Source organism: Candidatus Clostridium stratigraminis (assembly GCF_045310675.1).
Taxonomy (GTDB): domain Bacteria; phylum Bacillota; class Clostridia; order Clostridiales; family Clostridiaceae; genus Clostridium_AT; species Clostridium_AT stratigraminis.
Window position 1 is genome coordinate 288,358 of record NZ_JBJHZZ010000001.1, and the last position, 115,343, is coordinate 403,700.

Annotated in this window: 98 protein-coding genes and 1 pseudogene (1 of these 99 running past the window's edge); 75 read left to right on the forward strand and 24 right to left on the reverse strand. The window is 32.5% G+C overall.

Annotated elements, in window-relative coordinates:
- The 3 genes from ACJDUG_RS01510 to ACJDUG_RS01520 form a co-directional block, all read left to right on the forward strand.
- On the forward strand, positions 1 to 2,305 hold the 3' portion of the coding sequence (locus tag ACJDUG_RS01510; RefSeq protein ID WP_406768105.1) for an alpha-mannosidase. 860 nt of this gene lie to the left of the window's left edge; 2,305 of the gene's 3,165 nt are visible here — the last part of the coding sequence; its start codon lies beyond the left edge, outside the window; it ends in the stop codon at positions 2,303 to 2,305.
- Between the two features lie 230 nt (positions 2,306 to 2,535).
- The gene (locus tag ACJDUG_RS01515) at positions 2,536 to 3,063 is read left to right on the forward strand and encodes a TetR/AcrR family transcriptional regulator (protein ID WP_406768106.1); all 528 of its coding nucleotides are present in this window, start codon (positions 2,536 to 2,538) and stop codon (positions 3,061 to 3,063) included.
- Between the two features lie 13 nt (positions 3,064 to 3,076).
- Positions 3,077 to 5,557 carry an MFS transporter gene (locus ACJDUG_RS01520; RefSeq protein WP_406768107.1) on the forward strand — a complete coding sequence of 827 codons (2,481 nt, stop codon included), beginning with the start codon at positions 3,077 to 3,079 and terminating at the stop codon, positions 5,555 to 5,557.
- Positions 5,558 to 5,696: 139 nt separating this feature from the next.
- On the opposite strand, the gene gatD is transcribed toward ACJDUG_RS01520, so the two are convergent.
- Both gatD and gatE read right to left on the reverse strand, forming a co-directional pair.
- Complete coding sequence (gene gatD / locus ACJDUG_RS01525) at positions 5,697 to 7,079, reverse strand: Glu-tRNA(Gln) amidotransferase subunit GatD (protein WP_406768108.1); 1,383 nt, start codon at positions 7,077 to 7,079, stop codon at positions 5,697 to 5,699.
- A complete protein-coding gene (gene gatE, locus ACJDUG_RS01530) occupies positions 7,069 to 9,039 on the reverse strand; it encodes a Glu-tRNA(Gln) amidotransferase subunit GatE (RefSeq protein ID WP_406768109.1) in 1,971 nt (656 codons plus the stop codon). Before gatE ends, gatD begins: the two co-directional genes overlap by 11 nt.
- Before the next feature lie 702 nt (positions 9,040 to 9,741).
- Here gatE and ACJDUG_RS01535 point away from each other — a divergent pair.
- Together ACJDUG_RS01535 and ACJDUG_RS01540 are read left to right on the forward strand one after the other, a co-directional pair.
- Positions 9,742 to 10,047, forward strand: coding sequence for a hypothetical protein (locus ACJDUG_RS01535; RefSeq protein WP_406768110.1), 306 nt, complete (start codon positions 9,742 to 9,744; stop codon positions 10,045 to 10,047).
- An 87-nt stretch (positions 10,048 to 10,134) separates the two neighbouring features.
- Positions 10,135 to 10,686, forward strand: coding sequence for a GNAT family N-acetyltransferase (locus tag ACJDUG_RS01540; RefSeq protein ID WP_406768111.1), 552 nt, complete (start codon positions 10,135 to 10,137; stop codon positions 10,684 to 10,686).
- A 152-nt stretch (positions 10,687 to 10,838) separates the two neighbouring features.
- Here ACJDUG_RS01540 and ACJDUG_RS01545 read toward each other — a convergent pair whose 3' ends face one another.
- Positions 10,839 to 12,113 carry a M28 family metallopeptidase gene (locus ACJDUG_RS01545; protein ID WP_406768112.1) on the reverse strand — a complete coding sequence of 425 codons (1,275 nt, stop codon included), beginning with the start codon at positions 12,111 to 12,113 and terminating at the stop codon, positions 10,839 to 10,841.
- A gap of 86 nt (positions 12,114 to 12,199) precedes the next feature.
- Positions 12,200 to 12,481: pseudogene (locus ACJDUG_RS01550) on the reverse strand (TIM barrel protein); the annotation flags it as partial.
- 335 nt (positions 12,482 to 12,816) lie between these two features.
- Between ACJDUG_RS01550 and ACJDUG_RS01555 the strand changes: the two are divergent.
- From ACJDUG_RS01555 to ACJDUG_RS01615, 13 genes are all read left to right on the forward strand, one after another.
- A complete protein-coding gene (locus ACJDUG_RS01555; RefSeq protein ID WP_406768113.1) occupies positions 12,817 to 14,211 on the forward strand; it encodes a rhodanese-like domain-containing protein in 1,395 nt (464 codons plus the stop codon).
- A 165-nt stretch (positions 14,212 to 14,376) separates the two neighbouring features.
- On the forward strand, positions 14,377 to 14,643 hold the full coding sequence (locus tag ACJDUG_RS01560) for a hypothetical protein (RefSeq protein ID WP_406768114.1): 267 nt from the start codon (positions 14,377 to 14,379) through the stop codon (positions 14,641 to 14,643).
- Positions 14,644 to 15,015: a 4Fe-4S dicluster domain-containing protein gene (locus ACJDUG_RS01565; RefSeq protein ID WP_406768115.1), complete on the forward strand. Its 372-nt coding sequence runs from the start codon at positions 14,644 to 14,646 to the stop codon at positions 15,013 to 15,015.
- A gap of 3 nt (positions 15,016 to 15,018) precedes the next feature.
- On the forward strand, positions 15,019 to 15,783 hold the full coding sequence (locus ACJDUG_RS01570) for a (Fe-S)-binding protein (RefSeq protein ID WP_406768116.1): 765 nt from the start codon (positions 15,019 to 15,021) through the stop codon (positions 15,781 to 15,783).
- A gap of 36 nt (positions 15,784 to 15,819) precedes the next feature.
- Entirely contained in the window at positions 15,820 to 16,491 is a 672-nt protein-coding gene (locus tag ACJDUG_RS01575) for a TVP38/TMEM64 family protein (RefSeq protein ID WP_406768117.1), read from the forward strand.
- Between the two features lie 19 nt (positions 16,492 to 16,510).
- Positions 16,511 to 17,092: a CDP-alcohol phosphatidyltransferase family protein gene (locus ACJDUG_RS01580; protein ID WP_406768118.1), complete on the forward strand. Its 582-nt coding sequence runs from the start codon at positions 16,511 to 16,513 to the stop codon at positions 17,090 to 17,092.
- Between the two features lie 115 nt (positions 17,093 to 17,207).
- Positions 17,208 to 18,398 (forward strand): ABC transporter substrate-binding protein, encoded by a 1,191-nt coding sequence (locus ACJDUG_RS01585; protein WP_406768119.1) that lies wholly within the window; start codon positions 17,208 to 17,210, stop codon positions 18,396 to 18,398.
- Positions 18,382 to 19,260 carry an ABC transporter permease gene (locus ACJDUG_RS01590; protein ID WP_406768120.1) on the forward strand — a complete coding sequence of 293 codons (879 nt, stop codon included), beginning with the start codon at positions 18,382 to 18,384 and terminating at the stop codon, positions 19,258 to 19,260. Before ACJDUG_RS01585 ends, ACJDUG_RS01590 begins: the two co-directional genes overlap by 17 nt.
- A 6-nt stretch (positions 19,261 to 19,266) precedes the next feature.
- On the forward strand, positions 19,267 to 20,076 hold the full coding sequence (locus tag ACJDUG_RS01595; RefSeq protein ID WP_406768121.1) for an ABC transporter permease: 810 nt from the start codon (positions 19,267 to 19,269) through the stop codon (positions 20,074 to 20,076).
- A 20-nt stretch (positions 20,077 to 20,096) separates the two neighbouring features.
- A complete protein-coding gene (locus ACJDUG_RS01600) occupies positions 20,097 to 20,753 on the forward strand; it encodes an ABC transporter ATP-binding protein (protein WP_406768122.1) in 657 nt (218 codons plus the stop codon).
- A 61-nt stretch (positions 20,754 to 20,814) separates the two neighbouring features.
- The gene (locus ACJDUG_RS01605) at positions 20,815 to 23,145 is read left to right on the forward strand and encodes a PEP/pyruvate-binding domain-containing protein (RefSeq protein WP_406768123.1); all 2,331 of its coding nucleotides are present in this window, start codon (positions 20,815 to 20,817) and stop codon (positions 23,143 to 23,145) included.
- Between the two features lie 200 nt (positions 23,146 to 23,345).
- Positions 23,346 to 24,404, forward strand: coding sequence for an LptM family lipoprotein (locus ACJDUG_RS01610; protein WP_406768124.1), 1,059 nt, complete (start codon positions 23,346 to 23,348; stop codon positions 24,402 to 24,404).
- Between the two features lie 137 nt (positions 24,405 to 24,541).
- Positions 24,542 to 24,799, forward strand: coding sequence for a cupin domain-containing protein (locus tag ACJDUG_RS01615; protein WP_406768125.1), 258 nt, complete (start codon positions 24,542 to 24,544; stop codon positions 24,797 to 24,799).
- A 75-nt stretch (positions 24,800 to 24,874) separates the two neighbouring features.
- Here ACJDUG_RS01615 and ACJDUG_RS01620 read toward each other — a convergent pair whose 3' ends face one another.
- A complete protein-coding gene (locus tag ACJDUG_RS01620; protein ID WP_406768126.1) occupies positions 24,875 to 25,291 on the reverse strand; it encodes a hypothetical protein in 417 nt (138 codons plus the stop codon).
- Positions 25,292 to 25,831: 540 nt separating this feature from the next.
- On the opposite strand from ACJDUG_RS01620, the gene ACJDUG_RS01625 reads away from it, so the two are divergent.
- From ACJDUG_RS01625 to ACJDUG_RS01645, 5 genes are all read left to right on the forward strand, one after another.
- Positions 25,832 to 28,912 (forward strand): glycoside hydrolase family 84 protein, encoded by a 3,081-nt coding sequence (locus ACJDUG_RS01625; protein ID WP_406768127.1) that lies wholly within the window; start codon positions 25,832 to 25,834, stop codon positions 28,910 to 28,912.
- Between the two features lie 330 nt (positions 28,913 to 29,242).
- Positions 29,243 to 29,683, forward strand: a complete 441-nt coding sequence (locus tag ACJDUG_RS01630) for a MarR family winged helix-turn-helix transcriptional regulator (protein ID WP_406768128.1) — start codon at positions 29,243 to 29,245, stop codon at positions 29,681 to 29,683.
- A 4-nt stretch (positions 29,684 to 29,687) separates the two neighbouring features.
- Positions 29,688 to 31,415 carry an ABC transporter ATP-binding protein gene (locus ACJDUG_RS01635; protein WP_406768129.1) on the forward strand — a complete coding sequence of 576 codons (1,728 nt, stop codon included), beginning with the start codon at positions 29,688 to 29,690 and terminating at the stop codon, positions 31,413 to 31,415.
- A gap of 1,439 nt (positions 31,416 to 32,854) precedes the next feature.
- Entirely contained in the window at positions 32,855 to 34,726 is a 1,872-nt protein-coding gene (locus tag ACJDUG_RS01640; RefSeq protein WP_479723029.1) for an ABC transporter ATP-binding protein, read from the forward strand.
- A 174-nt stretch (positions 34,727 to 34,900) separates the two neighbouring features.
- Complete coding sequence (locus tag ACJDUG_RS01645; protein ID WP_406768130.1) at positions 34,901 to 35,368, forward strand: MarR family winged helix-turn-helix transcriptional regulator; 468 nt, start codon at positions 34,901 to 34,903, stop codon at positions 35,366 to 35,368.
- A 45-nt stretch (positions 35,369 to 35,413) separates the two neighbouring features.
- Here ACJDUG_RS01645 and ACJDUG_RS01650 read toward each other — a convergent pair whose 3' ends face one another.
- The gene (locus tag ACJDUG_RS01650; protein ID WP_406768131.1) at positions 35,414 to 36,241 is read right to left on the reverse strand and encodes a DegV family protein; all 828 of its coding nucleotides are present in this window, start codon (positions 36,239 to 36,241) and stop codon (positions 35,414 to 35,416) included.
- A 362-nt stretch (positions 36,242 to 36,603) separates the two neighbouring features.
- On the opposite strand from ACJDUG_RS01650, the gene ACJDUG_RS01655 reads away from it, so the two are divergent.
- The 11 genes from ACJDUG_RS01655 to ACJDUG_RS01705 all read left to right on the forward strand — a co-directional run bounded on the left by ACJDUG_RS01655 (position 36,604) and on the right by ACJDUG_RS01705 (position 45,810).
- Positions 36,604 to 37,401 (forward strand): Cof-type HAD-IIB family hydrolase, encoded by a 798-nt coding sequence (locus ACJDUG_RS01655; RefSeq protein WP_406768132.1) that lies wholly within the window; start codon positions 36,604 to 36,606, stop codon positions 37,399 to 37,401.
- Between the two features lie 206 nt (positions 37,402 to 37,607).
- Positions 37,608 to 38,558 (forward strand): magnesium/cobalt transporter CorA, encoded by a 951-nt coding sequence (gene corA, locus ACJDUG_RS01660; RefSeq protein WP_406768133.1) that lies wholly within the window; start codon positions 37,608 to 37,610, stop codon positions 38,556 to 38,558.
- A 257-nt stretch (positions 38,559 to 38,815) separates the two neighbouring features.
- Positions 38,816 to 39,004 carry a PspC domain-containing protein gene (locus tag ACJDUG_RS01665; RefSeq protein ID WP_406768134.1) on the forward strand — a complete coding sequence of 63 codons (189 nt, stop codon included), beginning with the start codon at positions 38,816 to 38,818 and terminating at the stop codon, positions 39,002 to 39,004.
- Positions 39,005 to 39,366: 362 nt separating this feature from the next.
- Entirely contained in the window at positions 39,367 to 39,657 is a 291-nt protein-coding gene (locus ACJDUG_RS01670) for a DUF503 domain-containing protein (RefSeq protein ID WP_406768135.1), read from the forward strand.
- Between the two features lie 155 nt (positions 39,658 to 39,812).
- Positions 39,813 to 40,217, forward strand: coding sequence for a VOC family protein (locus ACJDUG_RS01675; RefSeq protein WP_406768136.1), 405 nt, complete (start codon positions 39,813 to 39,815; stop codon positions 40,215 to 40,217).
- A gap of 300 nt (positions 40,218 to 40,517) precedes the next feature.
- Positions 40,518 to 41,780 carry a hypothetical protein gene (locus ACJDUG_RS01680; RefSeq protein ID WP_406768137.1) on the forward strand — a complete coding sequence of 421 codons (1,263 nt, stop codon included), beginning with the start codon at positions 40,518 to 40,520 and terminating at the stop codon, positions 41,778 to 41,780.
- 105 nt (positions 41,781 to 41,885) lie between these two features.
- The gene (locus ACJDUG_RS01685) at positions 41,886 to 42,611 is read left to right on the forward strand and encodes an ABC transporter ATP-binding protein (protein WP_406768138.1); all 726 of its coding nucleotides are present in this window, start codon (positions 41,886 to 41,888) and stop codon (positions 42,609 to 42,611) included.
- The gene (locus ACJDUG_RS01690) at positions 42,598 to 43,350 is read left to right on the forward strand and encodes an ABC transporter permease (RefSeq protein ID WP_406768139.1); all 753 of its coding nucleotides are present in this window, start codon (positions 42,598 to 42,600) and stop codon (positions 43,348 to 43,350) included. Before ACJDUG_RS01685 ends, ACJDUG_RS01690 begins: the two co-directional genes overlap by 14 nt.
- Before the next feature lie 9 nt (positions 43,351 to 43,359).
- The gene (locus ACJDUG_RS01695; protein ID WP_406768141.1) at positions 43,360 to 44,796 is read left to right on the forward strand and encodes a sensor histidine kinase; all 1,437 of its coding nucleotides are present in this window, start codon (positions 43,360 to 43,362) and stop codon (positions 44,794 to 44,796) included.
- 6 nt (positions 44,797 to 44,802) lie between these two features.
- Positions 44,803 to 45,498: a response regulator transcription factor gene (locus tag ACJDUG_RS01700; RefSeq protein ID WP_406768142.1), complete on the forward strand. Its 696-nt coding sequence runs from the start codon at positions 44,803 to 44,805 to the stop codon at positions 45,496 to 45,498.
- Positions 45,499 to 45,639: 141 nt separating this feature from the next.
- On the forward strand, positions 45,640 to 45,810 hold the full coding sequence (locus ACJDUG_RS01705; protein ID WP_406768143.1) for a hypothetical protein: 171 nt from the start codon (positions 45,640 to 45,642) through the stop codon (positions 45,808 to 45,810).
- Positions 45,811 to 46,029: 219 nt separating this feature from the next.
- Here ACJDUG_RS01705 and ACJDUG_RS01710 read toward each other — a convergent pair whose 3' ends face one another.
- A complete protein-coding gene (locus ACJDUG_RS01710) occupies positions 46,030 to 47,691 on the reverse strand; it encodes a M56 family metallopeptidase (RefSeq protein WP_406768144.1) in 1,662 nt (553 codons plus the stop codon).
- Between the two features lie 6 nt (positions 47,692 to 47,697).
- The gene (locus tag ACJDUG_RS01715) at positions 47,698 to 48,066 is read right to left on the reverse strand and encodes a BlaI/MecI/CopY family transcriptional regulator (RefSeq protein ID WP_406768145.1); all 369 of its coding nucleotides are present in this window, start codon (positions 48,064 to 48,066) and stop codon (positions 47,698 to 47,700) included.
- A gap of 371 nt (positions 48,067 to 48,437) precedes the next feature.
- Here ACJDUG_RS01715 and ACJDUG_RS01720 point away from each other — a divergent pair, with 371 nt between their 5' ends.
- On the forward strand, positions 48,438 to 50,222 hold the full coding sequence (locus ACJDUG_RS01720) for a sensor histidine kinase (protein WP_406768146.1): 1,785 nt from the start codon (positions 48,438 to 48,440) through the stop codon (positions 50,220 to 50,222).
- 104 nt (positions 50,223 to 50,326) lie between these two features.
- Here ACJDUG_RS01720 and ACJDUG_RS01725 read toward each other — a convergent pair whose 3' ends face one another.
- From ACJDUG_RS01725 to ACJDUG_RS01735, 3 genes are all read right to left on the reverse strand, one after another.
- The gene (locus ACJDUG_RS01725; protein ID WP_406768147.1) at positions 50,327 to 51,064 is read right to left on the reverse strand and encodes an MBL fold metallo-hydrolase; all 738 of its coding nucleotides are present in this window, start codon (positions 51,062 to 51,064) and stop codon (positions 50,327 to 50,329) included.
- 194 nt (positions 51,065 to 51,258) lie between these two features.
- A complete protein-coding gene (locus ACJDUG_RS01730) occupies positions 51,259 to 52,458 on the reverse strand; it encodes an MFS transporter (RefSeq protein WP_406768148.1) in 1,200 nt (399 codons plus the stop codon).
- A 300-nt stretch (positions 52,459 to 52,758) separates the two neighbouring features.
- Positions 52,759 to 54,171 carry a LysM peptidoglycan-binding domain-containing protein gene (locus ACJDUG_RS01735; protein WP_406768149.1) on the reverse strand — a complete coding sequence of 471 codons (1,413 nt, stop codon included), beginning with the start codon at positions 54,169 to 54,171 and terminating at the stop codon, positions 52,759 to 52,761.
- Between the two features lie 370 nt (positions 54,172 to 54,541).
- Between ACJDUG_RS01735 and ACJDUG_RS01740 the strand changes: the two genes are divergently transcribed.
- The 5 genes from ACJDUG_RS01740 (at position 54,542) to ACJDUG_RS01760 (ending at position 58,694) form a co-directional block, all read left to right on the forward strand.
- Positions 54,542 to 55,561, forward strand: coding sequence for an ABC transporter ATP-binding protein (locus ACJDUG_RS01740; RefSeq protein ID WP_406768150.1), 1,020 nt, complete (start codon positions 54,542 to 54,544; stop codon positions 55,559 to 55,561).
- 11 nt (positions 55,562 to 55,572) lie between these two features.
- Complete coding sequence (locus tag ACJDUG_RS01745) at positions 55,573 to 56,370, forward strand: ABC transporter permease (protein WP_406768151.1); 798 nt, start codon at positions 55,573 to 55,575, stop codon at positions 56,368 to 56,370.
- A complete protein-coding gene (locus tag ACJDUG_RS01750) occupies positions 56,360 to 57,151 on the forward strand; it encodes an ABC transporter permease (RefSeq protein WP_406768152.1) in 792 nt (263 codons plus the stop codon). The genes ACJDUG_RS01745 and ACJDUG_RS01750 overlap by 11 nt, the downstream gene beginning before the upstream one ends.
- An 80-nt stretch (positions 57,152 to 57,231) precedes the next feature.
- Positions 57,232 to 57,801 carry a zinc dependent phospholipase C family protein gene (locus ACJDUG_RS01755; RefSeq protein WP_406768153.1) on the forward strand — a complete coding sequence of 190 codons (570 nt, stop codon included), beginning with the start codon at positions 57,232 to 57,234 and terminating at the stop codon, positions 57,799 to 57,801.
- 272 nt (positions 57,802 to 58,073) lie between these two features.
- Entirely contained in the window at positions 58,074 to 58,694 is a 621-nt protein-coding gene (locus tag ACJDUG_RS01760; protein ID WP_406768154.1) for a hypothetical protein, read from the forward strand.
- A 102-nt stretch (positions 58,695 to 58,796) separates the two neighbouring features.
- Here ACJDUG_RS01760 and ACJDUG_RS01765 read toward each other — a convergent pair whose 3' ends face one another.
- Positions 58,797 to 59,300 (reverse strand): GNAT family N-acetyltransferase, encoded by a 504-nt coding sequence (locus ACJDUG_RS01765; protein ID WP_406768155.1) that lies wholly within the window; start codon positions 59,298 to 59,300, stop codon positions 58,797 to 58,799.
- Positions 59,301 to 59,516: 216 nt separating this feature from the next.
- Here ACJDUG_RS01765 and ACJDUG_RS01770 point away from each other — a divergent pair, with 216 nt between their 5' ends.
- From ACJDUG_RS01770 to rsgA, 6 genes are all read left to right on the forward strand, one after another.
- A complete protein-coding gene (locus tag ACJDUG_RS01770; protein ID WP_406768156.1) occupies positions 59,517 to 59,888 on the forward strand; it encodes a nuclear transport factor 2 family protein in 372 nt (123 codons plus the stop codon).
- Between the two features lie 239 nt (positions 59,889 to 60,127).
- Positions 60,128 to 61,093 (forward strand): tRNA dihydrouridine synthase, encoded by a 966-nt coding sequence (locus tag ACJDUG_RS01775; protein ID WP_406768157.1) that lies wholly within the window; start codon positions 60,128 to 60,130, stop codon positions 61,091 to 61,093.
- 52 nt (positions 61,094 to 61,145) lie between these two features.
- Positions 61,146 to 62,159, forward strand: coding sequence for an aldo/keto reductase (locus tag ACJDUG_RS01780; RefSeq protein WP_406768158.1), 1,014 nt, complete (start codon positions 61,146 to 61,148; stop codon positions 62,157 to 62,159).
- Positions 62,160 to 62,177: 18 nt separating this feature from the next.
- Positions 62,178 to 63,077 (forward strand): EamA family transporter, encoded by a 900-nt coding sequence (locus ACJDUG_RS01785; RefSeq protein WP_406768159.1) that lies wholly within the window; start codon positions 62,178 to 62,180, stop codon positions 63,075 to 63,077.
- A 68-nt stretch (positions 63,078 to 63,145) separates the two neighbouring features.
- On the forward strand, positions 63,146 to 64,030 hold the full coding sequence (locus tag ACJDUG_RS01790; RefSeq protein ID WP_406768160.1) for a DMT family transporter: 885 nt from the start codon (positions 63,146 to 63,148) through the stop codon (positions 64,028 to 64,030).
- A 520-nt stretch (positions 64,031 to 64,550) separates the two neighbouring features.
- Entirely contained in the window at positions 64,551 to 65,630 is a 1,080-nt protein-coding gene (gene rsgA, locus ACJDUG_RS01795; protein ID WP_406768161.1) for a ribosome small subunit-dependent GTPase A, read from the forward strand.
- A gap of 97 nt (positions 65,631 to 65,727) precedes the next feature.
- Here the strand turns inward: rsgA and ACJDUG_RS01800 are convergent, their stop codons facing one another.
- Positions 65,728 to 65,913, reverse strand: a complete 186-nt coding sequence (locus ACJDUG_RS01800) for a ferredoxin (RefSeq protein ID WP_406768162.1) — start codon at positions 65,911 to 65,913, stop codon at positions 65,728 to 65,730.
- Positions 65,914 to 66,241: 328 nt separating this feature from the next.
- Here ACJDUG_RS01800 and cysS point away from each other — a divergent pair, with 328 nt between their 5' ends.
- From cysS to ACJDUG_RS01815, 3 genes are all read left to right on the forward strand, one after another.
- On the forward strand, positions 66,242 to 67,657 hold the full coding sequence (cysS, locus tag ACJDUG_RS01805) for a cysteine--tRNA ligase (RefSeq protein WP_406768163.1): 1,416 nt from the start codon (positions 66,242 to 66,244) through the stop codon (positions 67,655 to 67,657).
- Between the two features lie 153 nt (positions 67,658 to 67,810).
- Positions 67,811 to 69,130, forward strand: a complete 1,320-nt coding sequence (locus ACJDUG_RS01810; RefSeq protein ID WP_406768164.1) for a hemolysin family protein — start codon at positions 67,811 to 67,813, stop codon at positions 69,128 to 69,130.
- 125 nt (positions 69,131 to 69,255) lie between these two features.
- Positions 69,256 to 69,648, forward strand: a complete 393-nt coding sequence (locus ACJDUG_RS01815) for a DUF2500 domain-containing protein (RefSeq protein ID WP_406768165.1) — start codon at positions 69,256 to 69,258, stop codon at positions 69,646 to 69,648.
- Between the two features lie 81 nt (positions 69,649 to 69,729).
- Here ACJDUG_RS01815 and ACJDUG_RS01820 read toward each other — a convergent pair whose 3' ends face one another.
- Both ACJDUG_RS01820 and ACJDUG_RS01825 read right to left on the reverse strand, forming a co-directional pair.
- A complete protein-coding gene (locus tag ACJDUG_RS01820) occupies positions 69,730 to 71,499 on the reverse strand; it encodes a sensor histidine kinase (RefSeq protein ID WP_406768166.1) in 1,770 nt (589 codons plus the stop codon).
- Entirely contained in the window at positions 71,492 to 73,090 is a 1,599-nt protein-coding gene (locus ACJDUG_RS01825; protein WP_406768167.1) for a response regulator transcription factor, read from the reverse strand. The genes ACJDUG_RS01820 and ACJDUG_RS01825 overlap by 8 nt, the downstream gene beginning before the upstream one ends.
- Positions 73,091 to 73,338: 248 nt before the next feature.
- On the opposite strand from ACJDUG_RS01825, the gene ACJDUG_RS01830 reads away from it, so the two are divergent.
- The 5 genes from ACJDUG_RS01830 (at position 73,339) to ACJDUG_RS01850 (ending at position 81,984) form a co-directional block, all read left to right on the forward strand.
- Positions 73,339 to 74,652, forward strand: coding sequence for an ABC transporter substrate-binding protein (locus ACJDUG_RS01830; RefSeq protein ID WP_406768168.1), 1,314 nt, complete (start codon positions 73,339 to 73,341; stop codon positions 74,650 to 74,652).
- A gap of 179 nt (positions 74,653 to 74,831) precedes the next feature.
- A complete protein-coding gene (locus ACJDUG_RS01835; protein ID WP_406768169.1) occupies positions 74,832 to 75,728 on the forward strand; it encodes a carbohydrate ABC transporter permease in 897 nt (298 codons plus the stop codon).
- Entirely contained in the window at positions 75,725 to 76,543 is an 819-nt protein-coding gene (locus ACJDUG_RS01840) for a carbohydrate ABC transporter permease (RefSeq protein ID WP_406768170.1), read from the forward strand. Before ACJDUG_RS01835 ends, ACJDUG_RS01840 begins: the two co-directional genes overlap by 4 nt.
- A 110-nt stretch (positions 76,544 to 76,653) precedes the next feature.
- On the forward strand, positions 76,654 to 79,674 hold the full coding sequence (gene lacZ, locus ACJDUG_RS01845) for a beta-galactosidase, LacZ type (protein WP_406768171.1): 3,021 nt from the start codon (positions 76,654 to 76,656) through the stop codon (positions 79,672 to 79,674).
- Positions 79,675 to 79,800: 126 nt separating this feature from the next.
- On the forward strand, positions 79,801 to 81,984 hold the full coding sequence (locus ACJDUG_RS01850) for an alpha-galactosidase (RefSeq protein WP_406768172.1): 2,184 nt from the start codon (positions 79,801 to 79,803) through the stop codon (positions 81,982 to 81,984).
- Between the two features lie 108 nt (positions 81,985 to 82,092).
- Here the strand turns inward: ACJDUG_RS01850 and ACJDUG_RS01855 are convergent, their stop codons facing one another.
- The 3 genes from ACJDUG_RS01855 to ACJDUG_RS01865 are packed head-to-tail and all read right to left on the reverse strand — an operon-like array spanning position 82,093 to position 85,567.
- Complete coding sequence (locus ACJDUG_RS01855; RefSeq protein ID WP_406768173.1) at positions 82,093 to 83,871, reverse strand: aminopeptidase P family protein; 1,779 nt, start codon at positions 83,869 to 83,871, stop codon at positions 82,093 to 82,095.
- Complete coding sequence (gene eutH / locus ACJDUG_RS01860) at positions 83,868 to 84,962, reverse strand: ethanolamine utilization protein EutH (protein WP_406768174.1); 1,095 nt, start codon at positions 84,960 to 84,962, stop codon at positions 83,868 to 83,870. The genes ACJDUG_RS01855 and eutH overlap by 4 nt, the downstream gene beginning before the upstream one ends.
- Entirely contained in the window at positions 84,962 to 85,567 is a 606-nt protein-coding gene (locus tag ACJDUG_RS01865) for a helix-turn-helix domain-containing protein (RefSeq protein WP_406768175.1), read from the reverse strand. The genes eutH and ACJDUG_RS01865 overlap by 1 nt, the downstream gene beginning before the upstream one ends.
- A gap of 216 nt (positions 85,568 to 85,783) precedes the next feature.
- Between ACJDUG_RS01865 and ACJDUG_RS01870 the strand changes: the two genes are divergently transcribed.
- The 5 genes from ACJDUG_RS01870 (at position 85,784) to ACJDUG_RS01890 (ending at position 88,709) form a co-directional block, all read left to right on the forward strand.
- The gene (locus ACJDUG_RS01870; RefSeq protein ID WP_406768176.1) at positions 85,784 to 86,251 is read left to right on the forward strand and encodes a hypothetical protein; all 468 of its coding nucleotides are present in this window, start codon (positions 85,784 to 85,786) and stop codon (positions 86,249 to 86,251) included.
- 212 nt (positions 86,252 to 86,463) lie between these two features.
- On the forward strand, positions 86,464 to 86,937 hold the full coding sequence (locus tag ACJDUG_RS01875) for a YbaK/EbsC family protein (RefSeq protein WP_406768177.1): 474 nt from the start codon (positions 86,464 to 86,466) through the stop codon (positions 86,935 to 86,937).
- Between the two features lie 79 nt (positions 86,938 to 87,016).
- The gene (locus tag ACJDUG_RS01880; RefSeq protein WP_406768178.1) at positions 87,017 to 87,562 is read left to right on the forward strand and encodes a glutathione peroxidase; all 546 of its coding nucleotides are present in this window, start codon (positions 87,017 to 87,019) and stop codon (positions 87,560 to 87,562) included.
- Positions 87,563 to 87,639: 77 nt separating this feature from the next.
- Positions 87,640 to 87,792: a hypothetical protein gene (locus ACJDUG_RS01885; protein ID WP_406768179.1), complete on the forward strand. Its 153-nt coding sequence runs from the start codon at positions 87,640 to 87,642 to the stop codon at positions 87,790 to 87,792.
- A gap of 191 nt (positions 87,793 to 87,983) precedes the next feature.
- Complete coding sequence (locus tag ACJDUG_RS01890; protein WP_406768180.1) at positions 87,984 to 88,709, forward strand: FMN-binding protein; 726 nt, start codon at positions 87,984 to 87,986, stop codon at positions 88,707 to 88,709.
- A gap of 105 nt (positions 88,710 to 88,814) precedes the next feature.
- Here ACJDUG_RS01890 and ACJDUG_RS01895 read toward each other — a convergent pair whose 3' ends face one another.
- On the reverse strand, positions 88,815 to 90,128 hold the full coding sequence (locus ACJDUG_RS01895) for an MFS transporter (RefSeq protein WP_406768181.1): 1,314 nt from the start codon (positions 90,126 to 90,128) through the stop codon (positions 88,815 to 88,817).
- 132 nt (positions 90,129 to 90,260) lie between these two features.
- Positions 90,261 to 91,328 (reverse strand): ArsR/SmtB family transcription factor, encoded by a 1,068-nt coding sequence (locus ACJDUG_RS01900; RefSeq protein WP_406768182.1) that lies wholly within the window; start codon positions 91,326 to 91,328, stop codon positions 90,261 to 90,263.
- Positions 91,329 to 91,569: 241 nt separating this feature from the next.
- Between ACJDUG_RS01900 and ACJDUG_RS01905 the strand changes: the two genes are divergently transcribed.
- From ACJDUG_RS01905 to ACJDUG_RS01945, 9 genes are all read left to right on the forward strand, one after another.
- Entirely contained in the window at positions 91,570 to 92,199 is a 630-nt protein-coding gene (locus ACJDUG_RS01905; protein WP_406768183.1) for an SOS response-associated peptidase, read from the forward strand.
- A gap of 134 nt (positions 92,200 to 92,333) precedes the next feature.
- Positions 92,334 to 92,891, forward strand: coding sequence for a DsbA family oxidoreductase (locus ACJDUG_RS01910; protein WP_406768685.1), 558 nt, complete (start codon positions 92,334 to 92,336; stop codon positions 92,889 to 92,891).
- 114 nt (positions 92,892 to 93,005) lie between these two features.
- On the forward strand, positions 93,006 to 94,049 hold the full coding sequence (locus ACJDUG_RS01915; RefSeq protein WP_406768184.1) for a DNA polymerase IV: 1,044 nt from the start codon (positions 93,006 to 93,008) through the stop codon (positions 94,047 to 94,049).
- 198 nt (positions 94,050 to 94,247) lie between these two features.
- Entirely contained in the window at positions 94,248 to 94,781 is a 534-nt protein-coding gene (locus tag ACJDUG_RS01920; protein ID WP_406768185.1) for an RNA polymerase sigma factor, read from the forward strand.
- Positions 94,782 to 94,794: 13 nt separating this feature from the next.
- A complete protein-coding gene (locus ACJDUG_RS01925; RefSeq protein ID WP_406768186.1) occupies positions 94,795 to 96,468 on the forward strand; it encodes a LolA family protein in 1,674 nt (557 codons plus the stop codon).
- A gap of 228 nt (positions 96,469 to 96,696) precedes the next feature.
- Positions 96,697 to 98,946 carry a type IA DNA topoisomerase gene (locus ACJDUG_RS01930; protein WP_406768187.1) on the forward strand — a complete coding sequence of 750 codons (2,250 nt, stop codon included), beginning with the start codon at positions 96,697 to 96,699 and terminating at the stop codon, positions 98,944 to 98,946.
- Between the two features lie 192 nt (positions 98,947 to 99,138).
- Positions 99,139 to 99,402 carry a hypothetical protein gene (locus ACJDUG_RS01935; protein WP_406768188.1) on the forward strand — a complete coding sequence of 88 codons (264 nt, stop codon included), beginning with the start codon at positions 99,139 to 99,141 and terminating at the stop codon, positions 99,400 to 99,402.
- A 165-nt stretch (positions 99,403 to 99,567) separates the two neighbouring features.
- Positions 99,568 to 100,194 (forward strand): hypothetical protein, encoded by a 627-nt coding sequence (locus tag ACJDUG_RS01940; RefSeq protein WP_406768189.1) that lies wholly within the window; start codon positions 99,568 to 99,570, stop codon positions 100,192 to 100,194.
- A gap of 214 nt (positions 100,195 to 100,408) precedes the next feature.
- Positions 100,409 to 102,181, forward strand: coding sequence for an aminopeptidase P family protein (locus ACJDUG_RS01945; RefSeq protein WP_406768190.1), 1,773 nt, complete (start codon positions 100,409 to 100,411; stop codon positions 102,179 to 102,181).
- 290 nt (positions 102,182 to 102,471) lie between these two features.
- On the opposite strand, the gene ACJDUG_RS01950 is transcribed toward ACJDUG_RS01945, so the two are convergent.
- Together ACJDUG_RS01950 and ACJDUG_RS01955 are read right to left on the reverse strand one after the other, a co-directional pair.
- The gene (locus tag ACJDUG_RS01950; RefSeq protein WP_406768191.1) at positions 102,472 to 104,823 is read right to left on the reverse strand and encodes a glycosyltransferase family 39 protein; all 2,352 of its coding nucleotides are present in this window, start codon (positions 104,821 to 104,823) and stop codon (positions 102,472 to 102,474) included.
- Positions 104,824 to 105,010: 187 nt separating this feature from the next.
- Positions 105,011 to 106,168: a 3D domain-containing protein gene (locus ACJDUG_RS01955; RefSeq protein WP_406768192.1), complete on the reverse strand. Its 1,158-nt coding sequence runs from the start codon at positions 106,166 to 106,168 to the stop codon at positions 105,011 to 105,013.
- Positions 106,169 to 106,352: 184 nt separating this feature from the next.
- Here ACJDUG_RS01955 and ACJDUG_RS01960 point away from each other — a divergent pair, with 184 nt between their 5' ends.
- From ACJDUG_RS01960 to ACJDUG_RS01980, 5 genes are all read left to right on the forward strand, one after another.
- Positions 106,353 to 107,375: a sensor histidine kinase gene (locus tag ACJDUG_RS01960; RefSeq protein WP_406768193.1), complete on the forward strand. Its 1,023-nt coding sequence runs from the start codon at positions 106,353 to 106,355 to the stop codon at positions 107,373 to 107,375.
- A 1-nt stretch (position 107,376) separates the two neighbouring features.
- Positions 107,377 to 108,150 carry a LytR/AlgR family response regulator transcription factor gene (locus ACJDUG_RS01965; protein ID WP_406768194.1) on the forward strand — a complete coding sequence of 258 codons (774 nt, stop codon included), beginning with the start codon at positions 107,377 to 107,379 and terminating at the stop codon, positions 108,148 to 108,150.
- Between the two features lie 227 nt (positions 108,151 to 108,377).
- Complete coding sequence (locus ACJDUG_RS01970) at positions 108,378 to 110,516, forward strand: PAS domain S-box protein (protein WP_406768195.1); 2,139 nt, start codon at positions 108,378 to 108,380, stop codon at positions 110,514 to 110,516.
- 23 nt (positions 110,517 to 110,539) lie between these two features.
- A complete protein-coding gene (locus ACJDUG_RS01975; protein ID WP_406768196.1) occupies positions 110,540 to 111,376 on the forward strand; it encodes a sensor histidine kinase in 837 nt (278 codons plus the stop codon).
- A gap of 90 nt (positions 111,377 to 111,466) precedes the next feature.
- Entirely contained in the window at positions 111,467 to 111,628 is a 162-nt protein-coding gene (locus tag ACJDUG_RS01980) for a hypothetical protein (RefSeq protein ID WP_406768197.1), read from the forward strand.
- A 149-nt stretch (positions 111,629 to 111,777) separates the two neighbouring features.
- On the opposite strand, the gene ACJDUG_RS01985 is transcribed toward ACJDUG_RS01980, so the two are convergent.
- Positions 111,778 to 112,263, reverse strand: a complete 486-nt coding sequence (locus ACJDUG_RS01985; RefSeq protein ID WP_406768198.1) for an FMN-binding protein — start codon at positions 112,261 to 112,263, stop codon at positions 111,778 to 111,780.
- A 452-nt stretch (positions 112,264 to 112,715) separates the two neighbouring features.
- On the opposite strand from ACJDUG_RS01985, the gene ACJDUG_RS01990 reads away from it, so the two are divergent.
- Together ACJDUG_RS01990 and ACJDUG_RS01995 are read left to right on the forward strand one after the other, a co-directional pair.
- Positions 112,716 to 114,080 carry an MATE family efflux transporter gene (locus ACJDUG_RS01990; protein WP_406768199.1) on the forward strand — a complete coding sequence of 455 codons (1,365 nt, stop codon included), beginning with the start codon at positions 112,716 to 112,718 and terminating at the stop codon, positions 114,078 to 114,080.
- A gap of 214 nt (positions 114,081 to 114,294) precedes the next feature.
- Entirely contained in the window at positions 114,295 to 114,525 is a 231-nt protein-coding gene (locus ACJDUG_RS01995; RefSeq protein ID WP_479723027.1) for a glutaredoxin family protein, read from the forward strand.
- Between the two features lie 166 nt (positions 114,526 to 114,691).
- On the opposite strand, the gene ACJDUG_RS02000 is transcribed toward ACJDUG_RS01995, so the two are convergent.
- Entirely contained in the window at positions 114,692 to 115,294 is a 603-nt protein-coding gene (locus ACJDUG_RS02000) for a TlpA family protein disulfide reductase (RefSeq protein WP_406768200.1), read from the reverse strand.
- Positions 115,295 to 115,343 lie beyond the last annotated feature (49 nt).

A 115,343-nucleotide genomic window follows, 5' to 3' on the forward strand; every position in this document is an offset into this window, starting at 1 on the left:
ATTTGTTAAAGAAGAAGCACCAGAGGTCTATGAGGAGATAAAAGAGAGAATTAAGGAAGGCAGATGGGAGGCAGAAGGAGCCATGTACCTTGAGGCAGACTGCAATCTTACCTCCGGAGAATCTCTAGTAAGACAGATTTTACATGGCAAAAAGTTCTTTAAGAATGAGTTTGGAGTAGAAAGCAAGATTCTATGGCTCCCTGATGTATTTGGGTACTCAGCAGCCTTGCCCCAGATTTTAAAGGGCTTTGGAATAGATTATTTCGTAACTTCAAAGATCAGCTGGAATGAGTATAATAGACTTCCTTATGATACCTTTATGTGGGAGGGTATAGATGGAACAGAAATCCTAGCTTACTTTATTACTGCTAATGATTATGAAAAAGTTATTAATGGAAGTCACAGAACCATATACGAGGCACATATAAATCCTTCGCAAATCAAGGGAGCATATGAAAGATACAAACCAAAGCAAATGAATGATGAGGTTATTATATGCTACGGATATGGTGATGGCGGAGGCGGGCCAACCAAGGATATGATTGAGAATTACACAAGACTCAATAAAGGTATACCTGGCTGCCCTAAAACTGAGGCAAGCTTTACACTTGATTACTTTAAAGCTTTAGAGCAGAGGATTAAGGATAATAAAAGACTTCCAAACTGGAAGGGAGAGCTTTATTTAGAATTTCATAGAGGAACTTATACTACAATGGCTAAGAACAAGAAATATAACAGATTCTGTGAATATTTATATGAGGATTTAGAATTATTCAGCACTATAGCTAAAAACATAGACAGAGAGTTTAAATATGATAAAGAGCGGATAAATAGTAACTGGGAGCTCATATTATTAAATCAATTCCATGACATTATTCCTGGAACCTCTATTAAAGAAGTCTATGATGAATCTTGGCAGCAGTACCAAAAGGTTATAGATAGCGGCAAAGCCTTATTAAATAATGCGCTAAAAGCTATAGGAAGAAACATTAACCTAAGTGAAAAGGCTTTTATAGTATTTAACCAATTATCCTTTATAAGAAATGAATTTGTTGAGTTTGATATAACAGAAGAACTAAAAGGGAAAACTCTAGTTGATGCAGGGGACCAACAAGTTTTAATTCAGTACTTAACTGATAATAAAGCTCTTGCCTATGTAACTGATATCCCAGCTAAAGGATATAAGGTGTTTTATATTAGAGAAGCTTCAGTAAATAAAGCTAATGAGGAAGCTGGGCTACAGGTTAAGAGCATAGACAATAAGGAATTTATTTTAGAAAATAAATTTATAAAGGTAACTGTGAATTCAAGTGGGGAGCTAACTTCCATATTTGATAAAAGAGTACAAAGAGAAGTTATAAATACAGGTGCAAAGGCAAATAACTTGGTTATTTACGAGGATAGGCCACATAACCCTTGGGAAGCCTGGGATACAGATATATATTATTGGGAAAAGTCCTGGGAAATTACAGACATAGAAGCTATTGAAGTTTTAAGCACAGGACCTCTAAAAGCTAGTATAAGAATACAAAAGAAATATGAGGCTTCCACAATAGAGCAGTTTATAAATTTATATCATGATAGTTCTAGAATAGATTTTGAGACTAGGATTAATTGGAATGAGGAACATGTACTTTTGAAAGTTAACTTTCCTGTAAGCATTAATGGAAACAGGGCTGCTTATGATATTCAATATGGCAACCTTGAAAGAGACACACATTTTAATACAAGCTGGGATATGGCTAAATTTGAAGTTTGCGCCCATAAATGGGCTGATTTAAGTGAATACGGCTATGGAGCTGCCTTATTAAATGATTGTAAGTACGGCTGCAGTGTGAAAGACGGAGTTATTAGCTTAACACTTTTAAAGTCACCAAAATGGCCAAATCCAGCTGCTGATATGGGGTATCATGAATTTACTTACTCCTTTCTACCACATGAAGGTAAGTGGCAGCAGGGCAGGGTTCAAGAGGAAGCCTACAAGCTAAACTGTAAGCCATATATTATTATAGAAGAACCTCATGATGGCAGCTTTAAAGATAAATTATCCTTTATCACTGTTGATGCTGAAAATGTAATAGTTGAAGTTGTTAAAGAAGAGGAAGAAGGAAAGGATACAATAGTAAGATTATTTGAAAGTTTTAATAAGAGAACCAAAGTAAAGCTTTCAACATCAATAAAACCAAAGAGGGCTTGGGAAGTAAATTTAGAAGAAAAAGCAATGAAGGAATTAGCTTTTAATGAAAATGTATTAGAATTTGCTATAAAGCCTTATGAGATAAAGACTTTTAAAATAGAGTTCTAAAATTAAACATATTCTTATGTTAGATTTATTTTGGATTCAAATTTAATAGGTAATATAATGCAAAGCTCTTGATTTCAAGGGCTTTGTTTGTTTTATAGTAAACAGTGGATAGTTGTAATATATCTATTTGCCTAGAAAATCTAATTGATAATATTGACTTATTTTATAATAAGATTTATAATATGAACATAGTTCGTGAACAAGGTTCACATTATTAAAGGAGGGGGATCGTGCCTAAGATTATAGAAAACATAAGAGAAAACATTTTGACAAAGGGGAAGGAAATGCTCCTTGAGGAAAACTATAATAATTTTAATATCCGCAAGCTTGCAAAAAATTGCGAGCTAGGGCTTGGTACCCTTTATAATTATTTCGATAATAAGGAGGTTTTGGTATATCACATTTTTCTAAGTGATTGGGAATGTACTATCAAGCTATGTGATGAATTGAAGGAAGAAAAATTTCCACTCAGAAAAAAACTGCAGATGATATATATATCCTTAGAAACCTTTGTAAGCCAATACTTGAGAGTTTTTTGGGAAATGTCCGACAGCACTCAAACAGGCTGTCCTCATGACCATTATCTTGAATTGCATAAGAAAATAAAGGAACTAATCCTTGCTGAGCATAATCTCGGTAATATAAATATCAATACTAATATAGATAAATTATCATATTTTATTATGTCTAATATGTTGAACAATATAAAATTTAAACATCTAACCTTTGATGAAATGATGGACTATATTAAGATTTAAGGAGGAAGTAATAATGCCAACAGCAAAACAAATTAACAATAATACGAAAACCAGTAACCGCAAAATGTGGCTTATCGCAGCAGTTTATCTTTTAGGACTGTTCATGGGTGCAATTGACACTGGTATAGTAACTCCTGCCAGGACGATTATTCAGAATAATCTAATGGTTGATGATAAAACAGGCATCTGGATGATAACAATTTATACCTTGGCATACGCATCAAGTATACCGATTATGGGGAAATTAGCTGATAAATTCGGAAGAAAATACGTTTATCTTACAGCAATTTTCCTTTTTGGAACTGGCTCCTTTCTCTGTGGTCTTTCACAGAATTTTGGAAGCTTTTCAATGCTTTTAGCTGCACGTGTTGTGCAGGCTATCGGCGGAGGCGGTATTGTTCCGATTGCCACAGCAGAATTTGGCACCACATTCCCACCTGAAAAGCGAGGAATGGCATTAGGGCTTGTAGGTGGAGTATACGGGATTGCCAATATATTTGGTTCCTCTGCAGGAAGTGCAATACTAGATATATTTGGTAAGAATAACTGGCAGTTTATATTTTATATAAATGTACCAATAACAATATTCATTATTATCACCGGTTTATTGGTACTGAGGAATAATAAGAGTGAGAATGTAGGCAAGATAGATACGATTGGAATTTTACTTCTTGTTTGTATGATACTATCACTGTTATATGGACTTAAGAATATTGATTTCTTCAATTTCAGTGAGAGCATAAAAAACACATCAGTTTATCCTTTTATTATTACATTTGTAGTACTGCTTCCTATCTTTGTGTTGGCAGAGAAAAAAGCAGAGGACCCGGTAATGAATCTGGGTTATTTTACAAGTCCTCGCATAGTTATAATCTTTTTAATCAGCTTCATTACAGGGATTGTTTTAATGGGTACTATATTCATACCACAATTTTCTGAAAATGCTATGAAAATTACTTCAGGCAGCGGCGGGTATTTTGTTATAATACTTGGATTGTTTGCAGGAGTGGGTGCTCCGATATCCGGTAAGCTTAGTGATAAATTCGGAGCTAAAAAGGTACTGATTTTTGGGTTTACGATTTCACTGGCTGGATCAGCATTCTTGATATTTGTAACGACTAGATATCCAGGTCTAGCAACTGTAATAATTAGTTTGATGCTTATAGGTCTTGGAATGGGCTTTACTATAGGTGCTCCCCTAAATTACATGATGCTGGAGAATACAAAAAAAGAAGAATCTAATTCTGCACTGGCTGCTCTTTCCCTAATCAGGTCTATTGGAACAACTATTGCTCCTGCAATCATGGTAGGTTTCATTGCACATGCAGGAGGCTCCGTACAAACAAGGGAAATGGTACTTTTACCAAAAGAGGTTACTGCACCGCAATTGCCATATGCACAGGAGCTTAACAAAAAGATAAATGAGCTTAAGTCAGATCCGAACATGAAGGATAAGATGGCTGGCTTGGAATTTCCAGACCTTAATTCTATGACAAAAGTAGAAATCAATATGAATGGTGATGGCAGCACTAAGTTGCCTGATGATTTGATTGAGCTTTTGAAGACTTCTGACGTTACAAATATTACTGATAGAATCAAAACTCTTTCATCTACAATGTTCAACAAAATGACTCCGGATGTTATAGCCAAGGTTCAAAATGGCATTCAAAAGGGTATAGATGGTATCCAATCTGGTATACCTGAAATGGATAAAAGCATTACAGACCTTAAGGCAGGTGCTGATGGAGTAACTAAAGGTATAAATGGAATGAAGAGCGCAGTAGCGGGAATGGATACAGGAATAGCACAGATGAAAAAGGCTATTTCTTCACAGGAAACGGCAATTGTACAGCTTAATAGTTTTTATGATCAGATGGTAAAAATGATGAGCCAAGGTGGAGCTCCACAGGGCGCTTCTTCCCAAGGCAGCTCAACTGGAACCCAGACTGCAGGAAAAATGCCAACCGGTATGGGAAACGTGTCAATAATTGATATGATTCCTCAAGATGTAAAGGCTAAAATGCCTGCCAGTGCACTTGAACAGCTGAAGGATGTGAAAACACCTGCAGATCTCAAGGCTAAGATACAGGAACTTACAAATGCAAAGAAAACCTTAAGTGCGCAGGTTGACAAATTTACGAAACAGCGCAAAGATACGCTTGCCAAGATTACTGAAACAGAAGCTAAACTTAAGGGTATGTTGACTGCAATTTCCTCAATAGAGGCAGCCAAAACTGATATGAATGATACTGTAAACAAGATGACAGTAATGAAAGAGGCTGTACCAAAAGTCTTTGAAGAAGCAAATAAAAACTATCTTGCAGAGATAGATAAACTTTCGCCTAAAATCGAGTCAGAGTTCCAGAGTACATTGAATGTGGGCTTCAGGCAGATTTATCTAACTACCGGTATTGCTGCCCTAGCGGCACTGATGATTCTGACATTTTACAGAAAAAAGGAATACTATGAAGATTCCAAAGCTATTACTGAATAAGGAATTCAGTTGAAGATTCTGCAGATAAAGCAGTCTGTTAAGCTTCACACAAACCCCTATACTAAAAATTGTATAGGGGTTAATTTATGTACTGCTATAATCTTCTTTAAAAATTATATTAAATTGGTGCGAGAAATTATTACTTATGAAACTTTTTAATAAATTCCTCTACCTCAGGAATACCACCTTGATAAATTAGATATCCATTATATGGTTCTCTCTCAGTAATTTCTCCGCATACAGGAGTGAGCATTATTTCTTTAACCTTTGATAAATCTGAAGTTTGTCCTAGTGCCCAACCTAGTTTAATATAAGCAACTTCTGGCAGCATATTTTCTGCAGGTATTATACCCATAGTCATTAAATCTCTGCCTGTATCGTAGACGAACATATTAACATATCCCCATAGAGTTTGTACAGTCATATAGATGGCTACGCCTTTTTCAGCAGCACGTTTAATGGCAGGGTAGATCAGCTTATTAACATGCCCTAGACCTGTACCTGCTATAACAATCCCTTTATAGCCCAGGTCAATCATAGCATCTATAATATCCGGATTCATATTTGGATAATAATAAAGTAGAGATACACGTTCTTCGAACACAGGAGTTATAACTACTTTGCTGTCACTGCGGCGGTGATTGTAATCCATACGAAGAGGCGTTATTTTCTGGCGATTCACAATAGCTAGTGGAATATCTCCGATAGTACGAAATGTTGAACGGTAGGAGGAATGCATTTTTCGTACTCGAGTACCGCGGTGTAATAAGCCGTATTCGTCGGAGGTTGGTCCAAACATACACACCATTACTTCAGCAATATCTGAATCTGAGGCTGTTTTTGCTGCATGAATCAGGTTTAGGGCTGCATCAGAAGAGGGTCTATCTGATGAACGCTGAGACCCCACCATGACAATGGGAATAGGGGAGTTTTGTACCATAAAAGATAGAGCTGCTGCTGTATGACTCATTGTGTCAGTACCGTGACCTATGATAATGCCATGGGTACCTTTTTTAATTTCTTCTCCAATAGATTGAGCCAGACCTTTATACTCCGCAGGCCCCATATTTTCTGAAAATACAGCAAAAAGTTTTTCAGTACTTAGATTACAAATGTCTGCAAGTTCAGGTACAGCTCCATATAATTCACCTGGTGAGAATGCAGGAATAACAGCTCCAGTACGATAATCAAGACGGGAGGCTATAGTGCCGCCCGTACCCAGCAGCTTTACATTATGTTTTTCTTTGGACACAGGAAACTCCCTTTCTGGAATTTTATATTGAATCTCTTTATAGTTAAATTCTTTCATATCCTGAATTGTATCTACATCAATTCCGATATTGTATCCAGTGGCTAGCTTAATTACTATGTGCCTATCATCATCGTTTTCAGAACGTGGAAGCAAAACTCCCTTAAATTCTCCGCGAGTAGTCTTTATAACAGCTTCACTCCATACCCGCATATTGAAGCTTTTTAATATTTCTAAGGCTGTGCCCTTATAACCCTTTAAGCTATTGTTCATAAACAAATACCTCCTTTGCTATAATATCAGCAAGTTCATTAAGAGGGATATTTCCAAGGGCTATTTTACGTAATTCTTTCATCATCCACTTAAATTTTGCTTTATTATTCTTTGAAGTATTTATTTGATTAAATTTATTATTCATAAATGGAATCAATGAAAGAATACTATCTCTGCTGCGCTTAGTAAAGCTTATACTCTTTAATACAGACATCATTTCCATTTCAGGATGTGTGTATAGTACAGGCAGCATGTCATAAGCAATATCATACTCTAAATTATGTTCTTTAATGAAATTAAAAAGGTCATATATTTTTTCGAAATTAAAGGGTAAATTGGTATTAAATTTTCCTTGTAGGTGCTTAAGTCTGTGAGCTAGTAAGGTTGCTATAAATGAGGGTTTTATTTGAAAATCATTAGAAATTCTCTCCATAAGAGGAACTAGATTGTTTCTTAAAAGATAGAAGAAAGTATCCCTAGGTATTTTCCAGTTTTCAAGCTGAGCTATTCTCTCACTTACAGCAAGTGGCAGCTTATTGCGCACATTACTTAATAAATCTTCGCTGATAGAAATAGGGGCAGAATCAGTATCTGGATACATACGGTCAGCTCCAGGCAATACTCGTTCAAACATAGTGGTACCGCTTTCTAAGGACTTTCTGGTTTCATTAGGTACTCCAACAAAGGCCATTCTACAGCGTTCTTCAATTGTCTCCAAAGCTGTAGGCATATCAGTCTCAGGACCCCATAAAAGTATCTGAGCATCCTCATTTTTGGCATTGAGCAGTTTAGAAATATATTTAAAGTTAATTGATTTACTATCACTGTCCAAACTTTCTGAATGTGCCATATTGGGTTTTTCAATACAAGCAATTACCTTTAATCTGTCAGAGATTTCATCTGCGAACATTCGGCCAGGTTGAGTAAAAAATGAGAGAATGCCTTTAAAGCCTGGTAAATTTACTGCTACCAATCTATAGTTTTTATTTAAAGCTTGGTCAACTTGATTAGATGAGGCAGCTGCATTGTCTCCACTTATAATTACATAGCTAATTTTCCATTCTTTCCATGTTGGCATTCTAGTTAATAGATCATTTCTAATTTCTAAAAGGCTCTTCTGGCGAAAGGCTTCATTGTGTACTAATTCTGGTATGGAGCTAATACGAGACACTCCCTTAATTTCCACTCTAGTGCCTCCAGTAATACTAACGTTAACATCCTCACGTGCAGCGCCAATGCCTGTCCTTACTTCACCGGTGCTGCGGTTTAGAAAACGTATATACTGGGCAGCTTCAAAAGCTTCATCAGGAGTTTTTATATCTGGATAGGTAACAGTTTCTATAAGCGGCATGCCTAACCTATCTGTTGTATATACTCTCTCGTGAGCAATGTCTGAAATTTCACGACAAGAATCTTCTTCTATACTAAGCTGAATTATTCGAACTAACTTGTTTCTTAAGGGTATCTGCCCTTCAATGCTTACGATACCTGTTCGCTGAAAACCAGTAGGAATACTGCCATCTAGATATTGCTTCCGGGTGATATGAAGCTCACCTACAATGTTAGTTTTAAGAAGCAATGCTATTTTTAATGCAATTTCCAGTGCTTGCTTATTTAGCTTAAACGGAGGCGTGTCATCAACATCATAAGTACAGGTGGTCTCGTTGGCAATACGGTATATAATAGTTTTTTTTGTTTTAAATTCCATAAGAGCGGTACCGTCATATCCACCCATTTCGCTTAAAGTAGGCCTCATATGTCTAATCACTTCTGCATGGAATTGATCTTTTTCCTGAAAAATGCCTGCAGGGCAATGACAAAAGAGCTTCTTGTCTGTTTTGAGCTGTTGATGAACTTCTAGACCACACATAAATCCTAATTTTTCATATGTCTCAGGTGGAGTCTCTTTGCGAGGGGTATAACCAATGCGCTTTTGAGTTTCTTTATAGTTATTCTCCATTTTTGTTAATCCTCCAAGATTAATATTTCATAAGCATATATACAAAATTGAAAAGTATTTGTTCAAGCTTGCACATAACTTTAAAATATTACTAATATGTACTAATGAGCAGCTTGTAAGGGTTTTTAAGAAAAATATTGTAGCCAATCTCTATAAAGAAGTATATGTTTTATTATTTTAAATTATGAAGTATAACTTATACCATTGGGTGCCGGTTATTCCATAAGAAGAATATTATAAAACAGTATGTATTAAAGGAGAGCAATTTTATGATATGGCTGCAATGACTCATAGTCATGGAGCCAAGATATTCGCTGTTTAACAACTATGAAGATATGGATCGCCTGGTAGATGCATTGTTCTGCATATCGTCATAACTACGCTGCTTAGTCTTAGCCATTGATATTGCTTCGCTAAGACTTTTTTATAATATAAATACCATATCACATGTAATATATACAATATTTATAAAAAATGTTATGATATACAATAAACAGTGTGATGTTAATATACATTATAAATATAGGATAAATAGGAATTTACAGTACAAATTATTTATAGACCTGTATTATTCACTTATGTGTTATGATAAATACTTTGTTGGAAGGGGAGATTGCGTTATATGAAAAAGAATTCTATAAATTATCAGGGTGTAAGGAGGGTTCACGGGAAATAACCCTCCACTTTTAAAGGGGGATTAATATGAGAATACTTGATTTTGAAATTGAACATGTGGAAGAGGCAAAGTTAATTGCTATTGCTAATTATAATGAGGAGCGTGAGTATGTACCAATACTGCCAGCTATAGATGTTCTTCCTGACTTAGAGTGTTTTGCAAGTAATGGATTAGGTGTTGTTGCATTTGATAAAGGTAAAATGGTAGGATTTTTATGCTGTTATATGCCTTGGGAAAATGCATTTAATTCTATGGCTAATGGAACATTTTCACCTATTCATGCACATGGTTCTATAAAAGAAAATAGAAGCATGATATACAAAAGAATGTAACAAGCAGCCGCTGAAAAATGGGTCAAGCATAATATTGGGTATCATTCAATAGCATTATATGCACACGATATTGAGTCTATAAATGCAATGTTTACATATGGCTTTGGGCTTCGTTGTGTTGATGCAATTAGGCCAATGGAAGGCCTAGAGTTACAATGCTGTGATGAAATTCACTTTGAAGAGCTTTCTAAAGCAGCTGTTATGCAGATAAGAGAAATGCGTCAGATGCTATCACAGCATTTGGGGAATAGTCCATGCTTTATGTGTTCTACACAAGAGCAGCTTGCAGGTTGGATAGCTCGTGCTGAGGCACGAAATACAAGATTATTTGTTGCTAGAGAAGGAGAAAAACCAATTGCTTTTATAGAGGTATCTGGCAGTGGAGAAAATTTTGTCACTGAAGTTTCTAATATGGGCAATATATGTGGTGCCTTTTGTCTTCCAGAATATCGTGGAAAGAATATCTATCAGAATTTACTTAATTTCACAATTTTGAAATTGAAGTCAGAAGGATACGAAATGATAGGAGTTGACTTTGAAAGTTTTAATTCTACAGCTAATGCTTTTTGGTTGAAGTATTTTACGGCATATACCAATAGTGTGGTTCGCAGGGTCGACGAATGTGCTTTAAATGGCTAATGAGTACAATCAATAGTAATTATTTGTATTATAAGTTATAAGAATAATACAGCACTATAGATTTTCCATAATGACCTTAAAAGGAAGTTAATATTTATTTAAAATCTCATAAAGTCTTTCACCTATAGATGAAAGACTTTATGACTATTTTTTTATTCAGCTAAATCATCTTTTTTAGCTTCTTTATTAAAGTATTTATCTAATTCCTTTCTCATATTATCTGGAATCTTTCTTTCAATTGGAAATACTATTGAGTTTACAATGGATTCACTGAATTCTTTAGTTATAATAGTAGTTTTTTCTAAGGCTTCAGCACTTAAATAATCAATAACATCGTTGCGAGTGTGGATGAATGCTCCGCCCTCAGGAGCAAAACGACAGAATGTAACAGAAGGAATTCCTGCATCAGCAAAAGCTGTAGAATCACTTGAGTATATACTCTGTTCTACCTTAAGTGGGAAGCCTTTAATTTTGGCTGTGTGATCAATATAATCAACTAAGCTCTGCTCAGCAGTAACTAAAGCCTTTTCTTTTCCAAGAATGGAACCTCCAACATCTACATTAATCATTAGAAGATGTTTCTTAAGCTCTTCCTCATGAGCCTTTAAATAAGCATGGCTACCAAAAAGTCCAATTTCCTCAGAACCATACCATACAAATTTTACAGTTCTGATTGGTGGATTTTCTTTAAAATGTCTAAGCAGCTCCATTATAATAACTGAACCAGCACCATTGTCATATACACCTGTACTGAAGGGAACACTGTCATAATGAGCACCGAAGGATATTATCTCCTCAGGGTACTTAGAACCTTCTAAGGTTACAACAACATTATGGGAAGTAAGTTCAATATCTTCAGTAATTAGCTCTATTTTAACTTTAGAAGTTTTGCTTTTAACCATATGGAAGCAGTCCTTCATGCGCATATTTAATGCTGGTATTTTCCCATATTGTGTGTTCTTTTCACGCATTCTAGCTATAGAAATATCAGTTTTGTCTTTCTCATCATTAGCAGTGCCGCACATCGTTATATAACCAGCGATACCAGCTTCTATAAGTTTTTTATAAAGCTCTGGATTTGGCCTCATATTTAGAAGTACAAATTTTCCTTTAAGGTCAACTAAATTAGCAGCAAGTCCATCTTCTATGTATATAAAATCTGTAGTTATTCCGCCTTCAGGTGTGCTAATTGAGCAGTTATATGGTGTAATTTCATATTCTTTTTCATAGGGCTTTACTACCTTTAGCGAAGCTTTTTTAATTTTAGAAGTAGGAACCTTATAATCCTCTAAGTGGCCCACACATCCTATGGAAGATATTTCTTCTAGTAGTATGTTTGCTGCCTTTAATTCTTCTTCAGAACCGCTAGTTCGTATAAAGCCAATTTTCTTTAAAAGTTCAAATTCTCTTTGACTATTAATAGACATAACACATTCCCCCCCATATGTTCTTATAAATAGTATACTAAAGTTAATAATAATATACAAAAGGATCAAATGTAATATATATACTATCCTTTTATTATTCTTTCTAACGATTGCATTTGTTTTTCGGTTTCATCTGCATTTAAATTTATATAATGTGATCCATGAGCTGATAAATAAAAGTTGCTAATTAAACCTTCATTTAAAATTATATCTTTATTCTTCTCAGTTACATTGACATTTCTTACAAAAAGAAGCTCCATAGCATCTAGACCTATTGATTTTGCATATTGAATACCAGAGGCGTAGTTAATATTTTTTATTCCACTATATATTGGTAAACCTGATATTCCAAATAATAGTTTATCCATTAAAGTTATCACCTTTGTGCTTAAAATTTAAATACATTATTAAAAAATTGAAATAAAAAGTGAAGCAACTAAAGTTATTTTATAACTATTATAGATGAAATATTCGTCAGTATCCTTAATATCACTATCACATGTTTCCAAAATTTATTAGCATTTTAGACTGATCCTATAAAAAATTCAAATAGTTAGTGAAGCAATTATTAAAAATAACAATTGGATTACAGCTTAAAATTATGATAAGGTTATCATGGTAAATGTCCATTAACGGCTATTTGACGATATAGCCAGAGAGGCTTAAATGCCTTTATGTGATCACTTAAATAGGGGGAAAAGGAATGAAAAAATTAAATAAAATTGCAATAACTCTACTTATTGCAATGATTACTGCTACTGCATTAATTGGTTGTACAAAAAATAGTGATACAGCTGCAAATACTGATAAGACTAATGCTTCAGGAGCAAAAACAATAAGCACAAAAGATTTACAAGCTAATATAGGAAAAAGCGACTGGGTAGTAGTTGATACAAGAGAAAATGATGCTTATAATGGGTGGAAACTTGATGGAGTAACAAAGGGTGGACACATTAAAGGAGCAACTGATTTTTCGGCAGCTTGGCTTAAGGTTAGTGATAAGAATAAAGATAAAACATTAGAAGATGCTTTAAAAACTAAGGGAATAAGTACTGATAAAAATGTTGTTTTATATGATGCAAATGGAAACGATTCTACTGAGGTAATAAAATATTTATCTCAAAAGGGATATAAAAATTTATACCAATATAATATTAAAGATTGGGCAAAAGATGCAAGTCTTCCAATGGAAACTTATACAAACTATCAAGAGATAGTGCCAGCATCTTGGGTTAAAGATTTAGTAGACGGTAAAAAACCAGAAACCTACAACAATAACAAGTATAAAGTATTTGAAGTTAGCTGGGGCGAGGAAAAAGACTCACCAGAATACTTGAAAATTGGACATATAAAAGGCGCAGTTCATATAAATACAGATGAAGTTGAAGAAGGGCCTCTTTGGAATCGTCTTTCTGATGCAAAGCTTCAAAAATTTGCAGAAAATAATGGAATAACAACAGACACAACAATAGTATTATATGGAACAGATCCAATGCCTTCTTACAGAGTAGCTGTTATACTAAAGTACATGGGAGTTAATGACGTTAGAGTATTAAATGGCGGATTTACAAAATGGACAAATGCTGGTTACGAAGTAGAAAAAACATCAAATAAAAAAGCTCCAGTAGCTTCCTTTGGTGCTACAGTTCCTGTAAATAAAGGATATATTATTGATATGCCACAGGCTAAAGAAATATTAGCAGATAAGACTGGCAGCAAGTTAGTTGACGTAAGAACTTGGGATGAATATATTGGTAAAACCTCAGGCTATGATTATATTAAACCAAAGGGACGTCCAGCTGGTGCTGCATGGGGCCATGCAGGCACAGACAACAGCAGTTTAAATGACTATAGAAATATAGATTTAACAATGCGTAATAAAGATGAAATACTTGCTATGTGGAAGGATTATGGTATTACTCCAGATCAAAGACTAGCCTTCTACTGCGGAACAGGCTGGAGAGCTGCAGAAGCTTTAACTTACGCTGATGTTATGGGACTTAAAAATATTTCGCTTTATGACGGCGGTTGGAATGAATGGAGTGGAAACACAGGAAATCCAGCAGGTCCTATTGAAGTGGGGGAACCAAAGAAATAATTATTGCCTAAATTTATAAGGCTGTCGCATCAAGGATAAATACAACAATGTATTGTGCTGATTTTAGTTCGCATAGTATTATATTGTATATAACTTTCCTGCGGCAGCCCTTTAGTGCTTTTAAGGATATGATCAATAATTTAAATAAAGTATGGTGATATAAATATGAAAAAAAGAGGAATAAAGATAATTAAAGGCTTAATTACTATTTTGCAGCTTCTAACTTTAAGCATACCTATAGTATTACAATATTTATCAGATAAAAAAATGGGTGTTGAAAGGTATTTGGTTTTTAAAAAAGCAATGCTTTCTAAAAGTATACCTGTTCCAAAGCCTTTTGAAGACTTAGTTACTTATCACTTCTTTTTAATTGCAATTATAATAATTGTAATTCTGCAATTAGTAAAAGTAGTTTTAGACAGGAGAAAATAGATGAAGAAACCTAAATATGATCAAGAGACCTTAGAGTGTATAAATGAAATAGCTAATAATTGCACTAGCTGTAAAAAATGTATGAGAGAATGTATAATGCTAAATGATTTTGGAAATTCTCCAAGTGACATATTTAAGGGTTTCTTACAGGAGGAAGAAATAAAGCCAATAATACCGTACTCCTGTACTATGTGTAATAAATGCAGGATAGTTTGTCCTAAAAAATTAGATATTCCAAAAGGCTTTATGAAATTAAGAGAAGCTATAATAAAATCTAATGGTGGAAGAACAGCCTTAAAAGGTCATAAGGCTGTATATGTTCATCAACTGCTTAGCTGTGGATTTTTAAAGATTTTTACTACAAGGAGATAGATTATGGGAAATATAGTTTTTATGCCAGGGTGTAGTTTATCCTCCTATTCTCCAGAGGCTGTTTTAAATATATTATCATATCTTAAAGAAAATTTTGAAAATGTATCTGCTTTGCAAAGATGCTGTGGTATGCCAACTTTAGTATTAGGACAAAAAGAATTATTTTTAAAAAAATATGAAGAACTTAATAAAGACATTGAAGCTTTAGAAATAGATGAAATAGTAGTAGCTTGCCAAAACTGCTTCTTAATATTAAAGCAATATAGTAAAGATATAAAAGTTACATCTTTATGGACTTTAATAAAAGAGATTGGGCTTCCAAAAGAATTAAAAAATAAAGCTAAAGATAGTGACGTAGTATTCAGTATACAAGACTCTTGTCCCACAAGAAATTATAGTGATATTCATGATGGAGTAAGATGGATACTTACAGAGCTTGGATATAAATATGTAGAGTCTAAACTTTCTAAAGAAAATGCTATGTGCTGCGGGCAAGGAGGAATGGCTCAAGCAGTAAATCCTGATTTATCAAAAAGAATTGCAGAAAATATAGTTTCAAAGTTTAATACGGATTATGTTGTAACTTACTGTGCTGCTTGCCGTTCTTCAATGTATAAGACAGGAAGAGAAGCCTATCATATATTAGATTTAATTTTTGGACCTGTTGTATATAAAAATACCAAAAGCCCGGAAGATGTATTATCAAATCCTATTAAAGCTTGGGGTAATAGATACAAATCTAAAAAAATAATTAATAAATTGTTATAAATAGAGTATGTATAATAACAGGATAGGGTGGATAATGTGAAAAAAAGTAGATTGTTTAAAGTTATAATGTGGATAATAATAATTATAGGTATAATTTTAATATACAAATTAGGTATAGTAAGCAGATTAATGGACATAAAGCAAATGCAGCAATGGTTTAAAAGCCTTGGCCCTATAGCATTTTTAATATATATAGCTATATATATTTTTGCAAGTATATTTATGCTGCCAGGCTCTGTTCTAACTATAGCCTCTGGAATAGCTTTTGGACCAATTTTAGGTGCTGTATTAGCCATTATAGGTGCAACCTGTGGAGCAACAATGTCCTTTCTAATATCTAAATATTTAATGAGGGATATAGTAAAAGCAAGGCTTGGAGATAATCTGATTTATAAAAAAATTGATGATGGCTTTAAAGTAAATGGTTATAATTTTTTAATTTTAACCAGACTAGTGCCAATCTTCCCTTTTAACTTGCAAAATTATGCTTATGGATTAACAAGCATAAAAACATCTACTTATATATTTTGGAGTTTAATTTGCATGATTCCTGGAGCTTTTATTTATGCATATATGGCTGGAGAAATAGCAGCAAGAGGCATATCCCTTAATATTTTAATAAAATTTACTATTGCTGGAATTATTCTGTTTATTGTATCTTTAATTCCAAAATATATAGCTAAAAAGAGAGGAATAAATTTAGAATAGTTGCGAGAGGAAAAAATTCATGTTAGACACTAAAGGTAGAAAATTTGTACAACCAATAATTGAAACAATTGCTGATTTGTTTTTGAAACTAGGCGTTAAGGCAAATAACATAACATTTTTAGCTTTTATAATTGGAATACTTTCAGCAGTAGTGTTTTATATTAGCTATAATTTTATTGCAGTTATATTATTGTGGATCTCAGGTCTACTAGATGCAGTAGATGGAACTATGGCTAGGAAAACAAAAACTACAGCCTTCGGAACTATATTGGATATAACCTTTGATAGAGTTGTAGAGATTTCAATAATAGTAGCTGCTGCAGTAAAATTACCAAATAACAATTTCCAACTGGTGATTTTACTGTCTGCAATAATACTTTCCATGACAGTATTTCTTACTGTAGGAGCCTTGAGTGATAAAAATAGCGAAAAGTCCTTTTATTATCAACCAGGTTTAGCTGAAAGAACTGAAGGGTTTATATTTTTTTCTTTAATGATCCTATTTAATAATTACATAAATATTATATCAATTATATTTTCATTAGCTATTTTTTATACCGCTGCTCAAAGAATTTTTGAAGCTAAAAGGATTTTGAATTAAAAAAACCATAAGGGACGGTTCCTTATGATTTCACAGTGGATCGCGCCTTAATATTTGCAAAGAATTACTAGGAACCGTCCTTAATGATTGAATGAGAAATACTGGGGGGGCTTTAATGAAGAAAAATATACTTATCGTGGTATTATCTATTTTGATATTACCTTTATTTTTGTCTGGCTGCAGCCCAAAGGAAAATAGTGAATTAAAAACCGTGACAATTTATATGTGGGGGGGTAGCGACAGCATTAATGAATATATGGATAAATGGGTAGCTCCAAAATTAAAAGAAGAGCAAGGTATACTTCTTAAAAGAGTGCCTATAAATACTCCTAAAGATGTAATAAATAAATTAATTACAGAAAAGCAGAGCGGAAAAACACAAGGTGATACAGATATTATATGGATGAATGGAGAAAATTTTAAACTTGCTAAAGAAAGTAAAGTACTTTCGGAACCCTTTACTGATAAGCTGCCTAACTTTCAAAAGTATATTGACAGCAATTCAAATGATGTAAATTATGATTTTGGAGAAGCGACAGAAGGAATGGAAGCTCCTTTTGGGAAAGTACAATTTGTGTATATCTATAATTCTGAAAAGGTAAAAAATCCACCTAAATCCTTTGAAGATTTAAAAGAATGGGTTAAGAAAAACCCAGGTAAGTTTACATATCCAGCTGCAAGTGATTTTACAGGAAGCGCTTTTATAAGACAAGGCTTTTATGAAACCTGTGGTGGATATGAGAAATATCTGAAGCCAATAGCTGAAAAAAATCTGTCTGAGGACTCTAAGCCATTATGGAATTATTTAAATGAAATTAAGCCTTATTTATGGGAGCAGGGAAAGACTTATCCAGAGAGTCTTTCAAAGCTGGATCAGCTATATTCCAGTGGAGAAGTCTGGATGACAATGGGCTATGACGAAGCAAGAGCAGCTTCTGAAATAAAAAAAGGAATTTTTCCTAGTTCAACCAAAACTATGGTATTTAGCAGCGGGACCCTTGCAAATACACACTTTTTAACCATACCTTTTAACAGTCCCAATAAAGCCGGAGCAGAAGTTGTTATTAATTTTCTATTATCACCTGAAGCACAAATAGCAAAGTTTGATCCTAAAAATTGGGGAGATGGATTAGCTTTAGATTTTTCAAAACTATCAGAAGAGGATAAGAATAAAGTAAAAGCTATTAATAGGGGTGAAGCAACACTCCCTGAAGCAGAACTTGAAAGTCACAGAGTTCCTGAGATTAAGGCCGGCTATGTAGAGTTTCTTCAAAAAGGTTGGATTGAAAATGTTTCAAAAAATTAAACCATATATTTTAATTTTACCTGCAGTACTTGTAATGATGACCTTATTTTTAGGAGGTCTTGCCCTAGGTTTTCTTCAAAGTCTAGGGCTTTTTAGCATAATAGGTAATTCACATATTACTTTTGATTTTTATAAGGAGCTACTTAGATCTGTTGATTTTAAAAAATCTATAGTACTTACCTTTGAAATATCTGTTATTTCAGCTACAGCTTCAGGTGTTTTTGCTATGATATTAACATATATATTATTTATAATAGAGGAAAATAAACTTTCAAAAATACTTAGAAGGCTTTTTCAGCTGCCTATACTTGTACCACATATTACAGCAGCTTATCTTATAGGACTTTTATTAATGAAGAGCGGATGGATATCCAGCATAACTTATTATTTGGGGATAACCAAAAGTATGGAAGCCTTTCCTTCAATAATCAACAATATAAATAGTATTGGCATAATTACTACCTATATGTGGAAGGAGGTTCCCTTTATTATACTTATGCTGGTTCCTGCCTTGCAAAGAATTGAAACCTCTTGGCTTGAAATAGCTAGAGTTTTTGGAAGCACTAGAAAAGAATTTTTTAATGAAGTAGTATATCCTTTAATAATGCCTACATGGATATCTTCCATGCTTATAGTTTTTGCTTTTACCTTTTCAGATTTTGAGGTACCTTATTTACTAGGAGTTACCTATCCTAAACTTGCGGCAGTTTTTGCTTATGATATTTATATTAATGGAGATTTAATCATAAGACCTTTAGCACTTGCTGCAAATTTTATGCTAACTATTATTACTGCTATTTTAGGTATTTTAGCCTATAAAATTATAAAAAAATGGGATATAAAAAAGCAAATGAGATGGTGATTTAATTTGAGTAAGCTTAAAGATATAAAATTTATTATAATAGCAGTAATATTTGCTCTCTTAATTATTCTTCCTTTTTTACCACTGATTTTTATAAGCATATCCATAAACTATAGATGGCCTGCTGTATTTCCTAGTGAATTTAGTATTCGAGCTATTAAATATGTATTTTATGAAAATACCAATACCTATGAAGCTGTTATAAACACATTAGTTATTGGCATATCTGTAATTATTATAGATTTCATATTAGCTATACCTGCAGCAATGTCCCTAGAGAGATATGAATTTAAAGGCAAAACAGTAATGAAAATGCTATTATTTGCCCCAATAATTGTACCTCCCTTTACTGCTATTATGGGGATGTATACCATATTTATTAAACTTGGATTAACAGAATCCATATTAGGTGTTATTTTAGCACATATATTGCCTACCTTACCTTATATGATAAAGGCAATGATGGTTTCCTTTAATACCTTAAACACTAATCTTGAAGATCAGGCATCAATTTTAGGTGCAAGTAGTACTAAGAGATTTTACTATATTATTCTTCCACATTTGCTGCCTTCAATTTTAGCAGGTGCAAGTCTTACTTTTTTAATATCCGCCAGTCAATATTTTTTAACTTTACTAGTTGGAGGAGGAAAAGTGGCTACTTTAACCATATTAATGATTCCCTTCATAAATGGAGGAGATAAAGCTATCGGTTCCGTTTATAGTTTAATATTTTCAATTGTAGCACTCATTAATATATCAATTTTAGATTTTGGGCTAAAGGCTTATTATAAAAAAAAGAACTTTCAAATACTTTAGCTTAAAAAAGGAGATAAGACATGCCTGAATTAGAACTTATAAACATAGAGAAGACCTTTCAAAGCAATAACAAATCAAGTTATAAAGATGCTTTTACTTTATCAGATATAAACCTAAAAATTGAAGACGGAGAATTTATTTCACTGCTAGGACCTTCTGGCTGCGGGAAAACCACACTTTTAAAAATAATGACTGGGCTTATAAAGCCGGATAAGGGCAGGGTTTTAGAAGATAATAAGGATGTTACTAATATGCCTGTTGAGAAGAGAAACTATGCTATGGTAGCACAGCAGCCTTTATTGTTTCCTAACATGAATTTATTAGATAACATTTGCTTTGGTCTTAAAATGAAGAAAATAAATAAGCTTAAGAGAATAGCTGCTGCAATGGATATGATAAATGATCTTAAGCTTAATGGACTTGAAAAAAGGTATCCATCTGAGCTTAGTGGAGGACAATGTCAAAGAGGAGCTATAGCCAGAGCCCTTGTAGTAAAGCCTAAAGTTCTTTTCTTGGATGAAGCGTTTAATTCTTTAGATGAAGAATTAAAATTAGAACTTACAAGTTTAATCAGAGCATATCATAAAAATAATTGCTTAACAACAATTCTTGTGACACATGATAAGGATGAAGCGAATTACTTATCTGATAGAATTATAAAAATGACAAATTTATAGTGTAGAGTATTCTTTCTTCTTATATAGATTTATGCAGTAGTTTATAAGGAGGGCAAATAAAATGAAATTTGCTTATAGTTTTAGCGACATTACCAATGAAGCACTTGACTTTGCTGGTGGAAAGGGAAACTCCCTAAGCAGGATGTATAATGCCGGTATTACAGTTCCAAATGGATTTGTCATTTTATCTACGGCTTTTGAAAATAATATGCTGAAGGCGCAAGCGCGATCTGACATTAAAAAGTGTCTTGAAGTGCTTTCTGACAGCACTTTTGCAGTTCGCTCATCTGCTCTTTCAGAAGATAGTGCAAAGACCTCATTTGCAGGGGAATTTGAATCAGTGCTTGATGTGGCTAAAGCTGATGTATTTCCTGCAATTAAAAAGGTTGCAGCTTCTGCAAAGTCAGAGCGTGTAAGCGAATACAGTAAGATTCATGGTATTTATGATAGACATAAAATCGCAGTTGTTGTTCAAGGTATGATAAATGCTAATATGGCTGGAGTGCTTTTTACTGCTGATCCAATTACGGGAAGTCACATAAATATGGTAGGGAACTTCATTTTTGGTGCAGGTGAGCAGCTTGTGTCAGGTGAGAAAAATGCATCTCCTTTTACAATATCAAGAATAGGTGGGAAATACCAGGGAGAAAAATCCTTGGCAGCCTATGCTAAGGCCTTATACAAAGCTGCACTCCAGGCTGAGGATATTTTCGGCTGTAAACTGGATATTGAGTGGGTTACTAAGGATGGAAAGCTTTATATTGTTCAAGCGCGTCCAATTACCACTCTTAAAACAATTGATTATGATACCTATGAAATCAATCAAAGTCTTGATACAGATGCTCTCTGGAGTAGTAATAATGTTGGTGAGGCTGTGCCTGACGTAATGAGTCCATTTACATGGAGTTTACTGCATGAGATGGATTTGGAGTGCCAGAAGGTACCAGGATATTTTATGTTCGGAAATATCTGCGGCAGAACATATTCTAATATCAGTATTATGATTTCTTCATTAAGGGTATTAGGATATAATGTTACAAAGGCAAAAGAACTTATAAGTGATGTATTTGGGTATATTCCTGATAATATTGAAGTTCCTATTTATCCCTTTGGAACGGCTCAATTAATCAAAGAGATGTTTCAGAGGTCAAAAAAGAGTATAAAGCGCATGATGGACTCTAAAAAACAAAAGGATTATTACCTCAAGAATACACCTATATGGTATGTTAAAACCCTTGATAGGTTAGAAGCTGCAAAAAACAGGGAGGATTTATTTAAGCTTTGGACATATGATGTGCGTCCTTATTTATCTGCATTATGGTATATTTGGTTCGGTGGTGCTGGAAGCGCTGCACTGGCAACCTTCAGAAAAAAACTTGTAAAGATGGCAGGTGAAGAATTAGCCAATTTGTTATGTTCCAATTTCAGCAGTGAACAAACCCTTGTAAGCATGAAACCGCTGCTTGCAATAGAGCAAGTGATTAATGGCAGCCTAAGCCGTGAAAAGTACTTGGAACTTTATGGCCACAGAAGTCCTCATGAGTTTGAGGTATATTATAAATATCCTGCAGATGACTCCTCATATATTGAAAATCAAATAAAAGAATATAAAGATTTAAATCTAAGGCCAATGGAACTGCAGAAAAAACAACAAAGGGAATTTATGAAGGGAAAAGAGCTTTTTGAACAAAAATTCCCTGATAAGCAAAAATGGCTGGAGAAAAAGCTTGAACAAATCTCTAAGGATGCAAATACCCGTGAATCCCTTAGAAATGAGTTTGTTAAAGTCTTTAGAGTTATGAGGCATTTACTGCTGAAAATCGGCTCTGTTACTGGGGTTAGGGATGACATATTTATGATGTACTGCTTTGAAGTCCCAAAATTCCTGCAGGGAGACACTAAGATGCTTGATAAGCTTTCTAAAAGACGTGTAAAATTTGAAGAATATCAAAAGCTGCCGGTTTTCCCACAGTTAATAAGAGGCAGATTTAATCCCAAGGATTGGATTAGGTCAAAGGATAAAAGGCAGGACTACTACGATCCCAATGCAGAAGCACCAGTATTAGATAAATGTGCTATTAAAGGTTTTGCAGGAGCCCCAGGGATTGTTGAAGGCAGAGTGCATATTCTGCACAGCTTTGAAGAGGCAAAGGATTTTCATAAGGGCGAAATACTTGTAACTACTATGACAAACATTGGGTGGACACCTTTATTCCCCAAAGCTGCTGCAATAATTACAGATCTTGGTGCACCTTTATCCCATGCTGCAATTGTGGCACGAGAGCTAGGAATTCCAACAGTTGTAGGATGCGGAATTGCAACGAGCGAATTGAAAACCGGGGATTATGTAATTGTTAATGGTAGTAATGGTGTTGTTACGAAGAAAAGTTAAGCTAAGATACTGGAATATATAATCTTTCTGTACTCCATAACCTCATTAATCAATAAGAATGGATTATTCTTTGAATAGAATAGTACATTCTTTTGTTTTTGAAAAGAATGTATATAATGGTTGAAAAATGTAGTAGTTTATAATAAAATGTAACTATAGAAAAGGTAGGAAATTATGAACTATTAAGGGGGATTTTAATAATGAAAAAAAAATTAAGTCTTTTGTCCATTATTATGTGCACATTGATGATAATTTTATCAGGGTGTGGTCAAAAAATAAAATTAAGTACAGCAATTTTGAATAATGGAAAAATTAACTCTTATTCATATGATTTTAATGTTACTATGAATATTCCTAATGATCCTAAGAAAATAGGAAATAGCACATCGGAAAACTTTATAAATACAGAAAATGCTTCCTTTAATTTAAAAGGCGATCTAAAAAAAGATGAGGAAAGCCAAAAAATAAATGGGAATGTAAAAATATCTTCAGAAGGAGCAGCAATAGAAGCTCCAATATTTATTAATATATATAATAAAGGTAAGGATTTTGACTTTTTTGTTGGTATTCCAGGAATATTGAAAAAAAGTTTAGGAGAGGTTCTTGCTAATGCAGATAGTTTTTATTTATCAAGTAAAGATTTAGATGAATTAATGAAAAAAACTTTATCACAGGAAGATTATACAAAATATAATGATACTAGAAATAACAATGCTGACAACAAAATTGGAGAACAAGTTGGGATTGATATAATATCAGTATTTAATCAATATAAAGATAAAAAGAAGTTAGAAAAATTTGAAGCTATTGATAAAAAAGATACTTCTAAAAATGGTATTGTTACACTCACCTTAAATAAGGATGATGTTAAAAATATTGTTTCTGAGTATTTAGGTAATGAAAAATATTTTAATAATTTTAAAGCTTTAATCCAAAGCTCAAATAGTTTTAATGAAATTAAGGATTCTCAAAATGATATAAGTAAGCTTTCGTCAAAGGAAATGATTGAAAAATTTAATAAATCTATAGATGAACTTAAAAATATGAGTATTAGTTTTAAATTTACAATTGAAGAAGAGTATGTTACAAAGACTAATACAATAATAGAAATAGAAGATACTCAAGGTAAAGGCACAATAAATATAAACAGCAGCATATCAAATATTAATGGTGTTAAAGAAATTACAATACCTGATAAGAACGCAGATAAAATGATCAATGTAATTAACCTATTAGAGTCATTTGGATATAGTCAATAAAAATAAGAGATATTAAAACATCTGCTGCATATGATACGGAGAATTGAACCATAAGTTACTGTGATTAAAATAGTTGAGCTAAAAGCTTATTTTAATATATAATATTAACTGAATAAGCTTCAAGGAGGAAACTAAAGATGGATTTAGAAAATATTAAGAGTTCAATTGCAGCAAATGTATATCATATTCCTGCAGATAAAAAGGTAGCAATGCATAAGCATGATAAGCATGATGAAATATTTTACTGTATACAAGGTGAAGGTTTTGGAGTGCTTGAGGAAAGTGAAGTTGAACTTACAGTTGGTAAGGCATTTATCGTTCCAGCAGGCAGCATGCATGCCTTAAGGTCAGATAAGGATATGTATGTAGCTTCCTTTCTAGTGCCAAAGCTCTAATTTAAAACAAATGGCATCAAAATGAGTTATTACTTATAATAGTAATAACTCATTTTGATGCCATTATTAATGTTGCTATTTTTTAGTTTTGATATAGTTATCGTACCAAGCTTTTCCTGAATCCCACTTTTTAGCAGCAGGATCTTCTTTTAATATTTCAGAACAGGCAATAGCCATAATATACTCTTCCAATCCATTTTTACTACTACTTTCAAATTTAACAAGCAAATAGTCTAAAGATTTTTTTCCATTCCTAACAATATATTGGTAGTTCTCTTTACCGGTTGTATTTTTTATGTAATCATATGGATTGGATGATAGGGAAATAGTACTATCCTTCGGGTGCGTAATATTATAGAGTTTCTCGTCTATGGTTTGTTCAAAGGACTTTTCTGATGAGGCCTTTTTTTGCGAATTAAAACACCCACCTAAAATAAATGTGAGCAGTACAGCGAAACACAAAACCATTGCGTTAATTGTTTTTCTTCTCATAAAGCCACCTCTTTAATGCTATTTTTTAAAAGAGTATTTGTTTATATAATTATACTTCATACACAAGAATGATGTAAATATTTAACAAAGACTAATTTAGAAAAGTAAAATTCTATTATGGGTAGCTATATTTTTATTTAAGATTATTAAGGAATATACTGGGAGCAAATAATTTTTCTTAGTATTGACAATTTAATACATATTTAATATAATATTGGTAAAAAGGAAAGCAATTATTTTAAATCTAATTGCTGAGTCTACATGGCTGCATCAAATTTATTGTATTGCTGTTCCATGTTAATATTGCTATTTGTTTCAATAGAATAAAACTGCGTGTAACTTCTTAAACAGAAGGCAAGAGCAAAAAGGGTAATATACCTATTTTGCTCTTTTTTGTTTTTTTATTATTTACATTTATATTATCAAGGGGGTGATAAATGAAATTTTAACTAGCCCTATGTTGCTTGTAATATCAAAGGCTTATATGATTACGGTTTTGGTCTAAGTTATTAAAAATTTTAAAAAGGAAGTGTAAACGAATTGAAAATTAAGTCTTCAAAAAGGTTCGTAAGCATTTTTGCTGCAGCTGCCATGGTTATAAGTCTAATACAGTATGGACCTGTATTAGCAGTTGATGCCCCAAACTCCTCAGGCCAGTATAAATTAAGTATTTCACCAACACCTCAATATGTAAAAGAAAATCCTGGAGGATTTGAGATAACACCAAAAGTGGGGCTTGTTATCAGTGATAAAACAGATCCTTATGCGCTTAAGGTAGTAAAAGAAACATTAAAATCTTCAGGGGTAACAAATATAGAAGAAAAAAAGGCATCAGACCCACAGGTAAGTAATGAAGTTACTGTATGGGTAGGAGGGCCTTCTGAAATTTCAGAAACTAATAAGATACTTGAATCACTTGATATAGAAGGACCTGATGACCTTAAGGCAGAGGGGTATGTATTAGCAGTTGGAAAAGACCACAATGGAAACAGAGATATAGTTTTGGCTGGTAAAGATAGTACTGGAACCTTTTACGCAGCCCAATCCTTTAGCCAGATTATAAGGGGAAACACACATAATATATGGGTACCCTGTGTTGAGGTGCGTGATTATCCAGTAATGGAATTTAGAGGGGTAATAGAAGGTTTCTATGGTACTCCATGGTCACATCAAAATAGACTTGATCAGATTGATTTCTATGGGAAAATGAAGATGAACACATACATATATGCACCAAAGGATGACCCATATCATAGGGATAAATGGAAGGAACCATATCCGGCAGATAAATTAGCACAGCTTCAGAAACTTGTTAATAAAGCTAAAGAAAATCATGTTGACTTCAATTTTGCTATTTCTCCAGGGTTGTCTATTAGATTTTCAAATGATGATGATTTTAAAGCACTTGTAAACAAGGCACAGGCAATGTATGATTTGGGTGTAAGAACCTTCTCTATCTTGCTTGATGATATTGATTCAACCTTAAGTGACCCAAATGACAAGGCCATGTTTGGAAATGATCCAAACCCACCTGCAGCAGCTCAGGCTTACCTTCTTAACAGATTTGAAAGAGAGTTCATAAAAACTCATCCGGGTGCAAACCCTCTTGAGACTGTTCCTACAGAGTACTATGTAGCAAAACACACATCATATTTAGATAGGTTAGCTGCCCTTTCAGATCCTGAAATTGTTTTTATGTGGACTGGTCCAGCTGTAGTACCTGCAGCCATAACAGCTGATCAAGCAAAAACCATAAAGGAAGTTTACAAGCATCCAGTTTTAATATGGTATAACTATCCTGTTAATGATTACTGCAGAAATCAGCTGTTAATGGGTCCTGAAAAGGGATTAGATCCTACACTTCCAGAAAATGGAATAGTAGGTATAATCTCAAATCCGATGAATGAGGCAGAGGCTTCTAAGATTCCTGTTTTCACAATAGCTGATTATAACTGGAATCCAAAGGTATATAATTCTGATGATCCCTGGATGAGAGCGATGAAAGCTTTTGGTCCTAACGTAGTTGATTCCTTGTATACTTTCTCTGACAGTGCAAGGTCATCCATACTTAGCAATCAAGAATCAACTTCACTAAAGCCATTTGCAGATGAATTCTGGAACAATTTTATCAATTCTGATTTAAATGCACTTAAAAATACATCAGCAGCCTTAATAAATGAATTCCAAAAGGTACAAAAGGCACCATCAGATTTACGCAATAACCTTCAAAACAAGGGCTTCCTTACTGAAACAGACAATTATCTCACAAAGCTTGAGGCACTTGGAACTTCAGGAATAGCTGCAGTTAACATGATGACTTCACTTGCAAATAAGGATACAGAGTCTGCCTGGAAGTACAGAGTTGAATTGGGGAAAGCATATAATCAGGCAAAATCAATTAATTTAGTTATAGGTTCAAAGGTTATAATACCTTTCATAGATAAAGCCTTAAATGAATATGATAAAACTGTAAATATCGGCAAGATAAAAACCTTCTCCACCATTGGAACCTATTCTGATTACACTCTTGATAAAATGACAGATGGCAATAATAATACCTGGTACTGGGCAGATAGAAACCCTAATACAGGGGATTACTTTGGAATAGACCTTGGGAGACCCACTGATATCTATACCATACACATTTTAATGGGGAAAGATACAAAGGCAACTGACTATATGAGAAATGCAGTTGTTGAATATTCCCTTGATAATGTAAATTGGACAGCATTAACAGGACAATTAAGTGTTCCTGATATAACCTTAAATAATATTTCTATAAAAGCACAATATGTTAGATTAAGATGTGCAAATGGTTATACGCCATACTGGATACAAGTAAGAGAGTTCTCAGTTGGAACAAACCCGTTAGAAGTAACATCAACACTCTCTTCTTATAGTACCTATAATAACTATACTACAGATAGAATGACTGATAATGATCCAAATACCTTTTACTGGACAGCACGGTCACAAAAAATAGGGGACTATTTTGGAGTTGACCTTGGAGAGCCTAAAGATGTTAAAACTGTTAATATACTTATGGGATCGCCATGGGGGGATACAGACTATACAAAAAAGGGTATTGTTGAATATTCCCTTGATAATAGTACCTGGACAGCTTTAACAGATACCCTCACTCAAAGAGAGATTTTCTTAGAAGGCGAATCAATAAAGGCAAGATATTTAAGGTATAGAGCATTACAAAATGATTCAGACTGGCTGAAGGTACGTGAATTTTCAGTAAATGGTAAGGCCGGGGACATAGCCATAAGCGGAACTCCTGAAGGAGAAAAAGGTTTTGGTTTACTTAATATTGCAGACCGCGACATAGACACTGCATATAAGTCAGCTGCTTTACCGGTAACTGGAGATAAGCTTGTTCTGGACTTCCCAGCAGTTAAAACTGTTACTAAATTATTGATTCTGCAGGACCCAGTAGCTATATCCAACGCAGTTGTTGAAGTAAGGGACAGCAGCAATAATTTAATACAAATAGGGGCTCTTTCGAAGGCATATAACAATTTTACTGTTGGCAAGGACATAAATCAAGTTATTATCAACTGGGCTAGTAACGGTGTAAAACCTGTTGTTTACGAATTAATTCCTACTTATGAGTAAATTATAATAGGCTAACAAATATTTGGATGGTGTTCTAGTAGGATACCAAATTAATTGTATAATTAGATTGATTTAAAGCGCTGTGATTAGTTCTAATTACTAATTACAGCGTTTTTTGTGTTGCTAAGGTTAATTGCATAAACAGCAAATTTTTAATATAGGTTATTTCCTTCTTCTAAATTTTATTAGCATAGTTAAAAGTAATTTTTAGTTTATCTTCTAAAAATATATTGACTTGAATATAAATAATGATATAATTGTTCGTATGCGAATAAATCGAAAACGAACAATTATGATACGAATTAATTTTTCTAAAAAAAGGAGGACAAAATGTATTTAAGTAATACAAATGTGGAAGCGGCAAGGCTTTTTTCCGAAGTAAGTAAAATTATAAAACAAACCATAAGAAAAAACTTTGAAGGTACTGATGTAACTATACCGCAGAGCATGGTACTGCATACTGTATGTAAGTATGGAAAAATGAAGATCAGCGATATAAGTGAACAAATCCATCTAACCAACAGCACTGTTTCCGGTATAGTGGACAGGCTGGAAAATCACGGTCTGGTTGAAAGAACAAGAAATTGTGAAGATAGAAGAACAGTTTATGTAAATGTAACTAAAAAGTTCATTGACGAGTACAAAGGTCATAAGAAAATAGAAGAAAGCTTTTTGGATTTACTTAGTTCAGCTACGCCGGAGGAAATGGAGAAGATAATAAATGGATTGAATACATTAAAAAGAATATTAATGGACAGAATGGAGAGGTAACTTTATGTTAAGACTTTACAGATTTTTAAGGCCCTATACTGTTATGGTAATAGGTGTCGTAATTTTAGTAGCCTTACAGGCTTTAGGAGATCTTTATCTTCCGACCTTGATGTCAGACATAATAAATGATGGAGTTATGCAGGGAGATACAAACAAGATTTTTCATATTGGCGGTGTGATGCTTCTAGTTGCTTTAGGAGGAGTTATTTGCTCAGTTATTGCAAGTTTATTGTCCTCCAGGTCTGCATCAGGCCTTGGGGAAATTATTCGAAATAAAGTATTCAGGAAGGTTGAAAGCTTTTCACTGCACGAATTTGATAAATTTGGAACGGCAACATTAATTACAAGAACAACAAATGATATAACACAAATCCAAATGGTTACCATTATGATAATGCGTATGATGATTAGTGCACCAATTATGTGTATAGGCGGTATTATAATGGCACTCAGAAAAGATGGGTCCCTTACCTGGGTGTTAGGAGTTTCAATACCAGTTCTTATATTGGTTGTTGGAATAATAGCATCACAGATGATACCTCTTTTTAAAAAAGTTCAGGTAAAGGTTGATAGAATAAATCTTGTCTTACGTGAAAAACTTACAGGAATAAGAGTTATACGCGCTTTTAATACAATAGGCAAAGAAGCAAATCGTTTTAATGAAGCTAATGTTGACCTTACAGAAAACTATATCAAGGTTAATAGAATTATGTCCTTTATGATGCCATCCATAATGCTTATTATGAACTTTACGTCGCTGGCAATTCTTTGGTTCGGTGGCAAACGTATCAGTGAGGGAACCTTAGATTTAGGTGCACTTTCTGCATTTACTCAATATGCAATGCAAATTATGATGTCAATGCTTATGCTTTCAATGATGTACATCATGGTTCCTCGTGCGCAGGCTGCAGCAGCGAGAATTAATGAAGTACTTGATACGGTACCAGATATAACTGATTCAGAAGAAATTAAGGACAAGTTTGAAGGAAGAGGATATGTAGAATTTAAAGATGTAACCTTCAATTATCAAGGAGCTGAAGAACCTGCTCTTAGAAATATTTCCTTTACTGCAAAACCGAATGAAGTCACTGCTATCATTGGAAGTACTGGCTCCGGCAAGTCAACATTAATAAATCTTATTCCAAGATTTTATGATATACAAAGCGGAAATATTTTAGTTGATGGAGTAGATGTAAGGGAGATTTCACAGGAAGAGCTTCGAAAAAAGATAGGTTTTGTTCCACAGAAGGCGGTTTTATTCTCAGGTACAATAGCCGATAATATCAGATTCGGAAATGATAATGCAAGTGACGAAGAGGTTAGGCATGCCGCTGAAGTAGCACAAGCTGCTGATTTTATTGAAAATATGGACGGAGGCTATGGCCACGAAATCGCTCAGGGTGGTTCAAATGTTTCTGGTGGTCAAAAGCAGCGTCTTTCTATAGCACGTGCATTAGTCAGAAAGCCTGAAATATATATTTTTGATGACAGTTTCTCTGCTTTAGACTTTAAAACAGATGCAAAGCTTAGGGCGGCACTTAAAAAGGAAACTTTAGATTCAACTGTGATTATTGTTGCACAAAGAGTTGGTACAGTTATGGATGCAGATAGAATTATAGTTTTAGATGAAGGTTCTGTTGTAGGAATCGGAACTCATAAGGAATTACTTGAAAAGTGTGACGTTTACCGTGAAATTGTATCCTCACAACTTTCAGAGGAGGAGATAGCATGAGCGAAAACAGAGTAAGCAGAAAACCAGCAGGAGGCCGAAGAGGCGGACCAATGGGCGGAATGGGAAGACCTGTAGAAAAAGCTAAGGACTTTAAAGGTTCCCTTAAAAGGCTTCTAGGATATTTAAAACCACATAAAACTAAGCTTGCAATTGTTCTTATATTTGCTATTTTAAGTACTACCTTTACAATCGCAGCTCCAAAAATAACAAGTAAGGCAATGAATAAATTGCAGAATGCTTACATGGCTCGTAAGATGTTATCTGAAATGGCAAATGGTCAAAATAAAGCAATAGATCAAATGAATAGCAAAATGGGGGACGTTCAAAAAGAAGCTGTAGATAAAATTATTGACAAAATGGCTGAGGGTCAGAAAACAGCAGTAGACAAAATAACCACAAGTATGGGGGATGCTCAAGCAAAAGCTGTTGATGAGATATATAAAAATATGGCAGTGCAAGTGTATCAAGGTGTGCTTACAGGACAGAAAACTGCCGTTGATAATATAACTACTCAGATGGCAGCTGCTCAAAAGTCCATGGTTGATAAAATTAAGCAGCAAATGCAGCAGGCGCAGCAGGCAGCCCAAAATGGGATTCAGGTTCCTCAGCAAGATCCTGAGACTTTAGCGGCCATTCAAAAATTAATGAAGCTGCCAATGATTGATGCAACAAATGACAGAGCAACAAGAGTTAAAACTACTCTTCAATTTATTGATATTCTTGAGGCTATGCCTGCAAATGGACAGATTGATAAGGCATCACTTGCACCATTGAAGGAATTATTGAATATTCAGATGCTGGACAAAGCTAAAGTAGGAAATGATAAGGTTACTGTAATCAAAAAATTCATGAGTGCTGCAAAGAAGCTGCCTGGAGGCAGCGCACAAAGTACAATGAGTCTTACTACGGCACAAATGAATGAGGTCTATAATAAAATTGCCAAGATGACTGACTTTACCTCTAAAACTTCTAGCTCCAATACCAAGACGAATCAAAAGGCTGCGGATGCTGTACAAAAATTGCTGAAGCTTCCATTGATAAACAACATTCAAGATACTACAGAGAAGAAGAATACTTTAAATCAGCTAATAGATATATTCAAAGATATGCCTGATATGTCAAGCAGCAGTAATACTTCAAGCTCTGGAAGTCAAATAAATAAGTCAGACCTGCAGGCTATTAAAGACTTATTAGCAGTACCTGATATAACCACAATTAAAGATTCAAAAGAAAAGACAGCAACAGTAATTAAATTGGTTGATGTACTTGGTAAAATGCCTAAGGTGGACAACGGTACAAGCACACAATCAAAGGACACAATGAATCCTGATGAGCTTAAAAGTGTAAAAGAATTATTAAGTTTACCAATGTTAAACTCAATAACAGACACTAATGAAAAAGCTAAAGTTACAAGCAAAATGCTTGATATATTCGCTAGTATGCCAGAGATAGATACTACCGACAGTTCAAATTCGGAAAATAAGATAGATGCCAAGAGTATAAAGTCAATTCAGGAGTTTATTGCACTTCCAAAGCTTTCTACATTAACCGATGCAAATCAAAGGGCTGATGTAACCCAGAAGATTTTGAATTTGGGAAGTGAATTGACAAAGACCATGGACAATGCTCCTACAGATCCAAAAGATAATGTGAAGTTTACTGATGATCAAATAAAGTCAGTAATTACTTCAATTAGAGAAACAAATGGTGATTATGATTTCCACTATATAGGAATAATTGTGCTTGTTCTAATAGGAATGTATGTAATAAGTGCATTATTCAGCTTAACAATGGGTCTTGTAATGTCAGGAGTTTCACAGAAGACAGTCCGTGATTTAAGGAGAGAGGTAGATGAAAAGCTTGCAAGACTTCCTCTTAAGTATTTTGATATGCATGCTCATGGTGATATTTTAAGCCGTGTTACAAATGACGTTGATACTATTGCAACTACTTTGCAGCAAAGTTTAACACAAATAATTACCTCAGTTGTGTCTATAATAGGTTATATCATTATGATGCTTACAATCAGTCCTGTTTTAACACTTATTGTAATAGCTACTTTACCGCTTTACATTATAGCTACTGTTACTATTGCTAAGAAGTCACAGAAGTACTTTGCAGCTCAGCAAAAGGAAATCGGCCTGATTAGCGGGCATGTAGAGGAAATGTACACAGGACATAAAATAGTAAAAGCTTTTGGACATGAAAAAGATTCAATAGAAGAGTTTGAAGCAATAAATAAGAGACTAAAAAATGCAGGCTGGAAAGCTCAATTTGTTTCAGGTATTATGTACCCCCTAATGAACTTTATAAGTAACATTGGTTATGTTGGAATAAGTATGGTAGGTGGTATTTGGATTACTAAGAGTATATTGGGTTTAGGCGATATCCTTGCATTTATTCAGTATTCAAGATCCTTTACTATGCCAATAGTTCAAACTGCAAATATTGCTAATATAATACAATCAACTGTAGCTTGTGCTGAACGTGTATTCGAAATATTAGATGAAAATGAGGAAATTCCTGACAACAGTAATGCAGTAGTACTGAAGAATCCAAGAGGGGAAGTTGCTTTCGAACATGTTGATTTTAGATATGTAGAAGATGTACCTCTAATAGAAGACATGAATTTGCAAGTGAAACAGGGGCACACGATTGCTATTGTTGGACCTACGGGGGCAGGTAAAACAACACTTGTAAATCTGTTAATGCGTTTCTATGAGATAAATGCAGGTAAGATATCAATTGACGGAATTAATATTAATGATATTAAACGAAGTGAATTGCGTAAAATGTTTGGTATGGTTCTTCAAGATACATGGCTATACAATGGATCAATTAAAGACAATATAGCTTATGGAAAAGAAGGAGCTGCTATGGAAGACATTATCAGTGCTGCAAAGGCTGCCCATGCAGATCATTTTATAAGAACGCTTCCTCAAGGCTATGATACAATTCTTAATGAAGAAGGAACAAATATTTCACAGGGTCAAAAGCAGCTCTTAACTATTGCACGTGCAATACTTGCAGATCCAAGAATATTAATTCTTGATGAAGCTACTAGTAGTGTTGATACTAGAACAGAAGTATTAATACAAAAGGCTATGGCTAATTTAATGAAGGATAGAACAAGCTTTGTAATTGCCCACAGACTTTCTACTATTCGTGACGCAGAGCTTATTTTAGTTATGAATAAGGGAAGAATTATTGAAATGGGTAATCACAAGGAATTGCTCAGCAAGGGCGGTTTCTATGCTGATCTATACAATAGCCAGTTTTCAGGTGCTAACCTAGATAATGAAGCAGTGTAATATACTCAAGAATAATTAAACAAATAGATAAAAGTGACCCTATGTATATGAAAGAAGTATACATAGGGTCACTTTTTAGCTTACAATCAAAATGTTTTTATATTGACTTATGATGAAAACTTTCCTAACATATATAATATATATGAAAAGTCTCTAAACCATCAGGAGGTCAAAATGAAAGAGAATAGCAGCATAGAGCAATCAGATAATGAATATATTGAAAAATTAATGTCACTATATAGAGCCCTACTAAAGGATTTTAATGAATATTTCATTGAAAAGACAAAGGAGTTTGGTTTCTCAGGTTCACAATGGTTTTCAATAAATGCAATATATGAAAATCCAGGAATTAACCTTCAAGAATTGAGCAAAAAATTAAATTTATCAAAAAGCACTGTATCGAGTTTAGTTGACCGATTAGTGGACCAAGGATATATCATACGTGAAATTCCAGAAGATAACCGAAGAACTGTAAAATTAACCTTATCCAAACTTTTTTTAAAAAAATTCAATCTAAAAGATATTAGAAACGAATATTTTTCAGATATTTCTAAAAATGCGTCAATTGAAGATTTAAAGGAAGTTGTAAATGGACTAGAAAAGTTTCAGGAACTTATAAATAAGAGTAAGTCTTTTAGATAAGCGTGATAAATGCAGGTGGTGGAGTATATAAGAGTAGACTTACTTTTAATAAAAGGATACAATCATACCACCTTTGCCTGCATAGGTTCCCATAGTGGCACCCATATAATTTATAATTACATCCTTGGGCTTATATTTATTTATAATCGCATCTCTTAAATACTCAGCATCCTCAAGGTTATCTATATGAGTTATTCCAAACACCGTATCTTTAAAGTCAGTTTTTCTTTCTCCAATTAGTTCTATTATCCTTTTTAAGAATTTTTTCTTACCACGGACTTTTTCAGTTAATTTTACTTTCCCCTCATCATTTTCAAGTATAACCTTGATATCAAGGACCTTGGCTAATGAACCTTGTAATTTGCTTAGTCGGCCCCCTTTAACAATGTTTTCTAAGGTATCTAATAAAACTAATATATTTGAATCCTTACGATATTCCATAAGAAATTCAACTATTTTTTCTATGGATAATCCTTCATTAGCAAGCTTTCTAGCCGCAATTAGCTGCAGGCCATGAGCTAAGGACCCTGCTAAGGTATCAAAAACAGTAACATCGACCTGAGACATGTCTCTCCCAATGCAGGCTGATTGATATGTTCCGCTTAGCTCGGAAGATATTGTAAGGCATAGAATTGAACCTTTACCAGCTAAAATTTTAAATAAATCTGAAAAGGCTCCCGGCGAAGGCTGAGAAGTCTTTGGCAGCTCCTTAGAATTATTAAGCATTTTATGAAAGTCCTGTGGCGTTAAGTCTATTCCTTCTTGATATTCCTTGCCATCAATAGTTATAGTTAAAGGTACAACGTGAATATCATATTTATCAATAAGCGCCTTAGGTAAATCAGCAGAACTGTCTGTTACTAACTGAAGCATTTTAATCACAACCTTTCTTTTGCATTTTAAAAGCATTCTTTATATAAATTATTGAAATTCTTACTTGTATTCATATATGTTGTTAATCTATATAATTTTTTATGAAGTAACAAATTAAGGCCTTTGTAGTTTTTTAAAAGTAAATGTGATAATATATTTCCTTTTTATTCAAAATTTGGTATAAGTTACTATAATTATACCACTTATATAATGATATTTATCAATAGTAGACATGCATCTTAAAATAAAATATGTTATTATAAGATAGGTAATATAACAATTATGTAATAAAGCATTATCTAAAGATTTTTACAACAAGGCGGTGCTTTATTTTTTAATGCTATAAATTAAGGAGATTTAAAATGGGAAAAAAGGCAGTATTTTTTGATGTTGATGGAACTTTAATAGATTGTACTAATGGAATGAATTACGTATTAGATTCTACAAAAGAAGCTATTAATAAAATTAAAAGTAATGGAGATTTAGCAGTACTAGCTACAGGTAGACCAAAGTCTTTTTTATATGATGAAATTACTAAGCTAGACTTCGATGCTTATATAACCTCCAATGGTGCTTATGTAGAACTAGATGGTAAAGTCATATACAATAGAACTATTGATAAAGAAACAATATATAAAGTTATTTCAATGTGCGAAAAAGAGAATATGGAATATGTATTCGAGGGGCAGGAACTTTCATATTTTTCTGACTTTAACTCTAAAAATATAAAACAATTAATAAGTGCCTTTTCTATACAAAAAAGATGTTTAATTGATAAACCTGATAGCAAAGATATTTTAGCTAATAAAATGGTATTGATTTTTGATAATGAAAAACAAAAGGAACTTAGTTATGAACTTCTCAAGGATCAGTTTACCTTTATGCGACACCCAGGTGAAAATTCCTATGATATATATTTCAAGGATTGCACAAAGGCAGATGGCATAAAAAGACTAATAGATTATCTTAACATCGAAATGGAAGATACCTTTGCCTTCGGTGATGGAATTAATGATATTGAGATGCTGCAAACCGTGGGTTGTGGAATAGCTATGGGTAATGCAAATGAAAAGTTAAAAAAAGTTGCAAACTTAGTTACCGATGATGTTTTTTCTCATGGCATATATAACGCTCTTATTAGCCTTCAGCTTATTGCATAGAAAACTTTTAAATGACCACTGGCCCCATGAAGAACAAAAGTCTTATGTTGATGGATAGGAAGCCTACAATTACCTAGATATGATTACTTACTGATAATAGATTGATTAAGGTTCTAGCAAATTTTTGCTAGAACCGTTTCTTTTTTACTAAAAGTGGAAAGTATATTATAATATATTTGTTACTCATTATTTTTTGAGGTGGTATTATGATTAAGCTTATTAAAGATACTATTTATGAGAATTCACAAATTTCAGATGTGTTAAGCAAAATTAAAGATGAGAAGGATAATTACTGGATAGACATGGACAACCCTTCTACAGCAGATTTAGAGGAATTAAAAAAGTTTTATATGTTTCATTCGCTTTCAATAGAGGATTGTATATCGAAGACAAAGCGTTCTAAAATTGATGAATTTGATAATTATCATTTTCTAATTGCAGTCACTCATCAAAGCAGTCAAGGTAATTATTATTCTTATAGAAATTTATATATTTTTATAGGCGAAAATTATTTAATCAGCATACATTATGGTGAAAGTAAAGTTATAAGTGACATAATAAATAAGTATGAAAAGGAAATGGACATATTTCAAAATGGTGTAGGTTTTCTATTGTATCATATTTTAGACGAAACTGTGGACCAGTATTTTCTTTTAACTGATAGACTTGAGGAAGCTATTAATACACTTGAATTTAAAGCTATGAATAAACCTATCCAGGATACTTTAAATGAGATAATGAAGACTAAGAGAAATGTAACCAAGCTAAGAAGGGTGGTATCACCTCTCCGTGAAGTTATAAATACCCTCTTAAGACATGATGATATTGCAGACGATAAAAGCAGAATATACTTTTCAGATATCTATGACCATATTTTAAGGATTTATGACCTTATTGAGTCAGACCAGGAGATGGTAACCTCCTGTCTTGAACTATATTCATCACAGTTATCCAATTCCATGAATGTGGTAATGAAATTTTTAACTTCAATTACAACTATTATGACCTCAATAGCCTTGCTTACCGGTTGGTTTGGAATGAATTTTTCAAATATGAGAGAGCTTAACTATAAATATAGTTATCCTTTCTTTATAATTTTTGTCATATTAATGACCATAATTCAAATTGCCTTCTTTAAGAGAAAAAAGTGGCTATAATTGTGGACGGTTAATGCCAATTTACACTTTAGTGTTAAGGGACGATTAATAACTATATGCATTTTTACTAATATTGAGAGCTGGTTAAGGGAATAAAATGTAGTTTTAAAACAAGTATATAAGCGAATTAATAATCTATAAAAAACAGTAATATTATATAATGAGAGATAATATATCTTATCAATCTGATAGTTAGTTATAAAGCTTATTGTAAGTGAAATTTAAATTGGCTTTTAATAAGAATAGGGAGGATAAATATGGATAAAAGGTTGTACAAATCTAATTCTAATAAAGTAATTGCAGGGGTTTGTGGCGGACTTGCAGAGTATTTTGATATTGATCCTACAATTGTACGTTTAGGATTTGTATTATTTGTGCTATTAGGAGGAAGCGGAATATTAGGATACTTAATATGTGCTTTAGTTATTCCAAGTAAGATTGAATGAGTATTCTATTATACAAATATAAAATTTACAAAATACCAGATTAAATTATATATCAATAATTCATAGAAATATAAATAAATCTTAAAAATAAAATAACTGCCCTCAAATGTATAAATTTGAGGGCAGCAGCTTTATAGTATTACTAAACAGAAGGAATAATTTAAAATATGACTATTAACAACATACTCAAGCCCCAAGAATACTGTATATAATCAATTTAATGTGATTTAGATAGCATTTTCTATATAATGTTTTCAAAAAGAGATTAAAATTAATTGAAATGGAATAGTTAAATTAGTAATGCATAAATTATAATTTAAGAATTTAGAAAACTGTTTTTGTAATAAAGTGGGTGAATGATAATGAAGGTTTTACTATTAAAAGTAACTTTAAGAGCATCTTGGGTACATTCTTTAAAGGAAAAGAGAATGGTGGTAAAAAGTATTGTTCAAAGATTAAAAAATAAGTTTAATTTATCAGTTGCAGAAGTAGCTGAGCAGGATATTCATCAAATAATAGTCATTGGTATTGCAGCAGTATGCGGAAGTTCAGCACAGGTAGATTCAACTATGGAAAATGTAATTAATTTTATAGAAGGTAATACGGATGCGGAAATTATTAATATTGAAAGGGATGATATTGTTAGTATGTAATTATATATATAATTCTAAATAACTTACAGGATAAAGTAAGTCTTTGCTAAATATAGAAAGAAGTAAGATGACTTAATAAGTCTGAAATTAGTTTGCTTAAAAGATAGATATAAACTAATGAATAAGATTGTATAACTTCATAAGGGAGAATAACTATGAGCATAAAAATGTTACACCATGTCTGTATTCAAACAGAAAAATATAAAGAATCACTTAAGTTTTATACTGAAATTTTAGGGTTTGAATTAGTCACGGAAACAGCTAATTTTCATAAAAGAGATTTTAACTCCTGGCTAAGATTGGGAACATTTATGATTGAATTGCAAACTGGCAAAAATGGAGATAAATTAAATAATTGGAGTGACTTAAATGAAGGTATAGTGCATATGTGCTTTTTAGTGGATAATGTTTACCAAGAATTTGATAGAATAAAAAAATTAGGCTACTCCATCTTTAAGGTTAAAAATGGAGAAGAAATCTATAAAGTCGAAGATGGATATTTATTTAAAATCAAGGCACCAGAGGGTACTGAAATCGAAATAAGGGATACGCTTATTTGAATATTTGGTGATAAAAGTTGAACAAGCTGGGGATGGTTAATGACTATTAACACTTTAATTAAGGGAAGGTAAAATTAAAAGTGTATATAGTCATTAACCGTCCCTTATTTCATTGATTAAAATAACAAGAGGCATTAACCGTCCCTCATTAGACATCTAAAGTGAACAAAGGCATTAACCGTCCCCTAAAGTTTATATTTTGTTTATAATTAGTTTATGGAAAATATAGGGTGATAATTTACAATAAGATTATGGGAAGCTTTCCTACAAATAGAAAAAAGAATAAAGGAGAGGTTATTATTGAAATTAAAGAAGAAAACAGTGATGTTGCTTAGCTTTACTGTAGGTACATTGATGTTTGCAACAACGGCTTTGGCTGATGTAGCTTCTAAAAGCGGCTACGACCAGATAAAAGATGCTTTAAAGTTCACAGCAGAAAGTTATAGCAGCAAGCTTTCAAGTTATACAATGGATGTGTCCTTTGTTATGAAGGATAATGATAAAAATTTATCTTCACTAAATGAAGTAATAAAGGTTGATATTAAAAAAGGTGCACGTGAAGATGTTTCAACAAATATAAATTATAACAATCAAAAAGTAGAAGGCTACAACTATACAGATAAAAATAGCTTTATATATTATAATAGTAATCAAAAGGTCTATTATGTAAATGACTTGGATGGAACAAATAGTCAAGTAGCCATGAGTAACCCCTTTAAGGAAAATTCTGCAGGAGATTTTGAAAAAATTGCTGATGCCCTTACAGCAAATCTTAAGGACTATGTAGAGGTAACTTCAAGAACAGATGGAGGCAAGATACTATCAGGGTCACTTAGTGAAGCTCAAATACCAGCTTTGGTAAATGCTGTGACTTCCTTTGAATTTAAAAACACCTATGGTGGATACTATGCAGCAAAGGCTGGAGCTGATCCAGGGAAAGCAACCAAAATAACAAGTGATATATTTGTTAAGGATGTTGCAGGAAAGATTAATGTAGATAAGAATGGCTTAATTGAAAGTATTCTTGCCTCTGGCACCCTTTCTGGAAAGGATGATAAGGGAGCAGTTCATATTATAACCTTTGATTTACTTGGAAAACTTCAGAATGTGAACTCAACTGTAATAAGTAAACCTGATCTTACCGGGAAAAAGGTTGAGAAAGTTTCAAATAGTAAAATGCAAAATAAGCCTAATTATAAAAATTATATAGGTCAGTATAAAGGGGACATAATAATAGACAAGGATGGAAAGCTTGTTAAAATTGGAGAGAGAATATTTGACATTGAATCTTCAGATGATAAGTCTTTTACAGGAAGATACCATGAAGAGTATAGAAAAGGCTATGAAGAATATGCAGCAAATAGGAAGGATTTCAAACTTACAGCTAACTTTGATAAAGATCCATACAATCCTAGCTTTAACTATACAAATTCAGATGGTAAGAGCATAAAAGGGCAGATTGGAATTACACCATATGGAGCAAGATTATATATTAACTTCAATGAACCATCAAAAGGAAACATAATATTAGATGATTTAAGCTTATATAAGGTTTTTGACTAAGAACAATATTTAAACAAACTCTGATTAATAATGAGGATTGATAATGCAGCTATATTTACAAGCATTATCAATTCTCAACTGTATAATTGTTTGCAGGAGGCACTTATGGAAAAAGTAATAGAAATAAATAATATTACTAAGATTTTTAAAAATGGCAGGGGAATAAATGATATTAATCTAGAAATACATAGAGGTGATATTTTTGGATTTTTAGGTCCAAATGGTGCAGGTAAAACCACTGCTATGAAAATAATGACAGGTCTTTCAAGACCTGATAGTGGAGATGTAAAAATATTTGGCTATAGTATTCGCGAAGAATATGAAAAGGCTATGGAAAAAGTGGGATGCATAATTGAGACGGCAGAATCCTATCCCTATCTCACAGCTAAAGAGAATTTGGAACAGTTCGGAAGATATTATAAAAATGTAGATGATAATAGAATAGAGGAAGTTTTAGAACTTGTGGATCTTATAAAATATAAAGATGAACAGGCAAGAAAATTTTCTTTAGGCATGAAGCAGAGATTAGGAATTGCCGCTGCCATTTTATCTAAGCCTGAAGTGATAATATTGGACGAGCCCTTAAATGGACTTGATGTGCAAGGAATGGTACAGATGAGGAATATTATAAAAGATCTTGCAGAAAAAGAGAAGACAACCTTCTTTATTTCCAGCCATCTTATTCATGATGTTGAGTTAACCTGTACTAGAATCGGAATTTTATATGATGGAAAGATACTAAATGTAAATAGCACTGAAGATATATTAAACAGTTATGCATCACTGGAAAATTATTTTATCAGCGAGGTAGAGAGAAATGGGAGAATTTAAGGCCACTTTAATAAATGAATTAGAAAGATTATGTAAAAAGAAAAAAGGGATTGTGGCTGTAATATTATCACTTATTTGTATTATAGCAGGACAGGTTATGCTTGTAGGCTTAAGGACTGGATTTGGTCTAAGAGGGGCAGGCAGTGGTGAATTTCCCATTCTAATACTTTCTGTTGTAGTTAATTCCATACTTCCTCTTTTTACTGCCTTAGTTGCAATAGACAGTTTTTCTGGAGAGTTTTCACAGAATACCATGAAAATTTCACTAACAAGACCTGTAACAAGACTAAAGTTTTTTACTGCAAAGCTTTCTGCAATAATGATATTTGTAGCTATTAATCTTTTAGTAGTAATGGTTTTTTCTATTTTAGTTGGGTTTATGTTTAATACTAATTCCTTTACGCTTAATAGTATATCTAAAATATTAATTTCCTACATAGTAACAATAATGCCAATGCTGGTGCTTGCCCTTGTAATAATAACTCTTGCAAATATATTTAGAAGCGGAACTAGTGTCTTTTTTATGTCTATTCTTATATTTATCGCTTTTAAGGCCCTTGGAATTATTTTTTCAAGGTATTCAGGGTTGCTTTTTACTTCCATGCTGGATTGGTATAATCTCTGGCTTATGAACTCTTTACCTCTTTCAAAAATCTTTAGAGATTTTTTACTTATGTGTAGTTATGTTATAATATTATTTACTGGGAGCTACTACTTATTTGATAAAAAGGATTTTTAAGGAGAGCAAATGAACATTAAAAGACGCACCCTTCTCTCAAATACAATAACAGTTACTATTCCAATTGTGGTTACTTTTATTGCGGCTTTATTTTTAAGCGTAATTGTTCCAGGAATTTTTCATAAGAATTTAGGTTTTGAGAACTTCAAACAATTATTGGCTGTAAAAGCTGAACTGCTTGACAATAAAAGCAGTATTTTAATACAAAATCCAGAAACTATAAAGGATGCTGATTTTCAAAATTACATGAAAGCAAAACTTTTAAGCTTCAATGGGGAAATGGCAGTTATAATTAATGATAATCTTATTTATTCATCTAAAACCTTTAATAAGATTGATGTAGAAAGATTTATTGAGGATAAAAGTAACCCTTCTATAAACAATAGTATAAAGGTTGGAAACATATTATATGCTATAGAAGCACTGCCAATAAAGCTTAATGATGGAACTACAGCAGATATAATATTATTAGCACCAATAGGGGAACAGCAGTCATTACAGGAGATTATTTTAATACTCGTAATTATATTTATAATTTCATTCATAGCGGTAAATACTTTTGCATCCTACTTGTTTTCCAAAAGAATACTTAAGCCGGTGGAACTTTTAAAAAGAGCTGCAGGAGAAATAAGCAGCGGAAATCTTGATTATGAGGTAGTTGAAGCTGGTGACCAGGAAATAATGGAATTATGCAGAGATTTTGAAAAAATGAGGATACAATTGAAGGATTCTGTACAGGAAAAAGCGAAGTATGATGAAAACAGAAATATGCTTGTTTCTAGTATTTCTCACGATTTAAAAACACCAATAACCTCAATAAAAGGTTATGTGGAAGGAATTTTAGATGGAGTAGCAAACACACAAGATAAGCTTGATAGCTATCTTAGAACAGTTTATTCCAAAGCAGAACTTGTTGATTCCTTAATTGATGATTTGCTTTTATATTCAAAACTAGACTTGAAAAAGCTGCCTTTTGATTTTGAAAAGACAGATGCTGAGGAGTATTTTAAATACTGCATATTTGACAGTGCAATAGAGCTGGAAAAAGTTAATATAAAAATAAAGCTTAAAAATGAGTTATTAGGGGTAAGATACATTACTATTGATAGGGAAAGAATGAGGAGAGTTATTATGAACATTATAGATAACTCTCGTAAATATATGGATAAGGAAGAAGGACAAATTATAATAGTTCTTAGGGAAACTAATTTAAGTATTGTTATTGAAATCAGAGATAATGGAGCTGGAATTAAAAAGGAAGATTCAAATAAAATTTTTGATAGATTTTATAGGGGAGATACTGCTAGAACGGAGACGAAAGGAACCGGACTCGGACTTGCTATAGCAAGACAAATAGTTGAAGGTCATAAAGGAAGGATATGGGCTATAAGCCACGGAAAAGCTGGTACAAGTATATTGATATCACTTGCTAAACAAGAGAGGTAGAAATTTATGAAAAAAGTTTTAATTATAGAGGACGATATAAGCATCGCTAAACTTCAAAAGGACTATCTAGAGCTTTCAAGCTTTGAGGTTGACATATGTATTGATGGTATAAAAGGGTTGAAAGCCATGAAGGAAAAGGAATATGATTTGGTGATACTAGACCTTATGCTCCCAAAAATGGATGGCTATGATATTTTGAAAAAAATACAGGAAGATAAGAGCATGCCTGTTTTAATTGTATCAGCTAAAAAAGAAGAGATAGACAAGATAAAGGGGTTAAGTCTTGGAGCTGATGATTATATTACTAAGCCCTTTAGCCCAGGAGAGCTTGTTGCCAGAGTGAAGACACATATACAAAATTATGAAAGAATAAAAAGCAGGATTGGCAGTAAGGAAAATAATAGCAGCATTTTTATAAGAGGACTAGAAATTCAAAAGGATTCAAGAAGAGTTTTTATTCATGGGAAAGAAGTGAATTTGCCGCAGAAGGAATTCGACCTTTTGATTTATTTGGCTCAAAATCCAAACAGAGTTTTTGGACGAGAAGAGCTATTTGAAAGAATTTGGGGACTTGATTCTCTTGGAGACAGTGCCACAGTAACAGTACATATAGGAAGAATTAGGGAAAAGATTGAATCTGATTCTTCAAATCCGCAGTATATAGAGACTGTATGGGGAGCAGGTTACAGGTTAAAAGTATAATATTAGGAGGTTAAAGCTCTAAATGAGCTTATACGGGTAGTCTACCGATGAGTAATCGGTAAGCTAGACTAGCCAGTGTATCGAGGGGGAGCGAGTGATCTAAATTACTCAGTGTGACCACTAAAAGGAGGAAAGAATAAAATGAGAGCTTTTATGAGTCAATGCTCACAATTTAAAAATTTATATATACCCTTTAAAAAAGGAGAGGTTGAAAAAGAAACTGTTACCTGGATGGATCTTCATAGGAAGGAATGCAGCTTTTGCAGAGAGTGGAGCAAAAGCGTGGATGAGAATAGAGAAGATAAGAGATGATATACAATTATTATTCATGGATTAAAGATTAGAACTGTATTTATATTCATAAGGCTACCTGCTTTAAAAGGTAAAAGCTGCTATAATAATTGAATATATCTATTTATTAATATAATAGATATAATTAAAAAATGGGGTCTGATTTTAAAAAGTCAGATCCCATTTTATGCCTCACAGAAGACTGAAAGGTTCAGTTTTTTTAAGTATTAGCTTTGCTTTCTAAACGGTTTTCCTAATAAGCTCAAAATATGTGCCGCCTCCGTAAATGATTAGTGTGTTATTATCTTTAATAAAGAAGGTAGAAACATAGCCATTTGGGTCAGAAACTGAAACTTCTGCAATAGAATCAGTTTTTAATCCCAACTTATCTAAGGGAATACGATAATTGGTTATAAAATCAGCATTAGAAATAACTGATTTTTTATATACAGGATTAGCAGCCAACTTGGTAATATCTGAGGGCTGATCTCCAAAAAAGCTTGCTTTGTCTTGTGAAAAGCTTAAAGTTTTACCTATTAAGCTTTTTGCGTTCTCACTACTGTAGGCTCCTACTGGGCCAAAAGCTAACACCTGATTAATTACCCACTCACCATAAAATGCTTCTTTAGTTTCATTTGCTGAAGCATTTGTATTTGTGTTAGTATTTGTATTTGTATTTTGTGATGGCTTGGGGGTATTTGAATCGCCTTGGGTATTATTTTCTTGCTGAATTGAAGTTGTTGAGTTTGGAGAAATAGTGCTAACAGCATTGCTCTTACTTTCTGTATTCGTAGTATTATTTGTAGATACCTTGCAGCCTGTTAAACCTATTAAACCAACAGAAATTATCAATATAATGGATAATAGTGTATTTGTCCATTTACTTTTTTTGAATTTACTAATCATAATAATTCTCCTTTTATAGCTTGATTTATTCTTTGAAATTCCCATAGTAACAGGGATGAAATTTGATTCGGAAAGAAGTTTTATAAGTTTTATTATGGTTCTGCCATAACCTTGGTATTCCACTTCATTTATGTATCTTAATGCTTCAGCATCACAGGATATTTCACAATCCTCACGAATTTTATTAAAAGCATACCATATGAGCGGATTAAAGAAATAAATAATCTGCAAAAGGGCAATAATCCAGTTTGTTACTATATCTTTTCTCTTGTAGTGAGTTAATTCATGAAGGAAAATATATTTTATTTCAGCATCACTTAATTGGTCCAAATATGGTTTTGATACTAATATCTTAGTATTAAAAAAGCCATATAAAGAAGGGGTTCTTACTTTTTTAGAGGAAAGTAATGGAATAGTATGCTTTATCTTCATAATATCTTTACAACAATCAAGAATACCATTTATTCTTTCATCTTTTAATGGAGTATATTTTTTATGAACATTAACAGCAAAAGCTATATTTATATAAAGGGTGTAAAGACTAAATAGAAGCACTCCTATTGCACAGACCAAAGTCATTAAAGTAATTGCAGAATTAAATTTTAGAATATCATTTGCCTTTAAAGTTGTATTAGTTATAGGGCTTGATGCGTCAGAATTAGTTATATTATTTTTATTTACACTTGCATCTGCAGTTTTAGGCGTATTAATAGAGCTCCCATTTAATGAACTTTCTTGAAAGGGAATGCTAATTTGGCTAATAGGTAAATTTACTTTTTCCCCTGCTGCATTGAATAAATTATATATACTCACAGAACTTTCGGGATAAAAAGGGATGAGAAGCCTTATAAGAAGTAAAACCCAAATGTAGTAATGCCATTTTGGACTTAAGGCTTTATTAAATATTTTTTTTATAAGTAATATGATTAGAATTAATACACTTGCAGTAGCTCCAAGATAAATAATTTCTTTAAATAACCCAATTAAATTATTCATATTAATTTACCTGCTCTTCTTGGAATTTAATAAGGCTTCAAGTTCTTTTATATCCGTTTCAGATAATTTTTCATCCTTGATAAAGTTAGCTATGAGCATATTAAAGGAACCATCATAGCATTTTTTAAGAAAGGTTTTTGTTTCCTCTTTAACACATTCATCTTCAGACACAGACGCATAATAAGAGTAGAAGGTTTTTTCTTTTTTTGCTGTAATTGCGCCCTTTGCAACTAACCTTCTAATTAATGTATGAATAGTCTTAGGATTCCAGCCAGTAACAGCTTCAAGGGCTTCAACTATTTCATGTCCTAATATAGGGGATTTTTTCCATAATACTTTCATAACCTTCCACTCAGAATCAGATATATTGTTCATATTATTTCTACCTCTTTTCGTATTACAAATGTACTACAACTTCATATTACAACTGTAATATGAAGTTGTCAATATAAAAATATAAAAAGAAAGTTTTATATTTAATTCAACTATGCAGAAACTATTGATTTCCAAAGAGAAGTTTTTGTTTGTATGTAACATTTCAATATTAGAGTTTTACCCTAAAGTCTAAAAATTCGGAATATTGTCAAAATATGTTGTAAAATTATGGTGGATAATAGGAACTTTTGATTGTAAAATAAGAAAAAGAGAAGTTTATATAATAGTTGTGGGTCTTATTAAATTGTGATAGGCTTCCTTCAAAAACAAAAACAAATCTGCTCATATCTATATATTAAGGGGGAGATTTTTTGAAACTTCAAATACTTATTGATTTAATAAAAGACAATCAGAAATTCCTATTAAAGCGTATTTTGTATTATGCTAAACTTTATGATTATGTTAAATATACTTCCACCTTAGAAGAAGCATGGATAGTATCTATTTCAGGTTTATCACAGACTTTAGTAGAAGCTATTTTAACTGATCCTAAAGTCCCTGAAATTTTTGTAGATCAAGATTTCAAGCATAGTCCTATATCATCTTTTGGCATTGCTGAAGCTCAAAAACATAGAAAAAGAGGTGTTACCCTTGAAATGTTTTTGAGTCTCATGAAATATTATCGCCAATCATATTTGGACCTTATTCGGGATTCAATTCAAGACATTGAACAGAAATATATGTTTGAACTATGGATAAATCGCTATTTTGATAATAACGAGATTGCCTTTTGCTCAGAATGGAACTCTAAATCAAAAGATAAATTACTCTCAGAGCTTCAAACTACAAACCGCAATCTTACAAATGAAAAGAATAAATACTTGACTATTTTTGAAAGTATATCAAATCCTGCCTTTGTCTTAGATAATGGGAATTATTGTATTAATATAAATTATGCTGCACAGCAGCTTATAAATGAAAGTATGCAATCTCCTGGATATATTTATTATTCCAATTTACCTTCAAAGCTTAAATTAATTGAAGTATTACCTTGGTTATATGATGATTTTATGGAGTTTTTTCTTGGAGGCGATTTGGAAACATCTATAGAAAAAGATTTTGATTCGCCTACACAAGGACTAAGAAACCTATCCATTAAATTTAGTAGAATGTTAGATGTAAGCGATAAGTTTCAAGGAGCTATAATTCTTATTGAGGACCTAACAGAGCGCAAGAAAATTGAAGATCAACTTGCACAAATGCATTTTAACGAATTACTTAAAATTCAACAGGAACAATTATTGAAAATAGAAAGAGAAAAAAATGAAGCACTTGAAAATTCTATAAGATTAAAAGATGAGTTTTTGTATCTTATTTCTCACGAATTCAAAACACCAATTGCAGTGATAAGCTTAGCTTTACAATCAATAAATACTTTATATAGAAGTCAAATACCTAATAGTATGGGTAAACTTATTTCAACAATTGGATTAAATACAAATAGACAACTTAGATTAGTGAACAATTTACTTGAAATTACACGTATTAATTCAGGAAATTTAAAGATTAAGAAAGGCACTTTTGATATTGTATATCTTATTAATTCACTTGTTAACTCAGTTGAGTATATTGCTGAACAAAAGTCCGTGGAGATAAGGTTTACTTCTAAATTTAAAAAGAAGGAAATATTGGTTGATGAAGAAAAAATAGAAAGGATAATTTTAAATCTACTTTCTAACGCATTAAAATTCACACCATCTGGTAAATCCATAAATGTGTCCTTAACCAATAAAAAATATAAAAATAAAGATATGATTAGTATTAGTGTTCAAGATGAAGGTATCGGAATACCCAAAAACAAGCAAGCACTTATATTTGAAAAGTTTGGACAAGTTGATACAAGCTTATCTAGACAAGCAGAGGGAATAGGAATAGGCCTTCACCTTGTTAAGCTGCTTGTTAATGCACTTGATGCCTATATCTTTTTAGAAAGTGAAGAACAGAAAGGCAGCAATTTTATAGTTTTGATACCTGCCACTAAAAGAATGTCAGTAGATAAAACTCCTTCAGCAAGCAATATAACAGAGGATTTTGTTGAAAGAGAAAACCGAATAGTAAAGGAAATAGAAATAGAATTTTCTGATATATATTTATGATATGGGCATAGGGACGTTGCTCGCTACACGTGAAAATATGAAAGAGAAACGTCCACATACTACATTGAAGGAGCCACTTAAACCTTAGAGTTTTTTTGTGGCTCTTAATTATTAATTAATTCTAAAATACGCTGTGCTGCACTGCCTTTATATAAGCCGCCATGATAGCATATCACAGCTTCTATATCATAATTTGATAGTTTTCTTAAGGAATCTATATATAAAGAATTATTTAAATTAATACTTGAAGATGTCATAACAAGTGTTCCGTTTTCAACAGCTAATGCATCACCAGCTATCAAGGTTTTACTTTGTTTGTGATAAAGGCAAATATGGCCTGGGGTATGGCCTGGTGTAAAAATAATAGTGATTCCACCTAAGTAAGGAAGCACATCTCCATCAGACAACGTTCTGCCTATTTTTACATGCAAATTACTATAGAAACCTTTTAAAGCTTCATATACTTTTTTCATCTGCTCAGGAAGGTATTCAAGTCTAGCTTCAAGTGCTGCCAGCTTTACTGGGTATTTTTCACCTTCAATATATTCCTTCTCTAACTCATTTGTAAGAATTTCAATCTTTTGTGTTGATTCCTTAAGAATGCTAGGAAGACCGCCAACATGATCTATATCTTGATGAGTGAGAATTATTTTATTAAGCTTTGAAAAAGATAGGTTTGCAGTACTAAAGGACTCTTGGACTTGCCTCTGCTGATTAGGATAGCCAGTATCAACCAGAATCATATTATCCTTATCCTTTATAAGTGTTGGGTAAATCTTTTCTGGCGTTCCCATTAAATTTACTGAAACCTCTAACATTTCTATTCCATCAACAATTTTCATTATTTTATACCTCCAAAATTAATAATGGTTTTAGTATAAAATATTATATCAGTTCATACAATTTTATCAAGTGTATAAACTTGTATCATAACACAAAAATTATATTTTGTCAATATACATTTTTGCAATAATTTGCTAAGTTATATCAATGTGGCAGTAGAAATGTCCCCGTGCTATACTTATGCCATACCGTATTATAAAGCTTCTTTATTAGCTACTCTTCGAGCTCCTAACTTTCCATCCATATACTTTATACTTATAAAAGTCAATATTATCATTGCCGCAGATAAAATTAAATGTGTGGTGAATATGTCACTGTGATCCTTTAAGATACCCATGAATGGGAAAGCTATAGCAACTGCTAAATTCGTACAGAGACTTTGGAAGGAAAGAATAGTAGAACGCTTATCTGAAGGAATATGCTTGTTTAAATATTTTGTAGTTACAGGTCCATATATGCCCCTTGCGGCCTGCTGAAGCAGAATTGCAAAAACTCCTGGCCAAGCTCTAACCGTTCCTAATATTAAAAAGGATACTATCATAAGAGCTGACATAAAAGTTAAGGTCTTAGGCTTAGTTTTTTCCATAATGTATGAACTTCTCTTTGAAATAAAAGCAGCTGTAATATTAAATATGAAAAAAATTACTCCAAAATATTTTACTGGTATATTAACCCCCTCCATATAAGGCTGAAAGTACCAAAATCCAGTTCTATAAAATATAAAAAATATCATAGAGAAAAATACAATTGCTTTAAGCTTGTCATGATTTAAAATATATTTTCCGCTTTCTTTTATATGCTTAAAATAGTTAATGCCAAATCTGCCTTCCTTTCCTTCAACTTCTGGTTCCTTAAATGTTAGAACGATGGCTATAGTTACAAGCATAAATATTATTGAAACAATTAAAGGAAGATTTACATTTTTCTCATACAAGAAACTTGATAATACAGATCCTATCGCCTGAGCATATAAAGAATAGGAACGTGCCTTTCCTTCAATAATCTGAAATTCCTTTTCTCTTTTAAGCATCTTTAAAGAATCATAAATTAGTGCCGTATCCGCACCGGACTTAAAAGCCGATCCTAGACTGAAAGTGATTTCTGATAATGCAAATACAAAGAAGCTTTTCCCAACTATGTAAAATAGAAGTCCTAGAGCCCATAGTGATGCGCCAATAAGGATACTGTATTTTCTTCCTAACTTATCAGCAACTGCCCCAGTTGGAACTTCAAAGAAAAACACTGATATGGAAGATATTGATTGAAGCAGCATTATTTCAGTAAAGCTTAGCCCTTTTGCCGTAAGAAATAATACTAAAATTGGTCCTAAAATTAAAAGCTCTGCAAAGGTTGAATATAAGTAATAAAGCCTCACATTTTTTTCAATACGCATAGTTTCGCCCCCTTTTAGATAAAAATAAAAACCCCGCAAAGTCACATTTTAGATAAGCAGCGCCAACTATTGACTTATGCCTGTGAAAAATCGGTGAAGATTCGAAATTTTCACAGGCATAAGATAAGTTTACGTAATGCTTACTAATTAGTGACTCCGCAGGGTAAAACTCTACGTGTAGGAAAGGGTCCCTGTACTGCTATAAGTTAAGTACACTCACTTTGTTGCATTTTACCATATATTATATTGTTTGTAAATAGAGCTTTATTAAAATTATGACGTGGGTGAAAGCACCTGGCTTTAAATAAGCTTTATTATATTAAAATTATCCTTAAGCAAAGTCCAATTTTGTGGGAAAGGATAACCTAAGGCCCAGTAACTGATTCCTCTTAAATTATAGTCCTTTACCGCATCAAATTTAGCCTGAGCACTTCTGGCATCTTCAAACCACACAACGTGAGACCGTCCCTGATTATCAACATAGTTAAAAAATGGTGTTTGACTTACTGGATCAAAATTAATAGTTGCTCCATATTTCACTGCCCTTGAAATAGCTTCCTGCATACTAAAGGTTTCTGCTTCCATACCTTGGACATGGGGAAGAAGCCAGTCTCTAGCATATAATTGAAAGCCAAAGAAAATTTTATCACGATGTATAACAGAAACAGCGTAATCAAGGACTTGTTTTATTTTGTCTAATGGAGAAATTGCCTGCGGCGGCCCTAGGCGGTAACCCCACTCGTAGGTCATTAATATAACAAAATCTACAATTCTTCCATGTGCAGCATAATCGTGAGCTTCGTACAATAAACCCTGCTGGCTTTCCCCTGTTTTTGGTGCTAGAGCAGTGGACACGAAGAAATTCTCTCTATGAAGCCTTTGAACTACACTTTCTAAAAATTGATTATAATTTTCCCTATCCTCAGGAAGCACGTTCTCAAAATCAATATTTACCCCTTGGTATCCTTTTTCCTTCATAATATTAATAATATTAGTAATAAGTTTTTGACTGATATCTTTATTTGATAGAACCACATGTGCAAGATTATGGCCAAGCTCCGTGGAAGTAAAATTAGTTATTGACATCATGGGCACTATGCTTCCTGCATAAGCAGCATTTATTAATGAGGAATCATCAATAGTTTCTAAAGTACCGTCTTCTTTAATTCTATAGGCAAAAGGAGCCAAATAAGTTAAAAATGGAGCAGCTTCTCTAACTGTTTGAACTGAACTTTCAGTAAAATCGTAAATATACCCATTTACATAAGTTGAAGGCCTTATTCTTGGAATTACTAGAATTGTGCCTGTGTAAACGAGATTTGGATTTACAATATTATTTACTTCTATTAATCTGTTAATGGAAACTCCATAGCGCTGCGCTACCTGCCATAAGGTTTCGCCTGGTTTTAATGTATATCTAATAGCTGGAATAATTAACTGGAGCCCTGGATAAATATTATCAATACTACTAATGTTATTTACCTGTACTATGGATTGCATAGATACTCCATAAAGCTGCGCAATATTCCATAAGGTGTCTCCGCTTCTAACAATATGAATGGCATCCTCAGTTGGAATAATTATGGCTTGACCAATGAGCAGATCATTAGGATATTGAAGTCCATTAACCATAATTATTTTAGCAATTGGGACATTATAATAATTTGAGATTTGCCAAAGTGTATCCCCTGATTTAACTACATGGATTAGCATTTAATTCCTCCAGATTATTGTCTTTTATTTATAGTTTATGTGAATTTTACAAATAGGTGCAGGTGCTTATTGCTGGTTAATCTAGTTTAACATCTTATCATCATGTGTTTTTAAGTGAAATTTAAACATCCCTAATCATTTTGGTGGTTCTCTAGAGGAAATAATTCACTATTACTTGCAAAAAAATACAAAGATGATATAATATCATAAACAGTGAGAGTGTATCTAGGGTTCCGATCAAAAGATGTCTGGTCCGAGCGATACAGGAGTTTATCTACACTTTTAGGAAAAAAGCCTAAAGGACGAGTCTCGAATAGGGAGACATGTCCTTTGGGCTTAATTTTTTTATCAAGGAAAGAGGAGGATTAAAATGAGTATTATTAAGGTTGATAACCTGTGTAAAACCTTTAAGGTAAAAACTAAGGAGCAAGGCTTGGCTGGAAGCATGAAGTCAGTGTTTTCACCTTCCTATAGAGTAATTGAAGCGGTAAATAGCATTTCATTTCAGATAGAGAGGGGAGAGATATTAGCATTTATTGGCCCAAATGGAGCGGGAAAATCTACTACTATAAAGATGCTTACAGGGATACTACATCCATCCGCTGGCAGCATACAGGTATTAGGAATGAATCCATCAACAGAGAGAAAACAATTATCCTTTAAAATAGGTACAGTATTCGGTCAAAAGTCTCAGCTTTGGTTTCATCTTCCACCGCTAGATAGTTTTAATTTACTAGGTAATATCTATGAGATGGATAAGGCCAAGCTTAAGAAGAGAGTAGAATTACTTAAGGAAATTTTCGAAATAGGAGATTTAATGGACGTACCTGTTAGAAAGCTATCTTTAGGGCAGAGAATTCGTTGTGAGATAGCAGCATCAATTCTCCATGAACCAGAAATTATATTTTTAGATGAACCTACCATAGGCTTGGATGTTGTTGTTAAGCAGAAGATAAGAGAGCTTATTCTGCAGTTAAATAAAGAAGAGAAGACGACAATTTTCCTAACCTCGCATGATGCAGGTGATATAGAGCAGCTTTGCAAAAGAGCAATAATTATCAATCATGGTGAGGTGGTGCTTAATGAAAGTATAAAAAGTCTTAAGTATGATTATCTAAATAAAAAGGAAATTCATATTAAATATAACCAAGCTGTAAATGTAGATAACTTAGATATAAATGTTATCAAAAATAAGGGAGATGCACTAAAGGTTCAAGTAGATACCTCAAAGCAGGACATAGAAGAGGTGCTCACTGAGCTTATAAAGTGTGGAAAGGTTAATGACATAACCATATCTGAACCGCCTTTAGAGGAAATTATATCATACATTTATAAGCAGAATAGAGACATGACAGTAAATAATTGTCATGAACAGTATAAGGAATATTAGGAGGGATAAGCATGAAGGCAATTCGTAAGTATATGGAAGTTTCCAAGATAACCATGTCAAACAGCCTTGTGTACTTTTGGAATTTTTTAAGCAAGAATTTATTTTTCATATTTATCATGCTTATATACCTAATGCTTTGGGAAAATATCTATGGTCAAAAGGGAGGTAGTCTAGGCGGATTAACTTTAAATAAAATGATCTGGTATTTGGTAGTTACTGAGCTTGTCACCCTTTCTAGAACAGATATTCACACTCAAGTAAATGAAGATGTTAAGACAGGAAATATTGCTTATCTGCTTAATAAGCCCTATAACTATATTTTGTACTGCTTCTCATACTTTATAGGAGAGATAGGCATAAAGCTTATAACCAATAGCATGGCAGGCCTTATAATAGGATTAATTTATGTTGGACCGCTAGAGAACTTTAACTTTACGTATCTCCCATTTATATTGCTGTCAATAATAGTTGGATGCACTATACACTTTTTTATTTATATAATCTTAGCACTTACCTCCTTCTGGGTTGAAGAAAATAGTGCTTTTTTCTGGATTTATTCAAAGTTAGTTTTTACACTAGGAGGAATGCTTGTGCCTATAGACCTTTTTCCTAATTGGCTGCAAAACATATCAAAGTATATGCCATTTGCATATGTCACTTATGTACCTGGAAAGCTTGCAGTGGACTTTTCCTTTATAAACTTTTATAGACAATTTTCAATACAGTTAATATATCTTGTGATATTCTTTGTATTAGCAATGACCTTGTATAGAAAGGGGGCAAGAAATCTAAATGTTAATGGAGGTTAAAAAGAGCCTTAAACTAATGTTTTATTATTTTAAATTCAACATATCCTCAGTTATGGAATACAGGGTAAGCTTTCTCATTCAGAGCTTTGGAATGGTGCTTAATAATGCTTCATTTATTTTCTTTTGGTGGATACTGTTTAACAATGTGAATAATATAGGAGGTTATGGCTTCAAGGATGTAATGATGCTGTGGGCTTTATCCTCTACTGGGTATGGGTTATGCTTTGTAGTTTTTGGTAATCTAAGTCAGATTACTAGAATGATATTAAACGGAGAGTTAGATACTTATCTTCTACAACCAAAGGATCCTTTAATTAATATAATTTGTTCTAAAACTGTTGTGTCAGCATGGGGTGATACCTTGTATGGAGTAATATTGTTTATTTTGATTAAGGGCTTTATTCTTAAGGGATTTTTATTATTCTTATTATTCAGTGCAACAGCCAGCATAATATTTGCTTCGGTATTAGTAACCTTCCATGCCTTAAGCTTTTATGCAGGCAGCGTAGAAGGATTAGCACAGCTAACTACAGAGTTTTTAATAAGCTTCAGTATATATCCCGAGGGCATTTTTAAAGGAGGACTTAAATATATACTTTACACAATAATTCCAGCTGCTTTTATGGTGTATATGCCAGCTAAAGTGATAGATCAATTTAATCTAATAATGCTTTTAGAAGTTTTAGGAGTTGCTCTGTTTTGGATAATTATAGCCTACACAATGTTCTATAGGGGACTTAAGAAATATGAGTCAGGTAATTTGATAATTAACAAGCTGTAATAAAAACACTCAGGGTTTTGTGTTAGCCAACCATAAATTCATTCTCTTAAGAATATTATGTATAAGAAAGGAGTGAAATTATGGTAGCAGGAACTCATATAACAATAGCAAATATAGTTTATAAGTATCTTTATAATAAATTAAATTTTAAACTAGACTGGCCTTCATTTTCCTATGGAAATATTCTGCCTGATTTAGACAGAACTTATGTTGATTGTGAACACAATATAGAAGATAGCTTGGATACAATTAATTGCAATGCTAATGAACTAATTAATAGTAAGGTTAATAATAAGGAATTTTCACTGGGACTGGGTATAATATGCCACTTTATCTGTGATTATTTTTGTCTATATCATACTCATGAATATCAGAAAGAAAATCTAGTAACCCATGTTGCCTATGAAGGAGCACTTCATGCTAATCTTTTAAAAAAGCAACTAAAAGGAGGCTTAAATTTACGTTTTAAGTGCAAGACGGAAGATAGTGTGGAGTTAATGGTTTTAAAATTAAGAAAGAAGTATATTAATGAGTCTAAGGGCATTGATACAGATATAAATTTTTCTGTGATTGCAGCAGTTACAATTTGCGAAATGATTACTCGTAAATGGTTAGGATATAATGCTATTAAGTCAAATGACCAGGGGTAATATATAATGAAGTTAACATTGGAAAGGGATATACCGCACTTAGGCTTAAGTATTCAAATTGCTAACCAGACTAGTGACAACAGCTCCGTAAGCATAATAATTAAAAAGTAAAATTATTTTATTAGTATTTTCGCCTCAACTATTAAGTTTTCAGGCTTATTTTTATCAATATCCTTAATATTTATAAATCTTTTAAGCTATGTTAAGATAATTAATAAAAGGTAAACAATACAAATATTATTGAAACAAATTAAACAAAGGATGGTACAAAAATGAGTAAAATAGTTTCATCAAAAGTACAAGAGTTTATTAATGAGAATCTTAATGATGAATTTTTTAAAAATAATATTCCAAGTCAGGTTTCTGCCTATAGCATTATAGATATCACTACAACAGTTGATGGAATGGATGAAGAGATATACAGAAATCTGCCTAAAGAAAAGAAACTTGAAATAAAAGCTGAAAATAAAGTTGCTGAAGAGGAAGAAGACATAGATAAGCTCTACAATTTGTTAAGAAAAGGGCTTAACCCCAGCACAGTTAATATTATAACTATTAAGTTAATGAAACATGAAAAAGTAATAATTCCTAGATTACTTGAGAATATAAAGAAAAGTGCAAATGAAAGCTTTGTTGAAGCTGCTGCCAGGATATTTATAAAGTCTGAAAATAATTATTCAAAGGAAGTTTGTGAAATATTGCCTGCTATTAAATATCCATATACACAGGCCGTTTTTTGCTATATACTTGGAAAGATAGGCAGTGAGGAACATATTGAAACCTTATATAATTACTTTAATATTTTTAAAAGAAATTATGTGAATGAAACCTATTTCGAAGGCCCTTTAGTTGGACTTTATGAAATGAAGAGAAGATATGAATTTAGTAAGTAGAACGGAGATCCTGTATTTAATAACATAACCATATAAAGAGAATAAAAATACTGCCTGCAGATATTTAAAAACCAGCAGGCAGCATTTTTATTTTTTCGATAGTTAGGTCTCAAGTATTTTGTGGAAAATCAAATCATCAACGTATTTACCGGTAACTTGGCTCACGTGATGCCTTAATACGGTTCCCGCATGTACAAAGCCTAGCTTTTTTACAGCATTTAAAGAAGCTTGATTGTCGCTATACACATAGATCCGAGCTATGTTAACACCGTCTGCCTTCATCTGATCTAAAGCAAAGTTAGTAAGTTCTGCCGCAAGGCCAGAACCACGTGCTTCGGGATGAGTGGCTGCTGTTAAAAATGCAGCATGGGATTTTTTATTTGCCATATCACGCCTGCCTCTAACAAGGCATAAAACGTGAGAGGGTTCTTTCTTAGGTACAGCAACATAGGAAAGCTGTGCTGGATTGTCTATAAAATTCATTATCTCTTCTTTAACTGCAAGCTCAGTAAATGACACTTCAGATCCTTCTGCTTTCAATAATTCAATTAATGACCATATACTTTCAATGTCTTCGGACTTTATTCTACGAAAATAATAGCTCAAAATAACACCTCGATATTATTTGTTTCTTAATGGTGAAAATGATATTTGCTTATTCAAATTTATAATTGTGGGCCTTCTGCTAGAACTAACATATAATTTTATTGTATCATAGGTAGAAAAACAAAGATATTTATTCCGTAAAACTAATTTAAGTATTGTGTTATATATGGAGTAAATTTATAATTAAAGCAATTTACTAGGTAAAAGGAGGAAACTATGAAAAATAAACAAAAGGATATAGCTAAGGCTTTTCTTCAAGGAGTTGTAAATGACAAAGTTCGTGAGGTTTATGAGTTATATACATTACCTAATTTTAAACACCATAATGGATTTTATAGCGGTGATAGAGAATCACTTTTAGAAGGAATGCTCCATAGTAATACAGTATTTCCAAATAAGAAGTTAACTATAAAGTTGGCAATTGCAGAGCCACCATATGTTACAATTCTTTCTTATGTTCAAATCACAGAGGATAAAGAGGTGGCTGTGGTACATATGTATCGTTTTGAGGGAGAAAAGATTGTTGAAATGTGGGATATATCCCAAGAGGTACCTGAAAATTCCCCTAATGAAAATGGTATGTTTTAATAATTATTTCAAAAAAGTATAGTGCAAAATGCAATCCCAAAAGGGATACTAAGCTTTAAACGTAAAAATGTAAGGTGTTAGCTTAATAAGCTCTATTATGCAATATAAAATTCTCCCCAGAAATGAGGAGTTTTTTTCTTGTTAAGTGGTTGAAAAGAGAAAATACCATTAACAATATATAGATAAGAAAGGAGAAGGCTGATATAATATTTTTAGAATTTTTAAAAAGGAGCCATTAAATGAAATACTATTTAGCACCAATGGAAGGTATTACGGGTTATATATATAGGAATTGTTATGAAAAATTTTTTCATAATATTGATAAATACTTTACACCTTTTATTGTTACAAATAAAGGTACAAGTTTTAAAGGAAAAGATTTTAGAGATGTCTTGCCTGAAAATAATAAAGTGATGAATTTAGTACCTCAAATACTTACTAATGATTCAGAAGGCTTTATTAATACTTCTAGAAAATTAAAGGAATTAGGTTATAATGAGGTCAATTTAAATTTGGGATGCCCTGCTGGAACGGTAGTTTCAAAAAATAGAGGTTCAGGATTTCTGGCTAAAAGAGAGGAACTTGATATATTTTTAAATGATATATTTAAAATAGATGATATGAAAATTTCTATAAAAACTAGAATAGGTAAAGATAGTCCAGAAGAATTTTATGAGCTAATAAAAATTTACAATAAATATCCTTTAGAAGAATTAATTATACATCCGAGAATTCAAAAAGATTTTTACGGAAATAAACCTAATTTTCAGGTATTTAAAGATGCATTAGCTTCGAGTAATAATCCAGTATGTTATAATGGGGATATTTTCACTGCTGATGATAATGAGAAATTAATGAAAGCATTTCCAGAAGTAAATACTATAATGCTGGGAAGAGGAATACTAGCTAATCCAGGGTTAATAAATGAGATTAAGAATAATATCTTTGTAGATAAAAAGGTATTAAAAGATTTTCTTGACGAGATTTTTAATGCATATATAGAATTATTTAATGAAGAGAAAAATGCAATATTTAGAATGAAAGAACTCTGGGCATATCTGATTTATATATTTTCAGATAATAAAAAATATGCAAAGAAAATAAAGAAAGCACAAAATCTAAAGGATTATAATGAAGCTGTCTTAAGTTTATTTACTGAGCAGAAAATTACTAAAGGAGCTGGATTATTTAGTAATCAAGAATAAATATAAGCTATAATTAAAATGATTACTAAAATATAAGAAAGGTGATAGCAATATGGTTAATGTTACATTAGGGAGAACGGGAATAAAAGTAAACAAAAATGGCTTTGGTGCTCTTCCAGTTCAACGTGTTTCTAACGAGGAAGCTGTAAGGCTTCTAAGAAAAGCCTATGAAAGTGGAATTAATTTTTTTGATACTGCAAGAAGTTATACTGATAGTGAGTTTAAAGTAGGACTTGCCTTAAGTGAAGTCAGGGATAAAATAATTATAGCAACTAAAACACCATCCATTACTGTGGAAGGATTTTGGAGTGATTTAGAAACAAGTCTTACTTTACTTAAAACAGATTATATCGATATTTATCAGTTTCATAATCCAAGTTTTTGCCCTAAGCCAAATGATGGGACAGGACTCTATGAAGCCATGTTAGAGGCTAAAGAACAAGGGAAAATTCGTTTTATAGGTATTACAAATCATAGACTTTCAGTGGCTTTAGAAGCAGTTGAATCAGGGCTGTATGACACTTTACAGTTCCCTTTTAGCTATCTAGCTGATAAAAAAGACGAAGATTTAGTAAATTTATGTAAAGAGAAAAATGTGGGTTATATATGCATGAAAGCTTTGTCAGGTGGGCTTATAACAAGAAGCGATGCTGCTTATGCATATCTTTCTCAGTTTGATAACACCTTACCTATTTGGGGAGTACAGCGAGAAAAGGAGCTTGATGAGTTTATTTCTTATATTGAAAATCCACCTGTGATAACGGCTGAGATTAAAGAATTTATTGAGAATGAAAGAAAAGAGCTTGTAGGTGAATTCTGCCGTGGTTGTGGATACTGTATGCCTTGTCCTGTAGGTATAGAAATTAATAATTGTGCAAGAATGTCACTGCTCCTTCGTCGTTCTCCAACTGAAGGACATCTTTCAGAAGAAGGGCAAGCTAAGATGAAAAAAATTGAGGATTGTATAGAGTGCGGCAATTGTAAGGCTCATTGCCCTTATGGGCTTGACACGCCAAATCTTTTAAAGAGAAACTATGAGGACTACAAAACATTCTTAAATATATGATATAAAAGGAGGAATTACATGAATTCAATATTTAAAGGGGAAGAAAGGAATACCTATCTAGCATATTTGGCAGTTTGTATACTTTGGGGTTCAACATATTTGGCAATAAGAATAGGGGTAAGTGAGTTCCCGCCAGCTCTTTTTGCTGGATCTAGGTTTTTAACTGCTGGTCTTATAATGTTTTTATTTTCAGTTTCTAAAGGAATGAAGCTTCCTAAGGATTTTTCAGAGACTATGAAGATTTCTGTAGTTGGTCTTTTTCTATTATTAGGTGGAAATGGTTGTGTTGTTTTGGCAGAGAAAAATGTAAATTCAGGGATAGCGTCACTTTTAGTTGCAACTGTACCTCTTTTTATGGCTCTAATAGAACTTTTTTTACCTGGAAGACCAAGGCTTAATTTAAAAGGATGGATTGGGCTTTTATTGGGATTTGGGGGGGTAGCAATTTTAGCTTTTCCAAATTCAAGTGGTTCCTCAGGAAGTATTTTTGGCATAGTACTTTTACTTATAGGTTCCTTTTCATGGGCGGTGGGCTCTGTATATTCAAAAAGTTTTAAGCCATCTGCATCGATAATTCCAAATATCGCAATACAAATGCTTGCAGGCGGAATAGGCTTGATTATTGTAGGTGCTTTCTCAGGGGAGTTTTCAAAACTTCATGTTACCTCAAAAGGTATTGGCGCTATAGTTTATTTGATTATATTTGGTTCTATTTTAGGCTACAGCTGCTATGTTTATATACTTCATAAATGGCCTGCAGCAAAGGCAGGTACTTATGCTTATGTAAATCCTCTTGTTGCAGTTTTCCTGGGAGGCATTGTTCTTAGTGAGCCTTTGTCAGTTTGGGTAGTAATGTCAACTGTTGTAATTTTAGGTGGTGTAATTTTGGTACAAACCTCAAAATCTAAAATACAATAGTATATTTGTCATAAGTCACCTATAATTATATAGGGTAAATACTTTAATAATAAGCAAAGGTGAACAGTGTGGAACAAAGGAATTTAGTAAAGTCCGAAAATAAACGAAGCAAAGCAATAATTATGCAATTACTAGCAGCAGTACTTTGGAGTACTGGAGGAATACTTATTAAGCTTGTTGACTTAAGTCCAATGGCTATAGCTGGAATGAGAAGTTTGATTACAACCATTGTTATTTTATCATTCCTTAAGAAATCTTCATTGAAATTAACATGGAATAAGGCCTTCGGAGCTATATCTTATACAGCTTTGGTTGTACTATATATATCTGCAACTAAAACCACTACCGCTGCTAACGCAATTTTACTTCAGTATACCTCACCTATATATATTGCCATATTTGGCGGGTGGCTTCTAAATGAGAAGGCAAAACTTAGGGACTGGATTATCATTATGATTATTATATGCGGAATGGCACTGTTTTTCATGGATGATATTGCAGGTGGAAGTTTGAAAGGAAATATACTTGCTGTGCTCAGTGGTGTTGCCTTGGCATTTAATACAATGTTTATGAGAAGAGAAAAAGATGCTGATCCTCTGGAAAATGTGTTTTGGGGGAGTATTTTAACCATACTTGTAAGTTTGCCTTTTGTTTTTCAAAAGGTTCCTAGCCCAAAGAGCATAGTTGGACTTATATTGCTCGGAGTATTTCAATTGGGATTTTCTTACGTACTATATGCTAAGGCAATTAAAAAGATAACGGCTTTAGAATCAACCTTTTTGTCTTTAATTGAGCCACTTCTAAATCCGCTATGGGTGTTTTTAACCATTGGTGAATTACCTGGGAAATTATCAATTTTGGGAGGAGTAATTGTTCTAGCTTCGGTAACTGTGAGCTGTCTAAAGCCTAAAAGGAAAGTTACTACAGAATTAGTAGACAAGATTGGAATATAAATAATTTTAGCATTGACAAAATTCCTATATAATCATATATTATAAATGTGTAAATATTTTTAATAATTAAACATTTCATGAAAGGGAGTGTGTTTTAATGAGTGCAAATTTTAAGGTGATTGCTTCTTAAAACTTAATATGGGCAAAAATGTGGCCTTTAAATAATTATATCTTTTTTTGTGTCGGATTTTTGCAAACTAAATTAACCTTTCATAATTACTGTGTATATGAAATGCATAAGCATCGCCGAAGGGTGGTGCTTTTTTTACCGCAAAATGCAGTCTAATTTTATGGGGTGCTTTCTGCGGTATTTTTATGCTTATTTTTAGTAAAGGAAAGGAGAGATGTTTTATGAAAAGTATATATTTAATAGAAGATAACAATGTATTAATTTTAGATTTAGTAATGAAGAAATTAAAGAAAAAATTGGAGGTTAAAGCCCTAAATGGGCTTTAACGGGCAACATGCGAGCGGGAGCGAGCGTGCTAAGTTGCCCCGTGCTTCCGACTAGGAGGAATTAATGAACAATATTATTGAAAAATACGGGTATACAGATTTTTATAAAATACAGGAAGCCATGCATAATGCTATAGAAGGTGAACTTATACCTGGAAGAGTTGTAGAAGTTCAAAGGGAACAGTATAGGATTATAACTAAGGAAGGTGAGAGTACTGCAAAGTTAAAGGGCTCTTTATTCTACAATACGGCTGTAAAAAATATCTATCCTTCTGTTGGAGACTTTGTACTTGTAAAGCATAATCCTAATGGAGAAGATATTATATATCATGTACTTACAAGAAAAAGTAAGTTTTCAAGGCTTGACTCCTTTAATGAATTGGAACAGATAGTAGCTGCAAATTTTGATTATGTTTTTATTATGACATCTTTAAATAAGGATTTTAACCTAAGAAGAATAGAAAGATATTTAACTTCTGCTTGGGAAAGTGGGGCAGTACCTGTTATTGTTCTTACAAAATTAGATTTATGCAGTGACTATTCAACTTTTGTTGAACAATTAGAACAAATTGCCTTTGGTGTTTCTATAATTCCCATAAGCTCCCTTACTGGTGAGGGGCTTAAGAAATTAGAGGAATTCATTAAACCTTCTAAAACTATAGTATTTCTCGGCTCATCAGGTGTAGGAAAGTCAAGCCTTGTAAATGCAATAGCTGGGGAAGAAATAATGAAGGTTAGCAGCATAAGGGAAGATGACAGCAAGGGTCGTCACACCACAACACATAGGCAGCTAATTATGCTTGAAAATGGAACTATGATTATAGATACTCCAGGTATGAGGGAGCTTGGCATGTGGAATGCCTCTGATGGCTTAGATACAGCTTTTTCTGATATTGAAGAGTTATCAATTAAGTGTAAATTTAGTGATTGCAGCCATACCAGTGAACCAGGCTGTGCCGTAAAAGCAGCCTTAGAAAGTGGAGAGCTTACAGCAAGTAGGTGGGAAAGCTATTTAAAGCTTAAAAAGGAAATCAAGTATGCAGAAATGAAAGAAAATTCAGCTGTTAGAGCAAATGAAAAGGCACGATGGAAGAGTATATCTAAGCTGCAGAAACAATTAAAAAAAGGCGGAACCATTTATTAATATAAAGAGAGCACAGCAAAATAACCTTTTTATGTAGAATAGAAGGTGCTATGGCATATAGAAATTTTTACTAATGTGCCATAGCATCCTTAACAGTTTATTCTATTGTTATAGCTTCTACAGGGCAAGAAGTTTCAGCATCTTTAGCTTCAGCTTCATTTGAAGAATCTACATCTCCAATAACACCTGCCTTACCATCATCCTCCATTTCAAAAACATCTGGAGCAATGGAAGCACATAAACCGCAGCCTATACAGGTTTCTTTATCAACAAAAGCCTTCATTAAAATCATCTCCTTCATATATTCATTACATAATAATAGTAATCTAAATTACCAAAATTAACTGTGATTTAAATCAAAAATAAATATAATAGGATATAATAAGTATACAATTTAATTCACATGGTATATAATAACTTTATATTAAAAATATGGAGGTTTGTCAAAATGGGATTCTGCTGTTGTTGTTATTTAAATAATTTAATACTTTTATATTTAAATAGCAATAAGTCTGCAAATTTTTGAGATAAGCGCAGCTTGAAACAAAATTAAGATTATCTACTGCAGGTTTTTGCCTGCAGTTTATTTTTTTGAAGAAAGGGAGAATATTATGGGCTTTTCAATTTACAACACATTAACAAGAAATAAGGAAGAGGTTAAACCTATTGAGGATAGCAAAATAAGGCTCTATACCTGTGGACCTACAGTTTACAATTACGCACATATAGGTAATTTAAGAACCTATATTTTTGAAGATGTTCTTAAAAAGTCTTTGGAGTATGCAGGTTTTAAGGTTAAACGTGTAATGAATATAACAGATGTTGGGCATCTGGAATCTGACTCTGATACTGGTGAAGATAAAATGTCTAAAGGAGCAATGAGAGAGAAGAAAACTGTATGGGAAATTGCAAGATATTATGAAGAGGCATTTTTAAAGGACTGTCAACATTTAAATATCATAAAGCCGGAAGTTGTGTGCAGAGCCACAGAACACATTGAAGATATGATAAAGTTTATACAAATATTAGAGAAAAAGGGTTTTACCTATAGGGCAAATGGCAATGTTTATTTCTCCATTGAAAAGTATCCAGAATATACAGAGCTTGCAAACCTAAGCATAGATGAACTTGTGGCAGGCAGCAGGGTTGAGGTGGATGTCTATAAAAAGAGTCCTTTAGACTTTGTATTATGGTTTACGAACTCAAAGTTTAGTAATCAAATAATGCAGTGGGAGTCACCATGGGGTAAGGGTTTTCCTGGCTGGCATATTGAATGCTCTGCAATGTCAATGAAGTATCTTGGGGAAAGGATAGACATACATTGTGGAGGCATAGATCATATTCCTGTCCATCATACAAATGAAATAGCACAATCAGAAAGTGCAGTAGGTCATAAGTGGGTTAATTATTGGATGCATGGCGAATTTCTGGTACTTGATAATGGTAAGATGTCTAAATCAAACGAAGATTTTTTAACTGTGTCAAGACTTATAGAAGAAGGATTCAGTCCATTAGATTATAGATATTTTTGTCTTCAGTCTAAATATAGGAAGCAGCTTGTGTTTAGCTTTGATAGTCTTACTGAGGCTAAAAAATCATTTTACAAATTAAAAGAAAAAATTAAAAAAATAGTAGAAGGTAAAAAGCTTGGTGAAGCTTGCCATACTAATAAAGTTAAAAGCTATCAGCAAAAGTTTTTAGCTCAAGTAAGTGATGATTTAAATATTGCAAATGCTTTTACAGTTTTATCAGATGTTATAAAAGATGATAAATTGAATAGCTCAGAGAAATTTTATTTAATTGAAGATTTTGACAAGATCTTTTCTCTTGATCTAACTAAAGCAAATGATTTAAATGAAAAACCTTCGTTAGATAAAGAATATATTAATAATTTTATATTGGAAAGAGACGAGGCAAGAAAAGAAAAAAATTGGGCTAGAGCAGACGAAATCAGAAATATACTTTTAAATGAGAATATAGAATTAGTTGATTTAAGAGAAGGCACAACATGGAGGGTAAAACAATAAAGCTTATTATTTTGTGTTAGGTAGTATATATAATTATGAATTTGAAGAAATTAAATATTATAATTAGAAAGTTTCTTTAATTAAATTTGTAAAATTACAATAATTATGGTATTATCAATGTTACAGAATTTTATAGGGGGTAACTAACAAGAAATGAAAACAGAACCTGATCCTGCGAATATTACTTCGCAGTTAATTTTAATAGCCATACTAACATTAATTAATGCATTTTTTTCTGCCGCAGAAATGGCAATTGTGTCACTTAATAAAAATAAAATAAAGGTACTTGATGAAGAAGGGGATAAAAAGGCAAAACTTCTATTAAAACTAATGGAAGAGCCAACAAAATTCTTGTCTACAGTACAAGTAGGGATAACCCTTGCGGGCTTCTTTTCCAGTGCTTCAGCTGCTACAGGAATCTCAAAGAGCTTGTCTTTTTATTTAAATAGGCTTAATATTCCATATAGCGAACAAATAGCCTTAGTAGGGGTAACGGTAGTTCTCTCTTATATAACCTTGGTTTTCGGAGAATTATTTCCAAAGAGAGTGGCTTTGCAAAAATCTGAAGCTTTGGCAATGGCAGTGGTAAAACCAATTATGTTTGTATCAAAAATAGCAGTTCCTTTTGTAAAACTGCTTTCTGCATCCACAAATATTTTGGTTAGATTAACTGGTCTTGAAATAGAAGGACTAGACGAGAAGGTATCCAAAGAAGAAATTAGGTCTATGGTGGAAGCCGGACAAGAAAACGGTGTTATAAATGAAACAGAAGTAGAAATGATTAATAGCATCTTTGAATTTGATGATAAACTTGCCAGCGAAGTTATGACTCCTAGAACTGAAGTGTATTTAATTAATATTGATACTCCATTAAAGGAATATTTAGATGAGTTAATTGAAGAGAGATATTCGAGAGTACCAGTCTATGAGGGAGATACAGATAATATTATTGGTATTCTATATATGAAAGACTTCTATGCAGAAGCAAGAAAAAATGGTTTTGATAGTGTAGATATAAGATCTATTTTACATCCACCATATTTTGTACCAGAAACAAAGAATATCGATGAACTATTTAAGGAACTTCAGGCTTCTAAAAAACATATGGCTGTATTAATTGATGAATATGGAGGCTTCTCTGGAATAGTTTCTATAGAGGATCTTATAGAAGAAGTTATGGGAAATATTGAGGATGAATATGATGACGATGAACCAGAAATAAAGAGAATCGATACCAATACTTCTATAGTTGATGGAATGCTTTCAATTGATGACTTTAATGATTACTTTGATGTTAATATTGAAAGTGACGATTATGATACAATAGGCGGATTCCTAATAGATCTTTTGGGACGTATTCCAGAAGGTGCTGAAGAAAACAATATAGAATATGAAAAACTTATATTTAGGATATTGGAAGTTAAGGAAAAAAGAATTGAAAAGATAAAGGTTTATGTACAAAAAGATTCTTAGTTTTATATTAAAATTTATGCTCTGCAGAAATGTAGAGCTTTTTTATATATCAAGGAAAAGGAATTATAGTTAATTTATAGAATATATTAAAATAGAAATATTTAATTTCAAAGTGGGGGTTATATATGATGCCTTTTGATCCATTTAATAGTTTCTTATTTAATTTTACATCTATTTTTGTGCCTGTTATTTTTATTATTGTTTTGGTTGGTTTTATATTTGTTTTTGCCAAAGGAATTAAAACCTGGAGCTACAATAATGGGCAGCCTGTGCTTTCTGTTTGGGCAAAGGTGGCTAGTAAAAGAACCAATGTTACAAGCACTATGCACAATGATAATGGAATTCAACACCACTCCACCTCAACGACCTATTATGTCACCTTTGAGGTAGAAAGTGGTGACAGAATGGAATTTACCGTAATTGCTAATGAATATGGTATGTTAGTAGAAGGGGATATTGGGAAGCTTACTTTTCAAGGAACTAGGTATAAGGGATTTAGCAGGGATAGAGGAGAATAAAGGGCAACTTAGAAATTTAAAGTAAAAAAAACCGACCGTAAGGTCGGTTATGCTTTTTATTGAAGCGTCCCTAGCTCTAACTTAAATTATTGGCAAAAATACATTTATTGTAGTCCCGACCCCAAGCTCACTTATTATAGTAACTCCATACTCATTACCATAAAGCATTTTAATTCTATCATCAACATTTTTAATTCCTATTCCGGTAAAATGCTTATTTTTTAATGGAAGTGCAGAGTTAAGTTTTGATAATTGTTCCTCATCTATACCGGTTCCATTATCTACGATTTCACAAAATAAATTATTATTCTTTTCGGAAATAAATACATGTATTCGACCTTCCTTATCACCATTAAATGCATGAAAAAACGCATTTTCTATAAAGGGCTGGAGTATAAGCTTCGGCAGTTTATAATGTATACATTGAGGCATTACATAAAAACTGGTTTTGATGTCTTCTCCATAGCGCATTTCATTTATATAAACGTAATGCTTAAGATTCTCAATTTCCTGATCAACTGTAATAGTTTCACTTGTGTTGCTAATGGTATTTTGAAGCAGGGATATAAAAGAATCAATGGTTTCACTGGTTTTCTCCTTATCACCTTTTAATGCAAGCCACTTTATAGAGGCTAAGGTGTTATATATAAAATGAGGATTTATCTGCATTTGAAGTGCAGATAATTCTGCTTGTCTTTGCTTTTTCTGGGCTATAAGAAGCTTATCTATATAAGCATTTAAATCATCCAGCATAAAATTAAAGGATCTGCTCAGCCTTTCTATTTCATAGCCACCTTGAAGGTTTATATGATTTTTAAAGTTGCCTTCTGTTACTTTTGACATTTCTTTAACTAGAATCCTTAAAGGTTTTGTTGTTTTTCGAGTAATAAAAAATAATATAATTACAGAGAAACCTACTATAAGACTGCAGATAATAACAATTTCATTAATGTTATACATTGCATCAAGGGCAACCTTTGTATCTACTCTATTAACTAAATAAAAATCATAAATGGGCATGTAATTTGATAAAACAGTATAATTTTTACCCTTTGACTTAATATCCATATACTTTATTTTCTCGTTATTAATTTTTTTAGCTGCATTGAGCAGATCTTCATCTTTTTGCCCTATAAGACTCTTATTATTTGAAGAAACAATTGTACCGTCAGAAGCTATCATAAAAATATCATTTCCCTTAGTAGGAAAATTGGAATACAGCTTACTGAACACATTTTCATTAATAGTAATATACAGCACTCCAAACTGCTGCTTTGTATTTTTATCCTGCAGTATTTTTGTAGCTACTATAACCTTTTTATTTACTGTTGAGCTTGTATATCCAAAACTTCTATATTGATATAGAAGCTTATCTGGGTTTTGTAGAGCATTTCGTGTAACCAGATCTTCTCTAATGGCATCCTTAGAGGAAACTAATACAGAGGAGCTTCTGACATAGGTAGAATTATTTTTACCTAAGACGATAAAATCAATATTTACAGGATCTAAAACCGCCTCAAGAGGCTTTAAATTCTGTTTAAGGTTATATATAGTATTTACTTGATCTATTATATCGCTGCTGTTATCTGTAAGATATTTTCGAAAGGCCCAGCTGTTATTAACTGTGTTCATAACTGTTATTAGCTTGTCATTTAATTCTGCGGAATTATCTTGTATTTGATTTAAGATTCTAGTATTAGTTATGCTGAAGTTATTAACAAAAAGTCTTTTTGATATGTCCATTACAGAAAAAGCAGTTATAACTGAAACAGCTATACTGCTAATAAGCATTATTAAAGCCAATTTAAAAAATAGACTCAGGGATCTGAATTTTTTAACAAATTTATTCATAGTTTCCTCGTTTGCTTAACATAATATTTTTTCTGAATTTGCTAGGAGTTGCTTTTTTTAATTTTTTAAATACCTTACAGAAGTAACTATGATCTGAGTAGCCAACTAGATAACTTACCTCAGAAACAGGGATATCTTCATTCTTTAAAAGTTCTATAGCCTTTTCTACACGGATTTTATTAAGGTACTCACTAAAGCCTTCTGCCAAATGAGAGCTAAAATAGGAGGAAAGATAATAATAGTTAAAATGAAATTTATCAGCAATTTCTTTAAGTGATAATTGTTCATTATAGTGATTTGAAATGTACTGGGTAATTTTATTTATAATTTCATCATTAACTGAGAATTCTTTATTATTAATTATTTTAGCTATTACTTGCTCTATACTTTCTAAGATATTTAAGAGTTCTGACCCATATTTAGCAGCATCAATTTTTTGAAAGTATTCTATTTTTGAGTGATTAATATCCACCACATCAAAGTGAAGCTCATCTAAAATGCTTATTATATTATAAAGAGCACTTTGAAAAAGAGTTTTTAGTTCAAATTCATTTATGGAGCAGTATGTTAATGCGTTAGAAATATATTGTTTCAAATAATTAAAAGCTGAAGATATGTTAAGCTCATAAAGCATTTCAGAATAGTGTTTGAAATCAAATTTTTCCTTATATGCATTTTTAGGGAGTTCCTCCTTAGATATAAGCTTCTTATCCTTTAAAAAGAATTTGCAGCCAAGGAGAGACCTAAAATTATTATTGTAAACCTCTTTAATTTTATTCAAGGAAATAAAAATGTCACTTAAAGTAAAGTAAATATCAGGATAAGCTACTGACATATTTAACAGCATCTCATTAACCGCCTTTAAAAGTTCACCTTGACTTTTCTTTTCAAAATTGATCAATAAGATGAATATGTCTTTATCTATATCTAACTCATAAAAAACAAATTTATCAAAGAAGGTCTTTGATTTTTTTGATAGAAGTAATTTTATGTTCGAAGGATTTTTAGAGGCCTTATCGTAAATCCTTTTGGTATCCATACCAATAAAAATAAAGCTGTCGTATGGAAAGACTTCAGTAATTAATGACAAGTCAGTAGCAAAACCAGAAGCAAATTTGCTTAATTCATTACTTACATTCAATTCAATTTTATCAGCATTTATAACTAAATTGGGAATGCTTAAGGCAATATTTTTTAAAAGAGTAAGTACCTCCTCTGGGTTTAACTTAGGTTTAAGTATATTATCGCTTATTCCAAGTTTGAAGGTGCCTTTTACATAATTAAAATCACTATAACCGCTTAAAATTACTATTTGTATTTCAGGATAATTTTCTTTAATATATCTTACAAGTTCTAAACCATCCATAACAGGCATAACAATATCTGTAATTACTATATGGGGTTTAAGAGTCTCAATTAAGCTTAAGGCTTCTTTTCCATTAGATGCTTCACCAACAATTTCAAAACCTTCTTTATTCCATTCCACAAGGTGCTTAATTCCTTGCCTAAGAAGATATTCATCATCAACTACTAAGATTTTGCATAAGTTATCCAATGCTATCAAATCCTTTAATAAATAATAAGTTATCATTTTAATTATAGAACAGGGTATTGCACTTTTCAATTACAGCACAGAGAATTAGCTTCTATATGAAAAGGTATACAAAAATATTTTTAAAATCTTAAAATTTTACTAATTTAAAATTTAGTATATAAATAATATATTAAAATTGCACAAATTCACATAAATATATTCTTACTTAATTTTCTGAATTTAAGCTACAATATATTTAGAAACAATGTAAAGCGTTTCATATAAGTAAAGGGGGAATAAGAATAATGAAATCAAAGAAGATAATAGCACTTGCATTAGGTGCAATTATGACTTTAGGTCTATCAGCTTGTGGAAATTCATCAGCAAGTAATACTCAGGCTCCTCAAGATGGAGGTAAAAAGAAGCTTGTAATATGGGCATGGGATGGAACCTTTAACGTAGTTGCTGCAAATGAAGCAAAAGCAATCTATCAAAAAGAAAATAAAGATGTAGATGTTGAAGTAGTGGAAATGGCTCAAAATGACATAGTACAAAAGTTAAATACTAACTTAAGTGCAAATTCTACTGATGGATTACCTAACATAGTACTTATGGAAGATTATAGAGCACAGAACTTTTTAACTGCATACACTGATTCCTTTATGGATATTTCAGGTAAAGTTAATTCCTCAGATTTCATGGATTACAAGATTAAATCTGATAGTGTAAATGGTAAATTATATGGACTTCCATTTGATAGTGGAGTTACAGCTTTATTCTATAGAACTGATTTAATAGAGCAAGCAGGTTATAAAAAGGAAGATATGAACAATCTTACCTGGGATAAATTCATAGAAATTGGTAAAGCTGTTAAGGCTAAAACTGGAAAAGCAATGCTTACCTTAGATCCAAGTGACTTAGGCTTAATAAGAGTAATGATGCAGTCAGCTGGTCAATGGTATGTTAAGGAAGATGGAAAAACTGTAAACATAGCAGATAATCAAGCACTTAAGGAAGCTATAAAAACTTGGAAGAATCTTATGGATGCAGGAATTGTTAAGCCAATTACAGGCTGGGATAACTTCGTTGGTGCCTTCCAAAAGGGTGATGTTGCTTCAGTTCCTACAGGCTGCTGGATTTCAAGCTCAGTTATGAAATCACAAGATCAAAGCGGTAAATGGGCAGTTGCTCCTATTCCAAGATTAAGTACAGTTCCAAGTTCAGTAAATGCATCAAATCTTGGAGGTTCAAGCTGGTATGTACTAAGCAAAGTTGGTAACTCAGATTTAGCAGTAGATTTTCTAGCTAAAACCTTTGGCAGCAGTAAAGAACTTATGAATACTTTAGCAGAAAAGATCAATCTTGTAAGCACATTAAAATCTGCTTCAACCGTTGATAACTATAATAAATCAATTGACTTCTACGGCGGACAAAAGCTGATGCAAGATTTTGCAACTTGGTCAGCAAAAATTCCAGCTGTTAACTACGGATCAAGTACCTACAACATAGAAGATATTCTATCAGGCGCTGTTCAGAACATTGTAAGCAAAAATGCAAATCTAGATACTACACTTAAGGATGTTCAAAAGCAGGCAGAAGCTGCTGTAGCTAATCAATAAGCATATACCAATGCAAATCGCTATTTGATTTTGAGAAAAAAGTAATATAATCTCTATCAAATAGCGATTTACTTTAATAAAGGGCTAAATAATTGATAATTATTTAGTACAGTATAAGGAGTACTAAGGGCTTAAGCATTGATAATGCTTAAGTGCAGAATAAGGAATACTAAGGGGGTATGACATTGAAAATTAATAAAAAAGGCACCTTAGAGAGAAAGCATAATATTATTGGCTGGTGTTTTACAATCATAAGTATATTACTGATAGTTACTTTTGTTTTTTATCCTATGATACAAGCCTTTATTACCTCCTTAAAGTCAGGAACCGGTAATAACTTAAGATACGTAGGATTCAATAATTATAAAAGGCTTTTAACTGATGATACCTTTAAAAAAGCAGTTACTAATACTTTAATATATTTAATAGTTCAAGTTCCTATAATGATTTTATTGGCTTTATTCATTTCCGTACTTTTAAATGACAAAAACATTAAAGGAAAAGGCTTTTTCAGAACAGCAATATTTTTACCCTGCGTTACATCTCTAGTAGCCTATTCTGTAATATTTAAAAGCTTATTTGCCAATGATGGTTTAATTAATAAACTTTTATTAAATATACACCTAATTTCAGCACCAATTTCTTGGATGACAAGTCCTTTTTGGGCTAAAATTACAATTATAATAGCAATAACGTGGCGTTGGACGGGTTATAATATGATATTTTATTTAGCTGGCTTACAAAACATAGATCCAGCAATTTATGAGGCAGCAAGAATAGATGGGGCTTCAGAAGTAAAACAATTCTTTAATATTACAATACCTTTACTAAAACCGATTATATTATTTACAACAATTACTTCTACTACTGGAACTCTGCAGCTTTTCGATGAAGTAATGAATATCACTGGAGGCGGACCAGGAAATGCCTCAACTACAATTTCACAATATATATACAATCTAAGCTTTAAATATACAGCAAACTTTGGATATGCAGCAGCAGTTTCCTATACAATTTTAGCTATGATTGTTATATTATCACTAATTCAATTTAAAGTGGCAGGTGATAATAAATGAGAAAGATAACAAAGATACTTAAATATATATTTTTAACAGCGGCAGCTTTAATTTCAATTTTCCCATTTCTATGGATGCTAATAAGTGCGACTAATAAGTCCATAGAGGTTAGTAGAGGCTCCTTATTGCCTGGGACATTTTTATTTGAAAACCTGAAAAATCTTTTTGCAAACAATTTAAACTTCGCTAATTCCTTAGTTAATTCAGCTAAAATTGCTGTAATAACTACAGTTTTGGCACTAATCATTTCCTCTTTAGCAGGTTATGGCTTTGAAATTTATAAAACTAAATTCAGAGATAAAATATTTGCTATTTTACTTTTGTCAATGATGGTTCCTTTTGCATCACTTATGGTACCCCTATTTAGGATGTTTAGAAGCTTTAAAGTATTTGGATTAAATACTACTGCTTCAGTAATTATTCCAAGCATCGCCACAGCCTTCTTAATTTTCTTCTTCAGGCAAAATACAAAAGCTTTTCCAAAGGACTTGTTAGAGGCTGGCCGTATTGATGGCTTAAGTGAAATACAGCTGTTTACTAAGATTTATGTTCCTACTATGAAATCTACCTATGCAGCAGCAGCTATAATTACTTTTATGAGCAGCTGGAATAACTATATGTGGCCCCTTATTACGCTGCAAACTGCAAGTAAAAGAACAGCACCGCTAATAATATCTACAATGAGTTCCTCTTACACTCCAGATTATGGTATGATTATGGCGGGAATAGTAATAGCAACTTTACCAACAGCATTAGTATTCTTTTTGATGCAAAAACAATTTGTAGAAGGAATGCTTGGCTCTGTTAAGGGTTAGTGCAGCAAACGAAAGGTCCCTGTGCCGCATTAAATAAAATAAGAATAAAGAGTTAGTAATTGAGAAGATATAATTATTAACTCTTTATTTATACTTAAGGAGGTAACACAATGAATTTTAAGACTCCAAGCACAGCTTGGCTTTCTGATCCATCAATTTTTGCAGTTAATAGATTAGAACCACACTCAGATCACAAATACTACGTAACTATTGAAGAAGCAAAAAAAGGGGAAATGACACTAAGGCAAAGCTTAAATGGAAATTGGAAGTTTGACTTTGCACTTAATCCAAATGATAGAATTGATAATTTTTATGAAGAAGATTTTGATTGTAATGCTTGGAAGGATATAACCGTACCTGGACATATTCAATTACAAGGCTATGATAAACCCCAATATGTAAATACCATGTATCCTTGGGACGGGCACAGCTTTTTAAGGCCTCCTTTTATATCCGAAGAATATAATCCTGTAGGGAGCTATGTAAAATATTTTACACTAGAAGAAGAACTTAAAGATAAGCCCCTATTTATTTCCTTCCAAGGAGTAGAAAATGCGTTTTACCTTTGGCTAAATGGAGAGTTTATAGGCTATAGTGAAGACAGTTTTACCCCCTCTGAATTTGATTTAACGCCATATATAAAAAATGGCGAAAATAAGCTGTCAGTAGAAGTTTACAAAAGGTCTACAGGGGCTTGGCTGGAGGATCAGGATTTTTGGCGCTTCTCCGGTATATTTAGAGAGGTTTATTTATATACGGTTCCTAAAACTCATATCTCAGACATCTTTGTAAAAACAAACTTAGATAGTGAATATAAAAATGCAGTATTAGAAATGGATTTCAAAATAACTGGTGAGCTTAGGGGGCAGGCATCATTAGAACTAATGGATAAAGATGGTTTAACTATTGCCTTCTTAAATGAGGCTTCACTTAAGGATTTTATGTCCCTTAAGCTGGCTCTTAGCAACGTAAAGCTTTGGAGTGCTGAAGATCCATATCTTTATACACTTTATATTTATATTAAAGATAATGCAGGTAATATTATTGAAATTGTTCCTCAAAAAATTGGCTTTAGAAAATTTGAAATTATAAATAAGGTTATGAAGATAAACGGCAAGAGAATAGTCTTTAAGGGTATAAATCGTCATGAATTCAACTGCAGAAGAGGAAGAGCAATCACTAAGGAAGATATGCTGTGGGACATTAGATTTCTAAAGCAAAACAATATAAATGCCGTAAGAACCAGCCATTATCCAAATCAAAGCTATTGGTACGAGCTTTGTGATGAATATGGGATCTATTTAATTGATGAGACTAATTTAGAAACCCATGGTTCCTGGCAGAAGATGGGCGCAATTAAGCCTGATTGGGTTATTCCTGGCGACAAACCCGAATGGCTTAACATTATATTAGACAGGGCAGCTTCCATGCTGGAAAGAGATAAGAATCACCCATCCATACTAATTTGGTCCTGTGGAAATGAATCCTTTGGCGGAGAAAACTTATTTAAAATGTCTGAGTACTTCAGAAAAAAGGATCCCTCCAGACTGGTACATTACGAAGGTGTGTTTAACGACAGAAGTTTCAATAATACAAGTGATATGGAAAGCAGGATGTATGCTAAAGTTAATGCTATAGAGGAATATTTGAATAGTAATCCTGAAAAACCTTACATAAACTGTGAATATATGCATGCCATGGGGAACTCCTGCGGTGCAATGCACAAGTATACAGAGCTTGAAGACAAGTATGAAATGTATCAGGGCGGATTTATCTGGGATTATATAGATCAGTTTATAGTTAAAAAAGATAGCTTTGGCAGAGAATTCTTAGCCTATGGCGGTGATTTTGAAGACAGACCAACAGATTATAATTTCTGCGGCAATGGTATAGTATATGCAGATAGAACAGTCTCACCAAAGGCGCAGGAAGTTAGAAAACTCTATGAAAATATAATGCTCATTGTTGATAAAAATGGAGTTTTAATTAAAAATAATAATCTTTTTATAGACACCTCAGAATATTATCTTGAATATTACCTTGAGTATAACGGCAAGGAAATTTATAAAGATAATATAGAGATTAATATTAAAGCAGGTGAAGAAAAGTATGTTGACTTCAATTTGCCTAAGGTTTATGAAGCTGGCGAATATTCCATAAATGCTGCATTTAAACTTAAAAATGCTGCTCCATGGGCAGACAGAGATCATATAATCGCCTTTAGCCAGTATGTATATAAGACAGAGGAGAAAGCTGCTTTTAATAAAATGGAAAAGCCTACCGTAATAAATGGCGATGTGAATATAGGAGTAAAGACTAGAGACTTTAGTGTATTATTTTCAAAGCAAGAGGGTGGAATAGTATCCTTAAGATATGGAGGCAAGGAGGTTATTACTCGAGCACCAATGCCAATATATTGGAGGGCCATGACGGATAATGACAGAGGAAATGGTCAGGGCTATAGATGTGGTCAGTGGCTTCAAGCAAGCATGTTTCAACGCTTAAAAGAGGTTCAAGTATCGGAAGAGGATTATAGCGTAACTGTAAAATACACCTATGCTTTACCTACTATACCAAAAACAGAGGTAATAGTAGCCTACACCACCTATGGTAATGGTGAAATTAAGGTTTGCTGTGACTATAAAGGAACTGAAGGGCTACCAGAACTTCCTATATTCGGCTTTGCAATTAAATTATCTGCAGATTTTGACAGCTTTAAGTGGTTTGGTTTAGGACCAGAGGAAAACTATTGTGATAGACTGCAGGGCGCAAAATTAGGAATCTTTGAAAAGTCAGTAATTGATAATGTTTCAAAATATGCTGTGCCTCAAGAAAGTGGAAATCACACAGGAGTAAGATGGGCAGAGATTAGAAATAAAGACGGCTTTGGGCTAAAGTTTAAGGCATTAGAAAGTGCTTTTGAACTTGGAGTATCGCCTTATACAGCCTTTGAACTTCAAAATGCACTTCATTACTATGAACTACCACCTGCTAATTATACTGTAGTTACCATAGCAGTAAAACAGATGGGAGTTGGGGGAGATGACAGTTGGGGTGCTCCAGTCCATAAGGAATATCTCATAGATTCCTCTAAAGATATACATTTTGAATTTGTAATAGGAAAATGTTAATACTAAAATTCTAAAATAATTTTAAGGAATTTACTGCTGACAAAATGTCAGTAGTTTTTTCCTATAAGAAGCATTTTGTACACAAGGCTAAATACCAAAGTTTATTAGAAAGGTAAAGGATTAATTATGAGTATTATTTATAATAATGAGCATAAAATTTTTCATTTACAGGCAGGAGATACAAGCTATGTTATGAAGGTTTTAGAAGAAGGGTATCTTGCCCATTTATATTGGGGAAGAAAGGTAAGAGACATAAGTGCAGAAGAAGCATTAGTCCTTGTTGAAAGATGCTCTTTTTCACCAAATCCTAATGGATCAAACAAATTACTTTCCTTGGATACCTTGCCCCAGGAATATCCTTCCTATGGAAGCACAGATTATCGTACTCCTGCTTATGAACTGCAGCTTGAAAACGGGTCTACTGTAACTGAGCTTAAATATGAGACTCACAAAATTATCAAGGGCAAACCAAATCTTGAAGGTTTACCTGCAACTTATACAGAAAGTGATAATGAAGCAGAAACACTTGAAATAGTCATGATTGATGAGCTAATTGGACTTAAGGTAATATTATCCTACACCATATTCGAAGATTATAATGTTATTACCAGAAATGTTCGATTTATAAATAATGGAACCACTAAGCTGAAACTTCTTCGTGCCTTAAGTATGAGTATAGATTTTAATAATGATAAGTTTGATTTTCTACATCTTTATGGTGCCTGGACAAGAGAAAGACACATTGAAAGAAAACCTCTCTTTCAGGGAAATCAATCCATAGAAAGCAGGCGTGGTGCAAGCAGTCACAATCATAATCCTTTTATTTGCTTATTAAGTAAGGGAGCTTCGGAGGAATATGGTGATGTATTTGGCTTTAGTCTGGTTTACAGCGGTAATTTTCTAGCTCAAGCAGAAGTTGCTGAGCATAATACAACAAGATTATCTATGGGAATAAATCCTTTTGATTTTTCATGGATATTAGAACCAGGGGAGGCATTTCAAACTCCTGAGGTGGTAATGGTTTACTCAAGTAAGGGTTTAGGTGAGATGTCTAGGACCTATCATAAGCTTTACAGAAACAGGCTATGCAGAGGTAATTTTAGAGATGAAAAGAGACCTGTTTTAGTAAATAATTGGGAGGCCACTTACTTTGACTTTAATTCTGATAAAATAGAAGGTATAGCTAAGGCAGGAAAGGAACTTGGCTTTGAGCTTTTGGTATTAGATGACGGCTGGTTTGGCAGACGAAACAGTGATACAAGTTCTTTAGGAGACTGGGTGGCAGATCCTAAAAAATTACCTAAGGGGCTTAAAGCTTTGGCTAAAGGTGTTAATAACATAGGCATGCAATTTGGCCTATGGTTTGAACCGGAGATGGTATCGCCAGACAGTGATTTATATAGGCAACATCCTGATTGGTGTATTCATGTACAGGGTAGAAGGCGCTCTGAGGGCAGAAATCAGCTGGTACTTGATTTATCAAGAGAAGAGGTTTGTAATTATATTATTCATTCAATATCCAATGTTTTAAAATCAGCTCCAATTAGCTATGTAAAATGGGACATGAATAGAAATATGACAGAAATAGGCTCAGAAAGCCTGTCTTATGATAGGCAAAGAGAAACTGCTCATAGATATATTTTGGGCTTGTATAGAGTCATGGATAAAATAGTAAGTGATTTCCCTAATGTATTATTTGAAAGCTGCTCAGGTGGTGGCGGCCGCTTTGACCCTGGAATGCTATACTATATGCCTCAAACCTGGACTAGTGATGATACTGATGCAGTTGAAAGACTAAAGATACAATATGGAACTAGTATTGTATATCCTTTAATTACTATGGGAGCCCATGTATCGGCAGTACCCAATCATCAAGTTCATAGGAATACATCGCTTAAAATAAGAGGGGACGCAGCTATGTCTGGTAATTTTGGCTATGAGCTAGATCTTACAAGGCTTACAGAAGAGGAGAAGGGCATAGTTCAAGCACAGATAGCTGAATATAAAGGATTAAGAGAACTTATACAGTTTGGCAATATGTATAGGCTGCTAAGTCCTTTTGAAGGAAATGAAGCTGCCTGGATGGTGGTTTCAGAAGATAAAAGTGAGGCTTCTGTAGCTTATTTCAGGGTGCTTGCTGTGCCAAATGGACCAATTACTAGGTTAAATTTAAAAGGCCTAGACCCAAATAGAAATTATTCAGTAACCGGTAAGAATGGAGTTTATGGCGGAGATGAGCTAATGTATACAGGGCTAAGCATCCCTAAACTGCAGGGTGACTATCAAAGTATTACATGGATTTTAAAGTAAGTTTTTTGAGCCACGGGGAGGTTTCTCGTGGCTCACTTTGTAACACAGGGAGGTTTCTAGTGCCACATTGAAATGCATGTGGAATTAGAAACCTCCCCATGTCACATATTAAATTTCTCTTGTCTCTTCCTTAAGCCAAGCTTTCTCTTCTTCGTTTAAATGTGGAGAAAGCTTTTCAAAGACATTTTTATGATAATCATTTAGCCACTTAATTTCATTTTCAGCAAGCATCTCTTTATTAATTCCAGCTAAATCAATAGGACAATAGGTAACTGCCTCAAATCTCATAAACTGTCCATATTCTGTTTCTTCATCATAAGAAACCAGCATCATGTTTTCTGTTCTGACACCATGTATTCCTTCCTTGTATATGCCTGGTTCATTAGTAAGGATCATGCCTTTTTCAAGCTTTATATTGTTAACTTCTTTTCTTATAGCTTGTGGTCCCTCATGAACATTTAATAAAAATCCAACACCGTGACCTGTTCCGCACTTATAATCTAAGCCTATTTCCCAAATAGGCTGCCTCGCTAATATATCTAAACTTGAGCCAGTAGCTCCATATAAAAATTTAGCTTTGCTTAAGGCTATAAACCCTTTAAGAACCAATGTAAAGTCTCTCTTTTCTTCTTCAGTAAGCTTTCCTAAAGCAATAGTCCTTGTAGTGTCTGTAGTGCCATCAAGATATTGACCACCTGAATCAACTAAGAAAAGGCCTTCCTTTTTTAAGGTATAGGCAGTTTCTTTTGCTGCCTTATAATGCATCATGGCAGCGTGATCTTTATAGCCTGCTATAGTGTCAAAGCTTGGACCAATAAATAGTTCCTGCTGCCCTCTAAAGTCTTCTAATTTTTCTCCAGCAGTAAACTCTGTAATTTCCTCTTTGCCTACCGATTCTTTAAGCCATTTTATAAACTTAACCAGGGATATTCCATCCTTTATTTCACAGCGCTTTATATTTTCGATTTCTGTTTCATTTTTTATACCCTTTAATTTAGTGGTAACATTTGAGTAAGCATTTTTTGATGCATTACTATTAATGGAATTAAATAAGCTGGAATTAGTTTTATTTGCATCAAAGATAATTGCATCTTTATCTGTAAGCCCTTGTAAAAATTGCTGTATTTCATTATAATCCTTAATCTCTACATCATCATTCTCAAGTTCTAATTTAACATCGCTTGGAACCTTTAAAGCATCAACAAATAAATAACATTTGCTTTCGCCAACTATTACGTTAGCTATTATCACTGGATTATTTGGTACATCATTTCCTCTTATATTTAAAAGCCAAGCTATGTCGTCAAGTGAAGTTAATAAATAGTAGTTTGCGCCTGCATTTTTCATCTCATTTCTTACTACTTTAAGCTTTTCTACTCTTGATTTTCCTGCATATTTTGCCTCGTGTATAAAAATAGGACCTTTAGGTATCTCTGGTCTGTTTTTCCACAGCTCATCAATTAAATCAAGATCTGTCTTTAAGCTTATTTTCTTTGCTTTAAATTCGTTCTCCATGATGCTTACCATATCTACTGAAAAAACACTTCCATCAAAACCAACTGTGCTGCCTTCCTTAAGAACCTCCTTTAACCACTCTGTATAAGAAGGTACACCTGGATCGGACATTCTAAATAATTTAATGTCAGAACCTTCAAGCTGTTTTTCCGCTTGAATATAGTATCTTCCGTCTGTCCAAAGGCCGGCATCCTCTAAGGTAATAACCACAGTTCCTGCTGAGCCTGTAAAGCCGGATATCCACTCCCTGCATTTAAAGTGGTCTGATACATATTCACTTAGATGTGCATCAAAGCTAGGTACTATGTAAGCATCCATATTGTTTTCTTTCATTAATTGTCTTAACTTTTGTGTCCTTTCATTAATTTTCATATTTTTACCTCAACTCCCTTTATGTTTATTTTTTTATTTTCATATTCATAGATCCATATGGATAGTAAAATACTAATTATTCCAGCTGTAAGCTTTGATATTATAAAGGCACCTAACATTTCTGGAGCAATACCTGATACAAATCCAAACTGGCCTCCGAATACAAAGGCTCCGCTCACTGCAAAGGCAGCGCAAACAACCTTGCCTTTAGAATTCATTTTTTCATAAGATCCAAATACCAAAAGATTACTAGCTAAGTTTCCTAAAATACCAGAAACAGATGCTGAGTTAATTCCAAATTTATCGCCTGTTTTTTCTAAAGCCCTTTTAAAAATACGGTTTATTAGCTCCAGCATAGGATATGCTCCACCTAAAACAAAGCCAATTTTGCACACTATTACTGCAGATTCCGACAGGGGAGTTAACCCTGAGACAAGACTAACCCCCATTATTGCATTTATTCCCTGCAGAATCAGCCCAATAATGCTTAAGCTAATTACTAACTTTCCAAATATCTTAAAGCCCTTCAGTAGGGTATTATTAAATTTTAATAGTCCAATTTCTAAGATAATTGAAAAAATAAATATAGGCACAAGGTTCCATATTAGGAGTCTTAGATTTATTCCCTGCCATAAACCAGCAGCAAGACATCCTATAGGAATAGTAGTTATTCCAATCATAACACCTTTAGAAAAATATTTTTCATCTTCTTTAGAAAGCATTCCAATGGCAACAGGTATAGAAAAACTAATAGCTGCACCTAAGGTTGAGGCAATAATAACTCCTGAGAAAATCCCCATTTCTTTAGTTAAAGCTAGTTTTGCAGCCATTTGATATCCTCCCATATCTATAGCAAAGAAGGCTGCAGGAAAAATAGAAGGATCCAAATTAAATACTCTGCAAATAGGGATAGCCATTGTGGATAAATAATTTGAAAGAATGGGAGTTAAGGAGTATATTCCAATCATACAAAGGCCTAAGGCTCCCATGGTCTTTATACCTTCTTCAAATTTGACACCAAGCTTTAAAGGACTTTCTAATATATAATCAACTCCACCAATTACAAAAAAAGTCTCAATTAAATAAAGCATTAATTCCTGCCTCCAGCTGGGCTTGACACAGCATCAATTTCATGGGTAGCTGATCCTCTATAGCCATTTGGAGAATTAACAGACAGTATTTTAACCTTTTTATTAGTATAATTAGCCCAATTATGCCTAATGCTCGAATTCATATGAACACTGTCACCGGGATAAACTTCATACCTTTCACCATTTATGTAAATAGTTAATATACCCTCTAATACATAAACAAACTCTTCCCCCTCATGCTTATAGGATATAATTTCTTCTTCATTTTTTTGCGGAAGAATTTCTACAAGTCTTGGAACAATTTGTTTATCCTCTAGGTTTGTACTTAAGTTATACTTAATAAAACCTCCTTCATCTATATCCAATATTTCCTGCTCATAACTTCTTAAAACAGCCTCTTCTTTTTTGTGTGGATAATCAAAAAAGAAGGTTAAATGAACCTCTAAAATTTTAGCTATTTTTTCTAGAGAATCAACTGCAATTGTAGTAAGACCTCTTTCTAACTGAGATAAATAACCCACAGATAGCTCACTTTTTTCACTTAACTCCTTTAAAGTAATGCCCTTTTCAGTTCTTAAATTTTTTATTTTCACTCCGATATTCATAAGTTCACTCCTATTTCAATGTTATAAATATTATACTATATTTATAACGCAAGATATACACATTTATGAAAACATTTCATTTATATGAATATAACATTGCTGTAAGGTGTGTTACTGGACATTTCTTGTGCTGCACACAATTAGTGAATGCAAGTATCATTTACACAAGTAGTGATACATATACTGTAAAAGAATATTTTAAAGGAGTTAATAGTAATGAGTAATGAAGGAACACTTTTTGCATTTCTAGCAGTATGGAGCTTTATATTTTTTCTTTTTTTAGCTATAGGTATCTTACTTTATATTTTTACATCTATGGGACTATACAAATTGGCATCAAATCAAAAGTTAGAAAATCCTTGGTTATCATGGATTCCAGTTGCCAATATGTATATACTAGGAAAACTCATTAAAAACTTGAAACTAGATACTTTGGAGATTCCAAGTATTGAACTCATTTTATCATTAGGGTTCTTTGCAGTTTTAATCCTTAGGTTTATTCCTCTATTCGGTTGGATAATAGGCGCAGCTTATACAGTTTTGTGTATATTAGCCCTTTATAAGTTATTTAAAATATATAGACCTGATCAAGCTGTACTGTGGATAATACTTAGTATTGTACTACCTTTTATGGGCCCAATTTTTATTTTTATCATAAGAAATGATTCACCTGTTTCGCAGTAAATAGATTTGCCAAAATTATTTAAAAATGTAGTATAATAAGTAAATAAATATTGAAAAATTTTTTGACGCTGATAGTGTAGAATAACTTAAGATAGCATAAGTGTTTACGATAAATTCTACTTCCGTATTATTAAGTGATTTCTACAAGTTCAGCGTCTAATGTCTTTAATTAACCTAAAGAATAAACATAGTTAACGAAAGGATGAAAAACAATGGCAATTGATAGAGTACGTGAATCTTTAAAAGATTTTGGAAGAGACAAGGATATATTGGAATTTGAAACCTCCAGTGCCACAGTAGAGCTAGCAGCAATAGCTTTAGATGTTGAGCCTGCTAGAATTGCAAAAACCATTTCACTTAAATCAGGAGAGTCTGCCTTGTTAGTAGTAACAGCAGGAGATGCTAAGATAGATAATAGTAAATTTAAAAATGAATTTGGCTTTAAGGCAAAAATGCTTTCACCTGAGGAAGTACTTGAGCTTACAGGCCATGCTATTGGAGGAGTGTGCCCCTTTGGGCTTAAAAATAATATACCTGTTTTTCTTGATCTATCACTTAAGAGATTTACTACAGTTTTTCCAGCCTGCGGAAGCAGTAATTCGGCAATTAAGCTTACCTTAAGTGAAATAGAGGAGTATTCTAAAAGTAAAAAATGGGTTGATGTATGCAAGAATTGGATAGAATAAAGCTGTAAATTTTGAGTATAAGTATAATTGAAAAATAATTGTGCATTATATAAAATGGTAATAAGAGGAGGTTGATTAAATGAGTATCTATGATTTTAAGGCAAATAACATTGATGGAGAAGAGATTAAGCTTGAAGAGTACAAAGGTAAGGTTCTCTTAATTGTAAACACAGCAAGCAAGTGAGGCTTTACACCACAATTTGCAGGTTTGCAAAAAATATATGAAGACTATAAGAATAAAGGCTTTGAAGTATTAGGTTTTCCAAGCAATCAATTTCTAGAGCAAGATCCAGGAACTAATAAAGAAATACATAACTTCTGTCAAATCAATTATGGTGTTGATTTTACTATGTTTGAGAAAATTGAGGTTAAAGGAGAAAATGCGCACCCTTTGTTTAAATACTTAACTAGTAAGTCTCCTTTTGAAGGCTATGATTTAAGTTCTGAGAAAGGCAATTTTTTAAATTCCTTTTTGAAGGAAAAGTTCCCTGAGTCTCTCAAAGGCAACGATATAAAATGGAATTTTACTAAGTTCCTAATCGACAAAGATGGGAATGTAGTAAGGAGATATGAAACTCCAATGGAGCCGGAAGAGATAGCCAAGGATATTGAAAAACTTCTATAAAGTAACTTTTATCTTGTTTCTAGAGAATAAAACCATGTTTCCTGGGAAAGCTAATGCAAGAAAGGGGCATGAGTTTTATGGATAAAAAGAAACCTAAACATGAAGCTGCTATGGAAGAGGCAAAAGATATGCTTTCAAAAGGTGTAGGTATGTCTGAAATAGAAAATCTCACAGGACTTGATGAGAGAAACATTAACAAAGCTAGAAGAAAAGTTGAAGATAGAGATTAATTAATTTGACTATAATACTTTACCATAGTTATATTAATACCTAAGTAGAAAGAGGAGATTAAATTCTCCTCTTTCTTCATTTTTTTGTTACACATTTTTTATTTTTTCGACACTGAACTGCCATAATGACTTTTTAAAATAAATAAGTAGCATCAGAAAAAATACATACTTAATTATTACAGGAGGACATAATGATTACATTTTTAGATACTGGTTTTGCAAAAATTGCAACCTTTATAGCTTTACTTCTTACTATTATTTATTTTTTAAGAGTTGGGAACAAAAAGTTCTTTAATAATAAAAATAAAATTTTAAAAGATATAAATAAAGCTTTGAGAAAATACCATAAGGTAATGGGAATAATTTTAATAATAATGGGTTTGATACATGGCATATTCTCATCAGAATCCATTTTTAGTTTTAATTTAGGAACGGCTTCCTTAATTTTAAGCATTTTATTAGGACTAAGCTTTATGCTCAGAAGTAAATTTAAAAATAAAAGCTGGATGTATTATCACAGGGCCTTAACAGTATTGTTTTCAGTGGTTTTAATACTGCACATTGCTATAGCAAAAGAAGATAGCAGCAGAAGCAGTGATATTGAGAGTTTTAATAATAATGCGGTAAATGCTCAAATGACTGACGCCCAATATAAGGACGGTACATACACGGGACAAGCTACGGGCTATAGGCCAGGTTTAGAGGTTAGTGTAACAGTGAAGAATAATAAAATTGAAAATATCGATATAATTAACAGCAATGATACCCCAAGATTTTTCAACAGGGCTGCTAGTGCAGTTCCAAATGAAATTATTGATAATCAGTCAGTTCAAGTGGATGCAGTTTCAAGGGCAACTAGGTCCTCAAATGGAATCATGGCAGCTGTTTCTGATGCTTTATCAAAGGCAGTAGAATAACAGCTGCGGTTAGCTGAAAAGCTTCGGTTTGCTGTTAATAACTTTTAAAAATGAAAATGTGGATAGCAACAGCCGTCAATAAAGGGGTTAACAGTCCGTGGATGCTTACATTTGCTTACTGCCATTTAAGATATTCACATTTAAGCTTCTAAAATTCGTTAATAAAATTAATTGTGAAGCTGCAAATAATACTCCAGCAATAAAATAGGCTTTCCCATATCCAAGATTAATATTGAATAACATATTTTTAGCAAACAGGCCTGTTATAGTCTGAGCAATTCCCTGAGAAATAAATATTATTGAAGAATATGCAGGACGATATTCCTTATCTACTAATTCCATTGGGAGGGAGCTAAATACAGGGCTTGTGGCATTAATTAAACCAGATCTAAAAAATAGTGAGGCGCTAATTACAGCTACAACACTCATACCTGGTATTCCTCCATACCCTATAATAAACATGAATGGAACTGCAGCAAGGCAGCACCAGGCAAGCATATTAATCTGCCCCAATTTTTTAATAAGATATGGTGCAAAAGGCATTATAAGCAGGATTGCAAAGTATTGAGCAGTCATAATAAAAGAAATTGAGGCTCTATTGATTCCCAAAGTTCCTAGGTAAATGGAGACATAGGGAACTATAAGTGATACAGCTATTTTGCAAATTATCATATAAGCTAAGAATATTAGTGCATTTTTACTGAAAAATGCATTTATGCTAAACTTAGTTTTTTCTTCTTGTTGGATTTTTCTATAGTCCTCTTTTGATTCTCTAATTAAAAGTATTGGTATTATACTTATTACTAAAATAAAAACAAAAAACATTAGAACATTTTTATGAGCTTCAATATATATAGTTCTCTGCATAAAGGAAAGAGAGGAGACCTTTGAAGTTAAGACTTTTGCAGCTTCAAAGGCTATATTTAATTTTTTAGCAAAAAAACTTACAATTAATGGCCCTCCAGTTAAGGTTCCTAATAGACAGCCAACCACATTGGTATAAAAAGCTGCTGTAAAATAGAGAGTCCTATTTGAAGCATTGGTATAACTTGATAAGTAGGGACCTAATATCACATCAAACAAAGTTAGTCCAGTAATAAGAAGTAATGCAGATATACTTTTTATAAATACTTCATTTGAAAATATAATAATCAAAAGTGAAGAAGCAGAGACAATGGGGCCAAGGAGCATCAATTTTTTGTAGCCTGTTTTAGGTACCAGAAAAATTAAGCAAGCTCCAATAAAGGAAGCGATTCCTAGAAAAGAGGAAAAACTGTTTGCTATTTCAGAGGATGTCAATTGAAGGAAGGTCATTAAAACATCAAATAGAACACCATTTAATACTCCAATAAAACAATATAGAATTATGAACATTAAGCTATTAAAGGATTCTCTTTTTTTAAAAAGTTCTTTAACCATGATCTGATCTCCTTGCTTATTTTGCACGTAAATATTTTTTGCGGTTTATTTATTTCATATAAGTTCTACAATATTGTTTAGTTATCTATATTATTTTAATGCTTATTAGATACAAATCTAATATTATATTTATTAGCTAAGTATAACTTTAGAAATTCCTTGAGATAATTCTTCTAGTTTAATTTTGTTAAGCTTATAATAGGTTTTATTTCCATCCTTCCTAAAGGTAACTAGGTTTAAATCCAGCAAGGAATTTATATGATAGAAAACTGTTGGTGGAGTAAGATTAAGTTCAGATGCAAGCTCAAGACCGTACCATTCTTTCTTAGCTAAAAGTTCTACCATTTCAAACCTTTTATTATCAGAAAGAATTTTAAGAAACTTTTTAATTCTTTCTTTTTCCATATAACTTTTAGGAAACTGCTCTGTATACATTCCAATATTTATCCATTCACAATTATTGTATGGAGAAATATAAAATGCCCAAGGTCTTACTTGAATAAAATAACCAATATGAATAATGAAATTTCTATCTTTAGCTTCAGAATATCTTTTTAAATATTCCTCAAAAAAATATTTGCTATCTTCTGCAAAAAGCTTTTCATATCTTTCTCTAAAGGGTTTTAGACATTCAAGTATTTCTTTTTCAATAGGTGAGTAGCATTTTTCGTAAAATTGCCTTAGTAAAATACAGAGTCTAAGCTTTAATTCCTCTGGACTTTCTAAGGATTCTAAAAGTTTTTCCTTTATGTCCTCCTGTTTATATACAGTATCAGAGATAACATCCCTTAAATCTTCATTTTCATTTTTTTCTAGCATTGAAATTATAAGTTCCTGAACCTTTGGATTATCTGAGTAGTTTTGATTAAGAATGTAAGAAGATAGAATCTTGCTATCAATTTTTTCTATGAAGCTTATAAATTCATGAACTGAGCCCAAATTATGGTTTTGAGTTGCAATCCTTCCAAGAACATGCTTTATCTCAGGCCATTTGAAGAAGTAAGTTAATTCTGCTGCTATATATTTTGTTAATTTTTTTCTCATAAAGTCTATCTTTTGCTTTACATCTTCTGCTTGAACATAATTAAATTGTAAAAAAAACTTATCCATTTCCTCCATATTTGCAGTAAAGTGAAGGGCATAAATAAATTCTACTGGAGGGTGAATAATAAAGGAAACCTGATTATTTTTTGTTTTCATAGTAATCCTTCTTTCATAATATATGGATTAAATATTAAACGATATTAGATATTCATCTAATATAATTATATTGTCTATTTGAATAATATGTCAATTAAAATTGAAAAATTAATGAGTATTAAATATAATTTAATAAAGCAAACAAAAAATATTGCCTGCTAATGAAAAATAATTGTAGTAAAGTTTAGGAATACTAAAATAATCTATTACTGAATTGTTTAGTAGAAAGGGGGTGGCTATCTTGTGCGGACGCTTTTTCATTGAAAGTGACATAGAAGATATCATTGCTCATTATGGGTTAAAACAAACTTATAATGGTGCCTCTGCAAAAGGAGAAATATTTCCTGGAACTAAAATTCCCATCGTTTTAAATAATAAAACTAAGGAGTTAAATTTTATAAAATGGGGGTTTCAAGTAAAAGGGGTAAATAGAGAACTTATTAATGCTAGAGTTGAAACAGTATCAGAAAAACCAGCCTTTCGAAAAGCATTTATAAATAATAGATGTCTCATACCTGCCAATGCCTTTTTCGAATGGAGTGCTACGGAGAAAAACAAGGTTAAATATAAAATAGAGGTAGAGGAGGAAGGATTGTTTTCCATGGCAGGGTTATATGACAAGTTTGTAGATAGAAATAATAAGGAGTATTTTGGGGTTGTTATTTTAACACGGCCTGCAAACGAAGAAATGTCAAAGCTTCATAATAGAATGCCAGTTATATTAGCAAAAGAAAAAGAAAATGAATGGCTTTCTGCATCAGAGAAAGAAATTTTAAATATTCAAAAGGATATAGAAATGGATCCCTTTGTAAAACTTAAGATTTATCCAGCAGATGGAATTCAGCAGATGTCATTTATTGATAAAATATAACTAACTATATCAAAATTAAACTTAAAAAATGAATACTATTGATGATTATAAGAATTGTAAAAATACTAAAGGAGAAGGTTTAAATGAAACATAGATTTTTAATTTTTTCAGATTACATATGACCATTCTGTTATATCGGCAAGGGTATTGTCGAAAAGCTAAAAGAGGAATTTGACATTGAAGATGAATGGCTTCCTTTTGAAATACATCCTGAAACTCCAAGGGAAGGAATGGAGCTTGCTAAAAAGTTTCCAGGACCATCCCTTAATAAAATGATTTCCAATCTAAAAGCTGCGGGAAAATTATATGGTATCGAGTTTAATGAATTTACTATTTTATCTAATTCACACTTAGCATTAGCAGCAGGTGAATATGCTAAAGAAAAAGGGAAGTTTAATGAACTTCATAAGGAATTATTTAGAGCTTATTTTACCTTAGGAAAAGATATTGGTGACATTAATATTCTTTCATCAATTGTAAAAGACAATGGCGTTGATGATGAGGAATTACTGAAAAGATTTAAAAGTAAATATTATGATAATAAAATGTCTGAAGTTCAGCAAATGGCATATGAGTATAAAATTAATAGCACACCAACCTTTATAGTGGATGGAAAATATGCTATTGTTGGCGCTCAGGGAGTAGACTATTTTAGAGAAGCCCTTCTTAAAATTGGAAAAGAGCAAAAGTAAAATAATTAGTGGAGAAGTTAAGTCACTTAAATCAATATTTATTATATTAAACAGCATTGTGTGATAGAATTATAATATATTTATAGTTTTATGCGTACCTGGGGGAAAATTTCAGTGGAAAGAAAAATAATTCATGTGGATATGGATGCATTCTTTGCATCTGTTGAAATAATAGATAATCCAAGTCTTAGAGGCAAGCCTGTAGTAGTAGGCGGCACTACAGAAAGAGGTGTAGTTGCAACTTGTTCCTATGAGGCTAGAAGTTTTGGTGTTAAAAGTGCCATGCCTGTTTATATGGCTAAGGCAAAATGCCCTCAGGCAATATTTCTGCCAGTAAGATATGGAAGATATAAGGAAATATCAAATAAAATATTTCAAATCTTTTATAATATAACCCCCTATGTAGAGCCTATGAGCATCGATGAGGCGTATTTGGATATCACTCATTTAAATAAGAATACAATAGAAGTTGCAAAGTTCATAAAGCAGGAAGTAAGAAAGGTAACAGGATTAACCATTTCAGCAGGAGTTTCCTATAATAAATTTTTGGCTAAATTAGCTTCTGATTGGAATAAGCCTAATGGTCTTAAGGTTATTGAAAGAAATATGGTGCCTGAAATTTTATTTCCTCTCCCTGTTAATAAGATTTATGGACTTGGAAAAAAATCAGCAAAGAAGCTTAATGACATTGGAATCTTCACGGTGAAGGAGTTATACGACTTACCACAAAGTCTACTTGTAGAGTTCTTTGGAAAGTTTGGTATTGAAATCTACGACAGAGTCAGAGGCATTGATAATAGAGAAGTTCATGCAGCTAGAGAAAGAAAATCTATAGGGAGAGAAACTACATTGAGAACAGATACAGATAATAAGGAAGAGCTTAAGGTATATATAAAAGCCTTTGCTTGCTCAGTTTCAAATACAATGCACATGAAAAATGTAAGTGGTAAAAGTATTACAATAAAGATAAAAACTTCATCCTTTGTAAACCATACAAGAAGTAAGACTTTAATGCATTATATATCTAATGAAGAAGATATTTATAAGGAAGCCTTAATAATTCTAGAGGAAATAGAACTTAGGGAAAAAATAAGACTAATAGGCTTATCGGTTTCATCTTTAAAGGAAAATCATATAGAGCAGATATCCATGTTCTGATTTTATAGCTTTAATATATTATAAAAATAGTCAAATCCACTTTGATCTTAGTAAAAAACTATGAAAGAAGTGGATTTTATTTTTAGCTTATTTTATTTTAAATTTAGCAAAAAATAATATTATTAAAATGTAACATAAAATTAAATTTGGCGTCTTTATTATTGTAATACCTAGCTAGGGAAGAGGAGTTCAAATATTATGGAGGCTGAAAGGAACATTATAATGAAAGTAGATGATGAGGAGTCTATAGGGAAGCTATGTAATTCAACTTGGGAAGCTGTTTATCGTTTTGTATATTATAAGGTTCAAAACCAAGAAGAAGCTGAAGACATAACTCAAGAAACCTATATTAAAGCAATTAGATATATAAGAAATAACAGGGCAAAAATTGATAATACAATAGGATTCTTAAAGACTGTTTCCCTAAATGTAATGAGAGACAGGTGGAGGAAAAATAAACGGCAGGGCACATTAATCAATATTGATGATATAAATCCTAAGGATGCAGCAATAAGAGATTTAACTGAAGATATAGGACAGCAGGACGCTGTACAAAATGCATTGCTTAAGTTAAATGAAGACCAGCGAAGCGTTATAGATTTAAGAATACTAAAAGGATATTCGGTAGCGGATACGGCTAAAAAGATGGATAAAACAGAGGGAAACATTCGTACTTTGCAGTTTAGGGCTCTTCAGAATCTTTCAAAGCTCTTAAAAAATGATTTCAAATAAGGAGGCATGTTAGATGGATAATAAGGATAAGGAAACCAAATTGTCAAGCTATATAGATAGCTTAAATAATGAAAAAAAGCCCATAGAACACGAAAGCAATAGGGAGGAGGATGATCTAGAAGAGCTTTTAGAAACAGTAAGAAAAGTAAAAAGCTTAAATAGACCAAGTCTTCCTGATGATAAATTTAGTGAAAGGCTTAATGAGAAGATTCATAAGGAGCTGTTAAAAGAAAAATCTTCAAGAAATACAAATAAGAGATGGTTCTATGGAATAGCTTCTGCAGCCGCTGCAGCAATGCTAATAATTACTATTAACTTAACTGGACCACTAAGACAGCCTAATATGGTTTATGCCATGGAACAGGCATATAATGGAGTAAAAGCTTATCATGGAACTTTAGAAGTAATGGAAACTAATGCAGAAGGCAAAACCAATATTCAGTCAAAGCTTGAAGTATGGGCCGATAAAGAAGGCCGCTATTATGTTAAAGGTCTTGAAGGAGCACAGAAGGACTTAATAACTGCAAATGACGGAGAAAAGAAGTGGCAGATTAGCAGTTCCAAAAAGGAAGTTGATGAATTTACAGCCTTTCCAGACCCCTATAGATTTACATTTGAAATCGGAAATGAAATTGAAAATGTAAGAAATGCAGTAAGAACAAAGACTATTGGCGAAGAAAATGTTTCTGGGAGAGCTGCAACAATAGTTGAGATAACTCCAAAAGGTGGCAGCCCCTATAAACTATGGATTGATAAAGAAACAAAAATGCCATTACAAAAACAGTCAGCCTTGGAATTTTCACTGCAGTATAAAGTGCTTTACACGAATATAAGTTTTATGGATGCTTTACCAAAAGAACTATTAAGTTTTAATATACCACAGGGATATAAGGAGCTAAAATCTAATACTGAGCTTGTTGTAAATAATTTAGAGGAATCAAAGGCATTAATTGGATTTAGCCCTAAAGAAATTACAAATATACCTAGTTCTTATATTAAAACCAGCACAGCAGTATTTAATAACAATAAGTCTCTTAAAATAAATTATGTTTCTACAGATAATAAAAAGAAAGTTTCTATTTTGCAGCAAAAGGCTGTTGGAGAACTTAAACCTGCATCAATGGCTAGCCTTGGAAGTATAAATAATAGCACTGCTGAGGTACAATCACCAATTGAAGCGGAGGAAGGTGTACTTTTAGGCGGAGGAGCCTATACTGGAGTAACAGGTTTAAGCTCAGTAAGATGGCAGCAGGAAGGATTTGAATATGCAATTGTAGGCAATGTGTCTTTAGTGGAACTAACTCAATTTGTAAAAGGCCTAACAAATGGAACTGTGCAATTATCCTCTTCTGAGCAAAGCATAAATAAACCTAAAGTGGAAGTAAAATATGATCTAAAGGTAGAAGAGGCAGATCAAAAAAGTGTTGATGCCGGACACTCACCTTGGAAGCTTGATCCTATATTTGTATCACAGGTGTTTGTAAGCTTAAAGATTTCACCAGAAGGAATAACTGGAGATTATCCAATTAAGTATGAGGAATTAAAAATGGTTAAAAACAATGGAAAAGAGGCTGTAGTAGAAGTGAATTCAGCTAAGTCTCCTGTTAAAAGAGTATATCTAAAGCGACTAATAAGACAAGATAACACTGGAATATGGACTGTTGTTGGATACGATCCTGCAAAATAAATAATACAAATTAAACTTAAAATAGTAATTAAATAGTGTTGAGCATTAAAAATCACAGTGCATTTAGTACTGTGATTTTCTTTTATTGTTGAAGGAGACACTGGTAGACTCACCTTTCAATGTAGCAGATATAAGGACTTTGTAAGAGAATAAGGTATTGAAACTTGCTAATAAAAAATTAAGATGATATCATTTAGGTACAAATTCAAATAGATTGAGGTGCCTAGAGTGGCTAAAAAAGTTATTATTGCCGAAAAGCCCAGCGTTGCAAAAAACATAGCTGAGGCCTTAAATATTAAGATTAGAAAAGACGGATATATAGAAGGGCAGGACTATTTTGTATCCTGGGCCTTTGGTCATTTGCTTCAGCTTTATGATGCCAAGGATTATGACACTGAAATGGCCCTTTGGAGAATGGAGAAGTTTCCGTTTATACCACAGCGTTTTAAATACAAGGTGAAAAGCGACTCCAAGGACAAGTCTAAAAAGGATAGTGGAGCTAATAAGCAGATAAATATCATTAAGGCACTAGTTTTAAGAGAGGATGTAGATGCCGTCATCTCAGCTTGTGACTTTGATAGGGAAGGGCAAATAATCGGCGATACAATTTTAAAATATTTAAGAATTAGTAAGCCAATTTATAGGCTGCTCCTAAATGAATGGACACCAAAGGAAGTTTTAGCAGGATTAAACAAGTTAAAGCCAAATGAAGACATGAAGCCAATGCAGGACGCTGGAATAAGCAGGCAGTGGGCTGACTGGGTTATTGGAATAAATTTAACTTCAGTTGCTACTTTAAAATATCAAAGAGGCAAGGGCAGGCCCTTAAATATTGGCAGAGTAATTTTGCCTACTCTTAAAATAATATATGACAGGGACAAGGAAGTGGAAAGTTTTGTTCCAAATGATTATTTTAAGCTTCAAGGAACCTTTAAAACAGAAAAAAATGAGGAATATGATGGTACATATACCTTAAATGGTGAAGAAAAATTTAATGATAAAAAAGAACTTGAAGCAGTACTAAACAATTTAACTAATAAAAATGGGACGATAGTAGATAAAGAAGTAGAAAAGAAAAAGGAGTATCCACCTTATTTATTTAACTTATCTAATCTGCAAGGTTTTGTGACAAGCAAAAATAAGGGATGGACATCTGATAAGGTACTTACTGTAGCCCAAGGCCTATATGAGAAAAAACATATAACCTATCCAAGAACAGCAAGTTCAGTTTTAGAAGAAAGCTTAACTCACAAAGCTGAAGAGGTATTAAAATTATTAAAAAAAGGTTTACCCTTTGAAGATGAAATTAAATTTCAAGTTACTAAAAGGATCTTTGATAACTCTAAAGTTGAGAGCCACAGCGCCATAATTCCTACATATATTTTGCCTAAAACACTTACAGGCGATGAGGCTGTGGTTTATAATGCTATTAAAAATAGATTCCTAGTTCAGTTTATGCCTATTGCAGAAGTGGAAGAAACTAAAATTACAACTAAGATAGATGATCCTGTTATACAAGGTATGTTTATATCAAAAGGAAAGGTTCAAATAGTTGAAGGCTGGAAAAAGGTTGAAAAGATTGAATCCAAGGATACTATTTTACCCTTAATTAATATAAAGGAACCTGTCCAATTAGTGGATTCAAAAATAACTTCCCATAAGACTACAGCTCCAAAATATCACATTGAAAAAACCTTACTAAGGGTTATGGAAACCTGCGGCAAGAAGGTTGAGGAAGAAGACAGCAATGATATGATGGATGCTATATTAAGTGGTTTTAGTATTGGCACCCCAGCCACAAGAGCAGAGACTATTAAGAAATTAAAGGATATAGGATATATTTACGGTAAGGATAAATCTTTGTTATGTACTGACTTAGGAAAAAGAATGGTGGAACATTTTCCTATTAAAGAACTATTTGACTTAGAATATACAGGAAGACTTGAGAAGACTTTATCAGATATTGAAAAAGGAAAATTTAATAAAGAAGATTTTCTAAAGCTTATTTTTAAATTTGTAGCAAGCTCTGTGAACACTATAAAGAGAGATAAAACTATTATCCTAAATGATTACAATAATAAGTCAAACTCTTCTAGAGGTAATAAGTCTGGAGTAGTAAAAAAAGCTGCAGTCAACAAAGAAAATGACCTAAATAAAAAGTTAGGTTCAAAGGATGATTCAGCAGTTGAAACCTATGGTAAGTGTCCATTATGTGGACATGATATTATTGAAGGTAAGAAAGGCTTTGGCTGCAGCAATTGGAAAAATGGCTGCAAATTCGTTATTTGGAAGGAAGATGACTTTATAAAATCAATAAACAAAAAAATTACCAAAACCATAGTGAAGAAACTTTTAAAAAGCGGAAAAGCAGAGCTTAAGGGTATTGCAGCTAAAGATGGTACAAAATTTGATGGCTATCTTAGTTATTTAAAAAATAATGTGGATAATAATTTTAGTTGGAAGTTAGTAAGAAAGTAGGAGTTAAGCTTAATTTTTTAAAGCTCTACAAGTTAAATATAGGAAATTATCAATATTTAAGAAGTTGAGGCTGTTGCAAAGTTTGCGGCAGTCTTTTTTATTTTTGAATATTTAAAAATAAAAAGGAGAAAATATAAATCGTAGGCGAAAGTAAAACTAGCTTATAAAAATAAAATAAAAGGAGACAAAATTATGCCTAATAATAATAAAGACTTAGAAGAAGCTAAAAAATTAAATCAGCAATCAAGACAAGGAAACATGACAAGTTCAGAAAGTTTTACTGACTATAACAGTCCAGATACTCAAGAAGCAAGACAGTTAAATTCACAGTCTAAAAGCGGAAGTGCAATGACATCATCTACTTCTAACAGTGGAAATTTAACTAGTTCAACCTCAGGTGATTTAGAGGATGCAAAAAAATTAAATGAGAAATCAAGACAAAACAAAGGTAAATAAGTAATTTATAAAGAAGCATCTTTCTTATAGAGGTGCTTCTTATTTTTACATAATCAATAAATTGCTATGCTGCACTTTCAATGATAAAATGTTACTAAAAGTCTTTAAATTTAATTAAGTAATATTATTATTCGGCAACACATGAATTTATAAAGGATGGTAAAAATGAATATAGACATAAAAGCTAAGGTCCCTGGAAATTTGGAAGAATTAGATGCAAAAGAGATTTGGAAAGTTCTATATGGCAAAGAACTGATTTCTAAAAAAAACATTTTAGAATATATAGATACCACAAAGGTGCTTAAACAAGAGAATATAGCAAGTGAGAAAATACAAGAAACTTACACATTTATATATGACGCCATAGAAGGGATGAGCAGTATTATTAAGGTAAATACAAAAATGTATTTAAAAAATCAACTGAAGGCACAATTGGGAAAGTATGTGAAGGAGAAAGATCCTACGCCAATAAATCACTTTATAGAGTTTTTTAAAGAAGCTTATCCAGCAAATAATAGAAGAAAAGATTTTACATGGGTGCTTATGGATATAAATAAAATTACAGATGAACAAATATGGAATACATTAGCTTATATCAATGGATGGTGTTTAAGAAATAACAACAAGCTTGATGATAATCAAAAGAAGGACATTATTAAAATGATAGAGCTGTTGGTTAGCAAAAATAACATTAAATACATTAACAATACGAGAAGTTTAGAAAAGCTTCTTAATAATTTAAATATAAAAATAGTAACTTTTAGGGATGGGTTTAAAGTGAAAACTAGATAAGACTATTGTTCTGTTAAATTCTTAATATACAGTCAGAAATACCATGTGTTTTTGATATGAATTTCTTTATACATAAACAATGAGATATTTATAAATAAATTTAAAGTTGTAATTTGAATGAAGGACCTATCTTTAACTTGCATTTCTTTGTGATATAATAAATTCATACAATGATATACTATTGTAAATGTTTACTATTAATGAGGTGATTGTATTGAACGTAAAAGAAAGAGTTGAAGCACTTAGAAACTTAATGAAAGAAAGAGGCATTGATGCATACATAGTTCCTAGTTCAGATCCACACCAAAGTGAATATGTAGCAGAACATTATGCAGCGAGAACCTTTATAACAGGCTTTACTGGTTCTGCAGGAACAGCTGTTATAACATTAAAGGAAGCTGGATTATGGACTGACGGAAGATATTTCATACAAGCAGAAAATCAATTAAAGGACTCTGGAGTTACTTTGTTTAAAATGGGTGAAAGCGGTGTTCCTACAGTTGAGGAATATTTAAAGAACTCACTTAATCAAGGGGCAAAGGTTGGATTTGATGGAAAGGTTATTTCTGTAGATTATTTTAGAAATTTAAATAAGACTTTAGAGAGCAAAGAGCTTTCCTTCGCACTTGATGAAGATCTTATTGATATGATTTGGAAGGATAGACCTGCTAAGCCAAGCACAGAAGTAATTATCCACGATATAAACTATACAGGGAAGTCAAGAGAAGAAAAACTTCTACAAGTTTCTAAGGAAATTAAGGCTGTGGGAGCAAACTACTATGTTATTTCTGGTCTTGATGATATTGCATGGCTTTTAAATATTAGAGGAAGGGACGTACAATGCAACCCATTAACAATATCCTATGTAGTTCTTTCGGAAAATAAATATTATTTATTCATAGATGATAATAAAATCAATTCAGTAGTTAGAGCAGAGTTAGAAAAGGCAAACATAGAAATAATGCCTTATGACAGCATAGTAAACTTTTTACAAAATATTAATAATGGAACAATATTGTTTGATCCTTCAAAGACTAATACTTTAATTCATAGCGCTATAAAGGTTAAAACTGTAGAGGCTATGGATATTACTACAAAATTAAAAGCAGTTAAAAATGATATACAAGTTCAAAATGTTAGAAATGTAATGGTTAGAGATGGCGTAGCTATGGTTAAATTCATAAGCTGGCTGAAGAAAACTATAAAAACAAAAAATATAACAGAGATTGAGGCTTCAGATAAATTAGAAGAACTCAGAAGACAAGGCGAAAACTTCTATGATTTAAGCTTTGGATCTATTTCAGCTTACAAGGCCAATGCTTCAATGCCTCACTATAGTGCTACTAAAGAAAACCAAGCAACAATTAAACCAGAAAGCCTTTATTTAATAGATTCTGGTGCCCAATATTTAGATGGAACAACAGACATAACAAGAACTATAGTTATGGGACCAATAACTGAGGAAGAAAAATTGGATTTTACCCTTGTACTTAGAGGTATGATTGACTTAGCTAAGCAGAGATTTTTATATGGTGCTACAGGATCAAGCTTAGATATACTAGCTAGAATTCCTCTATGGAATGCTGGTATGGACTTTAAACATGGTACAGGACATGGAATAGGCTTTTTCCTAAATGTTCACGAAGGCCCACATAGAGTTTCTATGGTTCCTAACACAGTAAAGCTTGAAAAGGGAATGATTACTTCAGATGAACCTGGAGTTTATAAGGCTGATAAACATGGAATAAGAATAGAAAACCTAGTTGTTGTTCAAGAAGATGTAAATACTAAAGATGGCGGACAATTTATGAAGTTCGAAACTTTAACTTTATGCCCAATAGATTTAGAAGCTATAGATGTAACTTTATTGACAGTTGAAGAAAGGTCATGGCTAAATAATTACCACAAAACTGTATTTGAAAAGCTTTCTCCTTATGTTGAGGGTGAAGAATTAGAATATTTGAAAACTGCAACAGTAGAGATATAAAACAAACATTAAGTTTATATAATCGGATAAAGGTATAATACATATACTTTTATCCGATTTTTTTCAGTATAAATTTAGGAACATTTTTATATGAAAATTATATTATGTATTAGAAATAGAGATGGACATGCCTATTTCAATGATTAAATCATAAAAATCATTAAGATTGAAATGGTACTTGAATTTAAACTAGAGGAAATTTAAAATGTCCTAAAAGTCCTCCTTGTTCTCCTTTCTAATGTTAAGAGGATATGGTACAAGCCATATCCTCTTATTATAAAGTTTATCTCTCATTTCATATTTTTTGAAAGACTTTCTGTATAGGCTTTTAAATCATATAGCTGACGGTCGGGATCTCCGCCTCTAAAGCCCATAGGATTGTTCTGTGAATTATTAGAATTTGCAGTATTGGAATTATTATTACTACTTGTATTATCGCTTTTCAAGTTATCATTTGCGCCGTTATATTCGCTGGAAGCTACTGCTGTTCCATTTTCTTTAACCCAAGCCATAATCTCACTGCTTGTACTTCCGCCTCCATTGCCACCCTTATCTCCACCAGTCATAACATATCTCACTTCACCATTTTTAACAAGCACTTTAAATTGATCTAAAGTTATAGATTTATCGTTTCCTAAAAAACCGCCAATTGCCATTACTGATTCGCCAGTATTTATTATTATATCTGCAGCATCATTAGCTGAGCTTACTACCAGCAAATATTTTTGTGATGATGTTTTATTTTTAAGGAGATAATTAATTAATACTGAGTTTACACTGCCTTCTGTATTACTTCCCATATTTACATCCATCATTCTGCCTTCAGCTTGATTACTAGACAATAGTTCTAGTCCAGCTGCAGGGAAGGAGCCATTAAGGCTGTAAAACATTGCTGCTGCAGAGCCTACTAAAGGAGTTACTAATAATCCTATTAAGGCTAAACTTACCGCAGTTTGCATTAATTTTAAATTCTTATTTTGTTTTATATCATTAAATTCATTTTCTGCTGCAGAAATATTCTTTTCAATGAATTTAAGTATTGAAAGAACAATAGATGCTCCAAAACATAAAACTGTTAGTAATGTCATCAATACCTTTATAATGTTTGAGTTATCTACAAAATAAGTTAACATTAGAAGCTGAACTGCTCCATTTGCAAATAGTGATGCAGGTAAGAACCATGATTTCCAGCCTTTTTCTATATATAGCTCCCACATTGCCGTAATGCCAATACCAGTTAATGCTGCCACAGGCGGGGCTAGCATAGTTAAGTAATAGGAATGGAAGGTACCTGTATTAAAACTAAAGTAAATAAATACAGGCAAAAACCACATTAGCCAAAAAACTAAAGATTGTTTTCTTGAATTATCAAGTTTAAATTTAAGCTTTTCTTTAATAGCAGCTGTAATAAATCCAATGACTGCTAGTGGTATAAACCAAACTATTTGGTCGGATAAGATATTCTTTGAAAATAGCCTTGTTATACTTGATGGAGTTTGACCACCAAAGGTACCTTGTAATATAGCTGAATTTCCTGTGCCGGGACCACCCATTTGACCACCGCCATTTGGGGGATTCACCTGCATATCTGCGCCATTAGAAGGAGGATTCCCTGGGAAACCTTGATTGTTCCCTCCACTTTGGTTTTGTGATGCTCTTGCAGTTGTATCTGTGGAACTATTTCCTGTGATTGCTTGAGGCTGACTATATTGATCCTGGCTAGCACTTGCTGTAGCATCTGTACTACTATTATTGCTACCTTCTGATGTTTGTCTGCTGCCTGGCATTCCTTGTGGTGCTTGCCCATTCATGCCTGGTGCTCCAAAGGTGCTGTCTCTACGGTTTGAATTACTGCTTAGACTAAGCCTTTCTAGTCCATTATGACCAACAATAAGTTCCATAATAGTATTATTTGTACTGCTATCTACATAGGGCCTATTACTAGCTGGTACTGCATCTACAACTAGAGCCCAAGATAGGGAAACTGCAAGAAGAACGGCAGTTCCTAAAGTTAGATGAAGAAGCCTTTTCTTAAAAGAAACTGCCGAGGTTAATAGGTAAGTTATATAAATTGCAGGAACTATCATATATGCTTGAAGCATTTTAATATTAAAACCTATACCTATGAGCACCATGCTCAAAATTAGATACTTAAATTCCCCTTTTTCAGCAGCAATTGAAAGAGCCCAACAAGCTAAAAGTAATGTTAAGACTAGTACGTTATCAACTGTATTATTTCTGCTTGCTGCAACAAATACTGGGGTAGTAGCAAGACAAAGTGAGGAAATAAGACCTGCAAAGGTTCCAAAGGACCTTTTAACAATAAAATATATAACTATAACTGAGATTACTCCTGCTAGAGCTTGGGGTAAAATTATGCTCCAGCCGCTAAAACCAAAAATTTTTGCAGAAATAGCCTGAAGCCAATAGCCAAGCGGCGGCTTATCAATTGTTACAAAGCCAGAAGGGTCAAAGGCTACGAAAAAGAAATTCTTAAGGCTCATAGTCATACTTTTTACTGCTGCTGCATAATAGGCATTGGCTGTGCCTTCTATGTTTAAATTTACAAAATTCAGCATAGCTGATAAGAGAGAAATTAAGCCTAATGCAATTGTTTCTTTTGTAATTTTTATTTTTTTCAATATTGTTCACTCCTTTTAAACTGTTTATTAAACTGATCTTGTTTAATATTCAAATTTCCCTTGATAATAAGTATAACTGCACAATGTTGTACTATTATCAAGGAATTTTGTGAACAATATGTGAAAGGGTGCTCCTACCTTACTAGTAATAGACTAGCAAAGTATGGAGCACCCGCATGATGGAAAGCTACCACTGACCTGGATAGGCAACAATATATAAAGTCACACTTCGTTTACCCCAGGCATAGCAATCAGCTTCAGAGTTCATATATAAATCAATTATATTCCCTTTTATAGCACTTCCTGTATCAGAAGATATTGCATATCCGTAGCCAGGTATGTATACTTTTGCCCCTAAAGGCAAAACGGATGGGTCAACAGCTATTGTACTTAAACCAAAGGGGTCTCTTACAGGCTTTAATCCTAAGGCTGTTATTGTTCCGCCTGTGTAAGCTGTAGCTACCATGGCAAAACTTGCCTTATAGCTATTGGCGTCGTTTATAACAGGTGAGGTGTTTTGAGCTATTAACTCTGTTAATTTCTTGTTTCCTAAGTTAATATAGCCTCTTGCTTTATTCTTTACAGAAGTAGTACTTATTTGAGAAATTAAACTATTTAAAGTTGATAGGGCATCTTGTACCTCCTGAAACGTAGCAGTATTTGAATCAATTGCTGCAACCGAATGAGCTATTAATTTTTCTTCGTTTTCCTTAATTATTTCTATAGCAGAATTCTTTTCTTTATTAAATTGTACAATTAAGGCATCAAGATTATCTTTATCACTATTTAGTTTATTTAGATTTTCTGACTTTGAAGCTTTTAGTTTTTGAAGTTGTTGTTTTCTAGTATCAAGATTGGCAATGCTTCCATTAAGAGCAGTTTTCTTGTCCTCTAAACCCTTAAACACCTTTGTGTCATAAGAAATAATGCTTTTTATGGCATCATATTTGTAATAGAAATCTGAAAAATTCTTAGATGAAAGCAAAATTGATAAAATACTCTCATTATAACTGTTTATGTACATAGCCCTGAGTCTTGAGTTCGCAAGCATCTGTGCTTGTCTAACCTGCTGAACTAAATATTCCATATGCTTTTTTTCTGTTTCTATTTCTTTATTATTTTTGCTTATTTCTATATTATTCTTATTTATTTCACTCTTAACCTTTGATAATTCAATATTCAAAGCAGTTATTTTTTTATTTGTATCCATTACTTTTTCATTCATCTGCTGAAATTTTATTTTACTATTTGTAATAGTATCCTGTGGATTATCAGCATAACTTTTATAGCTTGGACTAAAAACAAAAGCAATTATTAAAAATATTGATATAAAATTTTTAATCAATAATACTCCTCCTTGCAAACCTTTAACAGTACAGAAACATTATATCATAAAAAAATTATTTTATTGTGAAGGAAAATTAGGAAAATTGTAGAAATTAGTATTAAATTATATAAAGATTTTTTAACAGCATAAAATTTAAAATAACTTTAAACTGCAATATTAAAGTTTAAGAAAGGAATTAAATATGGATTACAAAGTTATAATTGATTCTATGCCTACTGCAGCTTTTATTACAGAAAATAATAAAATTATATATTTAAATAAAGAAGCTGAAAAATTGCTAAAAATAGAAAGCGAGAAACAAATTATTGGCATAAGTATAAAAAAATATATTTTCCATGGTTATTATAATCTATGTCTAAAGTGGAAAGAAAATATATGCAGCTTAAAGCAGAAAACCATATATGTAGATCTTAAAATAATAAATGAAAAAGGTGGTGAATTGGAAGTTGAAGCAGGAATATCACCAATTTTTATTGGTAAAAAAGATATGCAGTTATGCATAGTGAGAGATATTTCAAAACTTAAAAAGGATGGAAAAATATTAAAGGAAATTAATAAACAATTATCACTATATATAAAAGAGAATGAAAATTTGATGTTTCAATTAAGGAGATTTAGACATAACACCTTAAATATCTTACATGGTTTAAATGGATTTATAGAGACAAAAAACTGGCTTGGACTTGAAAATTACTTTAGTGAAGTTCAAGAACAAATAAAGATTTTAAAAGATAATAATCCATTTTCTATAGAAAAAATGTATAATCTGGCAGTAAGGGGCTTATTGTCAGCTAAATTAGTTACTGCTCAAAAAGCAAATATTGAAATGAAAGTTGAGATTGATAATGATATAAAAATAGATGGAAAGGTTATGAAAGATTCGGATTTGTGTGAAATATTGGGCATATATTTAGATAATGCCATTGAAGCAGCTGAAAAAGCTTTAAATAAAAAGGTATCCATATATTTCTTTGAGGACAATGAATGCATTAGTATTATCATTGAAAACACCTATAAGGATAAGCCAAGCCTATTAAAAAAGCAAAGCAGTCATTTAGTAAGTGATAAGGAAAGGGGTTTAGGACTTCAGCTCAGTGAAAATATATTAGAGCAGTATAGAAACATTCTTCATAATACATTTATATATAGACAAGCAGTTGTTCAAGAATTACATATTTTAAAAGTAAATCAAGGCAGGTGGTAGAATGGGTCTAAATTTTATAATAGCAGATGATAAGGAAGAGTCTCTTAAGATAACTGAAAATTATTTAGAAAAGATATTTAGCAATAATACTGTTAATGGAAGAATTGTACTTTTGGCAAAGAATCCAGAGGATGTACTCAATTATTCTTTGAAATTTGAAAATGAAATTAATGTATATATTCTTGATATAAATTTTGATTGTGAAATAAATGGTATTGGGATCGCAAGGAGCATAAGAGAAAGGGAACCCTATGCCTACATAATATTTTTAACTGCATATACACAAAACTCCATGCTTGTTTTTAGGTACAGATTAAAGGTTTTTGATTTCTTAATTAAACCATTGGCTTATTCAGATTTAGAAGATTGCATTATAGCACTGCAGCAAGATTTTGATAATATATCAAATCATGAAATTCCAAGCCTTAAAAAAAGAATAACTATAAAATCAGGATACCAGGACCATGATCTAATAATAAATGATATCATCTACATTGAATCTTATGGACCCAAATTAATAATTCATTTAACACATGGGCAAATAGAGAGCTATGGAACCTTAAAGGATCTAGAAAACATGCTGCAAAAGATAACTGATGTATTTTTTCGCTGCCATAAATCCTATGTTGTTAATTTTGAGCATATTAAAAAAATTGATATTCAAAATCAAGAGGTAATAATGAGTAATGGGGATAGATGCTTGATTTCTCGACCTCAAAAGAAACATTTTAAAGAATATCTAGAAGTTAGAATAAACAAGTTTGAAAAGAATTAAATTTCAGCTCATTTCTAAGGAAAATGCACATCATAAATAGTCTTTAATTATACAATTTATAGATAAAAAGCAGGTATAATCCGCATAATAATACAGCTAATACTGAAATTCCGACAATTTGTAAAATTTTATGGGAAAATATCCTATATTTTGTTAAAATATAGAGAAATACTAATAAATAAGTAATAAATGTATTCTATCAAAAATGAAACTGAGGTGATATGGCTATGAATACTGAAAATCAGCTTTGTGAGGAAGCTATTTATCATGAAGTTTTTACAAATATGAAAAGCGGAGCAATAATTTATGAGGCAGTAAATTTTGGAGAATTTTTTATTATTAAAGATATAAACTATAAGGCTTGTGAAATAATTAAAATCGAAAAAGCCAAAGTAATTGGCAGAGACATTCGTAAGGTTTTTCCAAAAATAATAGAAAGTGCTTTGTTTAATACATTAATGAAAGTATTTGAGACAGGAAATCCTGTGAATTTATCTAGCAGCTACTATGAAGATGAAAGGCTTAACTTATGGAAATCCAATTACTTGTATAAACTTTCTACTACATTAATAATTTCTATTTTTGAAAATATAGATGAATTAATTAAAATTAAAGATAATCTGAAAAGATATTCTGCCTTATTTGAAAATAGCAAAGATATAATTTTATTTATAAATGAAAAAGGGAAAATAATAGATGCAAATCCTTCTGCAATAAAGGCATATGGTTATTCTAAGGAAGAACTTCTTACTAAATACATTGAACAGTTACGTGCGGAAGAAACAATGCATTTAGTAAAGGATCAAATGGGAAAAGCGTACAAAATGGGATTAACTTTTGAAACTATGCATAAATGTAAGGGTGGAAATACATTTCCGGTAGATGTTAGTTCCATTGGCATCGAAATATCTGGAGAAAAGGTATACTGTAGTATTATAAGGAATATATCTGAAAGAAAAAATGCTGAAGCTAAATTTAGAGCTGAAGAAATTAGATATAAGAACTTATTTAATAATGCAAATGATCTTGTTTATACAAGGACAATATACGGGAAAATGACTTCTTGCAATAAAGCCTGTGAGAAAGCTTTAGGCTATAGCCAAAAGGAATTGCTTAATATGACTATATATCAGCTTGTACACCCAGATTTTCATGAAATTATTAATATGCCAGTATATGCAAGTAAACATGATAATTCAATTATAAATTTAGAAATAAAATTCATTACAGCAAGACATGAAGAAATAATTTTAGAGTTAAGCCAAACGGTGTTATACAAATCTGGATATCCCTATGAAGTACAAGTAATAGCTCGAGATGTTACAATTCGTAAAGAAGATGAAATTGCTGTGCAATATCTAACCTATCATGATAAGCTAACAAGCCTTTACAATAGAACATATTTTGAAGAAGAAATCCTTAAATATACTGACAGCAGTAAATTACCAATAAGTATAATAATGCTTGATGTAAATGGATTAAAGCTTGTAAATGATGCTTTTGGACATTTTGAAGGGGACAAACTATTAAAGGCAATAGGCAAGATACTTTTAGACAGCTGCAGAGAAAATTCCATTGTGGCCAGAATAGGAGGAGATGAATTTATTGTAGCGACTTCAAATATTACTGATGAGCTGTCAAGAAATCTTATTGAAAAAATAAAAGAAAAATGTAAAGCAGCAAATGTGAAACCTGTAAATCTAAGTATTTCTTTAGGGTACGCAATTATGAATAATGAAACAGAAAATATTGAAGACATAATAAGTGAAGCTGAAAATAGAATGTACACAAATAAAATGATGGAAAGTAAGAGCTTTAGAAGTTCTATTATTCATTCCCTCCAGAAAACCTTACATGAAACTACTCCAGAAACAAGCAATCACTGTAATAGAATGAAAGATATTTCAATGGAATTTGCAAATTTTATAGGTCTTAGCAGTATAGACATGGATAAATTAACTTTATTAGCCCTACTTCATGACGTAGGTAAAATAGCTATACCAAAAATTATACTAGATAAGTCTGGACCATTGACCGATGAGGAGTGGGAAGTTGTAAAAAGGCACTCACAAACAGGGTATAATATTGCAAAATCATCACAAGAGCTGGGAATAATAGCAGATGCACTGTTATATCATCATGAAAGATATGATGGGGAAGGTTATCCTGCTGGTCTAAAAGGAGAAGAGATACCCTTATTATCAAGGATTATTACAATTATTGATGCCTTTGATGTAATGCTTACCGAAAGAAATTATAAAAAGGCAATTAATAAAAATGAAGCAATAAAAGAACTAAAAAATAATTCTGGAACACAGTTTGATCCAATCCTAGTAAACAAATTTATTGAAATGATAGAAAAATAAACATTTGGGGAGGTTGTGTATTTATGTATGAAAAGTCTAATGAATTTTCATGGGATTTAGGCAGCAATGTTGAATTTATTAGTAATATTTCTCATGAATTAAGAACACCACTTAATAATATTTTGAGTGCAGAACAATTGTTAGCTTTAAATATTAAGGATGTATGCAACATATCACGAAGCCAAACCAATTTTATCAAATATTTAGGATCTATTGAACATAACAGCTATAGACTACAAAGAATTATAGATAATTTTATTAATATTACAGATATACAATTAGGACTCTGCAAATTAAATCTTAAAAATTACGATATTATTCATTTGATTAAAACCATTACCAAACATGTTGGTAATTTTGCTCATAGGAAAGGGATAGATATAATACTACTTACAAATGCTTTTGAAAAGAAAATGGCATTTGATAAGGTGAAATTAGAAAAAGTTATTTTAAATCTATTGTCAAATGCTATTAAGTATTCAGAAAACAATAAAACTATAAAAATTGTTATTTTTGATAAAAATGATAGTGTTTTAATAAAGGTTATTGATCAAGGAATTGGAATACCTAATGAAAAATTATCAGGTATATTTGATGTATTTGTACAAGTTGATAAATCCTTTAACCGTAGCAGGGAAGGCGCAGGTACAGGTCTTGCTATTGCTAAATCCTTTGTTGAATTACATAAAGGCACTATTACAGTTCTTAGCAGTGAGACTCAAGGAAGTGAATTTAAAATTGAGCTTCCAGTAAGTACCATAGCTGAAAATGAAATGAGGATAATGGATGATGAGGAAGGAAACATGATACACAAAATTGAAATAGAATTTTCAGATATATATGAAATAACAAGCTGCTAAAAGTAGTTTTTAAGTGGCGCATGGACACTGAAAGCTATTGCATAAAAGTTTCCTTAAAACATAAAAATAATCTTGAAAGGGGAGATTTTTATGACTAAAAAGCTAACAGCAATGCAGCTTAGAATGGCTGCTCTCGCTAATAATGATATGGAAGCAGGGGCAGAAATTTATAAGAATCCTGAAGTAACTGTGAAGATAAAAAATAATATAAGCAAAAATCAAGGTTTAAGGTCTTTTGATAAAAAGTTGTAGCCTTCATTAACTAATTAAATTGAAGAAGCTGCACATGTTATAAAGAGGATACAGTAAAACAAATAAAATATGCTTATGCAGCATATTTTATTTGTTTTAGTTTACTTTTATTTTATTAAATTAGTTTGAAGCAGCCCATTTTATAAATTCTATTGAGCCTTAGACAATGCGGCGGATACGGCAGCTTTCCAGCCATTTGAACTAGCTGTAGCTCCGCTTATTACATTTACATCAGCAGATTGTTTAGCAATCATAGCACTTGCTAAATCCAGCCTATATTGCTTTAGGTTTGGATACCCATTTTTAGTTCCATCCCAATCATTATAATTAACTTCCTTCTGATTGTCATCCAATCTCTTTAGGTCGATATTAGAAATTTTTCCACCTTTTATAGTTACAACTGCTTCCTCATAGCCAGGTTTAGTGCTCTTGTGTTTCTCGTCATAGGTTCCGTCTTTATAGGTTATTGACTTTCCATTACTTGCTGCGTTTCCGCCAGTTGTAGCATTCTGCCCAGTAACTGAAGGTGTAGGTGCATTACTTCCTGTTGCCGGAGGCGGGGTAGTCTTTGGTGTACAGGCAGACATAGAAAGAATTAAACAGGCTGATAAAATACCATTTGCTATTTTTTTCATTTTAATCCTCCTCGTTTTACTTGTTGGTTTTACTATTTAAAGTTTAAATATACAATATTATTGTCCAAAATAATTATAATTTTATACATTTATTTTATTTTTGCAGCACTATTGAAGGAATATTCAGATAATTGTAGAAATATATTACATATAGGTAAAGTTATATTCAAAATTCAAACTACGTAAATATTTATAAAATTTACGTAAAAAAAGAAGGCCAGGAGGGAAATAAGATGCCTGATAAAGGAAAAAGCAAAAGTGGTTCGACTAAGAAGGGAGACAAAAAAGGCGAAAAGAAGAAGGATAAGAAAAAATGATAAAAAATACAACATGTAGCTTGACTATATGTTGTATTTTTTATGTGAAATTAGACAATTTAATATTGGTCTTTATCATTAAATAATATATAATAATATTCATCTTAGTAAATAGGTAAGTGGGGGGCAAGCTTTATGGATCGTACAAAACAATTAGGTGAAGAAAGTGTTGGGAAATTATTATGGAAATTTTCCTTACCAGCTATCGTAGGGATGTTAGTTAACGCACTTTATAATATTATAGATAGAATATTTGTAGGTAAAGGTGTTAGTGAACTTGCTATTACTGCAATTACTATTGCTTTTCCAATCATGAATATTATAATGGCTTTTGGTATGCTAATAGGAATTGGTGCTGCTGCAACTGTTTCTATAAAACTTGGACAGCAAAATAAGAAAGAGGCTGAACATATTCTAGGAAATGCCTTCGTATTAATAATAATCTCATCTCTATTAGTTACTGTTTTTGGACTTGTTTACCTAGAGCCTATTCTAAGGTTTCTAGGAGCTAGTAAAGAGGTTCTGCCTCTTGCAAAGGATTTTACTACTATTATTTTAATTGGGGTAGTTCTGCAAAATGTTGGCTTTGGATTAAATAATTTAATTCGTTCTGAAGGAAACCCGAAGATAGCAATGATTACAATGCTTATGGGTTCTATTCTAAATACAATTTTCAATCCATTGTTTATATTCGGTATGCATTTTGGAATTAAGGGATCAGCTGCAGCAACAATAGTATCTCAATCAGTGTGTTCTGTATGGGTACTATCATATTTCCTTGGTAAAAAAAGCATATTAAAACTTAAGAAAGAAAATATGAAACTAAATATGCATATAGTAAATCAAATTTTCTCAATTGGTTTATCGCCATTTCTTATGCAGGCCGCTGCTAGTGTAATTAATATAGTACTTAACAATGATCTTGCTGTTTTTGGAGGAGACAAGGCTATAGCTGCAATGGGAATAATAAACAGCGTAGCTATGCTGATACTAATGCCTATTTTCGGAATTAATCAGGGCTCTCAGCCTATCATAGGATATAACCATGGTGCTAAAAACTACGACAGGGTAAGGAAGGCACTTAAGCTAGCTATTTTAGCAGCTACATCTATTTGTGTCGTTGGCTTCGCGGTAGTACAACTCTTTCCGAAAGCTATTATTAACGGATTCAGTAATGCTGATATAGAACTAATAAATATAGGATCGCAAGGCCTTAGAATTTTCTTAGCCATGCTGCCTATAATTGGTTTTCAAATCGTAAGTTCAAATTATTTTCAAGCAGTTGGAAAAGCAAAGATTTCTATTCTTTTAAGTTTATCTAGACAGGTAATTGTTTTACTACCGCTGCTTTTAATACTGCCGAAATTTTTAAATTTAACAGGAGTTTGGATGGCTGGCCCAAGTGCTGATTTCATTGCCTCTTTAGTAACTGGATTATTCTTATTTAGAGAATTAAGGCATTTAGGAAATGCTGCAGCTAAAGCTGAAAATGTTATTTAAGATGGAGTTTAAGGTATAAACTAAAAATAATATAAATATTTGTAGCAGCTTATGGAAAAAATAATTATAGCTAAATCAATATAATTTTAAACCTTATATAAAAATTTATTTATGAGGAGGTTAAAGCCCTAAAATGGGCTTTAACGAGTAGTTTTACGAGCGGAAGCGAGTAGTCTTAAACTACTCAGTGTTCCGACTAAAAGGAGGAAAATATATGAATGTTATAGTTTACACAACACCTTCTTGACCATGGTGTCATAAGGTAAAGGATTACCTAAAAGCTCAAGATATACCGTTTTCTGAGAAGGATGTAACTAAGGATTCTACTGATGCTATGGAAATGATAAACAAATCTGGCCAACGTGGAGTGCCTGTTATTGATATTAATGGGAACATAGTAGTTGGGTTTGATCAAGATAGTATTGATCAATATTTAGGGATATAATAACGAGAATAGCCACAACGCCTTAGTGTTGTTCGTTTGAATAAAATGAATTCAGGTCAACACTTGGGTTTGTGGCTATTCTAAGCTTTGAGCTTCTTTCAAAGAGGTTAACTCATGTTTTATATATTTCTGATATTTGGCCTATTACTAAATTTAATTTAATCCGTTATTTTAGCTTGTCTATATAAATTTTCATATCTTCTATATTCATACTGCCAATATGCTTATCTAGAATATTACCATCCTTATCAATAAAATAAGATGTAGGAATTGACGAAATTTGATATTTTTCTGCAGCTGTATTATTACTATCCAATAAAATTTTGAAATTATAGTTGTTATTATTTATAAAGTTTCTGACTGTTTCTGTAGATTCAGCAAGATCAACTGCTAAAATTACTAAATCACTATCTTTTGTTTCTTCGTACAGCTTCTCCATTTCTGGCATTTCAGATTTACAAGGTCCACACCATGTTGCAAAGAAATTGAGAAAAACTCTTTTGCCTTTGAAATCGCTTAAGGAAACTTCTTTCCCGTTTAAATCCTTAAGTTTAAAATCCAATGCTTTCTGTCTTGGAATGTCTATATTAAACTTTGATGATGGTGAAGCACTATTATTAGAGATATCATCTGTACTTGTATTACTTTTGTTTAATACTTGACTTTCTTTATTTGTATTGCTTAAATTGGTTTTATTGTAATTATAAAGGGTAAACAGGGCTCCTCCTACTACAATAATTATGCTTAAAGCTATTATCCATTTTTTCATATTTATGCCTCCAAATATTCTTATTAATAATTAAATTACTTTAAATTTT

Excerpts from the sequence above, each read along its gene's own strand:
- ACJDUG_RS01835 (WP_406768169.1), top strand. The coding sequence starts at position 74,832 with ATGACATTGAAAATTAATAAAAAAGGCACCTTAGAGAGAAAGCATAAT.
- ACJDUG_RS01925 (WP_406768186.1), top strand. The coding sequence starts at position 94,795 with ATGGATAATAAGGATAAGGAAACCAAATTGTCAAGCTATATAGATAGC.
- ACJDUG_RS01725 (WP_406768147.1), bottom strand. The coding sequence starts at position 51,064 with ATGAAAATTGTTGATGGAATAGAAATGTTAGAGGTTTCAGTAAATTTA.
- ACJDUG_RS01820 (WP_406768166.1), bottom strand. The coding sequence starts at position 71,499 with ATGAATAAATTTGTTAAAAAATTCAGATCCCTGAGTCTATTTTTTAAA.
- ACJDUG_RS01655 (WP_406768132.1), top strand. The coding sequence starts at position 36,604 with ATGGGAAAAAAGGCAGTATTTTTTGATGTTGATGGAACTTTAATAGAT.
- ACJDUG_RS01565 (WP_406768115.1), top strand. The coding sequence starts at position 14,644 with ATGAAGAAACCTAAATATGATCAAGAGACCTTAGAGTGTATAAATGAA.
- ACJDUG_RS01870 (WP_406768176.1), top strand. The coding sequence starts at position 85,784 with ATGAGTAATGAAGGAACACTTTTTGCATTTCTAGCAGTATGGAGCTTT.
- ACJDUG_RS01670 (WP_406768135.1), top strand. The coding sequence starts at position 39,367 with ATGAAGGTTTTACTATTAAAAGTAACTTTAAGAGCATCTTGGGTACAT.
- cysS (WP_406768163.1), top strand. The coding sequence starts at position 66,242 with ATGGGCTTTTCAATTTACAACACATTAACAAGAAATAAGGAAGAGGTT.
- ACJDUG_RS01615 (WP_406768125.1), top strand. The coding sequence starts at position 24,542 with ATGGATTTAGAAAATATTAAGAGTTCAATTGCAGCAAATGTATATCAT.
- ACJDUG_RS01605 (WP_406768123.1), top strand. The coding sequence starts at position 20,815 with ATGAAATTTGCTTATAGTTTTAGCGACATTACCAATGAAGCACTTGAC.
- ACJDUG_RS01520 (WP_406768107.1), top strand. The coding sequence starts at position 3,077 with ATGCCAACAGCAAAACAAATTAACAATAATACGAAAACCAGTAACCGC.
- ACJDUG_RS01650 (WP_406768131.1), bottom strand. The coding sequence starts at position 36,241 with ATGCTTCAGTTAGTAACAGACAGTTCTGCTGATTTACCTAAGGCGCTT.
- ACJDUG_RS01695 (WP_406768141.1), top strand. The coding sequence starts at position 43,360 with ATGAACATTAAAAGACGCACCCTTCTCTCAAATACAATAACAGTTACT.
- ACJDUG_RS01570 (WP_406768116.1), top strand. The coding sequence starts at position 15,019 with ATGGGAAATATAGTTTTTATGCCAGGGTGTAGTTTATCCTCCTATTCT.
- ACJDUG_RS01750 (WP_406768152.1), top strand. The coding sequence starts at position 56,360 with ATGGAGGTTAAAAAGAGCCTTAAACTAATGTTTTATTATTTTAAATTC.
- ACJDUG_RS01940 (WP_406768189.1), top strand. The coding sequence starts at position 99,568 with ATGAATATAGACATAAAAGCTAAGGTCCCTGGAAATTTGGAAGAATTA.
- ACJDUG_RS01840 (WP_406768170.1), top strand. The coding sequence starts at position 75,725 with ATGAGAAAGATAACAAAGATACTTAAATATATATTTTTAACAGCGGCA.
- ACJDUG_RS01900 (WP_406768182.1), bottom strand. The coding sequence starts at position 91,328 with ATGAAAACAAAAAATAATCAGGTTTCCTTTATTATTCACCCTCCAGTA.
- ACJDUG_RS01865 (WP_406768175.1), bottom strand. The coding sequence starts at position 85,567 with ATGAATATCGGAGTGAAAATAAAAAATTTAAGAACTGAAAAGGGCATT.
- ACJDUG_RS01585 (WP_406768119.1), top strand. The coding sequence starts at position 17,208 with ATGAAGAAAAATATACTTATCGTGGTATTATCTATTTTGATATTACCT.
- ACJDUG_RS01675 (WP_406768136.1), top strand. The coding sequence starts at position 39,813 with ATGAGCATAAAAATGTTACACCATGTCTGTATTCAAACAGAAAAATAT.
- corA (WP_406768133.1), top strand. The coding sequence starts at position 37,608 with ATGATTAAGCTTATTAAAGATACTATTTATGAGAATTCACAAATTTCA.
- ACJDUG_RS01640 (WP_479723029.1), top strand. The coding sequence starts at position 32,855 with ATGCCAGAGATAGATACTACCGACAGTTCAAATTCGGAAAATAAGATA.
- ACJDUG_RS01760 (WP_406768154.1), top strand. The coding sequence starts at position 58,074 with ATGAGTAAAATAGTTTCATCAAAAGTACAAGAGTTTATTAATGAGAAT.
- ACJDUG_RS01740 (WP_406768150.1), top strand. The coding sequence starts at position 54,542 with ATGAGTATTATTAAGGTTGATAACCTGTGTAAAACCTTTAAGGTAAAA.
- ACJDUG_RS01780 (WP_406768158.1), top strand. The coding sequence starts at position 61,146 with ATGGTTAATGTTACATTAGGGAGAACGGGAATAAAAGTAAACAAAAAT.
- eutH (WP_406768174.1), bottom strand. The coding sequence starts at position 84,962 with ATGCTTTATTTAATTGAGACTTTTTTTGTAATTGGTGGAGTTGATTAT.
- ACJDUG_RS01540 (WP_406768111.1), top strand. The coding sequence starts at position 10,135 with ATGTTTACATATGGCTTTGGGCTTCGTTGTGTTGATGCAATTAGGCCA.
- ACJDUG_RS01850 (WP_406768172.1), top strand. The coding sequence starts at position 79,801 with ATGAGTATTATTTATAATAATGAGCATAAAATTTTTCATTTACAGGCA.
- ACJDUG_RS01620 (WP_406768126.1), bottom strand. The coding sequence starts at position 25,291 with ATGAGAAGAAAAACAATTAACGCAATGGTTTTGTGTTTCGCTGTACTG.
- ACJDUG_RS01745 (WP_406768151.1), top strand. The coding sequence starts at position 55,573 with ATGAAGGCAATTCGTAAGTATATGGAAGTTTCCAAGATAACCATGTCA.
- ACJDUG_RS01770 (WP_406768156.1), top strand. The coding sequence starts at position 59,517 with ATGAAAAATAAACAAAAGGATATAGCTAAGGCTTTTCTTCAAGGAGTT.
- ACJDUG_RS01810 (WP_406768164.1), top strand. The coding sequence starts at position 67,811 with ATGAAAACAGAACCTGATCCTGCGAATATTACTTCGCAGTTAATTTTA.
- ACJDUG_RS01730 (WP_406768148.1), bottom strand. The coding sequence starts at position 52,458 with ATGCGTATTGAAAAAAATGTGAGGCTTTATTACTTATATTCAACCTTT.
- ACJDUG_RS01775 (WP_406768157.1), top strand. The coding sequence starts at position 60,128 with ATGAAATACTATTTAGCACCAATGGAAGGTATTACGGGTTATATATAT.
- ACJDUG_RS01755 (WP_406768153.1), top strand. The coding sequence starts at position 57,232 with ATGGTAGCAGGAACTCATATAACAATAGCAAATATAGTTTATAAGTAT.
- ACJDUG_RS01590 (WP_406768120.1), top strand. The coding sequence starts at position 18,382 with ATGTTTCAAAAAATTAAACCATATATTTTAATTTTACCTGCAGTACTT.
- rsgA (WP_406768161.1), top strand. The coding sequence starts at position 64,551 with ATGAACAATATTATTGAAAAATACGGGTATACAGATTTTTATAAAATA.
- ACJDUG_RS01935 (WP_406768188.1), top strand. The coding sequence starts at position 99,139 with ATGCCTAATAATAATAAAGACTTAGAAGAAGCTAAAAAATTAAATCAG.
- ACJDUG_RS01690 (WP_406768139.1), top strand. The coding sequence starts at position 42,598 with ATGGGAGAATTTAAGGCCACTTTAATAAATGAATTAGAAAGATTATGT.
- gatE (WP_406768109.1), bottom strand. The coding sequence starts at position 9,039 with ATGGAGAATAACTATAAAGAAACTCAAAAGCGCATTGGTTATACCCCT.
- ACJDUG_RS01825 (WP_406768167.1), bottom strand. The coding sequence starts at position 73,090 with ATGATAACTTATTATTTATTAAAGGATTTGATAGCATTGGATAACTTA.
- ACJDUG_RS02000 (WP_406768200.1), bottom strand. The coding sequence starts at position 115,294 with ATGAAAAAATGGATAATAGCTTTAAGCATAATTATTGTAGTAGGAGGA.
- ACJDUG_RS01685 (WP_406768138.1), top strand. The coding sequence starts at position 41,886 with ATGGAAAAAGTAATAGAAATAAATAATATTACTAAGATTTTTAAAAAT.
- ACJDUG_RS01705 (WP_406768143.1), top strand. The coding sequence starts at position 45,640 with ATGAGAGCTTTTATGAGTCAATGCTCACAATTTAAAAATTTATATATA.
- ACJDUG_RS01980 (WP_406768197.1), top strand. The coding sequence starts at position 111,467 with ATGACTAAAAAGCTAACAGCAATGCAGCTTAGAATGGCTGCTCTCGCT.
- ACJDUG_RS01920 (WP_406768185.1), top strand. The coding sequence starts at position 94,248 with ATGGAGGCTGAAAGGAACATTATAATGAAAGTAGATGATGAGGAGTCT.
- ACJDUG_RS01710 (WP_406768144.1), bottom strand. The coding sequence starts at position 47,691 with ATGAATAATTTAATTGGGTTATTTAAAGAAATTATTTATCTTGGAGCT.
- gatD (WP_406768108.1), bottom strand. The coding sequence starts at position 7,079 with ATGAACAATAGCTTAAAGGGTTATAAGGGCACAGCCTTAGAAATATTA.
- ACJDUG_RS01895 (WP_406768181.1), bottom strand. The coding sequence starts at position 90,128 with ATGGTTAAAGAACTTTTTAAAAAAAGAGAATCCTTTAATAGCTTAATG.
- ACJDUG_RS01875 (WP_406768177.1), top strand. The coding sequence starts at position 86,464 with ATGGCAATTGATAGAGTACGTGAATCTTTAAAAGATTTTGGAAGAGAC.
- ACJDUG_RS01960 (WP_406768193.1), top strand. The coding sequence starts at position 106,353 with ATGGATTACAAAGTTATAATTGATTCTATGCCTACTGCAGCTTTTATT.
- ACJDUG_RS01665 (WP_406768134.1), top strand. The coding sequence starts at position 38,816 with ATGGATAAAAGGTTGTACAAATCTAATTCTAATAAAGTAATTGCAGGG.
- ACJDUG_RS01970 (WP_406768195.1), top strand. The coding sequence starts at position 108,378 with ATGAATACTGAAAATCAGCTTTGTGAGGAAGCTATTTATCATGAAGTT.
- ACJDUG_RS01715 (WP_406768145.1), bottom strand. The coding sequence starts at position 48,066 with ATGAACAATATATCTGATTCTGAGTGGAAGGTTATGAAAGTATTATGG.
- ACJDUG_RS01560 (WP_406768114.1), top strand. The coding sequence starts at position 14,377 with ATGAAAAAAAGAGGAATAAAGATAATTAAAGGCTTAATTACTATTTTG.
- ACJDUG_RS01600 (WP_406768122.1), top strand. The coding sequence starts at position 20,097 with ATGCCTGAATTAGAACTTATAAACATAGAGAAGACCTTTCAAAGCAAT.
- ACJDUG_RS01630 (WP_406768128.1), top strand. The coding sequence starts at position 29,243 with ATGTATTTAAGTAATACAAATGTGGAAGCGGCAAGGCTTTTTTCCGAA.
- ACJDUG_RS01830 (WP_406768168.1), top strand. The coding sequence starts at position 73,339 with ATGAAATCAAAGAAGATAATAGCACTTGCATTAGGTGCAATTATGACT.
- ACJDUG_RS01545 (WP_406768112.1), bottom strand. The coding sequence starts at position 12,113 with ATGTCTATTAATAGTCAAAGAGAATTTGAACTTTTAAAGAAAATTGGC.
- ACJDUG_RS01580 (WP_406768118.1), top strand. The coding sequence starts at position 16,511 with ATGTTAGACACTAAAGGTAGAAAATTTGTACAACCAATAATTGAAACA.
- ACJDUG_RS01965 (WP_406768194.1), top strand. The coding sequence starts at position 107,377 with ATGGGTCTAAATTTTATAATAGCAGATGATAAGGAAGAGTCTCTTAAG.
- ACJDUG_RS01645 (WP_406768130.1), top strand. The coding sequence starts at position 34,901 with ATGAAAGAGAATAGCAGCATAGAGCAATCAGATAATGAATATATTGAA.
- ACJDUG_RS01990 (WP_406768199.1), top strand. The coding sequence starts at position 112,716 with ATGGATCGTACAAAACAATTAGGTGAAGAAAGTGTTGGGAAATTATTA.
- ACJDUG_RS01535 (WP_406768110.1), top strand. The coding sequence starts at position 9,742 with ATGAGAATACTTGATTTTGAAATTGAACATGTGGAAGAGGCAAAGTTA.
- ACJDUG_RS01815 (WP_406768165.1), top strand. The coding sequence starts at position 69,256 with ATGATGCCTTTTGATCCATTTAATAGTTTCTTATTTAATTTTACATCT.
- ACJDUG_RS01975 (WP_406768196.1), top strand. The coding sequence starts at position 110,540 with ATGTATGAAAAGTCTAATGAATTTTCATGGGATTTAGGCAGCAATGTT.
- ACJDUG_RS01855 (WP_406768173.1), bottom strand. The coding sequence starts at position 83,871 with ATGAAAATTAATGAAAGGACACAAAAGTTAAGACAATTAATGAAAGAA.
- ACJDUG_RS01700 (WP_406768142.1), top strand. The coding sequence starts at position 44,803 with ATGAAAAAAGTTTTAATTATAGAGGACGATATAAGCATCGCTAAACTT.
- ACJDUG_RS01800 (WP_406768162.1), bottom strand. The coding sequence starts at position 65,913 with ATGAAGGCTTTTGTTGATAAAGAAACCTGTATAGGCTGCGGTTTATGT.
- ACJDUG_RS01610 (WP_406768124.1), top strand. The coding sequence starts at position 23,346 with ATGAAAAAAAAATTAAGTCTTTTGTCCATTATTATGTGCACATTGATG.
- ACJDUG_RS01785 (WP_406768159.1), top strand. The coding sequence starts at position 62,178 with ATGAATTCAATATTTAAAGGGGAAGAAAGGAATACCTATCTAGCATAT.
- ACJDUG_RS01985 (WP_406768198.1), bottom strand. The coding sequence starts at position 112,263 with ATGAAAAAAATAGCAAATGGTATTTTATCAGCCTGTTTAATTCTTTCT.
- ACJDUG_RS01735 (WP_406768149.1), bottom strand. The coding sequence starts at position 54,171 with ATGCTAATCCATGTAGTTAAATCAGGGGATACACTTTGGCAAATCTCA.
- ACJDUG_RS01890 (WP_406768180.1), top strand. The coding sequence starts at position 87,984 with ATGATTACATTTTTAGATACTGGTTTTGCAAAAATTGCAACCTTTATA.
- ACJDUG_RS01885 (WP_406768179.1), top strand. The coding sequence starts at position 87,640 with ATGGATAAAAAGAAACCTAAACATGAAGCTGCTATGGAAGAGGCAAAA.
- ACJDUG_RS01555 (WP_406768113.1), top strand. The coding sequence starts at position 12,817 with ATGAAAAAATTAAATAAAATTGCAATAACTCTACTTATTGCAATGATT.
- ACJDUG_RS01635 (WP_406768129.1), top strand. The coding sequence starts at position 29,688 with ATGTTAAGACTTTACAGATTTTTAAGGCCCTATACTGTTATGGTAATA.
- lacZ (WP_406768171.1), top strand. The coding sequence starts at position 76,654 with ATGAATTTTAAGACTCCAAGCACAGCTTGGCTTTCTGATCCATCAATT.